119 protein-coding genes and 4 tRNA genes (2 of these 123 running past the window's edge) are annotated in these 109,989 nt (G+C 71.0%); 59 read left to right on the forward strand and 64 right to left on the reverse strand.

The annotated features are described in order from the left end of the window. Nucleotides 1-622, forward strand: the 3' portion of a protein-coding gene (locus DEJ12_RS00555) for a copper homeostasis protein CutC (RefSeq protein ID WP_071245156.1). It extends 116 nt beyond the left edge of the window; 622 of the gene's 738 nt are visible here — the last part of the coding sequence; its start codon lies beyond the left edge, outside the window; the stop codon is at nt 620-622. 53 nt (nt 623-675) lie between these two features. Further along, entirely contained in the window at nt 676-1,908 is a 1,233-nt protein-coding gene (locus DEJ12_RS00560) for an MFS transporter (RefSeq protein WP_111028685.1), read from the forward strand. A 111-nt stretch (nt 1,909-2,019) separates the two neighbouring features. Here DEJ12_RS00560 and DEJ12_RS00565 read toward each other — a convergent pair whose 3' ends face one another. Next, nucleotides 2,020-2,664 (reverse strand): metal ABC transporter ATP-binding protein, encoded by a 645-nt coding sequence (locus tag DEJ12_RS00565; RefSeq protein WP_258370543.1) that lies wholly within the window; start codon nt 2,662-2,664, stop codon nt 2,020-2,022. Nucleotides 2,665-2,714: 50 nt separating this feature from the next. Here DEJ12_RS00565 and aztB point away from each other — a divergent pair, with 50 nt between their 5' ends. The 4 genes from aztB to DEJ12_RS00585 are packed head-to-tail and all read left to right on the forward strand — an operon-like array spanning nt 2,715 to nt 6,908. Beyond that, a complete protein-coding gene (gene aztB / locus DEJ12_RS00570) occupies nt 2,715-3,608 on the forward strand; it encodes a zinc ABC transporter permease AztB (RefSeq protein ID WP_111028686.1) in 894 nt (297 codons plus the stop codon). After that, a complete protein-coding gene (locus DEJ12_RS00575) occupies nt 3,605-4,804 on the forward strand; it encodes a YncE family protein (RefSeq protein ID WP_111028687.1) in 1,200 nt (399 codons plus the stop codon). Before aztB ends, DEJ12_RS00575 begins: the two co-directional genes overlap by 4 nt. Next, complete coding sequence (locus DEJ12_RS00580) at nt 4,804-5,703, forward strand: metal ABC transporter substrate-binding protein (protein WP_111028688.1); 900 nt, start codon at nt 4,804-4,806, stop codon at nt 5,701-5,703. Before DEJ12_RS00575 ends, DEJ12_RS00580 begins: the two co-directional genes overlap by 1 nt. A 26-nt stretch (nt 5,704-5,729) precedes the next feature. Further along, nucleotides 5,730-6,908: a hypothetical protein gene (locus DEJ12_RS00585; protein ID WP_111028689.1), complete on the forward strand. Its 1,179-nt coding sequence runs from the start codon at nt 5,730-5,732 to the stop codon at nt 6,906-6,908. 102 nt (nt 6,909-7,010) lie between these two features. Here the strand turns inward: DEJ12_RS00585 and DEJ12_RS00590 are convergent, their stop codons facing one another. The 4 genes from DEJ12_RS00590 to DEJ12_RS00605 all read right to left on the reverse strand — a co-directional run bounded on the left by DEJ12_RS00590 (nt 7,011) and on the right by DEJ12_RS00605 (nt 12,302). Next, entirely contained in the window at nt 7,011-8,348 is a 1,338-nt protein-coding gene (locus DEJ12_RS00590) for an ABC transporter substrate-binding protein (protein WP_111028690.1), read from the reverse strand. A 62-nt stretch (nt 8,349-8,410) separates the two neighbouring features. Continuing rightward, nucleotides 8,411-9,361 carry a carbohydrate ABC transporter permease gene (locus DEJ12_RS00595; protein ID WP_228516621.1) on the reverse strand — a complete coding sequence of 317 codons (951 nt, stop codon included), beginning with the start codon at nt 9,359-9,361 and terminating at the stop codon, nt 8,411-8,413. Beyond that, nucleotides 9,358-10,272, reverse strand: coding sequence for a carbohydrate ABC transporter permease (locus DEJ12_RS00600; protein ID WP_027467229.1), 915 nt, complete (start codon nt 10,270-10,272; stop codon nt 9,358-9,360). The genes DEJ12_RS00595 and DEJ12_RS00600 overlap by 4 nt, the downstream gene beginning before the upstream one ends. Then, a complete protein-coding gene (locus DEJ12_RS00605) occupies nt 10,269-12,302 on the reverse strand; it encodes a beta-galactosidase (RefSeq protein WP_111028691.1) in 2,034 nt (677 codons plus the stop codon). The genes DEJ12_RS00600 and DEJ12_RS00605 overlap by 4 nt, the downstream gene beginning before the upstream one ends. Before the next feature lie 216 nt (nt 12,303-12,518). Between DEJ12_RS00605 and DEJ12_RS00610 the strand changes: the two genes are divergently transcribed. Next, nucleotides 12,519-13,541, forward strand: coding sequence for a LacI family DNA-binding transcriptional regulator (locus DEJ12_RS00610; protein ID WP_071245173.1), 1,023 nt, complete (start codon nt 12,519-12,521; stop codon nt 13,539-13,541). A gap of 84 nt (nt 13,542-13,625) precedes the next feature. On the opposite strand, the gene DEJ12_RS00615 is transcribed toward DEJ12_RS00610, so the two are convergent. Both DEJ12_RS00615 and DEJ12_RS00620 read right to left on the reverse strand, forming a co-directional pair. Continuing rightward, nucleotides 13,626-13,982: a VOC family protein gene (locus DEJ12_RS00615; RefSeq protein ID WP_027467232.1), complete on the reverse strand. Its 357-nt coding sequence runs from the start codon at nt 13,980-13,982 to the stop codon at nt 13,626-13,628. Between the two features lie 82 nt (nt 13,983-14,064). Next, complete coding sequence (locus DEJ12_RS00620) at nt 14,065-14,679, reverse strand: GNAT family N-acetyltransferase (protein ID WP_111028692.1); 615 nt, start codon at nt 14,677-14,679, stop codon at nt 14,065-14,067. An 88-nt stretch (nt 14,680-14,767) separates the two neighbouring features. Here DEJ12_RS00620 and DEJ12_RS00625 point away from each other — a divergent pair, with 88 nt between their 5' ends. Both DEJ12_RS00625 and DEJ12_RS00630 read left to right on the forward strand, forming a co-directional pair. After that, complete coding sequence (locus DEJ12_RS00625) at nt 14,768-15,400, forward strand: TetR family transcriptional regulator (protein WP_181433075.1); 633 nt, start codon at nt 14,768-14,770, stop codon at nt 15,398-15,400. Nucleotides 15,401-15,478: 78 nt separating this feature from the next. Then, nucleotides 15,479-15,940, forward strand: coding sequence for a DUF4383 domain-containing protein (locus DEJ12_RS00630; RefSeq protein WP_027467234.1), 462 nt, complete (start codon nt 15,479-15,481; stop codon nt 15,938-15,940). 61 nt (nt 15,941-16,001) lie between these two features. Here DEJ12_RS00630 and DEJ12_RS00635 read toward each other — a convergent pair whose 3' ends face one another. After that, nucleotides 16,002-16,733: an OBAP family protein gene (locus DEJ12_RS00635; RefSeq protein ID WP_111029083.1), complete on the reverse strand. Its 732-nt coding sequence runs from the start codon at nt 16,731-16,733 to the stop codon at nt 16,002-16,004. Nucleotides 16,734-16,822: 89 nt separating this feature from the next. On the opposite strand from DEJ12_RS00635, the gene DEJ12_RS00640 reads away from it, so the two are divergent. Together DEJ12_RS00640 and DEJ12_RS17760 are read left to right on the forward strand one after the other, a co-directional pair. Then, on the forward strand, nt 16,823-17,644 hold the full coding sequence (locus DEJ12_RS00640; RefSeq protein WP_111028694.1) for an aldo/keto reductase: 822 nt from the start codon (nt 16,823-16,825) through the stop codon (nt 17,642-17,644). A gap of 156 nt (nt 17,645-17,800) precedes the next feature. Next, on the forward strand, nt 17,801-18,181 hold the full coding sequence (locus tag DEJ12_RS17760) for a hypothetical protein (protein ID WP_146245562.1): 381 nt from the start codon (nt 17,801-17,803) through the stop codon (nt 18,179-18,181). A gap of 50 nt (nt 18,182-18,231) precedes the next feature. Here the strand turns inward: DEJ12_RS17760 and DEJ12_RS00645 are convergent, their stop codons facing one another. From DEJ12_RS00645 to DEJ12_RS00660, 4 genes are all read right to left on the reverse strand, one after another. Continuing rightward, on the reverse strand, nt 18,232-18,900 hold the full coding sequence (locus DEJ12_RS00645) for an amidase domain-containing protein (RefSeq protein ID WP_111028695.1): 669 nt from the start codon (nt 18,898-18,900) through the stop codon (nt 18,232-18,234). Then, a complete protein-coding gene (locus DEJ12_RS00650) occupies nt 18,897-19,598 on the reverse strand; it encodes a hypothetical protein (RefSeq protein ID WP_111028696.1) in 702 nt (233 codons plus the stop codon). Before DEJ12_RS00650 ends, DEJ12_RS00645 begins: the two co-directional genes overlap by 4 nt. 235 nt (nt 19,599-19,833) lie before the next feature. Continuing rightward, the gene (locus DEJ12_RS00655) at nt 19,834-20,421 is read right to left on the reverse strand and encodes a HEAT repeat domain-containing protein (protein ID WP_111028697.1); all 588 of its coding nucleotides are present in this window, start codon (nt 20,419-20,421) and stop codon (nt 19,834-19,836) included. Nucleotides 20,422-20,464: 43 nt separating this feature from the next. Further along, nucleotides 20,465-20,836, reverse strand: a complete 372-nt coding sequence (locus DEJ12_RS00660; RefSeq protein ID WP_111028698.1) for a hypothetical protein — start codon at nt 20,834-20,836, stop codon at nt 20,465-20,467. A gap of 182 nt (nt 20,837-21,018) precedes the next feature. On the opposite strand from DEJ12_RS00660, the gene msrA reads away from it, so the two are divergent. Beyond that, the gene (gene msrA, locus DEJ12_RS00665) at nt 21,019-21,540 is read left to right on the forward strand and encodes a peptide-methionine (S)-S-oxide reductase MsrA (RefSeq protein ID WP_027467243.1); all 522 of its coding nucleotides are present in this window, start codon (nt 21,019-21,021) and stop codon (nt 21,538-21,540) included. An 18-nt stretch (nt 21,541-21,558) separates the two neighbouring features. Here the strand turns inward: msrA and DEJ12_RS00670 are convergent, their stop codons facing one another. Beyond that, nucleotides 21,559-21,918 (reverse strand): UBP-type zinc finger domain-containing protein, encoded by a 360-nt coding sequence (locus tag DEJ12_RS00670; RefSeq protein ID WP_071404761.1) that lies wholly within the window; start codon nt 21,916-21,918, stop codon nt 21,559-21,561. 177 nt (nt 21,919-22,095) lie between these two features. Here DEJ12_RS00670 and ppk2 point away from each other — a divergent pair, with 177 nt between their 5' ends. From ppk2 to DEJ12_RS00740, 14 genes are all read left to right on the forward strand, one after another. Then, the gene (gene ppk2, locus DEJ12_RS00675) at nt 22,096-23,004 is read left to right on the forward strand and encodes a polyphosphate kinase 2 (protein WP_111028699.1); all 909 of its coding nucleotides are present in this window, start codon (nt 22,096-22,098) and stop codon (nt 23,002-23,004) included. A gap of 185 nt (nt 23,005-23,189) precedes the next feature. Continuing rightward, a complete protein-coding gene (locus DEJ12_RS00680) occupies nt 23,190-24,818 on the forward strand; it encodes an APC family permease (protein WP_110863544.1) in 1,629 nt (542 codons plus the stop codon). A 15-nt stretch (nt 24,819-24,833) separates the two neighbouring features. Further along, entirely contained in the window at nt 24,834-25,673 is an 840-nt protein-coding gene (locus tag DEJ12_RS00685) for an urea amidolyase associated protein UAAP1 (RefSeq protein WP_111028700.1), read from the forward strand. After that, nucleotides 25,673-26,377, forward strand: a complete 705-nt coding sequence (locus DEJ12_RS00690) for an urea amidolyase associated protein UAAP2 (protein ID WP_111028701.1) — start codon at nt 25,673-25,675, stop codon at nt 26,375-26,377. The genes DEJ12_RS00685 and DEJ12_RS00690 overlap by 1 nt, the downstream gene beginning before the upstream one ends. After that, nucleotides 26,374-30,075, forward strand: a complete 3,702-nt coding sequence (uca, locus tag DEJ12_RS00695) for an urea carboxylase (protein WP_375334584.1) — start codon at nt 26,374-26,376, stop codon at nt 30,073-30,075. Before DEJ12_RS00690 ends, uca begins: the two co-directional genes overlap by 4 nt. Next, complete coding sequence (gene atzF, locus DEJ12_RS00700) at nt 30,072-31,811, forward strand: allophanate hydrolase (protein WP_111028702.1); 1,740 nt, start codon at nt 30,072-30,074, stop codon at nt 31,809-31,811. The genes uca and atzF overlap by 4 nt, the downstream gene beginning before the upstream one ends. Before the next feature lie 26 nt (nt 31,812-31,837). Next, nucleotides 31,838-32,530, forward strand: a complete 693-nt coding sequence (locus DEJ12_RS00705; RefSeq protein ID WP_111028703.1) for a TetR/AcrR family transcriptional regulator — start codon at nt 31,838-31,840, stop codon at nt 32,528-32,530. A gap of 30 nt (nt 32,531-32,560) precedes the next feature. Beyond that, nucleotides 32,561-33,154, forward strand: a complete 594-nt coding sequence (locus DEJ12_RS00710) for a biotin transporter BioY (RefSeq protein WP_111028704.1) — start codon at nt 32,561-32,563, stop codon at nt 33,152-33,154. 85 nt (nt 33,155-33,239) lie between these two features. Then, the gene (locus DEJ12_RS00715; RefSeq protein WP_111028705.1) at nt 33,240-33,821 is read left to right on the forward strand and encodes a hypothetical protein; all 582 of its coding nucleotides are present in this window, start codon (nt 33,240-33,242) and stop codon (nt 33,819-33,821) included. Continuing rightward, the gene (locus tag DEJ12_RS00720; RefSeq protein ID WP_111028706.1) at nt 33,818-34,348 is read left to right on the forward strand and encodes a DUF6611 family protein; all 531 of its coding nucleotides are present in this window, start codon (nt 33,818-33,820) and stop codon (nt 34,346-34,348) included. The genes DEJ12_RS00715 and DEJ12_RS00720 overlap by 4 nt, the downstream gene beginning before the upstream one ends. Before the next feature lie 49 nt (nt 34,349-34,397). Then, nucleotides 34,398-34,739, forward strand: coding sequence for a hypothetical protein (locus DEJ12_RS00725; protein WP_071404752.1), 342 nt, complete (start codon nt 34,398-34,400; stop codon nt 34,737-34,739). A gap of 104 nt (nt 34,740-34,843) precedes the next feature. Next, a complete protein-coding gene (locus DEJ12_RS00730; RefSeq protein ID WP_111028707.1) occupies nt 34,844-35,473 on the forward strand; it encodes a TetR/AcrR family transcriptional regulator in 630 nt (209 codons plus the stop codon). Between the two features lie 26 nt (nt 35,474-35,499). Then, complete coding sequence (locus tag DEJ12_RS00735; RefSeq protein ID WP_111028708.1) at nt 35,500-36,213, forward strand: NADPH-dependent F420 reductase; 714 nt, start codon at nt 35,500-35,502, stop codon at nt 36,211-36,213. Nucleotides 36,214-36,356: 143 nt separating this feature from the next. Next, nucleotides 36,357-36,881: a hypothetical protein gene (locus DEJ12_RS00740; RefSeq protein ID WP_111028709.1), complete on the forward strand. Its 525-nt coding sequence runs from the start codon at nt 36,357-36,359 to the stop codon at nt 36,879-36,881. Here DEJ12_RS00740 and DEJ12_RS00745 read toward each other — a convergent pair. Further along, a complete protein-coding gene (locus tag DEJ12_RS00745) occupies nt 36,841-37,782 on the reverse strand; it encodes an EamA family transporter (protein ID WP_111028710.1) in 942 nt (313 codons plus the stop codon). The two genes, DEJ12_RS00740 and DEJ12_RS00745, sit on opposite strands and share 41 nt — an antisense overlap. Nucleotides 37,783-37,878: 96 nt before the next feature. Here DEJ12_RS00745 and DEJ12_RS00750 point away from each other — a divergent pair, with 96 nt between their 5' ends. Continuing rightward, complete coding sequence (locus tag DEJ12_RS00750; protein WP_111028711.1) at nt 37,879-38,376, forward strand: MarR family winged helix-turn-helix transcriptional regulator; 498 nt, start codon at nt 37,879-37,881, stop codon at nt 38,374-38,376. Between the two features lie 51 nt (nt 38,377-38,427). Here DEJ12_RS00750 and DEJ12_RS18295 read toward each other — a convergent pair whose 3' ends face one another. Further along, nucleotides 38,428-40,131 carry a phosphatase PAP2 family protein gene (locus tag DEJ12_RS18295; RefSeq protein ID WP_111028712.1) on the reverse strand — a complete coding sequence of 568 codons (1,704 nt, stop codon included), beginning with the start codon at nt 40,129-40,131 and terminating at the stop codon, nt 38,428-38,430. Between the two features lie 304 nt (nt 40,132-40,435). On the opposite strand from DEJ12_RS18295, the gene DEJ12_RS00760 reads away from it, so the two are divergent. Then, nucleotides 40,436-40,651, forward strand: a complete 216-nt coding sequence (locus DEJ12_RS00760) for a hypothetical protein (RefSeq protein ID WP_146245561.1) — start codon at nt 40,436-40,438, stop codon at nt 40,649-40,651. A 40-nt stretch (nt 40,652-40,691) separates the two neighbouring features. On the opposite strand, the gene DEJ12_RS00765 is transcribed toward DEJ12_RS00760, so the two are convergent. From DEJ12_RS00765 to DEJ12_RS00775, 4 genes are all read right to left on the reverse strand, one after another. Then, entirely contained in the window at nt 40,692-41,204 is a 513-nt protein-coding gene (locus tag DEJ12_RS00765) for an ATP-binding protein (RefSeq protein WP_111028714.1), read from the reverse strand. A 160-nt stretch (nt 41,205-41,364) separates the two neighbouring features. Continuing rightward, nucleotides 41,365-41,541, reverse strand: coding sequence for a hypothetical protein (locus DEJ12_RS17885; protein ID WP_181433074.1), 177 nt, complete (start codon nt 41,539-41,541; stop codon nt 41,365-41,367). A gap of 15 nt (nt 41,542-41,556) precedes the next feature. Then, a complete protein-coding gene (locus DEJ12_RS00770; protein WP_111028715.1) occupies nt 41,557-42,159 on the reverse strand; it encodes a hypothetical protein in 603 nt (200 codons plus the stop codon). A gap of 437 nt (nt 42,160-42,596) precedes the next feature. Next, a tRNA-Ser gene (locus tag DEJ12_RS00775) sits at nt 42,597-42,686 on the reverse strand. 143 nt (nt 42,687-42,829) lie between these two features. Between DEJ12_RS00775 and DEJ12_RS00780 the strand changes: the two genes are divergently transcribed. After that, on the forward strand, nt 42,830-43,837 hold the full coding sequence (locus DEJ12_RS00780) for an SGNH/GDSL hydrolase family protein (RefSeq protein WP_111028716.1): 1,008 nt from the start codon (nt 42,830-42,832) through the stop codon (nt 43,835-43,837). A 10-nt stretch (nt 43,838-43,847) separates the two neighbouring features. Beyond that, entirely contained in the window at nt 43,848-45,209 is a 1,362-nt protein-coding gene (radA, locus tag DEJ12_RS00785) for a DNA repair protein RadA (protein WP_027467076.1), read from the forward strand. Between the two features lie 4 nt (nt 45,210-45,213). Here radA and DEJ12_RS00790 read toward each other — a convergent pair whose 3' ends face one another. After that, nucleotides 45,214-45,597, reverse strand: a complete 384-nt coding sequence (locus tag DEJ12_RS00790; protein ID WP_017887661.1) for an SseB family protein — start codon at nt 45,595-45,597, stop codon at nt 45,214-45,216. Between the two features lie 280 nt (nt 45,598-45,877). On the opposite strand from DEJ12_RS00790, the gene DEJ12_RS00795 reads away from it, so the two are divergent. Further along, nucleotides 45,878-46,087: a cold-shock protein gene (locus tag DEJ12_RS00795; protein WP_017887662.1), complete on the forward strand. Its 210-nt coding sequence runs from the start codon at nt 45,878-45,880 to the stop codon at nt 46,085-46,087. A 110-nt stretch (nt 46,088-46,197) separates the two neighbouring features. Here the strand turns inward: DEJ12_RS00795 and DEJ12_RS00800 are convergent, their stop codons facing one another. Together DEJ12_RS00800 and DEJ12_RS00805 are read right to left on the reverse strand one after the other, a co-directional pair. Next, nucleotides 46,198-46,899 carry a hypothetical protein gene (locus DEJ12_RS00800; RefSeq protein WP_111028717.1) on the reverse strand — a complete coding sequence of 234 codons (702 nt, stop codon included), beginning with the start codon at nt 46,897-46,899 and terminating at the stop codon, nt 46,198-46,200. 64 nt (nt 46,900-46,963) lie between these two features. Continuing rightward, complete coding sequence (locus tag DEJ12_RS00805; protein WP_071245253.1) at nt 46,964-47,506, reverse strand: amino-acid N-acetyltransferase; 543 nt, start codon at nt 47,504-47,506, stop codon at nt 46,964-46,966. Nucleotides 47,507-47,612: 106 nt separating this feature from the next. On the opposite strand from DEJ12_RS00805, the gene DEJ12_RS00810 reads away from it, so the two are divergent. From DEJ12_RS00810 to DEJ12_RS00830, 5 genes are all read left to right on the forward strand, one after another. Continuing rightward, on the forward strand, nt 47,613-48,065 hold the full coding sequence (locus DEJ12_RS00810; RefSeq protein WP_071245255.1) for an SRPBCC family protein: 453 nt from the start codon (nt 47,613-47,615) through the stop codon (nt 48,063-48,065). A gap of 192 nt (nt 48,066-48,257) precedes the next feature. After that, nucleotides 48,258-48,701 (forward strand): hypothetical protein, encoded by a 444-nt coding sequence (locus DEJ12_RS00815; RefSeq protein ID WP_035809351.1) that lies wholly within the window; start codon nt 48,258-48,260, stop codon nt 48,699-48,701. Continuing rightward, nucleotides 48,698-49,153: a hypothetical protein gene (locus tag DEJ12_RS00820; protein WP_111024020.1), complete on the forward strand. Its 456-nt coding sequence runs from the start codon at nt 48,698-48,700 to the stop codon at nt 49,151-49,153. The genes DEJ12_RS00815 and DEJ12_RS00820 overlap by 4 nt, the downstream gene beginning before the upstream one ends. 4 nt (nt 49,154-49,157) lie before the next feature. Continuing rightward, the gene (locus DEJ12_RS00825; RefSeq protein WP_111028718.1) at nt 49,158-50,108 is read left to right on the forward strand and encodes a hypothetical protein; all 951 of its coding nucleotides are present in this window, start codon (nt 49,158-49,160) and stop codon (nt 50,106-50,108) included. After that, the gene (locus DEJ12_RS00830; protein WP_111028719.1) at nt 50,105-51,124 is read left to right on the forward strand and encodes an alpha/beta fold hydrolase; all 1,020 of its coding nucleotides are present in this window, start codon (nt 50,105-50,107) and stop codon (nt 51,122-51,124) included. The genes DEJ12_RS00825 and DEJ12_RS00830 overlap by 4 nt, the downstream gene beginning before the upstream one ends. Before the next feature lie 297 nt (nt 51,125-51,421). On the opposite strand, the gene DEJ12_RS00835 is transcribed toward DEJ12_RS00830, so the two are convergent. Together DEJ12_RS00835 and DEJ12_RS00840 are read right to left on the reverse strand one after the other, a co-directional pair. Next, nucleotides 51,422-53,941: an ATP-dependent Clp protease ATP-binding subunit gene (locus DEJ12_RS00835; RefSeq protein ID WP_027467068.1), complete on the reverse strand. Its 2,520-nt coding sequence runs from the start codon at nt 53,939-53,941 to the stop codon at nt 51,422-51,424. 233 nt (nt 53,942-54,174) lie between these two features. Continuing rightward, on the reverse strand, nt 54,175-54,651 hold the full coding sequence (locus tag DEJ12_RS00840) for a Clp protease N-terminal domain-containing protein (protein WP_181433073.1): 477 nt from the start codon (nt 54,649-54,651) through the stop codon (nt 54,175-54,177). Nucleotides 54,652-54,721: 70 nt separating this feature from the next. Here DEJ12_RS00840 and DEJ12_RS00845 point away from each other — a divergent pair, with 70 nt between their 5' ends. After that, a complete protein-coding gene (locus DEJ12_RS00845) occupies nt 54,722-55,654 on the forward strand; it encodes an NAD(+)/NADH kinase (RefSeq protein ID WP_071404515.1) in 933 nt (310 codons plus the stop codon). A gap of 181 nt (nt 55,655-55,835) precedes the next feature. Here DEJ12_RS00845 and DEJ12_RS00850 read toward each other — a convergent pair whose 3' ends face one another. The 15 genes from DEJ12_RS00850 to tilS all read right to left on the reverse strand — a co-directional run bounded on the left by DEJ12_RS00850 (nt 55,836) and on the right by tilS (nt 68,629). Beyond that, complete coding sequence (locus DEJ12_RS00850; protein WP_111028721.1) at nt 55,836-56,894, reverse strand: sigma-70 family RNA polymerase sigma factor; 1,059 nt, start codon at nt 56,892-56,894, stop codon at nt 55,836-55,838. A 353-nt stretch (nt 56,895-57,247) separates the two neighbouring features. Beyond that, nucleotides 57,248-57,382 carry a hypothetical protein gene (locus DEJ12_RS18195; RefSeq protein WP_258320880.1) on the reverse strand — a complete coding sequence of 45 codons (135 nt, stop codon included), beginning with the start codon at nt 57,380-57,382 and terminating at the stop codon, nt 57,248-57,250. A 63-nt stretch (nt 57,383-57,445) separates the two neighbouring features. Further along, complete coding sequence (locus DEJ12_RS17890) at nt 57,446-57,607, reverse strand: hypothetical protein (RefSeq protein WP_181433072.1); 162 nt, start codon at nt 57,605-57,607, stop codon at nt 57,446-57,448. Between the two features lie 58 nt (nt 57,608-57,665). After that, on the reverse strand, nt 57,666-57,869 hold the full coding sequence (locus tag DEJ12_RS00855; RefSeq protein WP_071245264.1) for a hypothetical protein: 204 nt from the start codon (nt 57,867-57,869) through the stop codon (nt 57,666-57,668). Between the two features lie 29 nt (nt 57,870-57,898). Next, nucleotides 57,899-59,425: a lysine--tRNA ligase gene (lysS, locus tag DEJ12_RS00860; protein ID WP_111028722.1), complete on the reverse strand. Its 1,527-nt coding sequence runs from the start codon at nt 59,423-59,425 to the stop codon at nt 57,899-57,901. Between the two features lie 71 nt (nt 59,426-59,496). Beyond that, complete coding sequence (locus DEJ12_RS00865; protein WP_181421243.1) at nt 59,497-60,189, reverse strand: Rossmann-like and DUF2520 domain-containing protein; 693 nt, start codon at nt 60,187-60,189, stop codon at nt 59,497-59,499. Then, on the reverse strand, nt 60,186-61,946 hold the full coding sequence (locus DEJ12_RS00870) for a PH domain-containing protein (protein ID WP_111028723.1): 1,761 nt from the start codon (nt 61,944-61,946) through the stop codon (nt 60,186-60,188). The genes DEJ12_RS00865 and DEJ12_RS00870 overlap by 4 nt, the downstream gene beginning before the upstream one ends. A 9-nt stretch (nt 61,947-61,955) precedes the next feature. Further along, nucleotides 61,956-62,477 (reverse strand): PH domain-containing protein, encoded by a 522-nt coding sequence (locus DEJ12_RS00875; protein WP_110863569.1) that lies wholly within the window; start codon nt 62,475-62,477, stop codon nt 61,956-61,958. 24 nt (nt 62,478-62,501) lie between these two features. Then, nucleotides 62,502-62,993, reverse strand: coding sequence for a DUF3180 domain-containing protein (locus DEJ12_RS00880; protein ID WP_071404509.1), 492 nt, complete (start codon nt 62,991-62,993; stop codon nt 62,502-62,504). After that, nucleotides 62,990-63,544: a 2-amino-4-hydroxy-6-hydroxymethyldihydropteridine diphosphokinase gene (gene folK, locus DEJ12_RS00885; protein WP_035809345.1), complete on the reverse strand. Its 555-nt coding sequence runs from the start codon at nt 63,542-63,544 to the stop codon at nt 62,990-62,992. The genes DEJ12_RS00880 and folK overlap by 4 nt, the downstream gene beginning before the upstream one ends. Continuing rightward, the gene (gene folB, locus DEJ12_RS00890) at nt 63,541-63,930 is read right to left on the reverse strand and encodes a dihydroneopterin aldolase (RefSeq protein ID WP_071404507.1); all 390 of its coding nucleotides are present in this window, start codon (nt 63,928-63,930) and stop codon (nt 63,541-63,543) included. Before folB ends, folK begins: the two co-directional genes overlap by 4 nt. Then, the gene (folP, locus tag DEJ12_RS00895) at nt 63,927-64,895 is read right to left on the reverse strand and encodes a dihydropteroate synthase (protein WP_173032459.1); all 969 of its coding nucleotides are present in this window, start codon (nt 64,893-64,895) and stop codon (nt 63,927-63,929) included. Before folP ends, folB begins: the two co-directional genes overlap by 4 nt. Nucleotides 64,896-64,901: 6 nt before the next feature. Continuing rightward, entirely contained in the window at nt 64,902-66,890 is a 1,989-nt protein-coding gene (ftsH, locus tag DEJ12_RS00900; protein WP_027467057.1) for an ATP-dependent zinc metalloprotease FtsH, read from the reverse strand. A 158-nt stretch (nt 66,891-67,048) separates the two neighbouring features. Beyond that, nucleotides 67,049-67,600 (reverse strand): hypoxanthine phosphoribosyltransferase, encoded by a 552-nt coding sequence (hpt, locus tag DEJ12_RS00905; RefSeq protein WP_017887686.1) that lies wholly within the window; start codon nt 67,598-67,600, stop codon nt 67,049-67,051. A gap of 9 nt (nt 67,601-67,609) precedes the next feature. Continuing rightward, nucleotides 67,610-68,629: a tRNA lysidine(34) synthetase TilS gene (gene tilS, locus DEJ12_RS00910; RefSeq protein WP_111028724.1), complete on the reverse strand. Its 1,020-nt coding sequence runs from the start codon at nt 68,627-68,629 to the stop codon at nt 67,610-67,612. 64 nt (nt 68,630-68,693) lie between these two features. Between tilS and DEJ12_RS00915 the strand changes: the two genes are divergently transcribed. Beyond that, the gene (locus tag DEJ12_RS00915) at nt 68,694-69,185 is read left to right on the forward strand and encodes an inorganic diphosphatase (protein ID WP_027467055.1); all 492 of its coding nucleotides are present in this window, start codon (nt 68,694-68,696) and stop codon (nt 69,183-69,185) included. A gap of 231 nt (nt 69,186-69,416) precedes the next feature. Here the strand turns inward: DEJ12_RS00915 and DEJ12_RS00920 are convergent, their stop codons facing one another. Both DEJ12_RS00920 and DEJ12_RS00925 read right to left on the reverse strand, forming a co-directional pair. Further along, complete coding sequence (locus tag DEJ12_RS00920; protein WP_111028725.1) at nt 69,417-70,877, reverse strand: NlpC/P60 family protein; 1,461 nt, start codon at nt 70,875-70,877, stop codon at nt 69,417-69,419. Between the two features lie 34 nt (nt 70,878-70,911). Then, nucleotides 70,912-72,189 carry a M23 family metallopeptidase gene (locus tag DEJ12_RS00925; protein WP_111028726.1) on the reverse strand — a complete coding sequence of 426 codons (1,278 nt, stop codon included), beginning with the start codon at nt 72,187-72,189 and terminating at the stop codon, nt 70,912-70,914. A gap of 258 nt (nt 72,190-72,447) precedes the next feature. On the opposite strand from DEJ12_RS00925, the gene DEJ12_RS00930 reads away from it, so the two are divergent. From DEJ12_RS00930 to DEJ12_RS00940, 3 genes are all read left to right on the forward strand, one after another. After that, nucleotides 72,448-72,520 (forward strand) — tRNA-Glu (locus DEJ12_RS00930). Between the two features lie 53 nt (nt 72,521-72,573). Beyond that, nucleotides 72,574-72,650: transfer RNA gene (locus DEJ12_RS00935), tRNA-Asp, on the forward strand. A 1-nt stretch (nt 72,651) separates the two neighbouring features. After that, nucleotides 72,652-72,724 (forward strand) — tRNA-Phe (locus DEJ12_RS00940). 140 nt (nt 72,725-72,864) lie between these two features. Here the strand turns inward: DEJ12_RS00940 and DEJ12_RS00945 are convergent. Continuing rightward, the gene (locus DEJ12_RS00945) at nt 72,865-73,875 is read right to left on the reverse strand and encodes an aldo/keto reductase family protein (RefSeq protein ID WP_111028727.1); all 1,011 of its coding nucleotides are present in this window, start codon (nt 73,873-73,875) and stop codon (nt 72,865-72,867) included. A gap of 205 nt (nt 73,876-74,080) precedes the next feature. On the opposite strand from DEJ12_RS00945, the gene DEJ12_RS00950 reads away from it, so the two are divergent. Both DEJ12_RS00950 and DEJ12_RS00955 read left to right on the forward strand, forming a co-directional pair. Next, nucleotides 74,081-74,725, forward strand: coding sequence for a hypothetical protein (locus tag DEJ12_RS00950; protein ID WP_111028728.1), 645 nt, complete (start codon nt 74,081-74,083; stop codon nt 74,723-74,725). Between the two features lie 58 nt (nt 74,726-74,783). Further along, the gene (locus tag DEJ12_RS00955) at nt 74,784-75,776 is read left to right on the forward strand and encodes an NAD-dependent epimerase/dehydratase family protein (RefSeq protein ID WP_111028729.1); all 993 of its coding nucleotides are present in this window, start codon (nt 74,784-74,786) and stop codon (nt 75,774-75,776) included. A 107-nt stretch (nt 75,777-75,883) separates the two neighbouring features. On the opposite strand, the gene rocD is transcribed toward DEJ12_RS00955, so the two are convergent. Beyond that, entirely contained in the window at nt 75,884-77,113 is a 1,230-nt protein-coding gene (gene rocD / locus DEJ12_RS00960; RefSeq protein WP_111028730.1) for an ornithine--oxo-acid transaminase, read from the reverse strand. Beyond that, complete coding sequence (ddaH, locus tag DEJ12_RS00965; protein WP_071245287.1) at nt 77,113-78,021, reverse strand: dimethylargininase; 909 nt, start codon at nt 78,019-78,021, stop codon at nt 77,113-77,115. The genes rocD and ddaH overlap by 1 nt, the downstream gene beginning before the upstream one ends. A 245-nt stretch (nt 78,022-78,266) precedes the next feature. Here ddaH and DEJ12_RS00970 point away from each other — a divergent pair, with 245 nt between their 5' ends. Genes DEJ12_RS00970 through DEJ12_RS00985 form a run of 4 tightly spaced genes read left to right on the forward strand, consistent with a single transcriptional unit; the run spans nt 78,267 to nt 80,690 of the window. Further along, entirely contained in the window at nt 78,267-78,704 is a 438-nt protein-coding gene (locus DEJ12_RS00970; protein WP_017887694.1) for an Lrp/AsnC family transcriptional regulator, read from the forward strand. Between the two features lie 10 nt (nt 78,705-78,714). Then, on the forward strand, nt 78,715-79,095 hold the full coding sequence (locus DEJ12_RS00975; protein ID WP_111028731.1) for a hypothetical protein: 381 nt from the start codon (nt 78,715-78,717) through the stop codon (nt 79,093-79,095). A 3-nt stretch (nt 79,096-79,098) separates the two neighbouring features. Continuing rightward, nucleotides 79,099-79,932 carry a nitroreductase family protein gene (locus tag DEJ12_RS00980; protein WP_111028732.1) on the forward strand — a complete coding sequence of 278 codons (834 nt, stop codon included), beginning with the start codon at nt 79,099-79,101 and terminating at the stop codon, nt 79,930-79,932. Beyond that, a complete protein-coding gene (locus DEJ12_RS00985) occupies nt 79,929-80,690 on the forward strand; it encodes a YqjF family protein (protein WP_258367223.1) in 762 nt (253 codons plus the stop codon). The genes DEJ12_RS00980 and DEJ12_RS00985 overlap by 4 nt, the downstream gene beginning before the upstream one ends. A gap of 12 nt (nt 80,691-80,702) precedes the next feature. Here the strand turns inward: DEJ12_RS00985 and DEJ12_RS00990 are convergent, their stop codons facing one another. Continuing rightward, a complete protein-coding gene (locus DEJ12_RS00990; RefSeq protein WP_111028733.1) occupies nt 80,703-81,323 on the reverse strand; it encodes a hypothetical protein in 621 nt (206 codons plus the stop codon). Nucleotides 81,324-81,422: 99 nt separating this feature from the next. Between DEJ12_RS00990 and DEJ12_RS00995 the strand changes: the two genes are divergently transcribed. The 4 genes from DEJ12_RS00995 to DEJ12_RS01010 are packed head-to-tail and all read left to right on the forward strand — an operon-like array spanning nt 81,423 to nt 83,540. Continuing rightward, nucleotides 81,423-82,418, forward strand: coding sequence for an SDR family oxidoreductase (locus DEJ12_RS00995; RefSeq protein ID WP_111028734.1), 996 nt, complete (start codon nt 81,423-81,425; stop codon nt 82,416-82,418). Next, nucleotides 82,415-82,756, forward strand: a complete 342-nt coding sequence (locus tag DEJ12_RS01000) for a hypothetical protein (RefSeq protein ID WP_111028735.1) — start codon at nt 82,415-82,417, stop codon at nt 82,754-82,756. Before DEJ12_RS00995 ends, DEJ12_RS01000 begins: the two co-directional genes overlap by 4 nt. A 33-nt stretch (nt 82,757-82,789) precedes the next feature. Then, entirely contained in the window at nt 82,790-83,332 is a 543-nt protein-coding gene (locus DEJ12_RS01005) for a dihydrofolate reductase family protein (protein ID WP_111028736.1), read from the forward strand. 10 nt (nt 83,333-83,342) lie between these two features. Beyond that, nucleotides 83,343-83,540, forward strand: coding sequence for a hypothetical protein (locus DEJ12_RS01010; protein ID WP_111028737.1), 198 nt, complete (start codon nt 83,343-83,345; stop codon nt 83,538-83,540). Between the two features lie 103 nt (nt 83,541-83,643). Here DEJ12_RS01010 and DEJ12_RS01015 read toward each other — a convergent pair whose 3' ends face one another. Next, the gene (locus DEJ12_RS01015; protein WP_111028738.1) at nt 83,644-87,213 is read right to left on the reverse strand and encodes a bifunctional proline dehydrogenase/L-glutamate gamma-semialdehyde dehydrogenase; all 3,570 of its coding nucleotides are present in this window, start codon (nt 87,211-87,213) and stop codon (nt 83,644-83,646) included. A gap of 128 nt (nt 87,214-87,341) precedes the next feature. Here DEJ12_RS01015 and DEJ12_RS01020 point away from each other — a divergent pair, with 128 nt between their 5' ends. Further along, the gene (locus DEJ12_RS01020) at nt 87,342-87,821 is read left to right on the forward strand and encodes a MarR family winged helix-turn-helix transcriptional regulator (protein WP_146245132.1); all 480 of its coding nucleotides are present in this window, start codon (nt 87,342-87,344) and stop codon (nt 87,819-87,821) included. Here DEJ12_RS01020 and DEJ12_RS01025 read toward each other — a convergent pair. The 7 genes from DEJ12_RS01025 to DEJ12_RS01055 form a co-directional block, all read right to left on the reverse strand. Next, entirely contained in the window at nt 87,818-88,525 is a 708-nt protein-coding gene (locus DEJ12_RS01025; RefSeq protein WP_111028740.1) for a zf-HC2 domain-containing protein, read from the reverse strand. The two genes, DEJ12_RS01020 and DEJ12_RS01025, sit on opposite strands and share 4 nt — an antisense overlap. After that, a complete protein-coding gene (locus DEJ12_RS01030; RefSeq protein ID WP_071404491.1) occupies nt 88,522-89,037 on the reverse strand; it encodes a sigma-70 family RNA polymerase sigma factor in 516 nt (171 codons plus the stop codon). Before DEJ12_RS01030 ends, DEJ12_RS01025 begins: the two co-directional genes overlap by 4 nt. Continuing rightward, entirely contained in the window at nt 89,034-89,723 is a 690-nt protein-coding gene (locus DEJ12_RS01035; protein WP_111028741.1) for a YceI family protein, read from the reverse strand. Before DEJ12_RS01035 ends, DEJ12_RS01030 begins: the two co-directional genes overlap by 4 nt. Before the next feature lie 42 nt (nt 89,724-89,765). After that, on the reverse strand, nt 89,766-90,842 hold the full coding sequence (locus DEJ12_RS01040) for a TerC family protein (RefSeq protein WP_111028742.1): 1,077 nt from the start codon (nt 90,840-90,842) through the stop codon (nt 89,766-89,768). A 119-nt stretch (nt 90,843-90,961) separates the two neighbouring features. Then, on the reverse strand, nt 90,962-91,489 hold the full coding sequence (locus DEJ12_RS01045) for an AAA family ATPase (protein WP_111028743.1): 528 nt from the start codon (nt 91,487-91,489) through the stop codon (nt 90,962-90,964). An 89-nt stretch (nt 91,490-91,578) separates the two neighbouring features. Then, entirely contained in the window at nt 91,579-92,943 is a 1,365-nt protein-coding gene (locus DEJ12_RS01050; RefSeq protein WP_111028744.1) for a hypothetical protein, read from the reverse strand. Between the two features lie 52 nt (nt 92,944-92,995). Next, nucleotides 92,996-93,328 carry a hypothetical protein gene (locus DEJ12_RS01055; protein ID WP_111028745.1) on the reverse strand — a complete coding sequence of 111 codons (333 nt, stop codon included), beginning with the start codon at nt 93,326-93,328 and terminating at the stop codon, nt 92,996-92,998. A 72-nt stretch (nt 93,329-93,400) separates the two neighbouring features. Here DEJ12_RS01055 and DEJ12_RS01060 point away from each other — a divergent pair, with 72 nt between their 5' ends. Next, nucleotides 93,401-94,258 carry an NAD-dependent epimerase/dehydratase family protein gene (locus DEJ12_RS01060; protein WP_111028746.1) on the forward strand — a complete coding sequence of 286 codons (858 nt, stop codon included), beginning with the start codon at nt 93,401-93,403 and terminating at the stop codon, nt 94,256-94,258. Nucleotides 94,259-94,363: 105 nt separating this feature from the next. Here DEJ12_RS01060 and DEJ12_RS01065 read toward each other — a convergent pair whose 3' ends face one another. Further along, on the reverse strand, nt 94,364-95,329 hold the full coding sequence (locus tag DEJ12_RS01065; RefSeq protein WP_111028747.1) for a DNA-3-methyladenine glycosylase: 966 nt from the start codon (nt 95,327-95,329) through the stop codon (nt 94,364-94,366). A 73-nt stretch (nt 95,330-95,402) separates the two neighbouring features. On the opposite strand from DEJ12_RS01065, the gene DEJ12_RS01070 reads away from it, so the two are divergent. The 6 genes from DEJ12_RS01070 (at nt 95,403) to DEJ12_RS01095 (ending at nt 101,278) form a co-directional block, all read left to right on the forward strand. Continuing rightward, nucleotides 95,403-96,431: a 6-phosphofructokinase gene (locus DEJ12_RS01070; protein ID WP_111028748.1), complete on the forward strand. Its 1,029-nt coding sequence runs from the start codon at nt 95,403-95,405 to the stop codon at nt 96,429-96,431. Nucleotides 96,432-96,727: 296 nt separating this feature from the next. Then, on the forward strand, nt 96,728-97,705 hold the full coding sequence (locus DEJ12_RS01075; protein ID WP_111028749.1) for an MDR family oxidoreductase: 978 nt from the start codon (nt 96,728-96,730) through the stop codon (nt 97,703-97,705). 91 nt (nt 97,706-97,796) lie between these two features. Beyond that, a complete protein-coding gene (locus DEJ12_RS01080; RefSeq protein ID WP_111028750.1) occupies nt 97,797-98,465 on the forward strand; it encodes a GntR family transcriptional regulator in 669 nt (222 codons plus the stop codon). A gap of 3 nt (nt 98,466-98,468) precedes the next feature. Further along, entirely contained in the window at nt 98,469-99,791 is a 1,323-nt protein-coding gene (locus DEJ12_RS01085) for a hypothetical protein (RefSeq protein WP_111028751.1), read from the forward strand. Further along, a complete protein-coding gene (locus DEJ12_RS01090; RefSeq protein WP_111028752.1) occupies nt 99,788-100,585 on the forward strand; it encodes an ABC transporter ATP-binding protein in 798 nt (265 codons plus the stop codon). The genes DEJ12_RS01085 and DEJ12_RS01090 overlap by 4 nt, the downstream gene beginning before the upstream one ends. Before the next feature lie 99 nt (nt 100,586-100,684). Next, nucleotides 100,685-101,278: a hypothetical protein gene (locus DEJ12_RS01095; RefSeq protein ID WP_111028753.1), complete on the forward strand. Its 594-nt coding sequence runs from the start codon at nt 100,685-100,687 to the stop codon at nt 101,276-101,278. A gap of 48 nt (nt 101,279-101,326) precedes the next feature. Here the strand turns inward: DEJ12_RS01095 and hemL are convergent, their stop codons facing one another. The 10 genes from hemL to DEJ12_RS01145 form a co-directional block, all read right to left on the reverse strand. Beyond that, nucleotides 101,327-102,658: a glutamate-1-semialdehyde 2,1-aminomutase gene (gene hemL / locus DEJ12_RS01100; protein ID WP_111028754.1), complete on the reverse strand. Its 1,332-nt coding sequence runs from the start codon at nt 102,656-102,658 to the stop codon at nt 101,327-101,329. Further along, nucleotides 102,655-103,710, reverse strand: a complete 1,056-nt coding sequence (gene hemB / locus DEJ12_RS01105; RefSeq protein WP_258370466.1) for a porphobilinogen synthase — start codon at nt 103,708-103,710, stop codon at nt 102,655-102,657. The genes hemL and hemB overlap by 4 nt, the downstream gene beginning before the upstream one ends. Next, the gene (locus tag DEJ12_RS01110; RefSeq protein ID WP_258370465.1) at nt 103,707-104,288 is read right to left on the reverse strand and encodes a uroporphyrinogen-III synthase; all 582 of its coding nucleotides are present in this window, start codon (nt 104,286-104,288) and stop codon (nt 103,707-103,709) included. Before DEJ12_RS01110 ends, hemB begins: the two co-directional genes overlap by 4 nt. A 258-nt stretch (nt 104,289-104,546) precedes the next feature. Beyond that, nucleotides 104,547-105,599, reverse strand: a complete 1,053-nt coding sequence (gene hemC, locus DEJ12_RS01115) for a hydroxymethylbilane synthase (RefSeq protein ID WP_258370464.1) — start codon at nt 105,597-105,599, stop codon at nt 104,547-104,549. After that, nucleotides 105,596-106,828, reverse strand: a complete 1,233-nt coding sequence (locus tag DEJ12_RS01120; protein WP_110863600.1) for a ferrochelatase — start codon at nt 106,826-106,828, stop codon at nt 105,596-105,598. Before DEJ12_RS01120 ends, hemC begins: the two co-directional genes overlap by 4 nt. After that, nucleotides 106,825-107,592, reverse strand: coding sequence for a hydrogen peroxide-dependent heme synthase (gene hemQ / locus DEJ12_RS01125; protein WP_181433011.1), 768 nt, complete (start codon nt 107,590-107,592; stop codon nt 106,825-106,827). The genes DEJ12_RS01120 and hemQ overlap by 4 nt, the downstream gene beginning before the upstream one ends. A 68-nt stretch (nt 107,593-107,660) precedes the next feature. Then, nucleotides 107,661-107,891: a DUF3618 domain-containing protein gene (locus DEJ12_RS01130; RefSeq protein WP_071404475.1), complete on the reverse strand. Its 231-nt coding sequence runs from the start codon at nt 107,889-107,891 to the stop codon at nt 107,661-107,663. Between the two features lie 50 nt (nt 107,892-107,941). Further along, entirely contained in the window at nt 107,942-108,400 is a 459-nt protein-coding gene (locus DEJ12_RS01135; RefSeq protein ID WP_071404474.1) for a phage holin family protein, read from the reverse strand. Then, complete coding sequence (locus tag DEJ12_RS01140; protein ID WP_017887727.1) at nt 108,397-108,651, reverse strand: hypothetical protein; 255 nt, start codon at nt 108,649-108,651, stop codon at nt 108,397-108,399. The genes DEJ12_RS01135 and DEJ12_RS01140 overlap by 4 nt, the downstream gene beginning before the upstream one ends. A 100-nt stretch (nt 108,652-108,751) precedes the next feature. Continuing rightward, nucleotides 108,752-109,989, reverse strand: partial view of an NAD(P)/FAD-dependent oxidoreductase gene (locus DEJ12_RS01145; RefSeq protein WP_111028757.1) — the 3' portion only. The gene runs 79 nt beyond the window's last position; only the last 1,238 of its 1,317 coding nucleotides appear in the window; its start codon lies off the right edge, out of view — the gene reads right to left on this strand; the stop codon is at nt 108,752-108,754.

Here is a 109,989-nt window from a genome sequence, read left to right on the forward strand (position 1 = left end):
CACCCCCTCGCAGGCCCTGGTCGAGACGACCCACGAGACCGGGATCCCGGCGCACGCGCTGGTCCGCTGCCGCCCGGGCGGGTTCGTGCACTCCCCCGACGAGGTCGAGCTCATGGTGCGCGAGGTCCGCACGGTCCTGCGCTCCGGGGCCGCCGGTGTCGTGGTCGGAGCCCTGCGCCCCGACCGGACCCTCGACGAGGACGCCCTCCGCCGCTTCGTGGACGCCGCCCGGTCGGTCAGCGCCACCGCCGAGGTCACCCTGCACCGCGCGATCGACCACGCGACCGATCCCGTCGCCGCAGCCGGATCGCTCGCTGCGCTCGGGTTCACCCGCGTCCTGACCTCGGGCGCCGCCCCCACCGCGGTCGCCGGCGCCGAGACGATCGCCCGCATGGTCGAGGCCGCCGGGCCCGTGCAGGTGATGGCCGGCGCCGGGGTCACCCCCGCCGACGTCCGCGCACTGCTCGCCACCGGCGCCGCCGCCGTGCACCTGTCGGCCAAGCGTCCGGCCGCGGACAGCACGCACGCCGGGGTGCCGATGGGCGCCGGGGACGACGGCTCCGCGCACTTCGTCACCGACGCCGAGGTCGTCGCGGCCGCACGGCGCGCGCTCGACGCCTGACCCGCTCGCCGTCACACGGGAATGGCGGCCGCCGGAACCCGCTTGACGCCCCCATGACATCGTCAGCAGCGCGCCGCGGGTGGCTCAGCGTCACGTCCGTCGCACTCGGGTCGTTCGTGCTCGTCCTGTCCGAGTTCCTGCCCATCGGGCTGCTCCCCGCCATCGCCGACGACCTGGACGTCGGCATCGGCACCGCCGGCCTGATGGTCGTCGCCACCGGACTGGTCGGCGCCGTCGCGGCACCGGTCGTCACCGTCCTGACCTCGCGGCTCGACCGCCGGGTGGTGCTCGTGTCCCTGACCGTGCTGCTCGTCGTCGCCGACGGCCTCGCCGCGATCGCGCCCTCGTTCTGGGTGCTGCTCATCGCACGGATGCTGCTCGGTGTCGGCATCGGTGGTTTCTGGGCCATCGGTGCCGGGATCGCCGGGCGACTCGTCCGGCCGGAGCTGACGATCCGCGCGACCTCGCTCATCACGGCCGGCGTCTCCGTCGCGACCGTCGTGAGCCTGCCGCTCGGCGCCCTGGTGTCGTCGCTCGCCAGCTGGCGCCTCGGCTTCGTGATCGGTGGGGCGCTCGGTGTCGTCGCGCTCGTCCTGCAGCTGGCGATGCTGCCGAGGATCCCCGCGCAGCAGCGGGTGCGGTTCGCCACGCTCGGGTCGCTGCTCCGCGTCCCCCGTGCCCGGGTCGGGCTCATCGCCGCAGCCTTCGTCTTCGCGGCCCAGTTCGCCGCGTACACCTACATCGCGCCGTACCTGCAGCAGCTCGTCGGCGTCGGCCCGGACACCGTGACGATCGCGCTGCTGGTGTTCGGCGTCGCGGGCATCGTCGGCAACTTCGCCGCCGGCTTCACGCTCGACCGCAGTGTCCTCGGCACCATCGGGGCGTCGAAGTTCGTGCTCGCGGCGGCCGTCGTGCTGCTCCCGCTGCTCGCCCACTCCGTCGTGGGGGTCTTCGTGCTGCTCGTCGTGTGGGGCTTGGTGTGGGGTGCGCTGCCGCTCGGGATGCAGACGTGGATGTCGACGGCGTCGCCGGCCGGGTCCGAGACCGGGCTCGCGCTGTTCGTCACGACGATCCAGCTCGCGATCGCCGCCGGTTCGGTGCTCGGTGGGGCCGCGGTGTCGTCGTTCGGTCTGGCTGCCGACTTCTGGCTGGCCGGCGGGGTCGCGATCGTCGGTGCCGTGGTGCTCGTCGCGATGGGGCTGCGGAAGTCGAGCGCCGTGCCGGCGGTCGAACCGGTCGCGGCCGACGCGACGCCGACCGGCCCGGTGGCCGTCGCCTGCCCCTGACCGCCGTTCCGGGGCCCGCGGAACACCGGTGTTCGTGCTCTGAACACGCGCAAACCGCGGTTCAACGGGTGAACACCGGTGTTTTGCGGAATCGGCACGACGGACGCAGGGTCAGGTCAGCGTGACGATGCGGTCGGCCGCAGCGATCGCCGCCGGGTCGTGGGCCGCGTGCACGACCACGACGCCGGCTGCGGCCTCGTCGGCGAGCGCCGCCACCACGAGCGCCGCTGACTCGGCATCCACGCCGGCGGTCGGTTCGTCGACCAGCAGCACCCCGGCCCGCTGGGCCAGCCCGAGCGCGACGAGCGTCCGCTGACGCTGCCCGCCCGACAGCTCTTCGATCGGCCGATCGGCAAGGTCCGTGATCGCCATCCGCTCGAGCTGCGCGTCGACGATCGCCCGGTCGGCGCGTCCGAGCGGCCGCCACCACGCGCGGTGCCGCCACCGCCCCATCGTGACGGCCGCGCGGACGGTGAGCGGGAGCGCGGTCGGCGGTACGGACTGGGTCACGTAGGCGACGCCGTCGGACGGGAGGCCCGTCACCCGCCCGGTGGTCGGCCGCACGACGTCCGCGACCACGTCGAGCAGCGTCGACTTGCCGGATCCGTTCGGTCCGGTGAGCGCGGTCACGACCCCGGCGGGGAACGTCACGTCGAGCCTGTCGAGGACGGTCCGGTCGCCGAGGACGGCCGTCACCCGGTCCAGGTGGACGGCGGATCGGGGCTCGGCGGGGTCGGTCGGCTCGGTCGCAGGCACCTGAGCACGCTATCAGTATCGATACTCGTTTTCATGTAGCGTCTCGGACCGTGACCTGGCTGACCGATCCGTTCTCCGTCGACTTCATGCTGCGCGCCCTGGTCGGCGGCTCCCTGGCGGCGGTCCTCTGCGCCGTGGTCGGCACGTGGCTGCTGGTCCGGGGCATGGCGTTCCTGGGCGAGGCGCTCTCGCACGGCATGCTGCCCGGCGTCGCGATCGCCACCCTGACCGGGATCCCGCCGGTGCTCGGTGCCGCGGTGAGCGCGGGCGTGATGGTGCTCGGCGTCGGGGCGCTGCGTCGTCGTGCTCGACTGTCGTACGACACCTCGATCGGCCTGCTCTTCGTCGGGATGCTCGCACTCGGCGTGATCATCGTGTCGTCCTCGCGGTCGTTCGCCACCGACGTCACCGCGATCCTGTTCGGCGACGTCCTCGCCGTCACCCGGGCCGACGTCGGCGGCCTCGCGATCGCCGCAGCCGTGGCCCTGGCCGTCGCCGTGGCGTTCCACCGGCCCTTCACCGCACTGGCGTTCGACACCCGCAAGGCCACGACGCTCGGCCTGCACCCACGACTGGCCGAGGTCGTGCTCATCGGGCTCGTCACCCTGGCGGTCGTCGCCTCGTACCGGGCCGTGGGCACCCTGCTCGTCGTGGGCCTGCTGCTCGCGCCGGCGGCCGCCGCCCGCGCCTGGACCCGGCACGTGGCCTCGACGATGCTCCTCGGCGCCGGCATCGGTGCGGCCGCCGTGCTCGTCGGACTCCTCGTCTCCTGGCACGCCGGCACCGCCGCCGGCGCGAGCATCGCCGCGGTCGCCGTCGGCGGCGTCGTGGTCTCACGCGCCCTGGCCGCCGTCGTCCTGCGGCGCACCCCGATCCCCACACCGGCGCGCGCGGCCGCGCCGGCAGCACCACGATCCGCCGCACCGTCTCGAGAGGGAGCATGAAGCACTCGACCACCAGCCGCGCCCCCGCGCGCCTCCTGTCCACCATCGGCCTCGCCACCGGCCTGGCCCTCACCGTCACCGCCTGTTCCACGGGCACCCCGTCGGCCGACAGCTCGACCGGCACCGCCCGTCCTCACGGTTACGTGGCGGGCGCGAGCGAGTCCCAGGAACCCCAGGTGCGCCTCCTGGCCGTGTCGGCGACCGGCGCGACCGCGCTGCACGACCTGCTCACCGAGGAGACCACCGAACTCGACGACGTGAACGCACCGGAGCACTCGGCGACCGACGGCCGGTTCCTCGTGACGAGCGATGCCGACCGCACGACGATCGTCGACGGCGGGTCCTGGACCGTCGACCACGGCGACCACACGCACTACTACGCAGCCGAGCCCCGGGTCGTCGGCACGATCGACGGCGGTGGCCGGGTCGAGGTGCACTCGTCCGAGACCATGACGACGATCACCTGGCCGGACCGCGCCGAGGCCGTCGTGCTCGACCGCGAGGCACTGGGCCAGGGCAAGGTCGACGAGACCGCCCGGATCGACGCGAGCGTCCTGCTGCCGATGGGCGAGCAGCTCGTGGCGGCCGACGGCGACACGGTCCGCGTGCTCGACGCGGACGGCGAGGCGACCGACGCCGCCGACACCGCGCAGACCTGCACCGACCCCGCCGGCGGGATCGTCACCCGCGCCGGTGCCGTCGTGGGCTGCGCCGACGGAGCGGTCGTGGTGGACGACGCCGGCGAGACCTCGTTCGTCGACCTGCCCGACGGCGCCGAGCGTTCGACCGCCTTCGCCGCCCGCGCCGGACGGCCCACCGTCGCCGGGCTGGCCGGCACCACCGGGTTCTGGCTGCTCGACGTGCGCGAGCGCTCCTGGCGGCTCGTGCCGACCGAACGGCCCCTGCGCGCCGTGGTCGCGGTGGACGACGAGGACGAGCACGTCGTCGGGGTCGACGACTCCGGGCGGGTGGTCGTCGTGACCGCCTCGACGGGGAAGGTGTCCACGACGACGGCGCTCATCGACATCGGCGCAGACGACCCCGCGCCGATGCTGCAGCTCGACGCCCAGCGCGCCTACGTGGCCGACCCCGCGGACGGCACCGTGCACGAGATCGACTACGCCGACGGCGCCCGGGTCGCCCGCACGATCGAACTCCCCGTCGCCCCCGTCGCCTTCGCCGAGGTCGGACTGTGATGCGCACCAGGGCCCTGACCGCGGGTCTCGTCGCCGCGGCCGTCGCCCTCGTCGCCACGGGGTGCACCACCGCCGGCTCCGACCGACCCCTCGTCGCGGTGACGACGAACATCCTCGGCGACGTCGTCAGCGAAGTCGTCGGGGACGAGGCCGACGTCATGGTCCTCATGCCCCCGGGCGCCGACCCCCACTCGTTCGAGGTCTCCGCGCAGGAAGCCGCACGACTGCGGAGCGCCGACCTGGTGCTCGAGAACGGGCTCGGGCTCGAAGAAGGGGTCGCCCGTCACGTCGCGGCGGCGGCCGAGGACGGCGTGCCGGTCTCCACCGCCGGGGACGCATTCGACCCGCTGGAGTGGACCACCGAGGACGACAGCGGCCCCGACCCGCACTTCTGGACCGACCCCGCCCGGATGGTCGACGTGGTCGAGGCCCTCGACCAGGACCTGCGCGACGCCGGCATCGAGCCGACCGGCACCGACGCCTACCTGGACGAGCTCCGCGACCTGGACGACACGATGACGACCGCGTTCCGGACCGTGCCCGAGGAACGCCGGGCGCTCGTCACGAACCACCACGTGTTCGGGTACCTGGCCGACCACTACGGGTTCCGGGTCGTCGGGGCGGTGATCCCGAGCGGGACCACCCTGGCCTCCCCGAGCGCCGCCGACCTGCGCGACCTGGCCGACGCCATCGACGAGGCGGGGGTCCGGACGATCTTCGCCGACGCCTCGCAGCCCGCACGACTGGCCGAGGTGCTCGCGGAAGAGGTCGACCTGCACGTCGAGATCCGACCGCTGGCGACGGAGTCCCTCACCGAGGACGGCGACGCCTCCACCTACCTCGGCATGATGCGCTCGAACACCGAGGCCATCGTCGACGGCCTGTCGATTGGTAATTGAGAATGAGAATCAATACAGTGAGCGGCATGACGAACACGAAGACGCTCCGGGCCGCGTGGCCCGCCGCCCTGCTCGGCGCGGCCGCCCTGGCCCTGACCGGGTGCGCCACGAACACCGACGCCGGGTCCGACACCACTGCGACCCCGAAGGCCGACGGGACCCGCATCACCCTGACCTACGACGGCGGCCTGCTCGTCCTCGACCAGGACCTGCGAGTGGTGGCCGACGACGCGATCGACGGCTTCACCCGGGTCAACCCGGCCGGTGACGGACGCCACGTGCTCGTCACCGTGCCCGAGGGCTTCCGGGTCCTCGACACCCAGGCTGAGCCGGCCCTGACCGACGCGGTCTTCCCCGCCGACACCGGTGGCCACGCGGTCGTCCACGGCGACCGCACCGCCCTGTTCGCCGACGGCACCGGCGACGTGACGACGTTCGACCACACCGAGCTCGACGGCGCCGACCTGCCCGAGGTCGAGACGACGAAGTCCGAGGCCGCCCACCACGGCGTCGCGATCGAGCTCGAGGACGGCACGCTCCTGACGACCATCGGCACCGAGGAGAGCCGCTCCGGCGTGCTCGCCCTGGACGCCGACGGCACGGAGACCACCCGGTCCGAGGAGTGCCCCGACGTGCACGGCGAGGGTGCGGTCAAGGGTGAGGTCGCGGTGTTCGGCTGCACCGACGGCGCCCTGGTCTACCAGGACGGCGCGTTCGAGAAGATCGACGCCCCGACCGAGTACGGCCGCACCGGCAACCTGTTCACCACCGAGGACTCGTCCGTCGCCGTCGGCGACTACAACGACGACCCCGACAGCGAGGGGTACCTGCTCGACCAGATCGCCCTGATCGACGCGGCCTCGGGGAAGTACACCGTCGCGGACATGCCCGACGGCGTCGGCTTCACGTTCCGCGACCTGGCCCGTGGCCCCGGCGACGAGGCCGTCGTGCTCGGCGACGACGGTGCCCTGCACACCTTCGACGAGACGACCGGCGAGCAGCTGGAGTCGTACCCGGTGATCGACGCGTGGGAGGGCCCGACCGAGTGGCAGGACGCCCACCCGGCCCTGAAGGTCGAGGGTGACGTCGCCTACGTCACCGACCCCGCCGAGCGGAAGATCCACGCGGTCGACCTCACCACCGGGAAGGTCATCGCCTCGAGCGACGAGTTGCCGGGCGTGCCGAACGAGATCGCGGTCGCGTAGGGCTGGAAACGACCCGAGACGGACAGGAGGCCCGTGGCGATCCCGCCACGGGCCTCCTGTCCGTCGTCAACGCGTGGACCGCGCGACGTCAGCCGCCGTCCGTCAGCCCTTGACCGGGATCGACTGCGCCTTGAGCGCCGCGATGGTCTTGGACTGCCCGGACTCGAGCGCCTCGCTCAGGGTGCCCGAGCCGGACGCCGCCTGCCCGAAGCCGTCGGACACGTCCGAGTAGGTCTGCGTCATCGTCGGACCCCAGGTGAAGGGCTGGATGTCCTTCGCCGCGGTGGCGAACTCCTCGTAGATCTTCTGGCCGCCGTAGAAGTCGAGCCCCTCGGTCAGAGCCGGCAGGTCGGCGCCGGTGGTCGAGGCCGGGTACAGGTTGGCCTCCTTGTTCAGTGCGGAGAGCGCCTCGGTCGAGGTGTTCAGCCAGACCAGGAACTTCGACGCCTCGGCCGGGTGCTTGCTGCCCGCGAAGACGACGTTCGACGAACCGCCCCAGGCGGCCGACTTGGTCTCGCCGGACTTCCACTGCGGCATCGGAGCGACGGCCCACTTGCCCGAGGTCGACGGCGCACCGCTCGAGATGGTGTTCGCACCCCAGACCGCGGAGACCCAGGTCCAGTCCTTGCCGCTGTCGTAGGCGTTGTTCCACTGGTCGGTGAAGCTCGGCAGGGTGTTGACGAGCTTCTTGTCGATCAGGTCCTGCCAGTAGTCGGCGACCTTCTTCGACGCGGCGTCGTCCAGGTTGACCTTCCAGTCCTGGCCCGAGTTCTCGAACCACTGGCCGCCGGCCTGCGAGACGAGCCCGGCGAACTGGTTGACGTCACCCTTGGCGAAGTTGGTGATGTTGCCGCCGAGCTTCTTGATCTTGACGGCGTCCTCGGCGTACTCCTCCCACGTCTTCGGGGCGTCGAGGCCGGCCTTCTCGAACAGGTCCTTCCGGTAGTACAGCGCCATCGGACCGGAGTCCTGCGGCACGGCGTAGACCGACTTCGACTCACCGAAGGTGACCTGGTTCCACAGGCCGTCGGAGAAGTCCTTCTTCGCGTCGCTGATGCCGGCGCACGCGCCGATGTCCTCGAGGCCGCCCTGCACGCGGAACGCCGGCAGGGTGTCGTACTCGACCTGGCCGATGTCCGGCGCCTGCTTGGCCTTCAGCTGGTTGAAGAAGTTCTGGTAGGTGCCGCTGTTGCCGTTCGCGACGATCGAGACCTTGACCTGGATGTCCGGGTTGGCCTTGTTCCAGATCGCGACGACCTTGTCCATGTTCGGCACCCAGGTCGTGAAGTCGAGGGTGACCTTGCCGTCCGAGGGCTTGCAGCTCGCGGCCGCGGTGTCGGATCCACCGCCGCTGCTGCTGCCACCGGTGCTGCAGCCGGCGAGGGCCACGGTGGCGGCCACGGCGATCGCGGCGACGCTGAGGAACTTCGTTGTCTTCATGCTGTTTCCGTTCGGATGTGGTGTGGGGAGAGCTGGTGCGGGAAGGGGTGCGGGTCGAGGGGCTACTTCAGGCCGCCGGAGCCGAGGCCGGAGCGCCAGAAGCGCTGCAGGCTCAGGAAGGCGATGAGCAGCGGGATGATCGAGACGAACGACCCGATGAGCACGAGGGTGCGCAGGTCCGGGTACTGGTTCACGCTCGAGTTCCACGTGTAGAGGCCGAGGGTGACGGGGAACAGCGACGAGTCGCGGAGCATCACGAGCGGCAGGAAGAAGTTGTTCCACACGGCGACGAACTGGAACAGGAAGATCGTCACGAGCGCGGGCGACATGAGCCGCACGGCCACGGTGAAGAACGTGCGGACCTCGCCGGAGCCGTCGATTCGCGCGGCCTCGATGATCTCGTCGGGCACGCTCGACGCCGCGAACAACCGCGACAGGTAGACGCCGAACGGGCTGACGATGCTCGGCAGGAACACCGACCAGAACGTGTCGGTCAGGTCGACCTGGCTGAAGATGAGGAACAGCGGCAGGGCCAGGGCGGTCGCCGGCACGAGCACTCCGCCGAGGAACACGTTGAACAGCACCTCGCGGCCGCGGAACCGGTACTTGGCCAGGGCGTACCCGCACATCGCGGAGAGCACGGTGCCGAGCAGGCCGGCGACCCCGGCGTAGGCGATGCTGTTCAGCAGCCAGCGCAGGTAGATGCCGTCCTGCCGCGTGAACAGCTCGACGAGGTTGCCGAAGAAGTCCTGCACCGAGGTGGCGCTGAACCACAGCGAGAACGTCGAGTTGAAGTTCGCAGCGGTCTTGGTGGACGAGACCAGCAGCCAGAAGATCGGCAGCAGGAAGTAGAGGGTGAAGACCCCCATCACGATCATCGCGGCGCTGCGCGAGATGACGCTCTCACGGGGACCGCGCGCTCCGCGCTGGTGCGGACGGGAGGCCCGGTTCGGTTCGAGCGGTCGGCCGACGTCGCGGACGAGGTCACCTTGGGACGGGGCGTTGACGGTCATTCGGCGGCCTTCCGCTGGGTCAGTCGGAGGAACCCGATCGACAGGACGAACGTGGCGACGGCGAGGACGACCGAGAACGCCGCGGCGAGGTTGAAGTTCGGCACCGAGGACGTCGAGTAGACGAGCATGTTCGGCGTGAACGTCGACGAGATGGTCGAGGTGAACTGGCGGAACACGGTCGGCTCGGTCAGCAGCTGCAGGGTGCCGATGACGGAGAACACCGCGGTGAGGACGATGGCCGGCACCACGAGCGGGATCTTGATCGACAGGGCGATCCGGAGCTGGGACGCACCGTCGAGCTTCGCCGCCTCGTACACCTCGGCGGGGATCGCGAGGAGCGACGAGTAGATGATGAGCATGTTGTAGCCGACGTAGACCCAGGTCACGACGTTGGCGACGGCCCACAGCACGGTGCTGCCGCCGAGCAGGTCGACCCGCGAGGTCACGGCGGAGAACGGCGACAGGTCGGGGGCGTAGAGGTAGCCCCACATGATCGCGGCGATGACGCCGGGCACCGCGTACGGCGCGAAGAACGCCAGGCGGAAGAACCGCTTGCCGCGCAGCAGCGGGGAGTCGAGCAGCAGGGCGAACAGGAGCGCGAGCCCGAGCATCACCGGCACCTGCACGACACCGAACAGCAGCACGCGGAGCACGGAGCTCCAGAACTCGCCGTCCTGGAACACCAGGGCGTACTGGCTCAGGCCGCCGAAGACCTGCGTCGGGGCGCCGAACGTGCCCTGCCGCTCGATCTTCTGCAGCGACTCCCACACGGCGTAGAGGATGGGGACCAGGTAGAACGCCGTGAACAGGACGGCGAACGGCAGGACGAAGATCGCGATCGCGCGGCGGTAGCGGAACCCGCCGCCCCGGCGTCGTCGGGTCGCGCTGGGCGACTGTGCGGTGGTGGTCATGAGCGGTTCCTGTCGGTGCGGATGATCTGGGTCCCGCCGGGGGCGATGGCGGTGGTGCCGGTGACCGAGCGGTCGGCGACGAGCTCGTGGCCGACCTCGTGGTGCTCGACGGTGCGGTCGGAGTGGTTCAGCAGGAAGACCCACTCGTGGGTGTCGTCCCGGCGACGAACGACCTCGAGTCCGGGGCGGACGGCGGGGTCGGCGCGCACCCCGGCCTCGTCGAGGACGCGGTGGACGAACCCGCCCAGCGCACGGGCGTCGAGCACCGTGGACGTGTACCAGGCGGTCCCGGTGCCGTGCTCGTTGCGGGTGACGGCAGGACGGCCGGCGAGCGAGCCCTCGGCGTAGTCGACGACGCTCGTCGCACCGCGCAGCTCGACCGGTTCCGACCAGACGCTGCCGGTCGTGCCGTCGGACAGCGCGATCGTGGCGTCGGCGGCGAGCGGGAGGAACTCGTCCACCCGCACGCCGAGCAGGTCGCGGAAGGCGCCGGGGTAGCCGCCGGTGCGGACGCGGTCGCGCTCGTCGACGATGCCGCTGAAGCAGCTGACGATCGCGTGCCCACCGCTGGCGACGTGGTCGGCGATGACGGCCGCGTGCTCGTCGCGGACCAGGTACAGCTCGGGGACGACGACGAGCGCGTACCCGTCGAGCGGTGCCCCGGGGGCGACGACGTCGACGGTCACGCCGAGGTCCCAGAGCGCGGCGTGGAAGGCGTGGACCTGCTCCAGGTAGCGGAGCGCGGTGCTGGGGTGGGCCTCCAGGTCGGCCGCCCACTGGTTCTCCCAGCTGAAGACGAGCGCGACGTCGGCGACCACGCGTGAGCCGCGCAGCTCGCCGAGCCGCTCGACCAGGGCGCCGAGCGCGACCACGTCGTGCCACGTCCCCGACTCGGTGCCGGCGTGCGGCAGGAGTGCGGAGTGGAACTTCTCGCTGCCCTGCACGGACGCGCGCCACTGGAAGAAGCAGACCCCGTCGGCCCCGCGGGCGATGTGCGCCGCGGTGTTCCGGAGCATCTCCCCCGGGGCCTTCGCGACGTTGTGCGGCTGCCAGTTCACGGCACCCGTCGAGTGCTCCATGAGCAGCCAGGGGGCGCCGCCGGCCAGGCCACGCGTGGTGTCGGCGGCGAAGGCGAGCTCGACGTGCGGCCGGGGCAGACGGTGGTCCAGGTAGTGGTCGTTCGCGATGACGTCCATGTCGCCGGCCCACGACCAGTAGTCGAGCGCCGTGATGTGCGCGGCGACCATGAAGTTCGTCGTGACGGGCTTGTCGCTCAGCTCGCGCAGGACGGCGGCCTCGGCGCGGTGGTGGCCGAGGAGCTCGTCGGACGAGAACCGGTCGAAGTCGATGGTCTGCGCCGGGTTCGTGAACGACAGCGTCGCGCGGGGCGGCAGCACCTGCTCCCACGCGGAGTAGCGCTGGCTCCAGAACGAGGTGCCCCAGGCGGCGTTGAGTGCGTCGACCGTGCCGTACCGGGCCTGCAGCCAGCCGCGGAACGCCTGGGCGGAGACGTCGCAGTAGCAGTGTGCGTTGTGGCAGCCGAGCTCGTTCGACACGTGCCAGAGCCGCACGGCGGGGTGGTCGCCGTAGCGCTCGGCGGTGGCGCGGACCAGGGCGAGGGCGTGCTCGCGGTAGATCGGCGAACTCGGGCAGAACGCCTGGCGGCCACCGGGCCAGCGGGTGGTGCCGTCGGCGACGACGGGCAGGACCTCGGGGTACCGGGTGGTGAGCCACGGCGGCGTCGAGGCGGTGCCGGTGCCCAGGTCGACCCCGATGCCCGCGCCGTGCAGCAGCTCGATGACGGTGTCGAGCGCGGCGAAGTCGTACTCGCCCTGACGGGGTTCGACGTGCGACCAGCCGAAGACGTTGATCGCGACGAGGTTCACGCCGGCCTCACGCATGAGCCGGACGTCCTCGACCCACACCTCGGGGTCCCACTGCTCGGGGTTGTAGTCGCATCCGAACGCGAGGCCCGTCGAGCCGAGGCCGAGCGCGCCGGTGGCGGTCGTCGGCAGGGTGGTGGTCGTCACGGGGATCCTCGCTGATCGGGGCGACCCCGGCCGCCTCGGTCGCGTGCGACCCCTTCGACGGCGAAGGCCACCCAGTGTTCTGGGAGCGCTCCCAGTCCACACCGGCCGATCGGGGCCGAATGTTTCTGGGAGCGCTCCCAGATCAAACACCAGCGGCTGCACCCTGTCAACTGCGAGGCGTTCCGAGGGCTCCTCAGTGGCGGATATGGTTGCCCCATGTCCGAGGTCCGATCCGCTCGTCAGCGCGCCACGATCCAGGACGTCGCCGACGAAGCGGGGATGTCGCGCGGCACCGTCTCACGGGTGCTCAACGACGAGCCGTACGTGTCGCCGAAGGCGCGCGAGGCCGTGCAGGACGCCGTCCGACGCGTCGGCTACGTGCGCAGCGCCGCCGCCCGCAGCCTGGTCACCCGGCGGTCCGGGGCGATCGCGCTCATCGTCCACGAACCCTCGGTCGTGGTGCTCGACGACCCCAACATCGGCAACATCCTGATCGGCACGAACGCCGTGCTGTCCGACGCCGACCAGCAGCTCGTCACGATCATGGTCGACTCCGCCCGTGACAGCGAGCGCGTGGTCGAGTACCTGCGCGGCGGGTTCGTCGACGGCGCCATCGTGCTGTCCGCCCGTGACGGCGACCCGATCACCGGCGCGATCGAGGAGATCGGCATGCCCGCGTGCTTCGTCGGGCACCCGTCCGACGCCGCGAACATCTCGTACATCGGTATCGACAACCGCGCCGCCGCCGAGCAGATCACCCGGCGACTGGTCGACACCGGTCGACGCCGGATCGGGATGCTGGCGTCGGGGCTCGACCGCGACTCCGGCCAGGACCGTCTGGCGGGGTTCACCGCGGCACTCGGCGAGCGCTTCGACCCCGACCTCGTCGCCCGGAACCCCCTGTTCAGCTACACCGCCGGCGCCGAGGGCATGCGCGAGCTGCTCGAGCGAGCCCCGGACATCGACGGGGTGTTCGCCGCGTCGGACGCGGTCGCCGCCGGTGCGATGGACGTCCTGCAGCGCAGCGGCCGGAGCGTGCCGGGTGACGTCGGTGTGGTCGGGTTCGACGACAGCGCCTGGGCGCTGCGGTGCGACCCGCAGCTGTCGACGGTGCGGCAGCCGGCGCGCCTGCTCGGCGAGCAGGCGGCACACCAGGTCCTCGAACAGATCGGCGGAACCGACGACGGTCCACGCGGTCTGCTGTTGCCGACGGAGGTCGTCTGGCGCGGGTCCGCGTAGCCGGCCGCAGGACGGACTGGAGGCCCGTGGCGGCGTCGCCACGGACCTCCAGTCCGTCGATGGGTGCGTCCCGCACCCGCTGGGTCAGCCCTGCGGCGGCGAGTAGAGCTGCAGGTCGTTGCCCTCGCTGTCCTTGAAGGGGATGATCTTGCCCCACGGGTGCTCGCTGATCTCGCCCTGGATGTCCGCGCCGCGCTCCTTGAGCGCGGCGACCTCGTCCTCGATGCTGCCGTCCGGCTGGAACGACACGACGGCGCCGCCGTCGCTCGCCTGGCTGGCGGACTCGCGCCCGTTCAGGCCGATCATCAGGCCGCCGGCGTCGATCTCGCTCCAGTCGTCGGACTGGTCCTTGACGGTGAGACCGAGCGTGTCGCGGTAGAACGCGACGGCGCGCTCCATGTCGCTGACCGGGACCCAGACTGCTGCGACTCCACTTGCCATGGTGTTTCCTCTCGTCGTGGTGTGCCGTGGACGGTAGGCAGCGCTCGTGCACGCCGGTACAGGGTCGATGTCCCCCGGCGGTTCAGCCGGCGGCCGGACGCCACATGCTGATCGGGGTCGCCGCGCGGAACCCCGCGATCGGCGCACCGTCGGCGAACCCGTGCCGTCGGTACAGCCGGCGGTTCACCGGGGTGGAGGACTCCAGGTACGCGCCGTCCGACGTCCGGTCCGCGCGCTCGAGTGCGTGGCCGAGCAGCAGTCCGCCGATGCCCCGACCACGTGCTGACGCCGACACCCCGATCTCGGCGAGGTACCAGTGCGGGGCGACCGGTCGGGCGCGCTCCATGCGGCGCAGGTGGGCCACCGCGCGGAGTGCCCCGCCGAGCCCCAGGGTCCGGAGGAACGCCGGCACCTGCCGCACGAAGGCCCGGACGCCTCCGGGCTGCCGACCGGGTGCCTGCCAGAAGGCGGCGCCGACCACGCGGTCACCGATCGTGGCGACGTCCACCCGCCGCGCGGGCATCGGCACCGACCGGATGAGCGCGGCGAACAGTCCGGTCAGCACGGCGGGGCGGTCCTCGCCGGGTCGCGGCGGGCGGAACTCGGCGAGGACCGGATCGGCGGCGAAGGCCTCGGCGAGGACGGCCGCGGCCGCCTCGAGCTCGGCGGGTCCTGCTGCTCGGACGACGGTCTCCATGCTGACTCCTCGGGTGCTCGATGATTTGGCCACGTGGCCGACTTCATCTTCACGGCCGGTCCTGCACGCGCCCCGTACGCTTCCTGTGATGACCGAGGACCAGCAGTCGCGCGGGTACCGCAGCCGACAGGACCGCCGTGCGGAACTGCTCGACGCCGCCGCCCTGGTCGTGCGGGACGACGGCCTGCGCGGCCTCACCACGCGGGCCGTCGCCGCTCGCGCCGGCGTCGCCCACGGTGTCGTGCACTACGTCTTCGGTGCTCGACGCAACCTGGTCGTCGCGCTGCTCGAACGGCAGGCACGTGCGGTCCTGCCGCCGGTGCTCGCGGCCGCCGACGAGCACGACGACCTCGCCGCCGCGCTCGAGGCGGGGATCTCCGCGTACCTCGACCTGGTGCGGCGCGAGCCCGAGCGGTTCCGGGTGCTCGAAGCCCTGAGCGCGACGTCCCTCGCCCCGGACGGCGACGGGGACCTGCTCGACGCCGAACGACGGCTCTGGCGCGACGGCGTGGTCGCCGGGATCGAGCGCTGGACCGCACGGCACGGGGCGACGCCGTCCGAGCCCGTGCCCGTGGTCGCCGACGCCGTGATCACCCTGGTGGACGGGCTCGCCCGCGCCGCGTGGAGCGATCCGGACGGCACCGCGACCGCCCGATCGCGGGCGTTGCTGGTGCGCGGATTGACCACCGCGGTGACCGCCGCCGTGATCACCGAGCACTGACCTGCAAACCGACCGGGGAAGCGCTCCGAATGTCATGTGTGCCGCACACTGCGGCGCGTACAGAAAAGAGGGCTGATCATGACCAGCAGCGCAGCAACCGCACGCACCACCTCCGGTTCGACGTGGACCCAGCGGGGCGCGTTCGTCTTCGGTGTCGTCTTCCTGATCGTCGGCATCGCCGGGTTCATCCCCGGACTCACCATGGACATGGGCTCGATGTCCATGGCCGGCCACGGCTCCATGGCCCTGCTCCTGGGCCTGTTCCAGGTGTCCGTCCTGCACAACATCGTGCACCTGCTCTTCGGCATCGTCGGGCTGCTCGCCGCCCGGCGTGCAGCCTCCGCACGCCTGTACCTCGTCGCCGGCGGCATCGTCTACGCGGTGCTCTTCGTCTACGGGCTCTTCACCGCGGGCATGGCCGGTGGCGCGAACTTCGTGCCGCTGAACAGCGCGGACAACGTGCTGCACGCCTTCCTGGCCGTCGCGATGATCGTGCTCGGGTTCGTCCTGCCGCGGATCGGGACGCGCACCGCGCGCTGAACCGCAGCACACACCGGACGGGAGGCCCGTGGCGACACCGCCACGGGCCTCCCGTCCGTCGTCAGGGACGTCCGTCGTCCGCGTCGACGACGCCCGGGGTCGGGGTGGTGCCGGTGAAGGCGTCGCGCATCGTGCCGACACCGCGCTGCGGGTGGGCGCGGTCCAGGTACTTCGCCCGCGACTCCTTGCGCGGTTCCGGATCGGTGCGCATCGCCTGGTTCCGGTCCTGCTGCAGCGCGCTGTCCACCTCGCCCTCGCGGTTGAACGACCACATGAGCATCGGATCGCCGATCGGCAGGTCGTGTGCGGGCTGCGAGCCCATCGGGGTGCTGTGCCAGGTGTGCCAGGTCTTGCCGTACGAGTTCACCAGGTGCCCCATCAGCTCGGTCTCCACCGCGATCGGCAGGCCCGGAGCGACGAGTTCACCGGAGAACACCTCGTGGTTGTGCGGGTGCCACGACGCCTGCTCGTCCTCGGGCAGGGAGTCGAACAGCCGCTCGGACACGATGTACTCGATGCCGATCAGGTTCGCGTCGGCGGTGTTGCCGTCGAAGAGCACGCACTGCAGCATCTCGGCGTTCACCACCTTGCAGAAGTGGTGCGCCTCCATCTGCACGTCGGGCTCGCCCTTCACGCAGTGGAACCCGACCACGTAGACGTCGAAGCCCCGCAGCGGCGCTGAGGTCTGCAGCACGGCGGCGCCGCGGTCGAGCAGGGCGAGCTCGAAGCCGCCGGCCGCTCCGGGCGGGGTGACACCGGTCTTCCGGTCGTGCACGGTGGGGTTCAGGGGCATGCGGGCGTCCTTCCGTCCGTTCGAGGTGGGCGCCATGCAACCCGGCAGCCCCTCGGAACGCTGTGCGGTTGCGGCGTACTGTCCGCTGCATGCCCGCACTCATCGACACGTTCACCCTGTCCAACGGTCTGCACATCCCGAAGATCGGCTTCGGCACCTGGCAGATCCCGTCCGGCTCCGACGCGTACGACGCCACGAAGACCGCCCTCGACCTCGGCTACCGCCACATCGACACCGCCCTGGCGTACGGCAACGAGGCCAGCGTCGGCGAGGCCGTCCGCGACAGTGGCATCCCCCGCGACGAACTCTTCATCACCACGAAGCTGCCGGCCGAGATCAAGACGGCCTCGGGCGCCCGCGACGCCTTCGAGGAGTCGAGCCGCAACCTCGACCTCGGACACGTCGACCTGTACCTGATCCACGCGCCGTGGCCCTGGAGCGACATGGGCTCCGACCACCGCGACGGCAACGTCGAGGTCTGGAAGGTCTTCGAGGAGCTCTACGACGCCGGCCGCACCAAGAGCATCGGTGTCTCGAACTTCGCCGTCGCCGACCTCGAGGACCTGCTCACCCGCACGGACGTCGTCCCGCACGCCAACCAGATCCGCTGGTTCATCGGCAACACCCAGGACGAGACAACCGCCTTCGACCGCGAGCACGACATCCTGACCGAGGGCTACTCCCCGCTCGCCACCGGTGGCCTGCTCGAGAACGAGCAGATCGCCGAGATCGCAGCGAAGTACGACAAGACCGTCGCTCAGGTCGCGATCCGCTACCTGCTCGAGAAGGACGTCCTGCCGCTGCCGAAGTCCACGACCCCGTCACGCATCGCCGAGAACGCCGACGTCGACTTCGTGCTCGCCGCCGAGGACGTGGCCGCACTCGACGCACTCGAGGACACTGCGAACTGACGCGACCCCACCCGGACTGGAGGCGCGGTGCCAGCTGGCACCGCGCCTCCGGTCGGTACACGGCCGAGCGCGACCACCAGCACGAGCGGGACCAAGGCCGTGACGACGGTAGCCGATGAGGGTAGTAGCGTTCGAGTACCTACCCAGTGGAGACCAATGCCGAACCTTCCTGCCGCCAGCCGTGGTCCGCTCATGCAGCTTGTGGCGGTGAATTTTGCAAGCATTCTTGTAATTGCGATCTTCGCGCAGGGATCCTTGACAAGAGGTACGTACACCATCCATGTTCTACAAGCGCGATTCCCAACGCTTCCAGCAATCGTCTTGTGCGTGCTGACGGCGTTGCTCGCAGTGATGGTGCTGCAACGCCGTTGCCAGCTGTCGACAGCAACATGGATCATCATTGCAGTTGCTGCTTTACTGTGCGTCTTTGCTAATGTCTACACTCAAAGTTGGTTACTTGGGTGGGACCAGTGGAGCGGCGCCGACGTGGCACCCTGGTGGAGTAATACACGTGCCGATACCTACGAAGCGCATTAGTAAGGCGGCGAGCATCACGCTCGCCGCCTTGCTGCTTACTGACTTTCCTGTCACCAACCATCGTTGATGCGAATAAGGACCGTCTTCATCTTCTTCTTGATCTTGGGATCCTTTTCGGTCTGGTAGCCCCAGTTCCACGGAGAACCGTCACGGTCGGTCGTGTGCTGGGCGATGTAGTCACCCTTCCCCCCGGTGATCGAGCGGTAATTCTTCTTCGTGTGACTGTCGACGATGTTCGCGAACGTCCCGTTGCCGGTTTCGATCGACAGGTGGCTCCATCCAGAGCCCTTGCCCCAGTCGTACATGTACAGGTCGCCCTTTTTAGCTGCGGTGAACGCGCCATCCATGTTTACGGAGAGAACAGTCGATCGGCCTTTCTCGTTCAAGAACTGACGCATCTTGGGGACCTGGACCCAGCTGTTCGTGTAGTTGTCACGAGTGAGCCATGCCCAGGTAGCACCCTTGCCCTGATACATGGTCTTACCCCCGGCCCACAGAGTCTGGGAGACGAAGTTCGTACAGTCAGCGCCCATGCTCTTGAACTTGCTGTTGCGGCACGACGTTTTCTCGTTGCACGAGTACTTTTGCGCATATTCGGCCGCGGCAGTGCGGTTGTAAGTGCCCGCAGCAGTTGCCGGGGCTGCGACCGCGACGCCGAGGAACAGCGCCAGGACGACCGTGAGCAACTGCGCTGCTCGAAGTGACAGTTTGCGGATCATCCCTGGTCTCCATTCGACGGCACGGCGGAGTAGCTACTGAGGTGATAATGGCCTTCTTTGTCAGCGTGATTGAAGCGGAGGCTCCACTGTTCATCAGGGTCGTCCACCCATTCACCGTCGGGTTCCTGGTAGCTCTGGTGTCCGATGAGTAGCGCAGTTCCGCTGTTGTTCGTCCAGCGGATGCCCTGCCACTCGGTGACCGTGAACCTGTTGTTGGTGTAAAGCCACGCCTCGTCCGGGTTCGTAATCGCTGACCGAAGCCCTTCGTTGTAGGTGGCGAGCTGTTGGTCGACCTGGGCAGCCGTGTAGTTGTACTCGATGGTCTTCTTGCGAGCGGCTACCGCGTCGTCGTTGAGAGCCGCGGCGAGCTGCGTATCTTGGTCGGACGCCACCACGGTCTTCGGGAGCCTTCCCGGTGCGACTGAACCAGTCATCATCTCTTCAATTGCGTACTGCTGGTCGAGGATGTTCAGCTGGAAGCTGTTCGACTGGTTTGTCGTCGCCGCTGCCTGTGCCGGTGTATCAGTGATGACATCTGCAGAGACATCCGTCGGCGTTGGAGTGGACTCCATCGCCGCCTGCTTCGCTGGATCATCCGCGATCTCTGTCCCACTATCGTCCGCGTGAGCTACGACGACAGCCCCCGCACCGACAAGGAAGGCAGCCAATGCTGCCGAGATGAAGAGTTTGTTCTTCATAGCACCCCATTTGAGAATTGGTGATTAACACCAATCCTGAGAGTGCACTATGAGTATCTCACGACACACCCCCTACTTCAGGTGTCAAAGTTAGTTACCCATACCAACGAATCGTTCACATTGGGCACCTCTATAGGAACCGACGACGGCCATACGCATCGAACGCCTGGGTTCTCGTGCGTGACGACGGTGTCATCCGGCATTCGTGCGGTTCCTTTCGTAAGCGCGGCGCGCTTCATCCGATCTTCCGCAGCCCGAGCGCAGCCTTCTTCCGCACCCACGGGCGATCGTCGGTCAACTTCTCCTCGAACGCCGCCCGCGCTCGCGGGTTCGGCCGCTTGCTCAGCGCGAACACCGCGTGACCGCTGATGTCGTGGTCGTCCATGAGCTGCAGGAGGACGTCGACCGCTTCGGGCCGCTTCGACTTCCCCAGCGCGAGGGCCACCATCTGGCGAGCGCCTCCGTACTGAGGATCGAGCGCGAGCGCTGCCACGTCATCGAAGTAGGTGTCCACGTACGCGGCCTCGATCGCGTTCCCCGCCGCCCAGCGCGTGCCCGCTTCGTCAGTGAAGTTCCGGAACGCCTCGACCAGCGCCGGCATCGCGGTCCCCTTCGCGGATGGATTGCTCAACGCCCGAGCGAGGTCCTGTTGCATCGCTGGCGTCGTCGCTTTCCGCAGCCATTCGATCAGCAGGGGAACCGCGTCCTTGTACCGGACACCGGCCTGGGCGAAGGCGGACAGGTTCGAGAAGTCGTACCCCAGCGCTCGGAGGTCGGCCAGGATCGCCGACTGCTCGGCGGCTTCTTCTGGAGTGAACGGCATCAGGTCCTCGGGAGGGTGGGGCGGCGATTACGGTTCACGACCGTCATCGGATCGACAGATCGATCGCGACGACACCGAGCACGAAGATCAGGACGATGACCACGAGGCCGATCGTGGGTATCAGCACCTGTCGCCGCACCGTGGGAGCACCGGACGCCCCGATGACCCAGGTCGTGATCGCGACGACGAGTGCGAGGAGCGGCACGAGGAACTGTGCGGTCTCCCCGACGGCGTACGAACACCGCATCGTCTCGTCGGAGCCACACGGGGTGTACTGCAGCTGCGCGGCGAGCATCCCCGGCAGCGAGCCGATCGCCACGAACACCTCGAGGAAGACGAGGAAACAGAACGCGAGTCCGAGCAGCCACCAACCAGGTGGACGGCGCTGGACTTCGTCGATGGATGACCGCTTCATGTGAGGCTGACCGTACCGCAGGGGTGACACGGAGCACGGACTCGTAGGGTCGAGTCGTACCGACCGCACACCCGGGTGGGTCCGTGCCCCACAGCGGACCTGACGACGGGAACAGATCGTCCCTGTTGCCGGTTGCACCACACGGTGTCGCAGCCAGTGACACGAGAGCCCAGGAGGCCACCATGACCACCACCGAGACCGCCATCCTCGCCGGCGGATGCTTCTGGGGAGCGCAGCAGCTCCTCCGTCGTCGTCCCGGCATCGTCAGCACCCGCGTCGGCTACTCCGGCGGCGACGTGCCGAACGCGACGTACCGCAACCACGGCGACCACGCCGAGTCGGTCGAGATCGTCTTCGACCCGTCCCAGATCTCGTACCGGGACCTGCTGGAGTTCTTCTTCCAGATCCACGACCCGTCGACGAAGGACCGCCAGGGCAACGACATCGGTCGCAGCTACCGTTCGGCGATCTTCTTCACGACCGACGAGCAGAAGCAGGTCGCGCTCGACACCATCGCGGACGTCGACGCGTCGGGCATCTGGCCCGGCAAGGTCGTCACCGAGGTCACCGCGGCCGGCCCGTTCTGGGAGGCCGAGGACGAGCACCAGGACTACCTCGAGAAGAACCCGCACGGCTACACCTGCCACTTCGTGCGTCCGGGCTGGAAGCTCCCGCACCGCGACGAGGCGACCGCGGCCGTCTGACCTGACGACCGCCGCGGATCAGCGCGATCCGCCGAGCAGTTCCAACCAGTCCCCGGGAAGGCGATCCGCCGGCCCGGGGACTGCCTGCGTCACGGGGTGGCTGGTGGGGGCAGCGAGCTCGAGCCCCTCGGAGCGGGTGTCGTCGCGGTAGTCCCAGGCCCAGGTCTCGCCGGGCTCGTAGCTCTGGATGACCGCGTGCCCGGTCTCCTCCCAGTGCCGCGTCGCGTGCGTGTTGAGCGAGTCGTCGCAGCAGCCGACGTGGCCGCACGCCGCGCAGCGGCGCAGGTGCACCCACCACGAACCGGTCGCGTCGCACTCGACGCACCCGTCTCCGCTCGGTGCGATCTCGGGGTGGATCATCTCGGCCTGGTCCGTCATGGCCCCATCATGCCTGTGAAGGGCCACATGCGGTCGGGAGGCACGGGGCGGGCCCGCACCGCGCCTCCAGGCCGTCATCGGGTCGCGTCCAGGGCGAGGCGTGGGGCGGTCGTGCGGGTGGCCGGGCCAGGATGGCCCTGGGGCCGACAGCCGATCGGCTCGCAGAGGGAGGACACCGTGGACACAGCGCCGTACTCGCAGCCGTTGCGGGAGTACATCGAACAGCTGCGGACCGAGGGGTACAGCGTCGCGGACGGCCAGACGGCCGACCCGGAACTGATCGACCCGCACGGCAACCCGGTGCTCACCTGGCAGGATGACTACCCGTACTCGGAGCGCCTGCCGCGGGACGAGTACGAGTACCAGAAGTACCTGCTGCAGATCGAGCTGCTGAAGTGCCAGTACTGGCTCGAGGACACCGGTCAGAAGGTCGTGGTGCTCTTCGAGGGGCGTGACGCCGCGGGCAAGGGCGGCACGATCAAGCGGTTCACGGAGCACCTCAACCCCCGGACCTCGCGCGTCGTGGCGCTGAGCAAGCCGACCGAGCGCGAGCGTGGTGAGTGGTACTTCCAGCGGTACGTGCAGCACCTGCCGGCCGCCGGTGAGATGGTCCTGTTCGACCGCTCCTGGTACAACCGTGCCGGCGTCGAACGGGTGATGGGGTTCTGCAGCGACGACGAGTACGAGTCGTTCATGACCCAGGTGCCGCAGTTCGAGCGGATGCTGGTCGACTCCGGCATCCACCTGACGAAGTTCTGGTTCTCGGTGACCCGGCGCGAGCAGCGGACCCGGTTCGCGATGCGCCAGCTCGACCCGGTGCGGCGGTGGAAGCTGTCCGACATCGACCTGCTGTCGCTCGACCGGTGGGAGGACTACACCGAGGCGAAGACGGCGATGTTCACCCGGACGAGCAAGCGCTACGCGCCGTGGACGATCGTGCGGTCGAACGACAAGAAGCGTGCGCGGCTCAACGCGATGCGGTACTTCCTGACGCAGTTCGACTACCCGGGCAAGGCCGCCGACGTCATCGGCAAGCCGGACCCGCTCATCGTCCGCCGCGGCAAGCGGGACGTGGACGTCGAGTGACCCCCACGGGTGATCCCCCACCGGTGATCCCCCGCCGCTGATCCGCCCGCCGACTCGGAACGTTTACACGCCGGGGCCTGCCGTCACGCACTCGAAACAGACGGGCAACGGCGCCGACACAGGGCCGCAAGACACTTGTCGCACTACCTGTCACCCGACAGGTACTCCGCGAAAGGTCTGCAGTCATGCGTTCTCCGCAAGCACCGCTCCACGCACCGCGCGCCACGTCCGACGTCGACACCCAGGGGCTCGCCCGCCTCGGCTACGAGCAGGAACTCCACCGCGGGGTCGGCTCGTTCTCCTCCTTCGCGGCGGGCTTCTCCTTCGTCTCGATCCTCACCACGGTCTTCCAGCTGTTCGGACTCGGCTTCGGGCTGGGCGGTGCTGCGTTCTTCTGGGCGTGGCCGCTCGTCTTCGGCGGCCAGCTGCTCGTCGCGCTGAACTTCGCGCAGCTCGCGGCCCGCTGGCCCATCTCCGGCGCGATCTTCCAGTGGTCGAGCCGCCTGGCCGGAGCCCGGTTCGGGTGGTTCACCGGCTGGACGATGATCATCGGCCAGATCCTCACCGTCGCGGTGGCGGCCATCGCCGTGCAGGCCGTGCTCCCCGCGATCTGGGACGGGTTCCAGGTCGTCGGCGGTCCGGGCGCGGACCCGTCCGTCGCGTCGCCGACCGGTGCCGCGAACGCGGTGGTCCTCGGGCTGGTGATGCTCGCCGTGACGACGATCGTGAACATCACGAGCGTCCGGCTGATGGCCCGCGTGACGAGCTTCGGCGTGCTCATCGAGATCATCGGCGTGGTCGTGCTCATCGGCGCCCTGTTCCTGCTGCCGCACCGCAGCGCGTCCGTGGTGTTCACGACCGCCGGGTCGACGAGCACCGAGCCGTACGTGTGGGCGTTCCTGGCGTCCTCGCTGATGGCCGCGTACGTGATGGTCGGCTTCGACTCGGCCGGTGAGCTCGCGGAAGAGACCCACAACCCGCGCCGGACCACCCCGAAGACGATCGTCCGGGCACTCACGGTCTCCGGCCTCGGCGGCGGGCTGCTCATCATCGGCGCCCTCGTCGCGGCCCCGAGCCTGACCGACGGCAAGCTCGCCACGCAGGGTCTCGCCTGGGTGATCACGTCGACCCTGGGCGACGTCTTCGGCCGGCTCCTGCTCTGCACCGTCGCCGTCGCGGTCTTCGCGTGCACCCTCGCCGTGCAGACCGCCGGCGCCCGGATGGTCTACTCGATGGCCCGCGAGAAGGCGCTGCCCTTCCACCGCACCCTCGCCCGGGTCTCGCCCCGCACCGGCACCCCGATCGCCGCGTCGATCGTCGTCGGGGTCGGCGCCGGGCTGGCCCTCGCCGTCAACATCGGGCAGTCCGCGATCTTCACCGCCCTGTCGAGCCTGTGCATCGCGATGCTCTACCTGGCGTACCTCGGCGTCACCGGGCCGCTGCTGGTCCAGCGGATCAAGCTCCGTCGTACCGGGCTGCCGACCGGGGTGGACGAGGACGGCAAGCCGCTGTTCACCCTCGGTCGCTGGGGCATCCCGCTGAACGCCCTGGCCGTGGCGTTCCAGATCGGCATGGCGATCAACCTCATCTGGCCCCGGCCGGAGATCTACGACCTGACCGGCACCTCGTGGTGGCTGCAGTACAGCGCCCTGCTCTTCATCGGCGGCGTGCTGCTCGTCGGCTGGGCGTGGTCGAGCTGGCGGCACCGCACGCACGGGCCGATCACCCTGGCCGAGGTCCCCACCACCGCGGCGGTGCCCGTCCCCGCAGCCGCGACTGCGGCGAGCCCGACCGCCGCCTCCGTCGAAGCCTGATCCGGAAGGAACCCCATGCGCGACCTCCACCAGACCGACAGCGTGCTCGCCTCCCGGTCCGACGCACGCGCCCAGGCCGGCGCGCAGTCCGAGTACATGCCGTACCTGCCGGCGTCGTCGTCACCGTTCGCCCCCGAGGGCGTCGACCCCGCTCAGCTCGTCTGGGCCGAGACGGTGGCGCCGGGCGGGTACACGCACAAGGTGCTGGCCCGCGGGTCACGGCTGCGGTTCGACGACCCGACGGGTCAGGCCTGCGCCAACGTCCTGGTGTTCAACGCGCTCGAACCGTGGGAGCGGCTCAACGTCGCCGACACCCAGAAGATCCCGTGGCAGGCGTACCTGGGCCAGGGTTCCCCCCTGCTGAGCGGGGACGGCCGGGCACTCGCGACCGTGCTCGAGGACACCTCGGGGCACCACGATGCGTTCTGCGGCACCTCGACCGACGCCTGGAACGAGCGGAAGTACGGCGACGCGGCACCCGAGGGGCGCACCCCGAGCGGTCGGTCGCTGTTCGCGAAGGCCGCCGCCAAGCACGGGCTCACCAAGCGGGACCTGCCGCCGAGCATCTCGTTCTTCCAGGGCGTGCGGATCGACGCCGAGGGGGCGATGACCTTCACCGGTTCGGCCGGCGCTGGCACCCACGTCACGCTCGTCGCCGAGCTGCCGCTGCTCGTGCTGGTCGCGAACGTCGCGCACCCGATCGACCCGCGCCCGGACTACCTGGTCGGACCACTGCGGGTGCACGCCTGGCGCGGGGCCCCGACGACCGCGGCCGACGAGCGGTTCACCGCGACGCCGGAGCTCACCCGCGCCTACCTGAACTCGATCGACCACGCGGAAGCCCGAGGCCTGTGATGACCGACACGACGACCCACACCCCCGCCTCGACCGTCCCGGTCGGAGCCGTCCACGACCCGGACGTCGCCCTCGACTGGAGCGAGTCCCTGGTGCCGGGCACCGTGGTCCGCGACGACCGGGTCGCCCCGCTCGCGCCGTGGTCCGCCGTGGTCCGCGCCGGCGAGGTGCTCACCATCGTCGACGTCGGCGGCAACCAGAGCGCCGACTGCCTGCTCTACGACGCCCACGACCCCGACGAGCGGTACAGCGTGCCGGACACCCTCGCCGCACAGGGCAACGCGTACGTCCGGACCGGCACCGTCCTGATGTCGAACGAGGGCCGCCCGCTGATGACCGTCGTCGCGAACGAGATCGACCGGCAGGACACCATCGGCGGCGCGTGCTCGAAGGAGTCGAACACCCTGCGGTACGGGCACCACACCCAGTACCAGCACGGCTGCCGCGAGAACTTCCTGGCCGAGGCCGGCCGCCACGGACTCGGTGCCCGCGACATCGTGTCGAACCTCAACTGGTTCATGAACGTGCCGGTCGAGGCCGACGGCGCCCTCGGGATCGTCGACGGCATGAGCGCCCCCGGCAAGCGGGTCGCGATCCGGGCCGAGCGGGACGTGCTCGTCGTCGTCTCGAACTGCCCGCAGATGAACAACCCCTGCAACGACTTCTCCTGCACACCGCTGCGCATGATCGTGGTCCAGCCGTGACCGCCGCGCCCGACCCCACCGGGACCGCCACCGTGAACCAGACCCCCGCCCTCAGCACCGACACCGTCCTCGTCGCGAACCGCGGTGAGATCGCCCGCCGCATCATCCGCTCCGCGAAGGCGCTCGGCATGCGCACCGTCGCCGTCTACTCGGACGCCGACCGCGCGGCACCCCACGTCCGCGAGGCCGACACCGCCGTCCGGCTCGGACCCGCACCCGCCCGCGACTCGTACCTGCGCATCGACGCGGTCGTGCAGGCCGCGAAGGACACCGGCGCCGGACTCGTGCACCCCGGCTACGGGTTCCTGTCCGAGAACACCGAGTTCGCCCAGGCCTGCGAGGACGCCGGCATCCGGTTCGTCGGGCCGACCGCCGACCAGATCGTCCGGTTCGGCGCGAAGCACACCGCCCGCGAGCTGGCCGCCGCCGCCGGGGTCCCGATGCTCGCCGGCACCGGGCTGCTCGCCAGCGTCGACGACGCCGTGGCCGAGGCCGAGCGCATCGGCCTGCCCGTCATGCTCAAGGCCACCGGGGGTGGCGGCGGGATCGGCATGCAGGCGTGCTCGACCCTCGACGAGGTCCGCGAGGCGTACACGAGCGTCGTCCGCCTGGCGACCGCGAACTTCGGGTCGGCCGGCATCTTCCTCGAGCGGCTCGTGCGGCCGGCACGGCACGTCGAGGTCCAGCTCTTCGGCGACGGCGAAGGCCGCGTCGCGGTGATCGGCGACCGCGACTGCTCCCTGCAGCGCCGCAACCAGAAGGTCATCGAGGAGGCCCCGGCACCGGCACTCCCCGAGCACGTCCGCGCCGAGCTGCACGCGTCCGCCCGCCGCCTCGCCGAGAGCGTCGGGTACCGCAGCGCCGGCACCGTCGAGTTCGTCTACGACCCGGTGCGCGAAGAGGCGTCGTTCCTCGAGGTGAACACCCGCCTGCAGGTCGAGCACCCGGTCACCGAGGAAGTGTTCGGCGTCGACCTCGTCGAGCTCATGCTCCGCCTGGCCCGCGACGGCGCCGACGGCATCGGCCCCGACGTGTTCGACCGCACCTGGACCCCGAACGGCCACGCCGTCGAGGCCCGCGTCTACGCCGAGGACCCGGCGAAGGGCTCGCTGCCCTCCAGTGGCCTCGTCACCCAGGCCGTGTTCCCGAGCGCGACCACCCCCTCCGGCGAGCGCACCGGCATCCGCGTCGACGGCTGGGTCGAGACCGGCTCCGAGGTGTCCGCGTTCTACGACCCGATGCTCGCCAAGGTGATCGCCACCGGGGAGACCCGCGACGACGCGCTCGACCTGCTGCGCGACGGGCTCGCGGCCACCCGCATCGACGGCATCGTCACGAACGCCGGGCTCCTCCGTGCACTGACCGACGACCTCGAGCTCCGCACCGCCACGCACTCCACCTCGACGCTCGACGCGACCGAGGACCCGGACCCGCGGATCGACGTCGTCGCCCCGGGCACCATGACGATGATCCAGGACCTGCCGGGCCGGGTCGGGTACTGGCAGGTGGGCGTCCCGCCGAGCGGCCCGTTCGACGCGGCGTCCTTCGCCGAGGCGAACCGCGCCGTGGGCAACCCGGACGGTGCCCCCGCGCTCGAGGTCACCGCCACCGGCCCGACGCTCCGGTTCTCGGCCGCCGCGGTGGTCGCGCTCACGGGTGCGCCGGCGCCGGTGACCCTCGACGGCGAACCCGTGGCGCTGTGGGAGCCGGTCGAGGTCGGCGCCGGGCAGACCCTGGCGATCGGCACGGCCCCCGGTCCGGGCCTCCGCACCTACCTGGCGGTCCGCGGCGGCTTCGACGTGCCGACCTACCTCGGATCGACCGCGACCTTCACGCTCGGTGGCTTCGGCGGCCACGCCGGTCGGGCCCTGCTCGCCGGCGACGTCCTGCGCCCGGGATCCCCGGACTCGGACGCCCCGCACCCGGCGTTCCCGTCCGGCACCCGTCTGGGCCTGGTGGGCGGTCCGACCCCGGCCGACCGCCGCACCGCGCTGACCGACGCGTGGGAGATCGCCGTCACCGAGGGGCCGCACGCCGCACCGGACTTCTTCACCCGCGCCGACCTCGACGTCTTCTACGCCACCGACTACGCCGTGCACCACAACTCGGCACGCACCGGCATCCGGCTCATCGGGCCGCGGCCGGAGTGGGCGCGGACCGACGGCGGCGAGGCCGGTCTGCACCCGTCGAACATCCACGACACCCCCTACGCGGTCGGTGCGATCGACTTCACCGGGGACACCCCGATCATCCTCGGACCGGACGGGCCGTCGCTCGGCGGCTTCGTCTGCCCCGCCGTGGTCGCCAGCGGCGACCTGTGGAAGCTGGGCCAGCTCCGACCGGGTGACACGGTCCGGTTCGTCCCCGTCCGCGAAGCCGACGCCGCCGCGCTCGACGCGCACCGGGCCTCCAGGACGGTGCCGCGCACCGGAGGCGACGGCGACGACGGCGTGATCGCCCGCCTGGACGCGACCGACGTGCGGCCGAGCGTCGCGTACCGACGCGACGGCGACGACAACGTGCTCGTCGAGTACGGCGACATGACCCTCGACATCGCGCTGCGGATGCGCGTGCACGCGCTCATGACGAAGCTGCAGGAGCACACGCCGAAGGGGATCCTCGACATCACGCCGGGCATCCGCTCGCTGCAGGTGCACACCGACGCGTCCGTGCTCAAGGCGCGCGACGTGGCGGGGCTGCTCCGCGAGCTCGAGGACGAGATCCCGCCGACCGACCAGCTCGTCGTGCCGTCGCGCACCGTGAAGCTGCCGCTGTCGTGGGACGACCCGGCCACCCGCCTGGCGATCGAGCGGTACATGAACGGCGTCCGGAACGACGCCCCGTGGACGCCGTGGAACATCGAGTTCATCCGTCGCATCAACGGGCTCGAGAGCGTCGACGACGTCTTCCGCACCGTGTTCGACGCGAGCTACCTGGTGCTCGGCCTGGGCGACGTGTACCTCGGTGCCCCGGTCGCGACCCCGCTCGACCCCCGGCACCGCCTGGTCACGACGAAGTACAACCCGGCCCGCACCTGGACCGCCGAGAACTCCGTCGGCATCGGTGGTGCGTACCTGTGCATCTACGGCATGGAGGGTCCGGGCGGCTACCAGTTCGTCGGCCGCACCGTGCAGATCTGGAACCGGTTCCGCCGGGGCGGGCTGTTCCAGGAGAACCCGTGGGCGCTGCGGTTCTTCGACCGGATCGAGTGGTACCCGGTCGGTGCCGACGAGCTGCTCGAGCTGCGCGCCGAGACGGACGCCGGACGGGGCTCGTTCGAGACCGTCGAGGGCGAGTTCTCGATCGCGTCGTACAACCGGTTCCTGGCCGACAACGCCGGGTCCATCGCCGACTTCCGGGCCCAGCAGGCGCAGGCGTTCGGCGAGGAGAAGGAGCGGTGGCGGGCATCGGGCGAGTTCGACGTCCGTGACGAACCGGCCGCCGTGGTGGCCGACGCCGTGACCGTGCCCGAGGGGTCGACCGCCGTGTACGCCCCCTTCACCTCGACCGTGTGGCAGGTGGACGTCCGCCCGGGTGACCGTGTGGACGAGGGGCAGAAGCTGCTGGCCGTGGAGGCGATGAAGATGGAGTCGATGGTGCACGCACCGGTGCCGGGCCACGTGCTCGAGGTGTACATCAAGCCGGGCGACCAGGTCGCGCCGGGGCAGGTCCTCGCGGCGATCGGAGCGGCAGCGTGAGCGGGGCCGTCGCGGCGAGCGCCGGCCCGACCGCCGCCACCGCGGCCGCCACGACGTCCGCCGCGGCCCGCGTCCGCGACGCCTTCGCCCGCATCGACGCCGTCGACCGCCCCGAGGTCTGGATCACCCTGCGCGACCGCGCCGACGTGCTGGCCGAGGCCGAAGCCGTCGACCCGACGCTGCCCCTGGCCGGCCTGCTGTTCGCCGTGAAGGACAACATCGACGTCGCCGGCCTGCCCACCACCGCAGCCGCCCGCTCCTACGCCCACGACCCCGCCGCCGACGCCACCGCCGTCGCCCGGCTCCGCGCCGCCGGTGCCGTCGTCGTCGGCAAGACGAACCTCGACCAGTTCGCCACGGGCCTGGTCGGCACCCGCTCACCGTTCGGCACGGTCCGGAACGCCTGGGACCCGACGCGGATCTCCGGCGGCTCGTCGAGCGGTTCCGCCACGGCGGTCGCCCTGGGCATCGTCGACTTCGCGCTCGGCACCGACACCGCCGGGTCCGGCCGGGTGCCCGCCGCGCTCGGCAACCTGGTCGGGGTGAAGCCGACGAAGGGGCTCGTGCCGAACACGGGCGTCGTCCCCGCCTGCCGCTCACAGGACTGCGTCACGGTGTTCGCCCGGTCGCTCGACCTGGCGCGCACGGCGGCGGAGCTGATGGCCGGTCCGGACGGCGTCGACCCGCTCGCGCGGCCCGACCTCGCCCTCGCCGACCTGCCGGCCGTCCCGCGCATCGCGGTGCCGCTGCCGTCGCAGCTCGAGGGGCTCGCACCCGGCTGGGCCGAGGCATTCGCCGCGGCCGTCGACCGGTTCCGTGCGCTCGGACACCAGGTGGTCGAGGTCGACATCGCACCCCTGCTCGACGCCGCGTCGCTGCTCTACGACGGCGCGTTCGTCGCGGAGCGGTACGCGGCCGTCGGCGCCCACATCGAGGCCCACCGCGACGAGGTCGGTGCCGACCTCGACCCGTCGGTCGCCGCGATCGTGCTCGGTGGCGCACGACCGACCGCCGCGGAGCTCTTCGCCGACCAGGAACGACTCGACGCGTTCGGGGCAGCGGGTCGCGCCGCGCTCGAGGGCACGACCGCCCTGCTCACCCCGACGACGACGTGGCACCCGACGCTCGAGCAGGTCGCGGCCGATCCGATCGGCGCGAACAGCCGGATGGGTCGGTACACGAACTTCGCGAACCTGCTCGACATGGCCTCGCTCGCCGTGCCCGCCGGCTTCGTCGACGGCCTGCCGTTCGGTGTCATGCTCACCGGCCCGGCGTTCAGCGACCGGCGCCTGGCGGCGTTGGCCGCCGCGTTCGTCGCCCCGACCGTCGACCTGCTGGTCGTCGGGGCGCACCTGCGCGGTCAGCCGCTGAACGGACAGCTGGTCGCGTCCGGCGGATCGTTCGTCCGGGAGGCCCGCACCGCTTCCGACTACCGGCTGTACGCCCTCGACACGGTGCCGCCCAAGCCCGGGCTGGTCCGCGTGGGTCCGGTCGCGTCCGGCGCTGCTGCGCCGGGGTCGGGCTCGGGCTCGGGCATCGTCGGGGAGGTCTGGCGCCTGCCCGCCGCCGGCTTCGGCACCTTCGTCGCGGCCCTGCCGGCACCGATGGCGATCGGCACCGTGGCACTCGACGACGGCACCGAGGTCACCGGGTTCCTGGTCGAGCCGTTCGCGGTCGAGGGGGCCGAGGACATCACCCACCACGGCGGCTGGCGCGCGTACCGGGAGCAGTCGTGACGGACACCGGCTGTCAGGATGGGGGCATGTCCCCCGACGACCGGCCCGTGCGCCCCGGCCGACCGCGGGTCGTGCCGAACGCCGACTCCGCGCTGAGCCCGCGCGACCAGATCCTCGACGCCGCCGCCGCGCTGTTCGTCGAGAACGGCATCAGCGCGACCTCGACCCGGGCGATCGCCGAACGGGTCGGGATCCGGCAGGCCTCGCTGTACTACCACTTCGCCGGCAAGGACGACATGCTCGTCGAGCTGCTCACGACCTCGGTGCGCCCGAGCCTCGAGCTGGTCCGCGGCCTCGAGCAGCTCGTGCCGGAGTCCGCCTCGGCAGCAGGGGCCCTCGCCGCGCTGGTCGTCGCCGACGTGGACACCCTCGCCCGCACGCCGCACAACATCGGCACGCTGTACCTGCTGCCCGAGGTGCAGGGCGAGCGCTACGACGGGTTCCGGGCCGAGCGCGTCGAACTGCAGGAGGCCTACGGGCGCCTCGGCTCGCGCGCTGCCAGCCCGGAGGTCGCCGCCGGTGTCTCGCCGTCGCGCCTCGGTGCGGTGCTCATCCAGATCACCGAGACCGTCATCCAGCTCCGCCGGTCCGGCCCCGTGCAGGACGCCGACCGCGACGCCCTCGTGGCGACCTGCCTGCGCGCCTGCGGCCTCGACACCGCCGCCGTGGCCGAGGCCCGACGCGACGCCGAATCCCTGCTGGCCGCCGTCGCGGTCTGACCCTCCCTCTCCCCTCTGCAAGGAGTCACCATGACCACGATCACCCCCGCCGCACACCGTCCGCTCGCCGACGCCCTGCTCCCCCGCACCGCTGTCGTCAGCACCGCCCTGATCCTCGGCGGCGCACTGCTGACCGCCGGTGCCGCACAGCTGTCCGTGCCGATCTGGCCCGTCCCGATCACCGGGCAGACCCTGGCCGTGCTGCTCGTCGGCAGTGCGCTCGGTGCCCGTCGCGGTGCCCTGTCGATGCTCGTCTACGCACTGCTCGGCGTCGTCGGACTGCCGGTCTTCGCGGACGGTTCGGCCGGGGTCGGCGTGCTCGTCGGCCCCTCCGGCGGGTACATCGTCGGCTTCGTCGCCGCCGCGGCCCTGGTCGGCTGGGTCGCCGAACGCTTCGGCGACCGCCCGCTGCGGAACGCGCTGCTGTCCTTCGCCCTCGGCACCGTCGTCACCTTCGTCGCCGGGATGGCCTGGCTCGCGGTGGCACTCGGCCTCGACCTGCAGCAGACCCTGCAGTACGGGCTCTACCCGTTCGTCCTCGGTGGCGTGGTGAAGACCCTGATCGGCGCCGGCGTGATCTCGCTCGGGTGGACCGCGGCACTCCGCTCGGCCACCCGCCGGTGAGCGCTCCGTCAGGACTCCGCCCCCGGCCGTAGGGGTTCCGTCAGGAGGCCTTCCGCGCTGCTCGAGCCCGCGAGAGCGTGAGGTCGTGACACTGACTGCGATCATGCCGACGCTCCGCGCGTCGCTCCCCGATCCGATGGACCCGTCCCTCTGGCCGGCCCACACCGTCGCGACCACCGACGACCTGCTGGTCTCGGCGATCTCGATGGTCCGGCTCGCCGACCTCACCGGCACCCCGACCGTGCACACCGCCGAGCAGTCCCCGCCCCGGTACCGCCCGCGCGGCTGGGCACCCCGGGACGTGAGCGTCGCCGTCGCGTCGGTCACCCGCGTGCGGCGACCGCGCACCGGGGTGGTGCTCCTGGAACTGGACGCGGTCCTGCCGACCTGTGCCGTGCTCGACCAGGTGCGCCTGATCGGACGTCGGAGCACCGCTCCCCTCTCGCCGATGTACGTCGTCACCCGCTGTGACGGTCAGGCCGACGGTCCGTTCCACCGCCTCCCGGCTCCATTGCCCGCCGACGTCCGCGAAGGCGACCTGGTCTGCTTCCCGTGCCTGGCGACCGTCCGGCACCGCGACGTCGTCGAGCCGGTCCGGGCGGAACTCGAGCCGGTCCGCGCGGAACTCGAGCCGGTGCGCACCGAACTCGCGCCGGCGGATCGATGACCACGGCGCTGCCGGTCCGCACCCGGCTGCTCGACGGCACCCACCTGTGGGGCCGGTACACGATCCGACCCGTCGGGCGGACGCTGTGGAGCTCGCGGACCCTCGTCGTGTTCCCGCCCGGCACGACCACCGGCGAGCGCCTGCTGCTGCGTGCCTGGCACGTCTGGCCGGCCGTCGGGGCGGTCGTCGCCCTCGCCGCCCTGGTGCTCGCCGTCTCGGTCCCCGCCGTCGGTACGACCACCGCGCTGCTCGTCTACGGCGGTGGCTTCGCGATCCTCGCCCGCACCACCCGCTCGCTGCGACCACGGGTGCGGTCCGTCACCGTGACGACGTTCCTGGGCGACGGCCGCCGCGAGGTCCACGGCGACGAGCGTCTGCTCACCGGCTCCCTGGACGCGCTGTCGATCCTGGAGCAGGCGCTCCGGGCCGACCGCATCCGCCCCGTCGACTTCGAGCTGATCTGGGGCGATGTGTGGAACGCCCTGGAGTCCCCGGACCCGGACCACCGCGTGCAGCGGTCATCCTGAAGCCGGTTCCCGCGCCGCGCGTTTGTATGGGTCCGGGAAGGAGTACGCGATGAAGCACATCCACTACGACGCCACCACGATCCTGGTCGGTGACGACGTCGCCGACGCCGTGATCGAGTACGCCGCGGCCCTCGCAGGCGGGGACCGAGCGGACACCGTCGACGTGCCCGCCGTCGCCGACGACGGGACGATGACCACCACGAAGATCCTCATCGGACCCTCGAGCGAGATCGTCATCGAGGACGCGGAAGAGGACGAACTCGAGATGGACAACGGGGAGTTCGTCGGGCGGCTGCGCGCCGCCGCGAAGACCTTCGGGCACAGCGAGCCGATCCACGCGAACACGCGGTCGGACCTGGCGGACGCGGCGGAGGCTGCCGAGGAGTCCTGACGCCCGGGCGTCGCGCTTCCGCGACGAAACGGAGAGCGTCTCCTGTACTGTGGTGATTCCGGAGAGCCTCTCCGGTACTCGACGCCGCAGCCTGGAGGCCCGCCATGCCCGAGCAGACCGCTCCCGCCGGGCGCGCGCCGCGTTCACCGCACTCCCCGCGTCCGCCGCGTCCCGCGCGCGCTGACGCGCTGCGGAACCGGGACCACATCCTGCGGGTCGCGGAGCGGGCGTTCACCGAGCAGGGCGTGTCCGGATCGCTCGACGCGATTGCCAAGCGGGCCGGCGTCGGCGCCGGCACCCTGTACCGGCACTTCCCCACGCGCGAGGCCCTGCTCGCCGAGCTCCTCGCCGCGCGCGACGAGCACCTGGTGGCCCGTCGCGAAGCCCTGCGCGACGGCTCCGTCGACGCCGCCGACGCCCTGCACGGCTGGCTCGACGCCGTCACCGAGTGGGCGGGCACGTTCGACGGACTGCCCGAACCGCTCCGCGCCGCCGCCTCGTCCGACTCGTCGCCGCTCGCCCTGACCTGCCAGGGGTTCATCACCACCACGGACGAGTTCCTCCGCGCCGCCCAGCGTTCCGGTCGTGCGCGTGCCGACGTCCGCGCGCGGGACCTGTTCCTCGCCGCCCTGGCGACCAGCTGGGTCCGGGGTGCCGCGATGGCCGACGACTCGTCGTCCGCCGCGCTCTCCGCCCTGTCGCGGCGGGGCTGGGAAGCCCCGCTTCTTCCTTGACGTCCACCTCCTTGAAAGGGCACCACATGAACCGCATCGGCATCATCGGCAGCGGCGCCATCGGCACCGCGATCGCACGCCTGGCCGTCGCCGCCGACCTCGACGTCCTCATCGCGAACTCGCGCGGCCCCGAGTCGCTGCAGGACCTCGTCGCCGAGCTCGGTCCGCACGCCCAGGCCGGCACCGTGCGGCAGGCCGTCGAGTTCGGCGACGTGCCCGTGCTCGCCATCCCGCTCACCGCCTACCCGGCACTCGCACCCGACCTCGACGCCTTCGCCGGGCGGACCGTGCTGTCGACGGGCAACTACTACCCCGGTCGCGACGGCCGGATCGAGCAGCTCGACAGCCTCGCGACGACCACCGCCGAGTACGAGCAGACGCTCCTGCCCGGCACGCGGATCGTCAAGGCGTTCAACAACATCGTCGCGCACCACATCCCGAACCTCGCCGGCTCCGCGCCCCGCACGGCGCTGCCGATCGCGGGCGACGACGAGCAGGCCGAGGCCGTGGTCGCCGAGCTCGTGCAGCTGCTCGGGTTCGACACCGTGGACGCCGGGACCCTCGCCGAGTCGTGGCGCTTCGAGCCGGAGTCCGGGGCGTACACGGGGATCTACGCGGCGAGTGCCGAGGGGTTCGCGGCGGACTACCTGGCCGATCAGGGAGCACCGTTGCCCGCCGCGCGGCTGCGGGACATACTGGCGGTGTCGCACCGGGCGGATGTGGCGAACCGGCAGTTCTGACGATCGCGGCTCCAGGGGGACACTTGCGACGACGAAACCATCAGCTCCTCACTGCAGCAGCGAGCGTGGTCTGCATCGCAGTGGTCACCGGGTTGTCCGCATGTGCCGCGCCAGGGGCTGCCTCCGGGCCGGAGCCCGATGCGTTGAGCGCAGCGCGAGCGGAGACCATCCTCGACGCGAATGCCGACCAGGCGTGGCAGCTGGTCGAGTCACGCCATCCGGGGCTCGAGCGGCCGGCGGTCGACCGCGTCCGGACCGTCTCGCACGCCGACTGGGCCCCGACGCAGGAACGGTGCATGACCGCGGCGGGGTTCCCGCAGGCGAAGGCGATGCCCGACGCGAGCCTCGCCTCCGGGCAGGTCCCGGACGCACGGTCCGAGGCGTTCGCGGTCGCTGAGTACACGTGCGGGGCCAAGTACCCCATGGCCGCGAAGTACCAGACTGCCTTCAACGAGTCCCAGCTGGAGTGGCTCTACCGCTACTCCACGGGCGAGCTCACGAAGTGCCTGCAGGACCACGGCATCGCGGTGGGGCGCGGCCCGAGCGAGCAGGAGTTCGTCGACAGCGACGGGGCGTGGTCGCCGTACCGGTCGGTCGATCTGCCGCAGTCCCAGTACTACGAGCTCGTCACCGCCTGCCCGGAGATCCCGGACTCGATCTACGGCTGAGCGGCTCGGAGGAAGGCCCCCGAGACACCGCTCGTCCGAGCTGCCCACCCAGGGAACCGAGGAGCGCGACGACGAAGCCGACGATCTGCAGCGGCGACAGCGCCTGGCCGAGGACGACCCACCCGAGCACCGCAGCGGTCAACGGGCTGAGGACGCCCAACAACGCGATCCGGGCCGACGGCAGCACCCGTGCGCCTCGGAACCAGACGCTGTAGGCCAGGGCCCCACCGACCAGCGTGAGCCAGGCGTACCCCGCGTACCCGGCGGCGGTCGGCTGCCACGGCCCGCTGTCGACGATCGGGATGAGCGGGGCGATCACCACGCCCCCGACGATGAGTTGCCATGCGGTCGAGGTCAGGGGGTGTGTGCCCTCCGGGGTGCCCCACCGACGAGTGAGCAGGAGCCCCAGTGCCATGGACACCGTGCCGAGCGCCGCGGCCGCGAGCCCGAGCACGTCGAACACGGCACCTCCGCTGAGGGAGACGAGCGCGACGCCCACCAGGGCCACGACTCCCCACGCCACGTGGGTGAACGCGGGCCGTCCCCACCGCAGCGCCAGGGTGAGGGCCACGACGACGAGCGGCTGGAGCGCACCGACGATGGCCGCCAAGCCACCCGGCAGCCGGTCGGCCGCGACGAACAGCAGCGGGAAGAAGCACCCGATGTTGAGCATGCCGAGCACGAACGTCCGGAGGCGCCAGCCCCTCGGTGGGACTCCCGGCCGGAGCGCGAGCAGCAGCAGGCCTGCGGGGAGCGCACGGAGGACACTCGCCGTCATCGGGTGATCGGCGGGCAGGAGCTCGGTGGTGACCACGTAGGTCGACCCCCACACGATCGGCGCCACTGCCGCGCTGAGCGTGAGGCCGGCCGTCGCCGACGTGGACAGTGGGCGATCGGTCATCGGAGCCTCGGTTCCTTCATGCTGAACTTCTCAACGTTGAGACATTATGGCTCCGATAGGCTCGCGTCGAACAGTTCAGCGTGAAGGAGTGGTCCGGTGGAGGATGCCGTCGATCGAGTCCTGGCCCAGTGGGGCCGGGAACGACCAGACCTCGACGTCCGCGCGATGGCCGTCATCGGGCGCATCGGGCGCGCCGAAGCGATCCTCGACCGGAAGGTCGGTGCCGTCCTCGCTGAGCACGACCTACTGCCGGGTGAGTTCGACCTCCTCGCGACCCTCCGACGTTCGGGATCGCCACACCGGCTGGCCGTCGGACAGATGCTCGCCGCCACGATGGTGACCTCGGGCGCCGTCACGAACCGCTTGAACCGGCTCGTCGCGAAGGGCTACGTCACGCGGGAGACCGACCCCGCGAACCGACGGAGCGTGCTGGTCACGTTGACCGATCACGGGCTGACGGTGGTGGACGCGGCGCTGGCCCGGCACGTCGAGAACGAACGGGCGCTCCTCAGCACGCTGAGCAGCGACGAGGAGCAGCAGCTGGCCGGGCTCCTCCGGAAGCTGCTGCTCGGCCTCGGTGACGGGGCGGCCTGAGCACAGCCCGTCGTGCCGGCCGCACTCGGAGCCGACCTGACGCGCTCCGCTTCAGGCGGCGCCGTGGCCCCGGCTGTGCCCGTGGCCGTGCTTCGTCGCGTTGGCGTTGACGAGGTGCAGTTCGTTGCCGTGGCGCTCCACCACGGGCTTGTACCCGGCGGGCAGGCCGGCGACGCGGACCCGGCTGAAGCTCGAACCCTTCGCGATCCGGTCCGCCGTGATCAGGACCACGTCGTTCGCCACAGCCGTGCCCTTGGCGACGTGCACCCGCAGCGTCCCGCCGAACGACGCCGTGCCCTCGACGCGCAGGGCCGGACGGGGTCCGGAGACACTCAGCGAGAGTACGGCGTGCGAGCGCTGCGTCAGGTTGCCGCCGATGCGGATCACCCTCGTGCTGGCCTCGGCGAGCGTGCCGGAGACAGTGGTCACCGACCCCTTGCCCAGGGCAGCAGCGGAGTCCGCGATCAGCGTCCCACCGCGGACGACGGTGCCGCCGGTGTAGCGGTTCGAGCCGGCGAGGGTGAGGGTGCCGGTCCCCCGCTTGGTCAGTGACCCGGTCCCGCCGATGTCGTTGCGCCAGGTGTCGGCGGCGTCCAGTCCCTTCTCGGCGGCGTCCATCGAGACGCTCACCGCGCTGTCGAACGCTCCGTAGCCGGACGCTGCCGAGAAGAGGTCGAGGCGCCCCCACCCTTCCGCATCGTCCAGCAGGGGGTAGCCCGACGGCAGCGCGGTCGTCCGGAGCACCTCTCGGATCTGGTCGTCGCTGAGGTACGGCAGGCGGGTCCGCAGGAGCGCCTCGGCACCCTTCGGCACCGTGGCGGGGATCGTCTTCGCGCCGGTCCGCGTGAACCCGTACGTCAGACGCCCGCGGTAGTCCTTCTTGTCCGCTGCGTAGTCCGCGTCCCGATCGACCGTGCTCGGGCTGGCGGCGGCGAGCACCTTCTCCGCCTGCTGGTGCGCCTGCTGCTCGAGCTGCGTGTTGGCCGGGTCGTTCAGGACGGCCGCCGCCAGAGCAGTCGCCAGGACTCGTCCCCCCATGACGTCGAGCGGTGAGTGCATCCCCGCGACGATCCGACTGTTGCCGATCTCCGAGCCGTTGGCGAGGAGCTCGGTGTACTTCTCCGGGTACGCGTACGCGAACGCCAGGGAGGCCAGGTAGCCGGCGTTGGTGTGTCCGCTGGGGAACCCGCCGTCGGTGGCGGGCGTCGGGGACTTCTCGGGGACGAGCTGCGGCAGCACCTTGACGTCCTGGCTCTGCCGGTACGGCCGCGCGTACTGGTAGTACTTCTTCGCGTTGCTGGCCGAGGAGTAGTCGCCACGCAGCGTGTTCACCAGCTGGACGACGTCGCCGAGTTCCGAATCGGGGTCCGCCCACGACCCCTTCGCGTTGCCCTGGTCGACGTACTGCTTCGTCGTGGCATCCGCCGGGATCTCGTCGGGGATCGTCGTGCCGGCGTTCGTCGCGGTCCGCACCGCGTCGGACAGGTCACCGAACCCCGCGATGGCCGAGTAGCTCTGGTTCCGTCGGTCGATCAGGTACGCCTCGTGCCCCTGCGCATCCGTGCGGGTCTGCGTGGTCCGCGCTGCCTGCGCGATGTTCGAGTCCAGGATCCGCTGCGCTGCGGCACTGGTTGCGACCCCGTTGTCCCACGACGATCCCGGGCTCCACAGGTTGCCGAACTGCGACAGCACCCCGGTCGCGGCGTTCGTCTCCGGCGTCGTGGCGGCAGGGGTGTTCGTCTTGTAGGTGTCCACGAAGTACCCGTAGGCCCCTGGACGCGGCGCGGTCCGCGATGTCGCCGCGGACGCTCCCGCCGGAGCGATCAAGGACACGGCGCACGCCACCGCCAGGACCCCCAGCACCGTGCGGGCCCGACGTCTCGGAACAGCGATCAGGAACCGGCGCATGGCGTTCTCTCCACTCGGGGCGTGGTCACACAATTCGGTGACACAGAGCAGAAGCGTGGCGCAGGCCCGTGAACCGGAAGTGGCAGGTGTGTGAACCACCGCCGTACTCGCGCTGTTGCTCACCACGAACCCCGCCGGGTACGGCGACGACATGTTCGCACTCATGACCCCTCGACGCGTTGCACTCATGACGCTGGGGCTGCTGGTCATCATCATCGGCTTCGTGTTGATGGCCCACTCGGACGGCAGGCTCGACCGTCTGGCGGCGGTTCTCGTCGTCGTCGGGTTTGCTCTGCTCCTGTTCACAACGGCGCGACCGGGTCAGGCGGCGCTCGCGCGCTACTGGAGCAGGTACGAGAGGAAGTAGCCGCGCACCCGTCACTCCCGCCGGACCGTCGAACTGTCGGTTACCGGACGTGGAGCTCGAGGTAGTCAAGGGCCCGGCGCACCGTCTCTTCTAGCGGGCGGGTGCTGTCGATGACGAGTCGATCGTCCGTGCGGGGCTCGTACTCGTCGGCGGCCCGCTGCACCTCGTCCCACGTCGGCAAGGTGAACCCAGGCAGGTCATTCGCACGCTGCTCCACCCGGCGACGGTGCTCGTTGACGTCCGCACACACGACCTCGATCACGCGCAGCGGAACCCCGGCGGCTTCCGCTGTCGACGCCCATCCAGCCCGAGCGGGTTCCGCGCCACTCACCGCGTCGGCGATGACCACCTGTCCTCGCCGCAGATTCGGCACCGCGATGGCGTGCATGACCGAGTAGGCGGCGATCCCGGACTGCTCGCGCGGAATCTGGTACTTCCACATCGCGCCCTCGATCGCATCAACGCGAAGCGTCAGTGAAGGCGTCAGCTCCGCGATCGCAGCAGACAGCGTCGACTTCCCTGCGCCGGGAAGACCACAGACCTGAACCAGCATCGGCAACTCCTTCGTTCCCCGGAGCTCCTTGTCTATCGGTCCTGGACGCGCAGCACCAGCGAAGTGGATACCTTCGTCGGCTTCCGATGACGTGTCCGAATGCCGCGCCGTGAAGCCCTCGGACGGGCGAGATCTGCACCGTCGCAGCGGCTGACGCACGTCACGACGCGCGGGGCCCGTTCGCGCGCACGTCGTCGGCCTGCGCCTCGTCGAGTACCCAGAATCCGGTGTGCTCCGGGTAACGCTCCCGCAGGTAGGCCCGCACGGCCCGCCCCGGACGAGACTCGTTCGTGTAGCCGAGCTCGGCTGCCAGCTCTCGCGGTGTGTACGTCGTCATCGGTTGCTCTCCCTCTCAGCCGCGCCCGCGCAGCCGCCGAAGCCAGCCGGAGCGCGTAGTGGTCTCGCTACTCGCCTGGGGTGGTGACTCCCCCGCCGCCGGCACGGGCCGAGTCATGGGCGCCGGCGCGCCGATCGTGATGGTCAGCTCGCGCTCCGCAGGGTCCGGGATCGGCGTCATCGGCCAGTCCGACGGCTCGTAGTTGTCCGGAACGACGTACCCGCCGCAGTCGACGACCTCGCCGGCGGCGTTCACCGTGACGTGCTGCACGTACAGCGTCCCGTAGTCGAAGTCGTAGGGGCTGGGCCCGTCCGGTGCGTACGCCGTCTGCTCGCGAAGCCCCTTCGACCAGGAGAGCCGGCCGACGGCGCCTTCGTCCGACGACGCCCACCAGTGGGTCCCTCGCCACTCGACGTGGAGCTCGTCGCCGACGCGGACTGATCCGATGTGCTCGGTGACCGTCGACTGGTACAGGCTCGACAGCATCGGCGTTCCTCGGCCGGCGTACACACCTGCCATGAGCCCCGCGACACCGAAGCGACGATCGCCGTTCTTGTGCGTCGAGCCGAGCTGCGGATGCCCGTCCGCTGCCGCCGGCGGTCCTGCCGTCTGCGCCATCACCCCTCCTCGTGCTCGCTGCCCAGGCTACGAGCCGATCAGCCGAGAGCCACTGCGACGGCCAGCCCGCCACCGACGAGCACCGCCGTGAGCCCTCCGATGATCGCGGCCAGTCGTTGATCCCTGTTCATCCCCATGCGTCGAGCCTAGGAGCCGCGGGCACTCGACCGACCACCGCCGGAGCGATCGACGTCATCGACATCCGCAGACAGACGCAGCATCAGGTCACTTCAAAGGGTGGGACTCAAACCAACGCATAGTGCCACCTATCGCAAGTTCCGGAGCCCACGACCGCAACGGAGTCGGGTGTCACCTTCGTCGAGGAAGACGACGGCCACCGAGTAACGGCCCGGAAGTTGCGGTTGCTCACACCTTCCCGGGACAGAGCGAAAGAGCCCCAGATCCCCGTTGTGACGGGGATCTGGGGCTCTTTGCGTTGGCGGTACCGGTGGGATTTGAACCCACGGTGGAGTTGCCCCCACACATGTTTTCGAGACATGATCCTTCGGCCGCTCGGACACGGTACCGGGAAAGAGTTTACACGATCCGGGAGGCCCGTGATGACACCCCGGGCCGGGTCGCCCTCCACAGGGGGTCACCTGCAGGGCTCTCCCCACACCCACAGGTCCTCCTCGTCTCCGGCAAGACCGGCGGGCGTACCGTCCACGGCATGAGATCCCGCACGCTCATCGCACTCCTCACCTCCGTCGTCGGCAGCCTCGGCGTCGTCGGTGCCGCAGCCGTCGGTGCCCGCGCCGGCGTGAAGGGCCAACGGGCAGCGGCGCAACGGGTCGTCGACATGCTCCCGATCCACGCCGACTGGTGGCGCGAACGACAGCAGCACGAGGGGCAGCTGCTCTACGTGGCGATCGGTGACTCGGCGGCACAGGGCGTCGGTGCAACCGCACCCGGGCGCGGCTACGTGGGGCTGCTCGCACGGCGCATCCGGCACCGCTCGCACATGTCCGTGCGGGTGGTGAACCTCAGCGTCTCCGGTTCGACCACGTGGGGCGCGAAGCGTGACCAGCTGCCGAAGCTCCGGCACTACGCGCCCGACGTCTGCACGGTGTCGATCGGGGCGAACGACATCGCCGACTTCGATCCGGACAAGTTCGAGCGGAACATCCGGGCGATCTACGGCGCGGTGCCCTCGCACGCCGTGGTGGCCGAGCTGCCGTGCATGTTCGTGCCGGACCGGGAGCGCAAGGTGGCGGTGGCGAACGAGATCGTGCACCGGGTGGCCGACGAGTTCGGGCTGACCGTGGCGCCGCTGCACACCATCACGAAGCGCGTCGGGGTCCGCCGCACCTTCTTCAACAGCTACGGCGACCTGTTCCACCCGAACGACCGCGGCTACGAGGTCTGGGCGAGCGCCTTCGAGCCCGCGGTCGACGCGCGCGTCGACACCGTGGCGGCGATCCGGCACTACCTGTCCGTGCGCGAGGCCGAGAACCTCGGTCGCGAAGCCGGGGCGGTGGCGAACGCCCGCGCCGAGCAGGACACCGACGGTGCCGAGGCACTCGACCACGCCTCGCGCCAGGGTCCGGGGCCGGTCGAGCGCCTGCGCCACCGGATGACCGGTTCGATCGCAGTGCCCGACGAACGAGACCGGTCGGACGAACCAAGCGGACCAGACGAGCCGGACGATCGCGCCGGTGATGTCGGCCGTACGGCCTAGCCTCGACGACATGGCGCGCCCGCAGTCCCTCTACCGTTGCACCGAGTGCGGCTGGACCAGCATCAAGTGGGTCGGCCGGTGCGGTGAGTGCCAGACCTGGGGCACCGTCGAGGACAGCTCTGCGGCGTCGGCGAGCACCCGCGGCACGTCAGCGGTCGCCGTCACCGGCGCCCGGGCCGCGCGACCGATCACCGAAGCCCGCGGCACCTCGGTGCAGCGCTGGCAGACCGGCATCGGCGAGTTCGACCGCGTCCTCGGCGGCGGCGTGGTGCCGGGTGCCGCGGTCCTGCTGAGCGGCGAGCCCGGCGTCGGCAAGTCGACCCTGTTGCTCGAGGTCGCCTCCCGAGCCGCAGCCTCGGGCAAGCGCGTCCTCTACGTCAGCGCCGAAGAGTCCGTCGACCAGGTCCGACTCCGTGCCGAACGCACCGGGGCGATGCACGACGACCTGTACCTGGCGAGCGAGGTCGACCTCGGCGTGATCATCGGCCAGATCGACCAGGTCCAGCCCGACCTGCTCATCGCCGACTCCGTGCAGACCATCTCGTCGAGCTCGATCGACGGCATCGCGGGCGGCACGTCCCAGGTGCGCGAGGTCGCCTCGACCCTGATCCGCATCGCGAAGGACCGCGCCCTGCCCGTCCTCATCGTCGGCCACGTCACGAAGGACGGCACGATCGCCGGCCCGCGGCTCCTGGAGCACCTGGTCGACGTCGTCTGCCACTTCGAGGGCGACCGGCAGACGGCACTGCGCTTCGTCCGGGCGCTCAAGAACCGCTTCGGCCCCACCGACGAGGTCGGGTGCTTCGACATGGGCGGCGACGGCATCCACGAGGTCCCCGACCCGAGCGGCCTCTTCATGTCGAAGAACGCCACCCCGGTGTCCGGCACCTGCGTCACCGTCGCACTCGAGGGGCGTCGGGCGCTGCCGGTCGAGGTGCAGGCGCTCATCGTCCCGAGTTCGGCGCCACAGCCACGCCGGGTCGTGAACGGTGTCGATGCCTCCCGTGTGGCGATGCTGCTCGCGGTGCTCGAACGCCGCGCCGGCCTCAAGCTGTCCGACGCCGACGTCTACGTGTCCACGGTGGGCGGCATGAAGCTCACGGAGCCCGGCGCCGACCTGGCGATCGCGCTGGCCCTCGCGAGCGCCGCACGAGACCGTCCGTACCCGCACACGCTGGCGGCCGTCGGCGAGATCAGCCTCGCCGGCGAGATCCGTCCGGCCACGGGCACGAAGCAGCGCGTGAACGAGGCCACCCGCCTCGGGTTCACGACCGTGCTCGGCTCGGACTCCGGGCACCTGCGCGAAGCCCTGCGTGTGGCGTTCTCGATGACGCAGTCCCCGCGCGAACGCGAGCTCGACCGCGCGTTCTGAGCGGCTACGCGCGCAAAGCGGCCAGCAGGTCCGCCGGCGCGGCCTGCATCGTGTGCGGGCCGGCGATGTCGAAGAACACGCCCTCGAGCATGTCGAGGTGGGCGGCCAGGAACTCCTCGAGCCGCGGCCCGTCGTAGACCATGACCTGCCGGATCTTCTCGTCCGGCACCATCGCCGTGTAGGCGTCCGCCGACGAGAACAGCAGCAGGATGCGCTTGTCCGACCCCTCACGGCCGAACACCCGCACCTGCATGTCCTTCTTGCCGGTGACGAGCCGGGGGACGATCACGATGTCGTGGCGGAGCGCGAACGCCACCGCAGCGACGTCCTGCTTCGCGAGGGCTTCCTCGAGTTGTTCGCTCCGGAAGCGCTGTTCCTTGTCTGCCATCAGCTCAATTCCACCAGATTTTCGTCGTTCCGTGACGCACGGGTAGCCAGTCGGCCCAGAGCACGCTAGCCTGATGGAACCGCTTCGGCGGCGCTCAACGTCCGGGCGAGGTGGTTTGCCCCTCAACCCGGGCCCCAGGGTCACTGGCCGACAGGCCTGGCCCCGAACCCGTCCCGCCGGCACCTGCCCGCGTGGCGCATCACCCCCGTCGACGTACGTCGGGGTCTCCGTCGGTGCATCTGCACCTTGGCGGAAGCAAGAAAGCTAAGGAAACGCCATCATGGCATCTACCGGTACCGTCAAGTGGTTCAACAACGAAAAGGGCTTCGGCTTCATCGCCCCGGACGACGGCAGCGCTGACGTCTTCGCGCACTTCTCTGCGATTGCTGGCAACGGCTACAAGTCGCTCGAGGAGAACCAGAAGGTGGAGTTCGACATCACCGAGGGCCGCAAGGGCCCGCAGGCGGAGAACATCACCGTCCTCGGCTGATCACATCAGCTTGAACAGGCCCCGTCGTCTTCGGACGACGGGGCCTGTTGCTGTTCCCGGCGCCCTGCTCGGCACAGGCCAGCCGGAACCGCGAACCGCGCACCCGCCGCCTACTGCAGGATGAACTGCACCGAGGTCTTCGACTCGAGGTTCCCGACGGCGACCTGCAGGTGGTAGCTCGCGCCTCCCGCGGTGACCGCCGGCCGTGACGAGTCGCACGTCGAAGTGGACGAGCGGGTGCGGTCCCAGGCGATCGCCGGGGTCGTGAGCGTCTGACCCGACTTGATCGTGACGTCCTGGTTCGTGCCGCCGGTCTGGCAGTCCTTCGACGACCAGTACTGCTCCTGGCCGGAGCTGATCGTCAGCACCTGCTGCGCCGATCCGAGGTCCAGGTGGCAGGAGTTCGTGCCGGAGTTCTTGATCGACATCGCGATCTTCGGGTCCTCGGTGGGGCCGTAGGCCGACTTGTCGAGCACCGGGGTCAGGACGATCTGGTCCTTCGTGCAGGTCGAGCCGTCCGCGGCAGCGGGCTTCGTCGCAGCAGCCGAGGCGGAAGCCGCCGGCTTCGGCGCCGCAGACCGCGAGGACCCGGAACCGGAACCGGCAGACCCGGCAGACGACGCACCGGCACCAGACCCGGCACCAGCAGAGGCCGACGCACTCGGCGCCGCCGACGTGGCCCCGCTCCCCCGCCCGACGACGATGAGCACCACGACCAGGACGACGACCAGCAGCGCCGCGAGCACGAGCGCCCGGCGGCGCCAGTAGACGACCGGCTTCTCGGGCCCGACGGGGTGACGCAACGACGACATGCGCACAGGGTAGACAACGGCGCGGGCCGCACACGGCCACCCCGCCGGGCGGCACGAGAAAGCGTCAGAGGTTCTTCAGCATGCGGGTGTTGCCGAGGGTGTTCGGCTTGACCCGGGCGAGGTCGAGGAACTCCGCGACCCCTTCGTCCGACGAGCGGACCAGTTCGGCGTAGACGTCCGGTGACACGACGCTCTCGCCGATCTCCAGGTACCCGTGCTTCGCGAAGAAGTCGACCTCGAAGGTCAGGCAGAAGATCCGGGCGACGCCGAGTTCGCGGGCGTCGTGCTCGAGCGCTTCGAGCATCCGGTGCCCGACGCGCTTGTGGATCCACTGCTCGTCGAGGGCGAGCGTGCGCACCTCGGCGATGTCGTCCCAGAAGACGGCGAGCGCGCCACACCCGATCGGGGTGCCGTCGGGCCCTTCGGCGATCCGGAACTGCTGGATCGAGCCGTACAGGGCGACGTTCTCCTTGCCGAGCAGGATGCGCCGGTCGACGTAGGGGGCGATGAGCCGCTGGATGTGCGGGACGTCCGAGGCGAGCGCCGGACGCACGAGGATCCCGTGGTCGTCGCGCTCGTGGAACGCGTGCTTGCCGTGCTCTGTCATCCGCCTCACACTACTGCGCAGCGACGGACGGACCCGCATCCGCCGAAGCCGCAGGGGGACAGCGCTGCTGAGTGCCGCCCAGGTCGATCGGCCTACCGTCCGGTGCATGCCTCAGATCATCGAAACCGTCGACGTCAACGTCCCCGTCCGCCAGGCCTACGACCAGTGGACCCGTTTCGAGGAGTTCCCGCACTTCCTCGACGAGGTCGAGAAGATCGTCCAGGTGGACGACAAGACCACCGACTGGACCGTGAAGATCGCCGGCCAGGAGCGCGAGTTCCGGGCCCTCATCACGGAGCAGCACCCCGACGAGCGTGTCGCCTGGACCGTGAAGGACGGCGAGACCGACCACGCCGGTGTCGTCACCTTCCACAAGCTCTCCGACGCCGAGACCCGTGTCACCGTGCAGATCGACTGGGAGCCCTCCGGCATCCTCGAGAAGCTCGGCTCGGTCGTGGGCGTCGGCGGCCACGCCGTCAAGAAGGACCTGCAGAACTACAAGGAGCGCGTCGAGAACGCACCGACCCAGCCGGGCTGGCGCGGCGACGTGCAGGCGTAGTCCGCACCACACGACGGACGGGAGGCGCGGTGCCAGCTGGCACCGCGCCTCCCGTTCGTTCGTCCCCCGTTCGGCATCCCCCCATCGAAATGCCGACCTGACGAGCGAGCGCGAGCCTGGCAGAGTGGTGACACCGGCCGACGCGCTGGATCAGTTTTATCATGTCTGAGACAGATGTGAGAGTGGGGACACGTGATCGAGTACAACGACGACGACGCACACCGTCGGGAACTGTCGCGCAAACTGCAGCTCCTGATGGACGTCGTCGAGGCCAACTCGGGCCAGCGACCCCCGTACAAGGAGATCGCCGCCGAGATCGAGGCGCAGGGCGCGTCGATGAGCCGACCGCGCTGGGGCTACATGCTCGGCGGCAACGGTCCGGCCGTCCGCGACCAGCGACTCCTGGCGGCCCTGGCGACCTACTTCGGCGTCCCGGCGGAGTACCTGACAGACGCGGCCGGCAACACGGATGTGCCGGAGCGGGTGCAGGCGCAGCTGGAGCTCGTGCTCGAACTCCGCAAGCGCGAGGTGGTGGCGTTCGCCACCCGGCGTCTGGGCGAGTTCGCCTCGGCGGACGAGATCCGCGACTTCACCGACCACCTGCGTCGCCTCGACGAGTCGGGCGGCACCCCGTGAGCGGGTACCGCGACCGCTTCGACGCCCTGCGTCGGCAGACCGAGGCCCGTCGCCGCGTGCAGCGCCTCGGGCTCCCCCGTCGGCTGTCCCTGCCGGAGCTGACCGCCCGCGCCGAGGCGGCGCTCGGCAAACCGATCCACGTGCGCACGACGGAGCTGCCGGGCGACCTGTCCGCGCGGCTCATCCAGCGCACCGACCACGCCCTGCTCGAGACCCGCCCCGGGCTGTCCGAGCGCTCCCGGGTGGCCTGCGTGCTGCACGAGCTCGCCCACGTGTTCATGGACGACACCGGCTGCGACCACCAGGCGTACACGGGGCTGCTCAGCGGCCGGACGGCGTTCACCCGCTCGCTGGACACCCCGCACGAACAGGCCGTCGAGCTCGTCGCCGATCAGCTCGCGCTGCGGATCGGGCTGCTCGACCCCGAGGGCCAGCCCGGGATCTTCCGGTGACGCGGTGACGCTGCACGTCTGGGGGTCGATCCCGGTCTGGCTGATCCTGGCGGTGCTGGTCGCCCGGCTGCTCCTGGTGCGCACCCAGTCCGCCAGCGTCACCTGGCTGATGGTCTGCTGCAGCTGCGTCGCCGTCGGGCTCACGATCAACCAGCCCGACGTGACGACGTTCCTCGCCGGCGTGACGCACGTGCCGAACATCGCCGACCTGATCGGCCGCTGCCTGATGGTGTGCGGCATGTTCGCCCTCGCGCAGTCGGTCGAGGCCGCAGCACGCTCCGCCAAGCTCCTGCGCGCCAGCCGCATCATCGGCTGCGTGCTCGTGCTCGTCGCCCTCGTCGTGCTGTTCAGCCTCATCGACGCGCCGACCCCCACGGCGCAGTTCATGGTGGCATACGGCGACCAGCTGCCGACCGCGCTCTACTCGGCGGTCGAGATGACCTACATCGCCATCGTGATCGCCCGGTCGGCCGTCGCCGTGCTGCACGGCTTCCGGAGCGGCGACGGGCTCGGCCGCCTGTACTGGCTCTTCGTCGTCGGTGCCGCCGGCCTCGTGCTGCTCGCCGGCATCGCGATCGCCCTCGACGCCGTGCACGTCGCCGGCGCGGACGGTGCGGTCGGGGTCCTGTCGACGCTCTACACCCCGGTGTTCCTCGGCTCGATGGTCCTGCTCGCCATCGGCGCGGCCGGCGGCGTCCTGCCCGACGCCGCACGGGAGTTCCGCGACTGGCGGGCCGCCCGACGCCGGTTCCGCGTGCTCGAACCGGAACTCCAGCGGCTCGAGACGGCATCGGGCAACACCGGGCTCTACTTCACGATCGTGTGGCAGCGTCGCCAGTGGCGGAGTCGGCAGCACCGACTGTCCGTCGAGATCGAAGACCGCGCGCGCGAGGCCGGGCAAGCAGTGCCGGCCGCTGCGGCGCTCACCACGGCACGACTCAGGGAGATCACATGACCGGCGCACGCATCACGGCACTCGGGACCGCGGCAGGGGCGGTCGGCACGCTCGGACTCGGCGCGTTCGTCGCACGGCGGTTGCTGTTCCCCACGCCGTACGAGGCGACCGCCACGGTCCGCAGCGCCACGGACACCGAGGTCGAGCTGACCGCCACCCGCGACACCCGCCTGCCGGGCACCTACGACCTGCAGCATGACGGCACCCGGGTGCAGGTCGGCGCGATCACCACCGCGAGCACGGAGACCGGGACCGGCAGCGACGGCGACACCGTCCGCCGCAGCGTCACCGTCCCCGTGGCGACCGGTGCGTGGGGCTGGGACGCCCTGCGGTACGACGGACCGGACGACGTGCCCGGTACCGAGCCCGAGGCCGCCACGACCCACGTGGTCCACGTGCACGGCCAGTCCCTCGGCCCGCGCCAGGTCCTGCGCGGTGTCGGCGTCTGGCGTGCGCTCGGCGCCTCGTCCGAGATCGTCGACACCACCGACCTGCCGCTCCGCTCCCTCGACGCCGGGACAGCGGACCGCATCGTCGCCGCCGTCCGCGCCGCCCGGGCCCGCGGTGCCCAGCGCGTCGTACTGCAGGGCTGGTCCGCCGGCGCGCTCGCCTGCTCCGTCGCCGCCGCACGCGTCGACGTCGACGGAATCGTGGCCGTCTCGCCCCTGCTCGACGTCGCCTCGGCACTCCGCGGAGCCGTCCGGGGCGCGCACCTGCCCGCGTTCGTCGGCACCGTCGCCGCCCGCATCGCGACCACGAACGTGCTGTCGCGGCTCGCCGGGGCCCCGACTCCCGTCACGACGACCGCCTGGCAGGACTCGTCGACGCCGACGCTGCTGATCCACTCCGAGGCCGACGCACTGGTCGCCGCGGACGACGTCGCCGACGCCGCGCGGCAGGGCGCCACCACGGTCACGTTCCGCGCGGCACCGCACACGCTCGAGTGGAACGAGGACCCGGAGCGCTGGGAGCGCGCCGTCCGCGACTTCGCCGCACAGCTGCCCGACGCCGCCTGACGCCACGGGCGCCCGCCCGCACGGACGACCGACACCGTCCCCGAACGCGCAACGGCCCCGGTCTGCGAACAGACCGGGGCCGGCTGCGTCTCGATCCGTTGGGGGGAACCGATCGAGCGCGACGCGCGAGGAGTTGGGGGGAACGTCTCGCGCGTTGCCATCACAGTACCCCCGGACGGGGGTCCGTGGCCGCAAGGACGCGCAGATCGGCGATGCGGGATCTGAACGCGACCCGGGAACGGACAGGAGGCCCGGTGCCAGCTGGCACCGAGCCTCCTGTCCGTGGGGTGTCAGGTCCTAGGACTCGATCTCGCCCTGGGGCGTGTCGGTCGCGGCCTCGACCGCGGCTGCACCGGCGAGGACCTCTTCGCGGCCCGGCTGACGCCCGGTCTCGAAGTGGAACGCACCGTCGACGAAGTCGACCTTCACGTGGTCGCCGGCGTTGAGCTCACCCTGCAGGATGTGCTCGGACAGCTGGTCCTCGACCTCGTGCTGCATCGCGCGACGCAGGGGCCGAGCACCGAGGGACGGGTCGAACCCGACCTTGATGAGCTGCTCCTTGGCCGGCAGCGTGAGCTCGACGGTCATGTCGCGGTCGAGCAGGCGGTCGGCCAGACGCTTCACGAACAGGTCCACGATCTGCAGCAGCTCGGGCTGCGACAGCTGCGGGAACACGATCGTGTCGTCGACACGGTTCAGGAACTCGGGCTTGAAGTGCTTCTTGAGCTCCTCGTTGACCTTGCCGCGCATGCGGTCGTAGCCGACGGCCGAGTCACCCTCGACCTGGAAGCCCACCGGGCCACCGGCGATGCCCTGCGAACCGAGGTTCGTGGTCATGATGATGACGGTGTTCTTGAAGTCGACCACTCGGCCCTGACCGTCGGTGAGACGGCCTTCCTCGAGCACCTGCAGCAGCGAGTTGAAGATGTCCGGGTGGGCCTTCTCGATCTCGTCGAACAGGACCACGGAGAACGGCTTGCGGCGCACCTTCTCGGTGAGCTGGCCGCCCTCCTCGAACCCGACGAACCCGGGAGGGGCGCCGAACAGGCGGGACACGGTGTGCTTCTCACCGAACTCCGACATGTCGAGGGAGATCAGCGCACCCTCGTCGTCGAACAGGAACTCGGCGAGGGCCTTGGCGAGCTCGGTCTTCCCGACGCCCGTGGGGCCGGCGAAGATGAACGAGCCGGAGGGACGGTTCGGGTCCTTCAGGCCGGCACGGGTACGGCGGATGGTCTTGGACAGGGCCGAGATGGCCTCTTCCTGACCGATGACGCGCTCGTGCAGTGCCTTCTCCATGAAGACGAGACGCGAGGTCTCCTCTTCGGTGAGCTTGAACACCGGGATGCCCGTGGCCTGGGCCAGGACCTCGGCGATGATGCCCTCGTCGACGGTGCCGGACGCGGCGACGTCACCCGCACGCCACTGCTTCTCGAGGCGGAGACGCTCGCCGAGGAGCTTCTTCTCCTCGTCGCGCAGGCTCGCGGCCTTCTCGAAGTCCTGCTCCTCGATGGCGGCTTCCTTCGACCCGCGGACCGTCGAGATCTTCTCGTCGAACTCGCGGAGCTCCGGCGGTGCCGACAGAATCGACAGACGCAGGCGAGCGCCGGCCTCGTCGATCAGGTCGATGGCCTTGTCCGGCAGGAAGCGGTCCTGCACGTAGCGGTCCGCCAGGTTCGCCGCGGCGACGATCGCGCCGTCGGTGATGGACACCTTGTGGAACGCCTCGTACTTGTCGCGCAGACCCTTGAGGATGTTGATCGCGTGGGGCAGCGACGGCTCGTTGACCTGCACCGGCTGGAAGCGACGCTCGAGTGCGGCGTCCTTCTCGAAGTGCTTGCGGTACTCGTCGAGCGTGGTGGCACCGATGGTCTGGAGCTCACCGCGGGCGAGGAGCGGCTTGAGGATCGAGGCCGCGTCGATCGCGCCCTCGGCTGCACCGGCACCGACGAGCGTGTGGATCTCGTCGATGAAGACGATGATGTCGCCGCGGGTGCGGATCTCCTTCGTGACCTTCTTCAGGCGCTCCTCGAAGTCACCGCGGTAGCGGGACCCGGCGATGAGCGACCCGAGGTCGAGCGAGTAGAGCTGCTTGTCCTTCAGCGTCTCGGGCACGTCGCCCTTGACGATCGCCTGGGCGAGGCCCTCGACGACGGCGGTCTTGCCGACGCCGGGCTCACCGATCAGGACGGGGTTGTTCTTGGAGCGGCGGGAGAGGATCTGCATGACCCGCTCCATCTCCTTCTCGCGCCCGATGACGGGGTCGAGCTTGCCGTCACGCGCGGCCTGGGTGAGGTTCCGACCGAACTGGTCGAGGACCTGCGAACCCTGCTGCGCGTTCTGCTGCTGCTCGCCGCCGACGGCGACCGCTTCCTTGCCCTGGTAGCCGGACAGGAGCTGGATGACCTGCTGGCGCACCCGGTTCAGGTCGGCGCCGAGCTTCACGAGGACCTGGGCTGCGACACCCTCGCCCTCGCGGATCAGGCCGAGCAGGATGTGCTCCGTGCCGATGTAGTTGTGGCCGAGCTGCAGCGCCTCGCGCAGGGACAGCTCGAGCACCTTCTTGGCGCGCGGCGTGAACGGGATGTGCCCGGTCGGCTGCTGCTGGCCCTGCCCGATGATGTCCTGGACCTGCTCGCGCACGGCGTCGAGCGAGATGCCCAGCGACTCCAGCGCCTTGGCGGCGACGCCCTCGCCCTCGTGGATGAGGCCGAGGAGGATGTGCTCGGTGCCGATGTAGTTGTGGTTGAGCATCTTCGCTTCTTCTTGAGCGAGGACGACAACACGACGGGCCCGGTCGGTGAATCTCTCGAACATGTGCTCTCCCTTGGCCCCTGATGAGCGGAGCCGACGCTGTGCCGGTCTCGTGTGAGTCCGGCCAAGTACTTCGAGAGTAACCAGCGCTCCCCCCGGGGGCTGCCCCTGTTCGCCGTGGGCGTGACCAGGGTGCGTCTTGTGCGCAGTGAGCGAACGACGAGACGGACGAGACGGACTGGAGGGCCGTGGCGGGATCGCCACGGGCCTCCAGTCCGCTTGTCGGTCGCGCTGGGTCAGGCGCGCCGCACCGCGCGACGCAGGTCACGTCGGAAGCGGCGCGCGTCGACGCCCAGGGCGTCGAGGACGTCGTGCGCCGATCCGGCGAGCGGATCGTCGACCGAGTCGAGCACGGCGAGGACGACGTGCGGCGGTCGGATGCGCTCCGAACGGCCGGCGATCGTCGCGGCTCGGGCGAGCACGCGCATCGCAGCGGGCGTGCACGCGACCCGGTCGTGTTCGCCGGGGCAGGTGGTGTGGGCGCCGACGAAGGCGCGGATGCCGGAGCGGACGGTGTCCGGAGTGATCCGGTGGGCGTCGAGGAGGGGGCGGAAGCGGGGCATGCCGGCGCAGAGCGTGACGGCGGCCAGCAGCAGGTGTTCGGCGTCGACGAAGCCGAAGCCGGACTCGTGGGATTCGAGGTCGGCGAGCAGCACGATCTCGCGGCCGTGCCGGACGGAAGGGAGGGCGACGGAGAGTTGAGCGGTCTGCATGTATTCAGAATATCGCATGTCTCTGCGAAGAGACAGACCGCATCGGAGGTCCGCTCGGTACGATCCGGTCATGGAGCAGCCCGTCGTCGGCCTCGTCGTCCACCCGACCAAGAACGTGCAGGAGTCCGTGACGACCCTGCAGCGCTGGAACGCGTCCGGCCAGGGCGAGCTGCTCGCCCGGCGTGCGGACGCCCAGCGCATCGGTGGCGGGGTCGACGTGGTCGACGACGACGACTTCACGGACCGCGTCGACCTGGTCGTGGCCCTCGGCGGCGACGGCACCATGCTCGGCGCGATGCGGCTCGTGGCGAAGCGCCCGGTGCCCGTCCTCGGCGTGAACTACGGCAACGTCGGGTTCCTGGTCGAGATCGAGCCGCCCGAGCTCGAGAGCGCGCTCGAACGGCTGTCCGCCGGCGAGTACCAGCTCGAACCGCACCACGCGCTCGAGGCCCGGTTGTCCTGGGGTGGTGCCCGCACCGACTACCTGGCGTTCAACGACCTGACCATCGTGCGGCGACCCGGCTCCGGGCAGGTGTCGGCCGACCTCAGCGTCGGGGGCCTCGGGTACGGGTACTACCGAGCCGACGCCATCGTGGCCGCCACCCCGGCCGGCTCCACCGCGTACAACTACGCCGCCGGTGGGCCGGTGCTCTCCCCCGCGCTGTCCGGCTCCGTGGTGACGCCGGTCGCGCCGATGGCCGGGATCGACCGCTCGGTGGTGCTCGCCGCGCGGGAGCGCTACCGGTTCGACATCGCCGAGGGCACCAGGAGCGCGGCGCTCGAGGTCGACGGGCTCGTGGTCGGCGAGGTGGCCACCGGGGCGCAGATCGACATGCGGCTCCGCAAGGACGCCGGCAGCGTGGTGCGCCTCGACGCCGAGCGGCACGGGCGCACCGGACGCGTGAAGCTCAGCCTGCTCGACCTGCCGGTGCGTCCCGACCAGCTGGTCGAGCTCATCCCGAGCGACCTGCGGCAGAAGCTCCGGCGCGAGATCGACGACTGACGCCGCGCCGGGGCTGGCCCTGGCTCTGGCGCTGGGCCGGTCCTGGCTCCGGAAACGTGAATGGCCCGCTCGAGCAGTGCTCGAGCGGGCCGTCCCATCACCCCACCGGATCGTCTTCCCACAGAACGACCCGGTTTCCCCGCGCCGGCACGGGTGAACGTGCCGGCCGAAGTCCACTGACCTAGTCGGTCAGGTACAGCTGCATGTCCTGCGAGACCGCCTTGGCGAACAGGCGCAGCTTCGCGCGCGACTCCACCCGGCTGACGGCCTGGCGGGTCGTGTGCACGATCTTCGAGATCTCGTCGAGGGTCATCGGCTTGTCGTCGTCCAGGCCGTAGCGCATGCGGATGACGTTCGCCTCGTCGCTGGGCAGCTCGGCGACGATGGAGCGGATGTCGCGGTGCAGCAGCGTCGTCTCGGTGAGCTCGTTCGGGCTCGCGGCGTCCTCGTCCTCGATGAAGTCACCGAGTTCGCTGTCGTCGGAGTCGCCGACCACGGTGTGGATCGACACCGGCTCGTGCGAGCGACCCTTGAGGTCGACGAGTTCCTCGACGCTCATGCTCAGCTCGGCGGCGACCTCGTCCGGCATCGGTGCACGGCCGAGGTCGACGGTCAGGTCACGCTCGGTGCGCGAGATCTTGTTGATGAGCTCGACGGTGTGCACCGGGATGCGGATCGTGCGTGCCTTGTCGGCGAGACCACGCGAGATGGCCTGGCGGATCCACCAGGTGGCGTAGGTCGAGAACTTGTAGCCCTGCGTGAAGTCGAACTTCTCGACGGCACGGACCAGGCCGAGGTTGCCTTCCTGGATGACGTCCATGAAGGGCAGGCCGCGCTGCGAGTACCGCTTGGCGATGCTCACGACGAGGCGGAGGTTCGAGGTGATCATGCGCTCCTTGGCGCGCTCACCGTCACGGACCAGCCAGCGGAGTTCACGCTGCAGGGTCTTCGCGAGACCCTTCTCGGTGGCGAGCTTCTCTTCGGCGAAGAGCCCGACCTCGATGCGGCGTGCGATCTGCGCTTCTTCCTCGGCGGTGAGGAGCGAGAGACGGCCGATGTGACGGAGGTAGTCGCCGACCTGGTCGACCGAGGCGCCGCGGACACCGGCGAGCTGCTCGTCGGCCTCGACCTCGGTGTCGAGGGAGGTGGTGGCGGACTCGGCGGTCGCGGTCTTCGATGCCGATGCCTTCTTGGTGGCGGTGCGGCGGGTGGTGCTGGGTGCAGCCGTTGCGATCGTCATGGTGTTTCTCCCTGCGTTCGACGGTGATGGCTTCGTGGGGCGTTGCCGGGGGGTGCTGATGAGTAAAGCGGCCCGGAGGTGTACCCCACAAATCGTTCGGAGCGATTCTCAGGGTTCTCCGTGCTTCATCATCGAAAGCGTCCCCCGCGGGGTACAGCCCACCGCCAGTCTGGTCCCCCAATCGGCCCTGGTTCAAGCGGATAACGCCGTGTTTCCGGCGTTGCAGGCGTGTTTCACCAGCGTTTCCGATCGTGTACCCCAGGCGACTGCGTACTCCGGACATGCAAAAGGGGTACGTCCGACCGGATCAGTGCGATCTGGTCGTCGTACCCCGAATACCGAATGGGTGGGGGTCACCAGGAGGGTTCGAGCCACCCGTCCCGGCGCTTGGAGACCTCGAGGTCTGCGTCTCGGTCGAACTCGTCGTACTCGCTCTCGATGTCACCGACGAGGCTGCGGCCCGTGAAGGGATGTGCGGTGGTTGCCATGCGGACGATGCTCACCCCGGCACGCGTCGGCGAGGTGAACGGTGCGTGACGGTCCGTCGGCGCTCAGACGTCGAGGTCGTCGACGTCGCCCTCGTCGTCGAGGGGTCCGTCGTCGCTGCCGACGGGCGAGACGGACGCCTCGGACGCCGGGTGTCCGAAGGCGTCCTCCACGTCGAGGTCGTCGAGGTCATCGACGCCGGCGGCGGACTCCGGGATGGTGGGCATGCGCGACAGGATCACACCGCGCGGTGAACACGGGGTGAAGTGGATCGTGCGCGGGCGGCTACTCGGCCGACGTCGGAGCCGGCGCGGGGCGACCGTGCTCACGCTCGAAGCGGGCGCGCTCCTCGGCCTCGACCTTGGCGTACGCGGCACGCTCGGTCCGGTCGGCACGCATGATCGCGCGCATCACGAACCAGAAGATCAGGCCGACGACGATGGTCGGCGTCAGGGCGAAGACGATCCCGCTTACGACTCCTTCAGGCACCCGAGCATCGTACCCCGGTGAACCGGGAGCTACTTGACCAGCGGGAACAGGATCGTCTCGCGGATGCCCAGGCCCGTGATGGCCATGAGCAGGCGGTCGATCCCCATGCCCATGCCGCCCGACGGGGGCATCGCGTGCTCCAGTGCCCGCAGGAAGTCCTCGTCGACGCGCATCGCCTCGAGGTCACCGCCGGCCGCGAGCTTCGCCTGCTCGACGAACCGCTCCCGCTGCACGACCGGGTCGACGAGCTCCGAGTACGCCGTGCCGAGCTCGAAGCCGCGGACGTACAGGTCCCACTTCTCGACGACGCCCGGACGGGTGCGGTGCTGCCGGGTGAGCGGCGAGGTGTCGACCGGGAAGTTCATCACGAAGGTCGGGCGGTCGAGCGAGTCGATGACGAAGTGCTCCCAGAGCTCCTCGACGTACTTGCCGTGCGTGGCGTGGGCGACCTCGACGCCCTCGGCCTCGGCGAGCGCCTGCAGCTCGGACAGCGGGGTCTCCGGGCTGATCGCGCGCCCCGCGGCCTCGGACAGCGAGCCGTACATGTCGATGCGGGGCCACTCGCCACCCAGGTCGTAGGTGCTGCCGTCGGGCAGGGTGACCTCGAGCGCACCACCGGTGACCGCGCGGGTCGCGTTCTGCACGAGCTCCTGCGTCAGGTCGGCCATCTGCTCGTAGTTGCCGTACGCCTGGTACGCCTCGACCATCGCGAACTCGGGCGAGTGCGACGAGTCGGCACCCTCGTTCCGGAAGTTCCGGTTGATCTCGAACACCCGGTCGATGCCACCGACGACGGCGCGCTTCAGGAACAGCTCGGGTGCGATGCGCAGGAACAGCTCGGTGTCGAACGCGTTCGAGTGCGTCACGAACGGTCGTGCCGAGGCGCCGCCGTGCTGGGTCTGCAGCATCGGGGTCTCGACCTCGAGGTACTCGTGCGCGGTGAAGGTCTGGCGGAGCGAGGCCATCACGGCAGCGCGGGCACGCACGGTGGCGCGGGCCTCGTCGCGGACGATGAGGTCGAGGTAGCGCTGGCGGACCCGCGTCTCCTCGTTGAGCTCGTTGTGCAGGTTCGGCAGCGGCAGGATCGCCTTCGCCGCGATCGCCCAGTCGTCGACCATGATCGACAGCTCGCCGCGGCGCGAGGAGATCACGCGGCCGTGCACGAACACGTGGTCGCCGAGGTCGACGAACTCCTTCCAGCGGGCGAGGGACTCGTCGCCCACCTCGGCCAGGGAGACCATCGCCTGGATGCGCGAGCCGTCGCCCGACTGCAGGGACGCGAAGCAGAGCTTGCCGGTGTTGCGGGAGAACACCACACGACCCGCGATGCCCACGACGTCCTGGGTCTCCTCGCCGGTCTCCAGGTGCGCGTACTGCTCGCGCACGGCCGGGATCGTCGTGGTGATGGGGAGCTCGGCGGGGTACGCCTCGATGCCCGACTCCAGCAGCTTCGCCCGCTTGTCGAGCCGGACCTGTCGCTGCTCGCTGGTCTCCTGCTCGGCCAGTGCGGCGGCGTCGGCGATCGCGATGTCGGGGGTGACGGTCTCGTCGGTCATGCGGGTGCGGCTCCGATGGTCGTGGGGGTCGGGGGAAATGCTACCCGCGCCGCGGTCCCGCCCCCGAACCGCTAGAGCGTCGACTGCCCGTCGGCGGCGGTGAGCGCGTTGTCGACGGCGGAGCGGACGAGCGCACCGAGGACACGTCCCGGGTGTTCGACGCCGATGCCGGACAGGGTGCCCGCCGACTGGTCGACGATCGCGGTCGAGAAGCTCACGGCGGCCCGCACCGCATCGGCGTAGGCGGGCCGGTCGCCCTCGGCCACGACGAACGGTTCGGCGCCCATCTCGACCACGAGCGCCTGCGCGATCGGCAGCACGGGCGCCGGGGCGGTCACCGCGCAGTACGCGTCGCGCAGCCGGGACAGGTCGACGCTCGTGCCCGTGAAGGCCATCGCGGGGTGGATCGCCAACGGGATGGCACCGGCCGCCATCGCCGGGGCGAGGATGCCGACGCCGTGGTCCGGGCTGGTGTGCACGACGAGCTGCCCCGGCTGCCAGATCCCGGCGTCCGCCAGCCCCTGCACGAGCGAGGCGAGCTGGTCGTCCGGCACCGCGAGCAGCACGAGTTCGCTCCGCTCCACCAGGTCCGGCGTCGCGAGCACCGGCGCACCGGGCAGCATGGCCTCGGCGCGGTCACGGCCCTCGTCGGACACGGCGGTCACCCCGACGACGGCGTGCTCCGCGTTCGCCAGGGCTGCTCCGAGGACGGGTCCGACCCGTCCGGCGCCGACGATGCCGACCCCGAGACGCCCCGCCCTCATCGTGCGGCTCCGGTCGGTGGGACGTCGTCCCAGCCGGCAGGGACGGCGCCGGACCGGTGGTCCGCCGTCGGTCCGGCAGGGGCTCCGGACCCGGGCACGGTGTCGGCCGCAGCGTGCGTGGCGGCCGCGGGACGGGCCTCCCGTTCGCGCCAGCGGTGGGTCGTGTCGACCGCGGCCGCCTCGACGGCACGCTGCGTCGTCTCCGACCACAGGCGCTGCGCGTCACGCGCGTCGAGCGCGCCGACGCGGGCCGAGACCGGCCCGGCCACGGTGTGGACGTGGACGGCTGCGAGCCGCAGGGCACGCTCGAGGGGACCCTGCTCGACCTTGACGCTCTGCACCCGGGGCAGCGGCACGATGACGAGCGAGCGCCACACGGCACCGAGCCGCAACAGCACCGCACCCTGCACGAACCGGTAGCCGTTGCGGCGGAACGCGAACGGACGGAGCCAGGCGCCACGGCGTGGGGAGTGCACGAAGCCGCCGCGGTCGCCCGAGGTGGTGAGGCTGTCGTCGACGACGTCCACGGCTTCGGCCGCGCCCTCGCGCAGGGCTTCCTGCGACGCCTCGGGGCCGGCGACGACGGTGCCGACGAGCCCGGGCAGGATGATGTCGAGGACCTCGCGGACGTCCGCCGTGGTGCCCACGGGCAGCACGATCGAGGACACCTGCTGGTTGCTCGACGCCCCGTTGCCGGCGCTCGTCGCACGGTTGATGCGGATGTCCCACCAGCCGAACGGACGCCACAGCAGCGGCTGGGCGACGCTGACGGCGTGGATGCGCCCCGGCGGCAGCGTCTCGTTCGACGTCGAGACCAGCCCGAAGCCGATCCGGATGCCGTCGCGGGTCTCGGCGATCGTGTACTGCAGCGAACGGGAGAACTTGCGGACGTAGTAGCCACCGGCACCGAGGACGGCGGGGAACAGCCCGAAGAGCACCGCGAACTCACCGGTGAGCGCGACGCTGACGATCATGCCGGCGATGACGAGCAGCAGGAACAGCGTCGTGCCGGACAGCAGCATCGACGCGATGAGCCGACCCGGACGCACCTTGACGATGCGGGTCGCGTGCACGGCTGCCGGGTCCAGCTCCGGCGAGAACATCTCGTCGACGCGGTCCTGCAGTGCCCCGTGCGACTGCCGCGACGGGCCACCGTGGCCGTCGTCGTCCTTCGCGCCGGACGCCAGCACCAGGATCCGCTGCCGCAGGTCGTCGGCGGCGCGGGCCCCGAGGTAGGCGAGCTGCACGTTGGCGTCGTTGCCGGCCTGCGCGATCTCGAGCTTGGCGGTGCCGAACACCCGGGGCACGAGCGGCCGCTGGATGTTGATGCCCTGGATCCGGTCGAGCCGGGCCTTGCGGTGGTTCCGGAACAGCACGCCCGAGCGCACCTCGACGATCTCGCCGGTGACGCGGAACTCGTGCATGCGCCAGGACAGGTAGAACAACCCGATCAGCACCAGGAGCAGCACCACGATGCCGAGCAGGACCCAGCCGACGACGCCGTGCTCGTACACGTACCGGACCGGGTCACCGTCCTCCTGCTGCTCGCCCGGGATGAAGAACTCGACGAGCTGGTCGCGCAGGCTGTTCAGCACGTAGCCGAGGATGACGATGAGGAAGATCCCGCCCTTGAGCAGCGGGGTGAGCGGGTGCAGGCGGTGCCACTCACCGTCGGTCAGGGGCGCCGCGGCGGCCGCGTTGCCCCGGGTGGGCGGCGCGGGTGGAGCGGGTGGCGGGGTGCCCGGTCGGAAGGTCACGGACGACCCCTACAGTCCGGCGCGACGGGACTCGGCGAGCTCGACGAGGCGGTCACGCAGCTCGTCGGCGTCCGCTGCCGGGACGCCCGGGATCCGGACGTTCGTCGCGGCCGCGGCGGTGACGAACTTGAGCTCGCTCATGCCGAGCGCCCGGTCGAGCGGCCCGCGGGCGACGTCGACGAGCTGCATCCGGCCGTACGGCACGGCCGTGAACCGCTGCCACATGAGGCCGCGGCGCACGACCAGGTCGTCGTCGCGGAGCGCGTAGCCGATGGCCCGGACCCGTCGGGGTGTGAGCGCGGCGGTGATCGCCGTGGTGACCGCCACCACGATGCCGATGGAGAGCCAGACCGTGCCGGCCCCGGAACCGAAGCCGTCGGTGACGATCCCGATGAGCACGCAGCCCGCGGTGAGCACGACACCGATCACGAGCGTGGTGATGAGTTCGGTCCACACGAGCTTCGCGGACACCCGCTGCCAGGCGATCCCACCGAGGCCGAGGCCGGGCTCGTCGAGTCGTTCACGCGGCATCGCGGGCCTCCTGGGGTTGCTCGGTCAGTTCACCGTCGTCGAACCGTTGCGGGGATCGTCACGGTCGTCGTCGTCACCCGGAGGTGCGATGCACATGCGCTCCGCCACGAGTGCGCAGACCGTCAGGACGATCCCGCCCCCGACGGCGATCACGTTCGGCAGGGTCGAGCCTAGCGAAGGCGTCGCGGAACGGGTCAGCAGGTACAGCACGAGGCCGAGGGCGAACCCGCCCAGCAGCGTGCCGCAGATGCTGGACGCCTTCGCGAGCACGACGACCCGCGTCGCGTAGAGCGGGTCGACCGGCCGCTGGCGTCCGGCACCGTCGCGCGCGTGCCGGCGCACCGGGCGCGCCATGAGCACGACGGCGACGCCGATGAACGCGAGCGTCACGCCGAGCGGGATCGAGAACAGGAACGTCGGCAGCTGGCGCGACGCCAGGACGGCGTCGAGTGCGAAGCCGGCGACCACCGTCACGACGGCGATGCTGATCAGCGTGGAGGCGCGGGTGGGCTTCATGCGCTGGTCGCGCTCCCCGCAGGCCGGGAGGCCCGTGCCGGCTCCGCGAACAGGCGCGGCTCGTCGACGCGCTCGGTGTCGTCCCCCACGGCGGTGAGCAGGTCGGCCACCGGTCCGGCACCGGGCAGGACGGCCTCGGGGTCGGCGTCGAGCCACGGGGCGAGCACGAACGCGCGCTCCGCGGCCCGGGGGTGCGGCACGACCAGGGTGTCCGTGGCGATCCGCAGGTCGTCCACCGCGACGACGTCGAGGTCGAGGGTGCGGTCGCCCCACCGGACCTCGCGCGTGCGGCCGTGGGCGTCCTCGATGCCGTGCAGGGCGTCGAGGAAGGCCTGCGGCTCGAGGTCCGTGTCGACGACCACGACGGCGTTCCGGTAGCGGGGCTTCGACGTGTCGAGGCCGTCGAGGGTCACGGCGACGGACTCGACCTCGCGGCTCGAGGCCACCGGCTCGACCCCGGGCAGGGCGGCGATCGCGGTGGCGGCGGCGCGGAGCGTGCTCCCCCGGTCGCCGAGGTTCGCTCCGAGGGCGACGACGACCCGGTGGGTCATTCTTCTTCCTCGTCCGGCACCGTGGCGCCGCGAGCGCGGCGGATGGTGATCGAGACGTCGGTGAACGGCACGGTGATCGGGGCCTGCGGCTTGTGCACCGTGACCTCGGTCGCCAATGCGGCACGGTGGGTGAGCACGGCCGCGGCGATGCGCTCGGCCAGCGTCTCGATCAGGTCGACCGGGTCGCGTTCGATCTCGGCGACGACCTGCTCGGCGAGGACGCCGTAGTGCACGGTGGCATCGAGGTCGTCGCTGCCCGAGGCGGCGCGGGCGTCGAGCTCCACGGCGACGTCGACGACGAAGTCCTGGCCGTCCTCGCGCTCGTGGTCGAAGACGCCGTGGTGTCCGCGGGCGCGGACCCCGGTGAGTCGGATGGTGTCGTTCACGATCGAGCTGCCCTCCAGGCGTCCCAGACGTCGAGCACGGCACGGGTCGGTGCCGGGTCGTGCACGCGCACACCCCACGCGCCGCGTTCGGCGGCGAGCAGGCTGATGGCGGCGGTGGCGAGGTCGCGCTCCCTGGGCGGGGCACCCTCGGGGCTCCCGACACCGTCGAGGAACCGCTTGCGTGAGGCGGCGACGAGCACCGGCAGGCCGATCGAGGCGAAGCGCTCGTAGCCGGCCAGGATCTCCCAGTTCTGCACGCCGTGCTTGGCGAAGCCGAGGCCCGGGTCGATGACGACCTGCTCCTGCCGGACGCCGAGCACGATGAGTTCGGCGACCCGGAGTTCGACCTCGCGCCGGACCTCCTCGACCGCGTGGGTGTACTCGGCGTTGCGGTACATCCGGTCGCTGTGGCCGCGCCAGTGCATGACGACGAAGCCGACCCCCGTCGACGCCACGACCCGGGCCATGTCCGGGTCGGCGAGCCCACCGGAGACGTCGTTGACGATGGCGGCACCGAGGTCGACGGCACGCTCGGCCGTCGCGGCGTTCATCGTGTCGACGCTGACCGGGATGCCCTCGGCGACGAGCTGCTGCACGACCGGCAGCACCCGTTCCTGCTCGACCGGCACGGGCACGCGCTCCGAACCGGGGCGGGTGGACTCGCCACCGACGTCGATGACGTCCGCGCCGGCCGCGACGAGGTCACGTGCGTGCTGCACGGCGGCGTCGTAGGCCTGGTGCAGCCCGCCGTCGCTGAACGAGTCGGGGGTGACGTTGAGGATGCCGAGCACCCGGGTGCGCTCCTCGGCCGGGCCACCGCGGTCACGGCGACGGCCGGTCACGACCTCGGGCACCGGCTGGGGTGCACGGAGGTCGATCGCGACCGTCGCCGGTTCGGCGGCGGCGGCGCGGGCACGACTCACCTCGGCGAGTCGACGCTCTCGTCGCGTCGGCAGCTCGGTCATGCGGGCCTACGCGGGGGCGATACCCGGGTTGCCGAACGGGCGACGACGGGTCTTCGAGGTCGACTCGGAGTCCGACGGGTCCGCTGCGGTCGAGGCGGCCTTGCCGGGCACGTCGATCGCGGGCAGGTTGCTGACCGGGCGCTTGTCGCTGGAGAGCCACTGCGGGCGCTCCGGCAGCTTGCGGACGTCCTTGAAGATCTCCACGAGCTCCGGGGCGTCGAGCGTCTCCTTCTCGAGGAGCTCGCCGGCCAGGCGGTCGAGGATGTCGCGGTTGTCGTTGAGCACCTGGTAGGCCTCGTCGTGCGCGGCCTCGAGCAGGGCGCGGGTCTCGGCGTCGACCGTCTGGGCGATGGTCTCCGAGTAGTCGCGACCGGTGCCACCGCTCATGTCACGGCCGACGAACGGCTCGCTCGAACCGGACCCGAGCTTGACGGACCCGACGGCCTGGCTCATGCCGTACTCGGTCACCATCTTGCGGGCGGTGCCGGTGGCCTTCTCGATGTCGTTCGAGGCGCCCGTGGTCGGGTCGTGGAAGACGATCTCCTCGGCGACGCGACCACCCATGGCGTAGGTGAGCTGGTCGAGGAGCTCGTTGCGGGTGACCGAGTACTTGTCCTCGAGCGGGAGCACCATCGTGTAGCCGAGGGCACGGCCGCGGGGCAGGATCGTGATCTTCGTGACCGGGTCGGTGTGCCGCATCGCCGCTGCCGCCAGGGCGTGGCCGCCCTCGTGGTACGCGGTGATCAGGCGTTCCTGGTCGGACATGATCCGGGTGCGGCGCTGCGGGCCGGCCATCACGCGGTCGACGGCCTCGTCGAGGGCACGGTTGTCGATGAGCTGTGCGTTCGAGCGGGCGGTCAGCAGGGCTGCCTCGTTCAGGACGTTCGCCAGGTCGGCACCGGTGAAGCCCGGCGTCTTGCGGGCGAGCAGCTCGAGGTCGACGCTCGCGGCGAGCGGCTTGCCCTTCGCGTGCACCTCGAGGATCTGCTTGCGGCCGGCGAGACCCGGGGCGTCGACGCCGATCTGGCGGTCGAAACGGCCGGGACGCAGGAGCGCGGGGTCGAGCACGTCGGGACGGTTCGTCGCGGCGATGAGGATGACGTTCGTCTTACCGTCGAAGCCGTCCATCTCGACCAGGAGCTGGTTCAGCGTCTGCTCGCGCTCGTCGTTGCCACCGCCGATGCCGGCACCACGGTGACGACCGACGGCGTCGATCTCGTCGATGAAGACGATGGCCGGCGAGTTCGCCTTGGCCTGCTCGAAGAGGTCACGGACACGGCTCGCACCGACACCGACGAACATCTCGACGAAGTCCGAACCGGAGATCGAGTAGAACGGCACGCCGGCTTCTCCCGCGACGGCGCGGGCGAGCAGGGTCTTGCCGGTTCCGGGAGGGCCGTAGAGCAGCACGCCCTTCGGGATCTTCGCCCCGACGGCCTGGAACTTCGCGGGCTCCTTGAGGAACTCCTTGATCTCGTGGAGTTCCTCGATCGCCTCGTCGGCACCCGCGACGTCGGCGAACGACACCTGCGGGTTCTCCTTGTTGTTGATCTTGGCCTTCGACTTGCCGAACTGCATGACCTTCGAGCCGCCACCCTGGGCGCTCGAGAGCAGGAACCAGAACAGGGCACCGATGATCAGGAACGGCAGCAGGATGCCGAGCAGCGACAGGAACCAGTTGCCCTGGGCGACGCGGTCGTTGTAGCCGTCCGGCAGGTTGGCGTCGTTGACGGCCTGGACGACCTCTTCGCCGCGTGGCGTGGAGTAGTAGAACTGCTCCTGCTTGTCGCCGTCCTTCAGGACGAGGTCGACCCGCTGCTCGGTGGAGTTGATGGTCGCGGACGAGACCTTGTCATCGGAGAGCTGCTCGAGACCCTTCTGGGTGTCGATCTCTTGCGTGCTGCCCTGGCTGATGACGCTCCAGCCGATGAAGATGCCCGCCAGCGCGATCAGCACGTAGAGGTACGGGCCGCGGAAGATGCGCTTGAAGTTCATGTGATCCGGGCGCGAGTGCCCGACACCTTTCTCTGCCGAAGTTGCGTGCAGGTCAGCATACGGCCGCGATTCTGTGGCGAGAATGGGTGTCCTCTGCGGGCGAACTCACCCCCGGGCCAGAGTCGGCCGAGTGCGACCCGAGCGCGGCGGGCCGCCCGTCAGGAGTAGACGTGCGGAGCGAGGACGCCGACGCCGCGCAGGTTGCGGTAGCGCTCGTCGTAGTCCAGGCCGTAGCCGACCACGAACGCGTCGGGGATGTCGAAGCCCACGTACTTCACGTCGACCTCGACCTTGGCGGCCTCGGGCTTGCGCAGCAGGGCGACGATCTCGACGCTCGCGGCACCACGGGACTGCAGGTTCTGCTTGAGCCACGACAGGGTCAGACCGGAGTCGATGATGTCCTCGACGATCAGGACGTCGCGCCCGTGCAGGTCGGTGTCCAGGTCCTTGAGGATCCGCACCACACCGGACGACTTCGTGCCGGAGCCGTACGACGACACCGCCATCCAGTCCATCCGCGCCTGCATCTTGAGGTGGCGCGAGAAGTCCGCCATCACCATGACGGCACCCTTGAGCACCCCGACGAGCAGCGGGTCGCGGCCCGCGTAGTCGGCGTCGACGACCGCCGCGAGCTCGGCGAGCTTCTCGTCGATCTGCTCGGGGGTGAAGAGCACTTCGGACAGGTCTGCCTGGACGTCGGAGAGTTCCACCACGCCAGCCTAACCGGCGCTGAACTCGATGCGGTCGCCGGTCCGCGTGGCACGGACGCCCGGCAGGTCGATCGGGCCCTGTCCGCTCCAGTCCGTGACCAGCCGGCAGACCTCGAGCGTCTGCACGCGCGACAGCGTCACCCCGAACTCGCTCTCCACCGCCAGGCGCACGAGTCGCTGCCGGAGCGCCGGCGGGTTCGCCCCGAGCGCCCGCACCGACAGCGAGATGCCCGCCTCGGAGTGCTCGGCGATGTCCTCCGCGATCTCCTCGGCGAAGTGGTCGAGCGCCGCGGAGTCCTCGCGCAGCTGGTCGGCCGTGCGGGCCAGGGCCTCGGGCACCCCGGCACCGAGCTCCCGTTCGAGCACCGGCAGCAGGGTGTTCCGCACCCGCACCCGTGTGTACGCGGGGTCGTCGTTCTGCGGGTCGTGCCACGGCGCCAGCCCCGCTGCGGCGCACGCCTGCCGGGTCGCGTGGCGCCGGACCGACAGGAGCGGCCGGCCGTACGCCGGACCGCCGTCGCGTCGGGCGAGCGGTTGCATGCCGGACAGGCTGTCCGGCCCGCTGCCGCGCAGCAGGCCGAGCAGCACCGTCTCGGCCTGGTCGTCCAGGGTGTGACCCAGCAGCACCAGGGGTGACCCGGTGGCGGCGGCGACCTCGGCGATCGACGCGTGGCGGGCCTCCCGGGCGGCGCCTTCCGGACCACCGTCGGAGCCGACCGTGACCCTGCGGACCGTCACCGGGTCCAGTCCCAGCTCGGATGCCTGCCGGGAGGCGCGGCTCGCGACCGCCTCGGAGCCCGCCTGGAGCGCGTGGTCGACGACCACTGCCCCGGCCCGCAGACCCTGCTTGCCCGCTTCGAACGCGGTGGCCGCCGCCAGGGCGAGGGAGTCCGGTCCGCCGCTCAGTGCGACGAGGACCAGGTCGCCTGCGGCGACCACGCCGTCGTCGACGGCTGCGGCGAGCAGGTCGCGGACCGCCAGGCGGGTCTCGGCGACGGCGGGGTCGAGCCGGGGACGCGGAGAGTTCACCCGGTAACGTTAGCCGCGCTTTCGCAACACACGACAGTCCCCGAAGCAGACACAGGAGCGCAACATGGCCGCGTACGACGTCGTCGTCGAGATCCCCAAGGGCAGCCGCAACAAGTACGAGGTGGACCACGAGACCGGTCGCGTCTACCTCGACCGCGTGCTGTTCACCTCGTTCGTCTACCCCACCGACTACGGGTTCTTCGAGAAGACCCTGGCCGACGACGGTGACCCCGTGGACGCGCTGCTGCTGCTCGAGTTCCCGACGTTCCCCGGCGTCGGCGTCAAGGTCCGCCCCGTCGGCGTCTTCAAGATGAGCGACGAGGCCGGCAACGACGAGAAGGTCCTCGTCGTCCCCGCCAAGGACCCGCGCTGGGCGCACATCCAGGACATCTCGGACGTGCCGGAGCAGACGAAGGCCGAGATCGCGCACTTCTTCGAGCGCTACAAGGACCTCGAGCCCAACAAGTGGGTCAAGGCCGAGGGCTGGGGCGACGCCGCCGAGGCCGAGCGCATCGTGCAGGCCGGTCAGGCCGCGTACGTGCCCGGCTCGCACTGACGATCCCCTGACGACGAACGGCGCCCGCTCTCCATCCGGAGGGCGGGCGCCGTTCTGTGTGCGGTGTGGGCTGCTGTCGCGCGGGGCGGGGGCTTGCGGAGGCGGCGCGGGGCATGCCGGGGGCGTACCGGGTGGAAACGGGCGTACCTGGTGCGTTGATCCGTGCAGGTACGCCCGATCTCGCTTGGTACCGCAGCCGCTCTGGGAAAGAACGGGCACTCCGGGAGCGGGCTACAGGGAACCGCTCGGGCGGGCGACGTACGGCATGAGCTGGTTCGGCAGCCAGATCGCGCGCTCGACGACGCCGACGCCGGGGCGCGCGGCCTCGACCATGGTGCCGTAGCTCGTCACGATCGAGTCGTGGTACGCCCCCGAGGCCGTGCCGTTCGACGAGTAGAACAGGATGTCGCCGGGCTGCCGCTGGGACAGCGGGACGAGGCGGCCGATCGACTTGAAGTAGTTGTACTGCCAGACCACGTTGTGTCCGCCGGTCGCGATGCCCTGCGAGCTGTAGGCCATCATCACGAGGCCGGAGCAGTCCCAGGTGTTCGGGCCGGCGCCGGTCAGGACGTACGGCTCGCCGAGCTGGGCACGGGCGAACGCGATGGCGCCGGCGGCCTTCGAGGGGCTGCTCGGTGCCGGAGCGGGCGCCGGTGCCGGAGCAGGCGCGGGTGCCGGCTTGCTCGGCGTGCTGGGGGTGCTCGGCTTGCTCGGGGTGCTCGGCTTCGCGGGGGTGCCGGGGTTCGACGGAGTGCTGGGCTTGGACGGCGTGCTCGGCACGGCCGGGGTGGAGGTCCCGCCGCCGGTGCTGCCGGTGCCGCCCGTGTTGCCGGTGTTGCCGGTGTTGCTGCCGCTCGTGCCGCCGCCGGTGGCGTTCCCGGTGCCGGAGCCGTTCCCGGTGCCGGTGTCGCGCGTCTGCTTCGCGATGGCGGCCGCGGCGGCCTTCGCCTGCTGCGCGCTCCAGTACGCGGTCTCCGTCGCGACGCTCGTGCCCTTCAGGTACGCGAGCTGGCGCAGGACCTCGGCCTGCTGGTCCTGTTCCTTCTGCACCCGGGCCTGGGCGCCTGCGGCCACGTCGTTGGCCGTCGCGAAGGTGGTCTTCGTCGCCTCGGTCGCCTTGCTCAGGGCCTTCTCGGCGGCGGACTGCTGGGCCGCCAGGGACTCGACGGTCTTCTGGTCGGCGCGCGCTTCGGCCAGGACGGTCGCGGAGCGCTCGGACAGGTGCGACATCGTGCCGACCCGGTAGAGCAGGTCCTTCGAGTCCGACGAGTCCATGAGCATGGTCGTCGACAGGTCACCGCCGCCCGTGCGGGACAGCTCGACCACGAGCCCGGCGACCTGGCCGGCCGAGTCGTCCGCCCGGGCCTTCGCACGCTTCGACTGCGCGGACAGGTCGGCGAGGGTGTCCTTCGCCTCCTGCTGCTGCGACGCCGCCAGGGCGTACGCCTGCCCGGCCTGCTGCTCGGCGACACCGGCCTGGTCGGCGGCGTCCTGCAGCGTGCCGAGCCGGTCGCTCAGCTCGTCGACCGTCTGCTGGGCGTCGGCCGCATCGGACTTGGCGGCCTTGACGTCGTCCCAGGACGGACCCGAGGGTGCGGCCTGGGCCGGTCCGGCGATGACGACCGACAGGCCGATGCCGAGCACGGCGATGGTCGCGATCCCGCAGGAGAACGAGCGAGCGGAGGTGGTCATGACGTGGGTCGACGCCTTCTGGTGGCGCTGATGCTCATACCGAGATCCCCCGCGCTGCCATGAAGGGGACCGGGTCGACGGCAGCGCCGTTGATCCGGGTCTCGAAGTGGAGGTGGCACCCGGTCGACCAGCCGGTCGAGCCGATCTTGGCGATCTGCTGTCCCGCGGTGACGTGCTGGCCGGCGGTGACCATGATCCCGCCGTCGACGACGTGGCCGTACGCGGTGGAGATGCCGCCGCCGTTGTCGAGGATGACCTCGTTGCCGTACCCGCCACCGTTGCCGGCGAAGGTGACGGTGCCGTCGTGCGCCGCGTAGATCGGGGCGTAGCAAGCGGGGGCCAGGTCGACGCCCGCGTGCAGGGCGCTGACGTGCGTGTAGGGGTCGACGCGGTAGCCGTAGGGGCTGGTCTGGAACCCGCCGGCGGGTCGGACCCAGCCCGCCGGGTTGGCGCTGCCGCCACCCGTGCCGCCCTGGCTGGTCGCCGCGGCCTTGGCTGCTGCCTTCGCGGCGGCTGCTGCGAGGCGGGCCTGGCGGGCCTTCTCGGCGGCGACGCCCTTGCGGTAGTCGGCCTCGACGCCGCGCTGCTTCGAGGTGAGCGCGGTCAGCTGCGCCTCGAGCCGGGACTCGTTGTCGTTCTGGGCGTCGACCGCGGTCTGTGCGGCGTCAGCGGCACCCTGGGCCTGCTGCATCTTCGACTGTGCGGCGTCGGCCAGGTCCCCGAGGGCCTGCTTGGCGCGGTCCGCCTTGTCCGCGAGGCCCTGGGCCACACCGCGGTCCTGCGAGGCCTGCGCGTAGATGCCCTCGGACTGCTCGCTGAGCTTCGACATGGCGCCGAGCTCGTAGAGGAGGTCGCCGGAGTCGGACGGGTGCGTGAGGATGTCCGTCGTCACGTCGTCACCGCTGGTGCGACCGAGCTGAGCGGCGAGCTGACCGGCCTGCTCCTCGGACCGTGCGGCGGTCTGCTTGGCCTCATCGGCCTGCGACTGGAACTTCTTCTGCTTGAGCGTCGCCTCGTCGTACTTGTTCTGCGCGGCCTGGTACGCCTCGCCCGCGGCCTGTGCGGCCTTCTGCTTGGCAGCCGCTTCGCTCTTCAGCGACGAGATGAGCGACTTGATCTCGCTGACCTTGGCCTGCTGGGCACTGGTCGACGACTTCGCCCGCTGCACCTCGTCCCAGCTGGGGTAGCTCGCGGCGCTGGCGGACGAGGCCGAGGCGAGGACCGCGAGCGTGCCGGCCGTGAGCGCGACGGCGACCGCGGCGGCGATCAGGCGGCTGCGGGAGCGGAGGGAGAAGGGAGTGGAGGTCGACATGTATCTCGATTTCGTAACAGCGCGGCAAGGCTCACGCACGTAACACTGTTAACAGGTGCAACAGTAACAACACGGGTCGCAGGCTCGACAGCCCCTCGGACGAGGGGTGCGGACGCCGACGATGCTCGCACCGACAGCATCGGAGACCCGTGCGCTGACGGCGCGACACGCCGGGGATGCGCGGTTGGCGGGGTCGGATTTGTGAAACCCGGGGGGCATCCGTATGCTTGTCCATCGGTAGCGCGATGCACTGCTTGCGGCCCTATCGTTTAGTGGCCTAGGACACCGCCCTTTCACGGCGGCAGCACGGGTTCGAATCCCGTTGGGGTCACTCCTTGAGTGAGCGAGCAAGTAGTACTGAACAACACCACAGCAATTCAATATGGCCCTGTAGCGCAGCTGGTTAGCGTGCCGCCCTGTCACGGCGGAGGTCGCGGGTTCAAGTCCCGTCAGGGTCGCCACGGCTGGATAGCTCAGTTGGTAGAGCGTTCGACTGAAAATCGAAAGGTCCACGGATCGATGCCGTGTCCAGCCACCGGTGAAGGCCCCCTGCTTCGGCAGGGGGCCTTTTCCGTTGTCCGGCCGGTGTGACCTGCTCGCAAAACACCGGTGTTCGCGCATGGAGCCGCGGCATGCGCGTGTTCAACGGGCGAACACCGGTGTTTTGCGGAATGCCTACGCCTCGCGGGCCTTCGGGCTGCTGTCGTTCGTCTTCGCGGGGTCGCGCTCGACCACGGCGCCCAGGGCATCGTCGATCCGCGACATGAGCTCCGCGGGGATCGTGACGCCGGCAGCGCCCGCGTTGTCGTACACCTGCTCCGGACGCGAAGCCCCGATGATCGCCGAGGCGACGTTCTCGTTCTGCAGGACCCAGGCGACCGCGAGCTGCGCCATGGACAGGTTCAGCTCGTCGGCGACAGGCTGCAGCTCCTGCACCGAGGACAGCACCTCGTCGCGCATGAACCGCTTGATCATGTCCGCGCCGCCCTTGTCGTCGGTCGCGCGCGAGCCCTCGGGCAGCGGCTGACCCGGCTTGTACTTGCCGGTGAGCACACCCTGGGCGATCGGTGACCAGACGATCTGCGAGATGCCGAGTTCCTTCGAGGTGGGGACGACCTCGTCCTCGATGACCCGCCACAGCGCCGAGTACTGCGGCTGGTTCGAGATGAGCTGGAAGCCGAGGTCCTTCGCGAGCGCAGCACCGGCCCGCAGCTGGTCCGCGGTCCACTCGCTGACGCCGACGTACAGGACCTTGCCCTGACGCACGATGTCCGCGAAGGCCTGCATCGTCTCTTCGAGCGGGGTCTCGTGGTCGTAGCGGTGCGCCTGGTACAGGTCGACGTAGTCCGTCTGCAGCCGCTGCAGCGAGCCGTCGATCGACTCGAGGATGTGCTTGCGGGACAGCCCGGTGTCGTTGTGGCCCTTCGGACCGGTCGGCCCGAACACCTTCGTGGCGATCTCGAGGGACTGGCGCCGCTCCCCCTTGAGCGCTTCGCCGAGGACCGTCTCCGCGCCGGTGTTGGCGTAGACGTCGGCGGTGTCGAACGTCGAGATGCCAACCTCGAGGGCGGCCTTGACGCAGGCGATCGCCGCGTCGTTCTCGACCTGGGATGCGTGGGTGAGCCAGTTGCCGTAGGTGATCTCGGAGACCTTGAGGCCCGAGTTGCCGAGGTAGCGGTACTCCATGTGCGTGTCACTCCTGTCGTGGGGCGCGTCGGTGCGACCCGAACCGTGACGGTAGTCCCGTCGCCCCCAGGAGCACTCGGCCTGCGAGTGCACGCCTGTACGCTGATGTTTCAGAGACGATCGAAAAAGACGAAACCCCGGCGATGTGGCCTGAGCCAGGGATCGTTCCGGGGTCTTCGTGAACAACGGTAGCAGGCGAGGCGGGATGCAGGAAGACGAGCTCGAGCGGCTCATCACAGCCGATCGGATCCGTTCGTACGCAGGGCGGACGGGGTCGTCGACTGAAGCACTGCGGCTCTACGAGTGGAACATGCGAGCCGCGGCGGCAGTCATGGAGCTCACCGGCGTCGTCGAGGTGTTCGCTCGCAATGCGCTCGACCGTGAACTCTGCGCGTGGGCATCGAGCCGCACCGGGCCGCCCTGGTTCGACATCGCATCACTCGACAGCCGCGGGCGTGCCGACCTCGCGAAGGCACGGGCACGGGCGGGTCGAGAAGGTCGACGTCCCGAAGTACACGGACGGGTCATCGCGGAGCTCAGCTTCGGGTTCTGGCGGTACCTCGTCGAATCGCGGTACCACACCTCGCTCTGGGTGCCTGGCCTGCATCGAGCCTTTCCGCACGGGCCGGACAACCTGCGCATCCGACGGAGCGAGGTGGCGCGACGGCTCCAGCAGCTGCACTTCGTGCGGAACCGCGCCGCGCACCACGAACCCATCCACGCGCGGAACCTGCAGCGGGACCACGACTTCGCACTCGAACTGCTCGGCTGGATCAGTCCACACGCGGCGTCCTGGGCTGAGGGCACCACTTCGATCGAAGCCGTGCTCCGTGCCCGCCCCGACGGGTAGGTGCAGGATCGAAAGGGTTGCGGCACGGAGCGGTGCCGCCGGAAGCGAGGGAGCATCCATGACCGGAGCGAGCGTGTTGTTCATCGGCGGGAGCGGCGTGATCAGCGCCGCCTGCGTCCGGGAAGCCGTCGAGCAGGGGTTCGACGTGACCGTGCTCAACCGGGGGACCACCGGGGGCAGGCCGATCCCGGAGGGTGTGACGCGCCTCCAGGCCGACGTGTCGGACCGCAGCGCACTGGCGGACGCACTCGGCGACCAGCGCTTCGAGGTGGTCGTGAACTGGATCGCCTTCACGCCGGACCAGGTGCAGGCCGACGTCGACTTCTTCGCCGGGCGGACGCGGCAGTACGTGTTCATCAGCTCGGCCTCGGCGTACCAGACGCCCGCGACGCACCTGCCGATCACGGAGTCGACGCCGCTGAAGAACCCGTACTGGCAGTACTCGCGCGACAAGATCGCGTGCGAGGAGCTGCTGATGGAGGCGTACCGGGAGCAGGACTTCCCGGTGACGATCGTGCGTCCGTCGCACACCTACGACGAGACGAAGCTGCCGCTGACCGGCGGCTGGACCGCGGTCGCTCGGATGCGTGCCGGCAAGCCGGTCATCATCACCGGCGACGGCACCTCGCTGTGGACCCTGACGCACAGCCGCGACTTCGCGGTCGGGTTCACGGGGCTGCTCGACCGGGCCGAGGCGATCGGTGAGCCCTTCACGATCACGAGCGACGAGGCGCCGACGTGGAACGCCATCGCGCACGAGATCGCTGCGGCGGCCGGGGTCGAGGACCTGCGGATCGTGCACGCGCCGGCGGACGCGATCAACGCCGTCGACCCCGAGTGGGGCGCGGCGCTGCTCGGCGACAAGGCGAACTCGTCGGTGTTCGACAACAGCAAGGTCCGGTCGCTCGTGCCGTGGTACCGGCCGCGCACGACCTACCGGCAGGGTGTGCGCGAGGTCATCGCCTGGTACGAGGCGCACCCCGAGGAGCAGGTCGTCGACGAGCGGCTCGATGCCCTGATGGACGAGCTGGCGGCGCGCTGGGCGGTGTGAGCCGCACTCGGTGACGCGCGCCGGCGCACGCAAGACACCGGTGTTCGCGCTCCGCACCGCGGCATGCGGGGGTTCAACGCGCGAACACCGGTGTTTTGCGGATCAGGTCAGGCGCGCGCGGCGAGCACGTCGGCCAGGGTTCCGATCGCGAAGCGCAGCTCGTCGTCGGTGACGACCAGGGGAGGCGCGAAGCGGATCGTCGACCCGTGGGTGTCCTTCACCAGGAGCCCGCGGTCGGCGAGGTCCTTCGAGATCGCCTTACCCGTGCCGAGCGCGGGGTCGATGTCGATCCCCGCCCAGAGTCCGGCCACCCGGTGCGAGACGACACCCTTGCCGAGCAGGTCGTCGAGCAGGCCGCGCAACAGCGGTTCGCCGTCGAGGGCCCGCTGCTGGAACGTGCCCTCTCCGAGCATCGCCACGACCTCGGCGCCGACGGCTGCGGCGAGCGGGTTGCCGCCGAAGGTCGATCCGTGTTCGCCGGGGCGCAGGACGCCCAGGACATCGCGCGAGCCCACCACCGCGGACACCGGCACGATGCCGCCACCGAGGGCCTTGCCGAGTGTGATCAGGTCGGGACGCACCCCGACGCGCTGCACCGCGAGCGTGTGCCCCGTGCGACCGAGGCCGGACTGGATCTCGTCGGCGATGAACAGCGCACCGAACTCGTCGCAGACCGCCCGGACTTCAGGGAGGTACGACTCCGGCGGGATGACCACGCCGCCCTCACCCTGGATCGGCTCGAGCAGCACGGCGACGACGGTCTCGTCCATCGCCTCGCGCAGGGCCGCAGCGTCGCCGTACGGCACCGTGCGGAAGCCCGGCGTGAACGGCCCGAAGTCATCATGGGCCGAGGGGTCGTCCGAGAACGAGATGATCGTCGTGGTGCGACCGTGGAAGTTCCCGGACGCGACGATGATCGTCGCCCGCTCGGCCGGCACGCCCTTGACCCGGTAGCCCCAGGCGCGGGACACCTTGATCGCGGACTCGACGGCCTCGGCACCGGTGTTCATCGGCAGGACCATCTCGGTCTCCGTCAACGCCGCCAGCGCTGCGGCGAACGGCCCGAGCTGGTCGTTGACGAACGCGCGGCTCGTGAGCGTCACACGGTCGAGCTGCGCCCGTGCGGCGTCGAGCAGCCGCGGGTTGCCGTGACCGAAGTTGACCGCCGAGTACGCGGCGAGGCCGTCCAGGTACTGCTTGCCGTCGACGTCGGTGACGGTCGCTCCGGCACCCGACGCGATGACGACGGGCAGCGGGCTGTAGTTGTGCGCGAGGGCGCGGTCCTCGACGGCGAGCGCCGCCGCGGTGTTGACCCCGAGCGACGCTGCCGCCGACATCAGCTGACCCCGAGCGAACGCGCGACCGAGGTGCCGGTGCCGACCGGGTGCAGGTCGAGGGTGCAGCACTTCACGCCGCCACCGCCGAGCAGCAGCTCAGACAGGTCGACGCCGATCGGGTTGTAGCCCTTCTCGCGCAGCTGCTCGGCGAACCGAACAGCCCGGGCGGCGATCACGACGTTGTACCCGTCGGAGTACGAGTTCAGGCCGAGGATCGCGGCGTCTTCTTCCGTGGCGATGATCGCGTCCGGGAAGCGCTCGCGCAGGATCGCCAGCGACGGCTCGTCGAAGGCGCTCTCCAGGTACGCGATGTTGCTCGTCCCGTCGACGGCGGGCTCGGGGTCGAGCACGGCGATGGCGGTGTCGAGGTGGTAAAAGCTCGGGTTGATGAGCTTGAGCGTGACGACCTCGCGGCCGTAGATCTTCGCGAGCTCGTCGTGCGAGGTGCTGTCCGACCGGAAGCCGGTGCCGGCGAAGATGGTGTCCCCGATGAGCAGGAAGTCACCCTCGCCCTCGTTGGTCTGCTCCGGCTCGGCGACGGTCAGACCGGCCTGGCGGAACCAGTCCATGTACGCGGGGCCCTCGGGCTGGCGCTCGGGGTACTGGAACTTCGCGCCGTACGCGATGCCGTCGAGGACGAACCCGCCGTTGGCCGCGTAGACCATGTCCGGCAGTCCGTCGATCGGGTCGATGTACGAGATGTCGAAGCCGAGCTGCTCGTAGACGGCGACGAGCGACTCCCACTGCTCGACGGCCTTCGACGTGTCGGTCGGCTCCTCCGGGTGCATCCACGGGTTGATCCGGTAGCTCACGGTGTAGAAGTCCGGCTTGCACATCAGGATCGTGCGCTTGGTGGCGACACGGGCCGGGGTGGCGACGGACTCGGGGGCGGGTGCGGTGTTCGACATCAGTCCTCCTGGAAGGGACCGGGGCCCGAGCCTGCCAGGAACCGAAACGGAACGAGGAGAAGAGCTCCGGTGAGATGCAGGCTCACTCACCGCAGCGGACCAGGTCGACGCCGTGTCGATCTTTCCACACACCGTCCGGCAAGTGCAGTACCGGGGCTCTGACGGCTTGACACCCGTTCGGGTGACGCACGTTTCGTGCGCGAGACCCACCAGCCTCGCAACAAGTCCGCGTACGATGGGGACAAATGGATACGCTCGACCACCGCATCCTGGATCAGCTCCGGGACAACGCCCGCGCCGGCTACGGCGACATCGGGTCGGTGGTCGGACTCTCGGCCTCGGCCGTCAAGCGCCGTGTCGACCGGCTGGTCGGTGACGGCGTCATCCAGGGCTTCACGATCAAGGTCGACCCCGCCGTCGAGGACCGCGGGACCGAGGCCTGGGTCGAGCTCTACTGCCGCGGCACCGTCTCGCCCGACGAGCTGCGTGCCCTGCTCGACACCGTCCCCGAGGTCATCGACGCCGGTACGGTCACCGGCAGCGCCGACGCCGTCGTGCACATGCGCTCGAAGGACCTGTCCGCGCTCGAGGAGGCGCTCGACAAGGTCCGCCTCGCACCCCAGGTCGACCACACCCGCTCCGCGATCGTGCTCTCCAAGCTCGTCAGTCGAGAGACCGCGTAACGTCCCACGCATGGGACGGAAGACGGCCGGGAGGCGCGGATCACCGCCCACGGGATCGCGTCCGGCCCGGCAGCTGGTCACCGCCGCGAGCGTCGCCTACGTCGCGAACTGCCTGTGGGGCACCGCGGTCGCCGTGCGGCTGATCCGCACGAAGAAGCTCCGGGTCGTGCACCACGGGCTGTTCGTCGTGACCGCGACCCTGACCGGCGTCGCCGCGACGACCCCCGCGTGGACGCGGGACCGGACCGCACTGTTCCTGCTGCCGGCACTCGTACCCCTGGCGGTCGCTCCACGCACCGACCCGCGCTCCGGAGCACACTGGAAGGTCGCGGTCGCCGCCGCACCGTCCTACCTGGGGGCCGTGCTCGCTCGCAGGCGATCAGAGAGGTGAGCAGTGGAGCTGTTCGAGGCCATCCGACGACGACGCACGACGAACGGGCCATTCCTGCCCGATCCGGTGTCGGACGAGCACCAGCGGCTGCTCATGGAGCTCGCCGGCCGGGCGCCGTCGCAGCTCAACAGCCAGCCGTGGCGCTTCGTGCTGATCGAGGAGCGCCAGACGATCGACCGCGTCGCCGAGATCAGCGGCAGCTCGATGACCCGCACCATGGCCGAGGGCACGTTCTTCGAGCGGTACAAGCCGTACTTCCGGTTCTCGAAGGCCGAGATGGACGAGCGGCGCGACGGGATGCTGTTCGACAAGCTCCCCGGGCCGCTTCGGCCGTTCACGAAGCAGGTGTTCACGAAGCGCGGGCAGCTGCTCATGAACACGCTCCGGGTGCCGCAGACCCTGGGTGAGGAGAACCGGAAGCTCGTCGCCGGGTCGCCGCTGCTGCTCGGCGTGATGCTCGACCGCCACGAGTACCGGAAGGAGGAGCTGTCCGGCTTCTACTCGGTGTTCAGCATGGGCGCGGCGATGGAGAACATCTGGCTCGCGACGACCGAGCTCGGCCTGGGGATCCAGTTCGTGTCCTTCCCGATGGAGACCCCCGGCGCGTGGGAGGAGATCGAGGGACTGCTCCGCGTGCCAGAGTCGCTCGAGCTGATGGCCGTCTACCGGATCGGGTACCTGCCACCGGAACGACGACGTCCGGCCATCGACTGGACCTCGAGCAAGCGGAAGCGACCCTCGCAGTACGTGTTCCGCGGCACCTGCGACACCCCGCAGCGCGGGTGGGACGACGCACCCGTCGCAGCCCACATCGAACCGGAGGCGACCACATCGTGACCGACACCCGACCCACCCACGTGACCCCGGGCCTCCAGGCCGTCGCCCCCGGCCTGCCGGGCCGCCCCTGGATCTCGCAGGACTGGCTCGACGTCGTCTTCGTGCACTGGCGCGTCGACGTGTCGGCGGTGGCCCCGCTGCTGCCGGCCGGCACCCGGCCCGACACGATGGCGCTCGACGGCACCGACGACGGGGTGACCACCTGGGTGGGCCTCATCGCGTTCCGGTTCGAGGACACGCGGTTCCCGCCGTTCTCGACCGGGAGCATCGGCGACTTCGTCGAGCTGAACGTCCGCGTCTACACGGTCGACGAGCAGGGGCAGCGCGGGGTGGTGTTCCTGTCGCTCGACGCCGGCAAGCTCCTGCCGACCATCGGGGCGCGCGTCGCGACCGGACTGCCGTACCGGTGGGCGGTCGCGGAGTCGCGCAGCGGTGACGGCCGCGTGGGGTACGCGATGCGGCGGCACGGCACCCACCTGCGGTCGATGCTCGACGTCCGGATCGGTGAGGCGCTCGACGAGCCGGGGCCCCTCGAGACGTTCCTGACCGCGCGGTGGGGCATGCACGTGCACCGGGCCGGACGGACGCGGTTCTGGCCGAACGAGCACGAGTCGTGGCCGTTGCACCGGGCCTCGGTGGTGTCGCTGCGGGACGACCTGGTCGGAGCGGCCGGGCTGCCCTTCGGGCTGACGGAGCTCGAGCCGGACTCGGTGCTCTACTCGCCGGGGGTCACGACGCGGTTCGGTCGGGGGCGCTGAGGCCGAACGACGTCAGTCGTGGGGTGACCGACGCGCGACGACGAACTGATGGACGGCCATCACGGCGCTGATCACCGCAAAGGCAGCGCCGAACGTCCAGGTCGTGCTCCGGTAGTCGGGGAGATCAGCGAGCGTCAGGCCGAGGATCGCGAGGACACCGCACCACACGGCGACGGCGAGTGCTGTCCACGCGACGACGAGGCGGTCGATCCGCGGCACGGAGCGAGCGAAGCGGAACGCCGTCGGGACGCCGGCGATCGCACCGAACAGGGCGCCGAAGGGGAACCCGACGGTCAGGGTGGTGACCGACACGATGCCGACGCTCACGACCGCGACGACCACGCGGGTGACGTGGGACCGCCACGAGGCTCCGCGGGTCTGCTCGACGTACGCGCGCCGACCCGTCACGAACAGGGCGACTGCGCCGACGGTCGTCACCACTGCGGCGGACACCCCGACGACGAGCGCCAACGCACCACCGAAGGCGATCCCGAAGCCGACGTGCGCGGCGGCGAGGAGCAGCACGAGGACCGGGTACGTCCAGACCTCGAGCGGCCGGGTCGGTGTGTTGAGCACCCAACCGGGCGGCGCCTCCTCTGCGGGGCCGGCGGTGTCGGGGTCTCGGGTCTCCACCTCGCCATGATGTCCGATCGGTGCGTGCGTGGTTCGGTACGGCGACTTCGGGGGACAGCGGCTGAGTGGTGCACGGCCGACCGCAGGTACAAGGGAGCCATGACTCGAGTGGCAGTGGTGACCGGTGGATCCGCAGGACTGGGACGGGCGACCGTCCGGGAGCTCGCCGCACGGGGGTGGGACGTGGCCGTCCTGGCCCGCGGGCAGGAGGGCGTCGACGCCGCCGTCGCCGAGGTCGAGGCTGCCGGGCGCCGCGGGCTGGCCCTGGTCGCCGACGTCTCCGACCGCGACGCCGTCGAGGCCGCGGCTGACCGGGTCGAGCAGGAGCTCGGACCGATCGACCTGTGGGTGAACGGCGTGATGGTCGGGGTGTTCGGGAAGTTCCTCGACACCGCCCCGGAAGACTTCGAGCGGGCGCTGCACGTGACCTACCTCGGCTTCGTGAACGGCACCCGGTCGGCACTGTCGCGGATGGTCCCCCGCGGTCGTGGGCACGTGATCCAGGTCGGCTCGGCGCTCGGGTTCCGCGGGATCCCCCTGCAGGCCGCGTACTGCGGTGCGAAGCACGCGATCGTCGGGTTCACCGAGTCCGTCGTCTCCGAGCTGCGCGAACAGGGCAGCAAGGTCAAGGTGTCCCGCGTGGACATGCCGGCGCTCAACACGATCCAGTTCCAGTGGGTGAAGTCGAAGCTGCCGCACCACCCGCAGCCGGTCGCCCCGATCTACCAGCCCGAGGTCGGCGCCCGCGCCATCGCCGCCGTGGCCGAACGACCGCGCAGCCGCACCTGGGTGGGCGAGTCCACGGTCTACACGATCCTCGGCAACCGGATCAGCGGACGCTTCGCCGACTGGTACGCCGCCAAGACCCTGGTCGACGGGCAGCAGGCACCGGACAAGGACGGCCTCGAGATGCGGGACAACCTGTACGAGCCGGTGCCGGGCGACCACGGAGCGCACGGCGTCTTCGACGAGTCCGCCCACGCCTGGTCGCCGCAGACGTGGTGGGTGGAGCACCGCCGGGTCGGCAACGGCATCATCGGGGCCGTGCTCGGTGTCGCCGGGGCCGCTGCACTCGTCGCGGGACGCCGACGATGAGCCGCCGGTCGTCTGCCGGCAACGGGACAGCCGTCGTCGAGCTGGCCCGGGCCGGGCTCGGCCTGTGGCACCTGAGCCGTGCGGCCCGAGGGTCGGACCAGGCCGTGCTGCACGGCGTGCTCGGGGTCCGGCAGCTCGCACAGGCCGTCCTCGTCGCGCGGGTGGGTTCCGGCAACGCGCACACCCTGAGTGCCGTCGTGGACGCCCTGCACGGTGCAACGATGGTGCCGCTGGCCGTCGATCCCCGTCGACGCCGGTTCGCGGTCGACCAGCTCTGGATCGCCGCCGTCCTGGCGATCGCCGAGGCAGCGGTCGTCGGTCGCGGAGGGCGCCGCTGAGTCCTGTCGGGGGTGCTCGGTAGCGTCCCCGGCATGAGCACGATCTACTCCGTCGCGTCCTCGCTGGACGGCTTCGTCGCCGCGCCCGACGACGACCTCGACTGGCTGCTGCAGTTCGGCTTCGAACCGTTCCAGGAGCACCACGACCGGTTCTACGCGGGCGTCGGCGCGATCGCGATGGGGTCGACGACGTACGAGTGGCTGCTCGAGCACGACGACACGTGGGCGTACCCGGACCTGGCGACGTGGGTGTTCACCACGCGAGACCTACCGGTGCCGGACGGTGCCGACGTGCGCTTCGTCTCCGGCGAGGTCGGCGACCACCAGGCCGACCTCGAGCGCGTGGCCGACGGCCGCGACGTCTGGGTCGTCGGCGGCGGACTGCTCGCGGCGCAGTACCAGCAGGCGGGCATCCTCGACGAGCTGCGGGTCACCGTGATGCCGGTCGCGCTCGGCGGTGGAGCGCCCCTGCTGCCGGTCGCCGCACCGACCCCGGTGTTCGAGCTCGTCGGCACCACGCAGTTCGACGGCGGGGCGGTCGAGCTCCACTACCGTTCCGCAGCAACCGCGGCGTAGCGTCCGGAGCATGAGCGACAACGAGCAGACCGAGCCCGTCATGGACGGTGCCACCGATGCCACGAACCACGAGAAGCTGCAGGGCCTGATCGAGCAGGTCGACCACGACCACGCCGGTGAGGGTGCCGGCGCGATGGCCGAACACCTGCGCGACCGCATGGACGAGACCGGCGTCGAGGACGAAGAAGCGGGTGACGCCGAGGACTGATCCTCGAGTCACTTGGTGAGCAGAAGAGGTCGGGTCCCCACACGGGACCCGACCTCTTCTGCTCACCAAGCGGAACGCGCGAGACGCGCGAGACGCGACGCTCCTACACGCGCAACTCGGAGAAGTCGCTGTCGACGTCGCCGAACCGGTGCGCGGTGATCGACACCGACTGCTCGCGTAGGTACGGCAGCATCTCGATCACACCGGCCTCGACGACGGGGGCGTCGTGGATCGCGACGTCGATGCTCGCACCCAGGGCTTCTTCGAGGGCCAGGGGGTCACCGCCGAGCAACCGGATCCGGGCACCGGGACCACCGAAGGCCGTGTGCGCCGGGCGGTCCTGCCCCTGTGACAGCACGGCCTCGAGCGCGTCGACGGGCTGATCGTCCTGGTCGGTGGACCAGTCCGCCTGGAACACGGCCCCCGACGACGCGCGGGCGTGGAACTCCTGATCGGACTCGACCAGGTGGTCGACGACGTCGAGCGGGGACCGGTTCCCCGCGAGCAGCTGCGTGAGCGGGCCGGGCAGCGGCCGAGCCGTGCTGAGCAGGACGTGCGCACGTGCCGAGGTCGCGGCGACGAGCGTCCGGACGAGGTCCACGGTCGAGGCGTCCTCGGCCTGGCGCACGATGACGGACTGGGGGCGGTGGCGCAGCACGTTCCGCTGCACCACGAGCCCGGACAGGTCCCGCGACCGGAAGAGGGTCTCTCGTGCATGCACGTCGCTCAGGGCCCCGGCGCGGACGCGGTCGAACTCCTCGAAGGACAGCCCGCTGCGTGCGGCCTCGATCACCGCGGTGACGCGCGGGGGTAGGCCGTGCAGCTGGATGCTCTTGTGCACGGTGCGGGGCGTGGGCAGCCAGCGGCCGAGCGTCGCGACGTACATGGGTCCGCCGGCCTTGGTGCCGGTGCCGACCGAGGAGCCCTTCCAGCCACCGAACGGCTGGCGTCCCACGACGGCACCGGTGATGCCGCGGTTGACGGAGAGGTTGCCGGCGCGGACGCGAGCCAGCCACTCGGACACCTCGTCGACGTCGAGCGAGTGGATGCCCGCCGTCAGCCCGAAGTCGGTGCCGTTCTGGATGGCGATGGCCTGCTCGAGGGTCTCGGCGCGCATGATGCCGAGCACCGGGCCGGGGTACTCGGTCTGGTGGAAGTCACTGCCGGGGCGGACGCCGTCACGGATCCCCGGCGACCAGAGCCGGCCGGAGTCGTCGACCGCCTCGGGCTGCACGAGCCAGGACTCCCCCGGCCCGAGCTCGGTGAGGCCCTGGCGGAGCCGGCCCTGCGGTTCGGCGATGAGCGGGCCGACCTGCGCCGTGGGGTCGTCGGGCCACGCGACCCGGAGCGTGCGGGTGGCGTCGACGAGCTGCCGCTGGAAGCGCTCGCTCTCACCCACCGACCCGACCAGGATCACGAGGGACGCCGCCGAGCACTGCTGTCCGGCGTGCCCGAAGGCGGACTGCACGATGTCCTGCACCGCCAGGTCGAGGTCGGCGCTCGGCGTGACGACGATGGCGTTCTTGCCGCTCGTCCCGGCGGTGAGCGGCAGCCCCGCACGCCACCAGCGGAACGAGCGGGCGGTGTCGGACGAGCCGGTCAGGATGATGCGGTCGACCGTGGGGTGGCCGATGAGGTCGCGGCCGAGTTCGTCCTCGGCCAGGTCGACGAGCTGCAGCAGCGAGTGCGGCACCCCGGCGTCCCAGAGCACGTCGGCGAGTACGGCGCCCGAGCGCTTGGCCTCGGGCGCGGGCTTGAGCACGACACCGCTGCCCGCGGCGAGCGCCGCCAGCACACCACCGGCGGGGATCGCGACGGGGGAGCTCCACGGCGGCACGACGACGGTCAGCCGCGGCGGCACGTACTGCGCGCCCTCGATGTCACCGAGGCGGCGGGCGCTCTCGGCGTAGTAGTGGGCGGCGTCGACGGCCTCGGTCACCTCGGCGTCGGCCTCGGCGAAGGTCGTGCCGGTCTCGGCGGCCATCACCTCGATCAGGTCGGCACGGCGGGTCTCGAGTTCGTGCCCGATGAGGTCGAGGAGCTCGGCACGGTCGGACGGGTCCTGCCGCCCCCAGTTCACGCCGGCCTGGGCGGTGCGCGCCATGATCCGCTCGAGCTTGGAGCGGTCGGCGACCTTCGCACCGCGGATCGTCTGCGCGCCGAGCTGCGAGCGCGGCACCCGGCGCAGGACGTCGAGCGCCCAGGCGCGGTTCGCGGCGATGGACGGGTCGGTGTCGGGGGCGTTGCGGAACGCGTCGCGCAGGACGGGTTCGCCGAGGGCACGGTGGCGGTCCTGCGTGCGGTGGGTGGCGGGGACGGGCTCGTCGAGTGCGGCGACGGACGCCAGGAACCGGCTGTGCTCCCGCTCGAAGACGCTGGCGTCGTGGTCGATGTCGGACGCGGCGGCGATGAAGTTCTCGGGGCTCGCGCTCTCCTGCAGGCGACGGGCCAGGTACGCGATGGCCGAGTCGAACTCGTCCGGCTGCACGACGGGTGTGTAGAGCAGGATCTGCCCGACGTCGGCCCGGACGGCCTGTGCGTGGGTGGACGCCATGCCGAGCAGCATCTCGACGTCGACGGCGTCGGTGACCCCGCGGTGTTGCGCGAGCACCCACGCGGTGGCGAGGTCGAACAGGTTGTGCCCGGCGACCCCGATCCGCACGGCGTCGGTGCGCTCCGGCGTCAGTGCGGCGTCGAGCAGCCGCAGGTACGCGGTGTCGGTCTCGCGCTTGCTGCCCCAGGTGGCGAGGGGCCACCCGTGCAGGATCGCGTCGACGTGCTCCATGGCGAGGTTCGCGCCCTTGACGAGCCGCACCGTGATCGGGGCGCCGCCGCGCGCCCGGCGTTCCTGCGCCCACGCGGTCAGCGCGTCGAGTGCTCCCGCGGCGTCGGGCAGGTAGGCCTGCAGCACGATGCCGGCCGGCAGGTCGGCGAACTCGTCACGGTCGAGCAGCGCCCGGAACACGGCGAGGGTGACGTCGAGGTCGCGGTACTCCTCGATGTCGAGGTTGATGAACTTGGCCGGGCGTCCCGAGGCTGTCGGTGCCGCGGCCAGGCGGTAGAGCGGGACGAGCCGGTCGACGACGCGCTCGACGGTCTGGTCGAAGGCCCATGGCGAGGTCTGCGGCACGACGGCGCTCACCTTGATCGACACGTGGTCGACGTCGTCGCGGGCGAGCAGGTCCATGGTGCCCTGCAGGCGTCGGTCGCTCTCGGCGCTGCCGAGGACGGCTTCGCCGAGCAGGTTCACGTTCAGTCGCGTCCCCGGACCGCGGACCTTGGCGAGGGCCGGTCCGAGCTTGCTCGTGCTCGCGTCGATGACCAGGTGCCCGGTCATCCGGCGCAGGATCCGGCGCGCGGTCGGGATCACGGCCCAGGGCGCCATGGTGGCGAACCCACCGCCGAGCGTCACCGCCCCGCGCAGGTACCAGGCGAGGAAGTCGGGGACGTCACGGCTCAGCTGCTCGAGGTTGCGTGCCGCCACCCGGGGGTCTTCGGGGCGGATGACCTTGTCCACGAAACCCCGGGTGAAGTCGAGGCCCTGCTCGTCGCGCAGGACCTCGGCCAGACGGACCGCACCCGGGTCGGGCTTCACCCCGGCGGACGCCGCCAGCCACCGGCGCACGAGCGCAACGGCGTCATCGGTGGTGTCCTGGAGGCGAGCGCTCGGCATCCCCCGATCGTATGCCGCACGTCCGACGCGACCTCGGAGCACGCCGTACGTCGGCCAGGAGTCATCCGAGCGGATGAAAGGGCTCACGGCGCGGTCCGATCGTCCGCCCGGTGGATACGCTGGTCGGCATGTCGACGGAGGGCAACGGTGGCCACGACTGGGCCACCTGGGACGCGTACCACGACGCCTGGCGACGACTCGACCGGGCGCTCGACCGGGCCGTCCAGGCGGGCGCCGGCATCTCCGTCCCCGAGTTCGAGATCCTGATCGGCCTGCACCGCGACCCCGACCACCGTCTGCGCGTCCGGGACATCGCCGCGGGCATCGGCTGGGAGAAGTCGCGCGTCAGCCACCAGGTCACGCGGATGGTCTCCCGCGGCCTGGTCGAGCGGGCGGACTGCCCGAGCGACGCCCGCGGCAGCTGGGTGGTGATGACCGCGGACGGCCGTCGCGCGGTGCTTGCCGGCATCCGCGCGCACACCGGTGCGCTCGAGGACCTGTTCTGGAGGCCCGTGGGGACCGACGCCGCGACGCTGCGGTCCGTCAGTGCGCGCGTCCAGGACGCCATCGGCCCCGACGACGCCTCGGACGAGGCCGACGTCGGCTAGAGCGTGACGACGGCGAGCGCGCCGCGCTCACCGCGCAGCCGGACCTGCACGCTCTCGATCTCGTCCCGCGGGATGTCCGTCGACGCTGACAGTCCGCGCGCATCGGCACCGGCAGCCGTCCACGAGCCCACGGTCTGCGTCGTGCCGTCGGTCCGGACGACGACGAGGTCGTAGAGGATCGACCCGTCCGGCGACCACTCCTTGCCGCCGTACGAGCACCCCCAGTCGAAGCGGGTGCCCCACTGCTCGCCGCTGATGGCGAGCTGGACGTCGAGTCCCTGCACGCCGGTCATGTCGTAGCGGTCGGCGGTGGCAGCCGCCGTCGGAGCGGCACCGGCCTGCACCGTGGTGCGCTCCCCCGCGGCGCCGACCGCGAGCCCGCCCAGGACGGCGGCGACCACCGCGAGCCCCGCGGTTGCGGCGACCCAGACCCGGCGACGGCGGCGACGGTGTCGGACGCGGTGCGCGACGGAGGCGAGGTCGCTCTCGGAACGGGTGTCGGGCCTCCCGTCCGGTTCTGCGATCTCGATCGCCTGGTCGGCGGGCAGCTTGCCGAGCAGCCCCGGCAGACCGACCAGCTCCGCGACGGCGGCCGCACAGCGGTCGCAGTTCTCGAGGTGCCGTTCGTACTCCAGGCGCTCGCTCGCCGGGAGCGACCCCAGGACGTACGCCGCATCCCACTCCGCGTACTTGTCGTCGCTCATCGGGTCACTCCTCGTTCCTGCAGTGCGAGCCGCAGGGCTCGCAGCCCGTAGTGCAACCGCGACTTGGCGGTGCCCTCCGGGATGTCGTGTCGTCGTGCGATCTCCGGCACCGTGTGCCCGAGCCAGTACGCGTCCACCACCACGCGACGGTGGTCCGGGCTCAGCGACGCGAGTGCGTCGGCGACCACGATCCGGTCCAGCACGGCGTCCGTGCTGTCCGACTCGATCCGTTCGACCTGGTGTTCGGTGCCGTGCTCACGGCGGTTGCGGGCCGACCGTGCGTCGTCGACCACCAGGTTGCGCGCCACCGTGAAGAGCCACGCCCGTGCGCTGTCGGGTGCCCGTTCGAGCACGGCCGGGCGCTGCCAGGCGCGGACCATCGTCTCCTGCACGACGTCCTCGACCGTCGAGCCGTCCCGCGTGAGGTGCCGGACGTACCGCGTGAGCGCGTCACCGTGCTCGCGGTACAGCGTCGCGAGCAGCTCGTCCGCGGAACGACTCGTCACGGTCACTTCCCGAGGTCGAGGGAGAACTCGACGGAGCCCTTCCCGTCCACGGTGACGAAGCCGAGCGAGGGGGCCTTCACGCCGTAGTCGGCGAAGGTGATCGGCACGGTGCCGGCGACCTGGACGGTCCCGCCCTTGCCGACCGCGACCTGGGCGTCGGCCGTGACCGGCTTCTCGACGCCGTGCAGGTCCATCGTGCCGGCCAGGGTGACGTCCTGCGTGGAGCCGTCGAGCGCCTTCGTGACGTCGACCGGCTTCGTGAGCTCGAACGTCGCCGTCGGGTACTTGTCGGTCTGCAGCGCGGTGGAACGGAAGTACTCGTCGCGGGCGGCTTCCGGGGTGCTGATCTTGCCGACCTGCACGGTGACGGACGCCTTGGTGAGGGAGCCGCCGTCGACGACGGCGGTGCCCTTGACGTCCTTGGTGCGACCGACCACGTTCACATCATTCCCCTGCAGGACCTCGTGCACCCGGTACCCGGCGTACGAGCTGCTCTTGCTGGTCCAGGTGCCGTCGGCGTCCTTCGCGTCGAGGGTTCCGGACGAGGACGCCGACAGCGAGGGTGCTGCGGCGGCCTGGCCGTTGACGGTGTTCGCGTAGATGACCGGGCCGGCGATGACGGCTGCTGCCGCCACGACGACGACGCCGGCGGAGATCCCGATGATGACCTTGGTTCGTTTGCGGAGTGCCATACCCAGACGACGAGGCAGCCGGGCGGATCGTTCAAACGGGTTTCAGTCGGAGGTGCGGGCGCGGTCCTGGTCGGCGCGGTCCTGGTCGGATCGGTCGTCGTCCGCCGCTGTGTCGTCCGCGGTGTCCGTCACGGCGCCGTCGTCGGTCGCGGGGGTCTCCCCGCGCATCCGCACGAGGCTCGCCAGCGTCGACACGGCCATCGCGGCGACGATCACCAGCAGGGACACCCACGTGTTGATCTCCGGCGCCCACTCGATGTGGTGGCCGCCGTTCAGGAACGGCAGCTCGTTGTCGTGCAGCGCGTGCAGCACGAGCTTCACGCCGATGAAGGCCAGGATCACGGCGATGCCGTACTTCAGGTAGACCAGACGCTCGAGCAGGCCGCCCAACAGGAAGTAGAGCTGGCGCAGACCCATCAGCGCGAAGACGTTCGCGGTGAACACGATGAAGGGGCTCTCGGTGATGCCGAAGATCGCCGGGATCGAGTCGAGCGCGAACAACAGGTCCGTGGTGCCGATCGCGATGAGCACGATGAGCAGCGGCGTGAAGTGCCGGACACCGTCGTGGTGGGTGCGGAACTTCATGCCGTCGTACGTGTCGGTGAGACGGACCCGGCGGCGGAGCAGCCGGACGATGAAGGTGTCGTTCTGGTCGTCCTCGTCCTCGCCGCGGAGCTGCTGGATCGCCGTCCAGATCAGCCAGGCGCCGAAGATGTAGAAGATCCACGAGAAGTTCTCGATGAGCTGCGCGCCGACCAGGATGAAGATGCCGCGGAGCACGAGCGCGATGATGATGCCCAGCAGCAGCACCTCCTGCTGGATCTTCTTCGGCACCGAGAAGCGCGCCATGATGATGACGAACACGAACAGGTTGTCGATGCTCAGGCTGTACTCGGTCAGCCAGCCCGCGAGGAACTGCCCGGCGGAGTCGCCACCGGCGAAGACCAGCATGAGCACCGCGAAGATCAGTGCCAGCCCGACGTAGATGCCCACCCAGATGCCGGATTCGCGCAGCGTCGGCACGTGCGGGCGGCGCGCGACGATGAGCAGGTCGGCGAGCAGGATCGCGACCAGGGCGATCATCGAGCCGACTTCGAACACGACGGGGAGCTCGGGCATGCGGAGCCTTCCTTGCTGGTGGTGGGGCGGGCAGCTTCGTGAGCGACCCGCACCAGTCTCCGGCATGATCCGGGCGGTGGCGAACCCGGGGGCTGCGTGCGGCGGACAGAGCCGTGCTGTCAGCGCGCTGACGTCACCGCGTCCGCGACGGCCCGGGCGACCTCGGTGGCGGGGACCTCGGTCGCGTCGATGACCTCTGCCTCGGCGTGCAGCCAGCCGCGAGCCGCCTCGGCGTAGGCGTCGACGTACGCGAACCGGAACGTCGACGGCCCCACGATCGGGTCGTTCTGGATCCGGTCGCGGAGCGTCGACTCGTCGACGTGCAGTACGAAGTGCCGGACCGGGATGCCGTGGTCCGCGAGCCCCGCGGCGATCTCACGCCAGTACGCCTCGACCAGGACCGTCATCGGCATGATGAGCGGCCCGCCCACGTAGTCGTGCACCCGGCGAGCGGTCTCGACCACGAGCGGCCGCCACGGGTCCCAGTGCTGGAAGTTGTCGCTCTCCGGCAGCCCCGGCGTCACGTCCATCAGCACCTCGCCGACCTTCTCGGCATCGAGGATCCGCGAGCCGGGCAGCAGCGGCTGGAGCAGTCGGCTCGTCGTGGTCTTGCCCGCCCCGTGGGTTCCGTTCAACCAGACGATCACACCAGGACCCTAGCCGCCGACCACCCCGAGGGGCGGTCGGCGGCTGGGGTCGGCCGGGCAGTCAGCGGTTCGGCCGGTCGGTCGGCCTGTCAGCGACCGCTGAGGTCGTACGGGGCCACCGTCGAGTCGACCGTCGTCAGGTACCCACCCCCGGCGAGCGCCGTGGGCAGCGTGATGGTGCGGAGCATGGACGGCTTCGCACCGGTGGTGTCGATCTGGGTGATCTTCCCCTCGTCGCCCCGTGTCACGAACACGCTGCGGCCGTCCTCGGTCGCCGCGGTGAACCGCACCGACGCCCCGGTGGCCGGCTGTCCGGCGACGGGCCCCTTGCGGAGCGGCGTGAGCGCGACCGAGGTCGTCGGGCCGGAGTAGACACCGTCGGCCTGCTTCCGCACCAGGACGAGCGAGTCCCCGGTGCCCGACGTCAGCGCGACGGCGGCGAACCGGGCGGTGACGGCGACCCGGGTGAAGGACCCGGTGCCGAGGTCGACGCTGCCGATCCTGCTGGACGACGTCGACGAGGTGGTCAGGTACGCGGGGACGGCGTTCCACGGGGTACCGGCAGCCGTGCTACCGGCCTGGGTGCCGACCACGGTCGTCCCGTCCGGCGCCATGCGGGGGCGGTAGCTCTGCACGCTCGGCTTCGGGTACGCGACGGACCGGGAGCCCGTGAAGCCGGTCCGCGTCACCCGCACGGTCTGCACGCCGGCGGCGAGGTCGGAGCCGATCACCGTCCCGGTGGCGTTGACGATCGGGCCGTGCGGGTACGCGCCGAGGGGCGTGGTCGCGACGGGGCGCGGGTGCGTCGCACCGCGCATGATCGCGGAGACGGAGTAGGCGTCGAGGCGTCCGCCCGCGGTGACGACCAGGCGCAGGGGGCTGCCGACCAGGAACGTCTCGACCTCTTCGGTGCCGCGCTTGCCCGTCGTGGCGAGCTGCACCGCCGAGGTGTCGATCCGGGCGGTGCGCTCCGTCTTCCGCCGCAGGTCGATGACCGTGACCCGCTGTCGCTCGGAGCCGTCGAAGTCGGAGCCGACCGCCAGGTGCCGGCGTGCGGTGTCTGTCGACAGCCAGCCGGCACGCTCCCAGCGCTTGTCGGCGTTGGGGATCGCGTAGTGCTGGGCGATGTGCGCCGTGCCGCGGGGGCCGATGGCGAGGACGTCGAGCTGCGGCTTCGACTCGTCCATGAACGCGATCCGCCCGTGGCCGAGCTGCACGGAGCCCGCGTGGGTGCCGAACTCGATCCCGCTCAGGGTGGCGGTGCGCCGACCGGTCACGGCGTCGTTGACGTACACGCGCTTCGCCGTCGGGTCAGCCGTGACGAGCCAGCTGTGGTGGGCGGTCCGCGTCACGGCGGGTGCAGCCGACGCGGGGACGGCGATCGCGGTGGCGACGAGGGGGACGAGCCCCGCGAGGACGAGGGCGGGGAGGAGACGTGGAGGTCGAGCGGACATGGGGCTCCTGGGGTGCAGTGTCGGATGACGGTCGTCTAGACGATAACCGTTCTCATCTAGACGAGACGCTCCAGAACTGTACGAAGACGCTCAGCATCCCGACGAATGGGATGGCCCCCACGGCCACCGACAGGGCAGCGAAGCAGATCGCCGGCGTCCTGGCCTCGAGTCCGCGGAGCCGCACCGCCGCGACGAGCGCGCCGACCGCGAACGGGAACGTCACGAGGACGGCGTACAGCGGCCACGACAACGGCGCCCACGACTCCGCGCTCTCCCCCTCGGCTCCGACGGAGACGATCGAGCCGGCGACGACGAGCACGATCTCGACGACCGGGGGCAGGGCGATCGCCACGTCACGCACCACCCGTCGCCGCTGCCGCCCCATGCGCCGACCCTAGTGATCTGCGATGTGCGCGCTTCCCCGCCTACCACCAACCGGCCGTGCCAAGGTCGAGCCGTGCACAACTCCACGACAGTCGTCATCGCCGGATGCGGCGACCTCGGGACCGAAGCCGGCCTGCGCTTCGCCGACCAGGGACACCGCGTGATCGGACTCCGCCGCCGTGCCGAGCTGGTCCCCGCACCGATCACCGGCCGGAGCGTCGACCTGCGCCACGAGGTCCCCGAGATACCCGCCGACACGAGCGTCGTCGTCGTGGCCTTCGCCGCGGGCAGCCGCGACGTCGACGAGTACCGCGCCACCTACGTCGACGGGCTGCGCAACGTGCTCGACGGCATCGACGCCTCGGAGGCCGACCCGCGGGTGCTCGTCGTGTCCTCGACCGCCGTGTACGACGTCTCGGACGGCAGCGAAGTCACCGAGGAGACCCCGGCGCGCGGTGCGACCCCGACCGCCGAGGTCCTGGTCGAGGCGGAGGTCCTGCTGCGCGAGCGCGCTCCCGGCGCCGTACTGGTCCGGCTGTCGGGCGTTTACGGCCCCGGCCGCGAGCGACTGATCGACCAGGTCCGGTCCGGTGCCGCACGGCTGGCACCGGGTACCTCACCGCACACCAACCGCATCCACCGCGACGACGCCGCCGCCGCACTCGTGCACCTGGCGGCGCTGCCGGACCCGGCACCGCTCTACCTGGGGACGGACGACGAGCCGAGCCGGCTGGACGACGTGCTGCGGTTCCTGGCCGACGAACTCGACGTCGCCGAGCCGTCGACGGGTGACGGTGACGCGCGGCAGGCCGGCGGCGACAAGCGCCTGTCGAACGCGCTCCTCCGGTCGACGGGATGGGCACCCCAGTACCCGACGTTCCGCGAGGGCTACCGCGCGGTGCTGGCCGGCGCGGGCACACGCCACCCCTGACGCCCCGCGAGACACCGGTGTTCGCACTCCGAACACCCACGTGCCGGTGTGCAATGCGCGAACACCGGTGTTTTGCGGACCCACACACCCGCCCGACAGACGCGCTCAGTGGCCGCGGTGGTCCTGGATCGTGATCCGCGGCCCGAACGACGGCTTCCGGAACCCGGAGCCACCGATCAACCGCACGACCCGCTCCCGGTGCCCGCGCCAGGGTTCGAGCAGCTCGAGCATCCCGTCGTCGTCGACCGGGGCACCGGTGAGCGCCCACCCGACGAGCGCCGGCACGTGGAAGTCCCCCACGCTCGGCGAGTCCGGGTCGCCGTGGGAGCGCTGCGCGGTCTCGGCGGCGGTCCACCGCCCCACCCCGGGGATCGACTGCAGCTTCGTGGAGACGACCTCGCCACCGCGCCCGTGCGCCAGGGTCCGTTCGAGTGCCGGCGCGAGCTTCACGGCGCGCATCACGGTGGCCGAGCGCCCCGGTTCGATGCCGGCCCGGTGCCACTCCCAGCTCGGGATCCGCGCCCACGTCCGAGCGTCCGGCGGCACCATCATGCCCGCGGGTGCCGGACCGGGCGCCGGGGTGCCGTGCCGACGGAGCAGGTACCGCCACGCGCCCCACGCCTGCCGCGAGGTCACCTTCTGCTCCATGATCGCCGGGACGAGCATCGCGACGACGGTGTTCGTGCGGAGCAGCCGGAGCCCGGGCTGTCGGTGTCGTGCCGCGGCGAGGAACTCGTTGGCGGAGACGTCGAACGACGACCAGTCGTCGCCGCGTCCGAGCAGATCGGGGGCGTGCTCGACCGCCCACGACGCACCGCTCCCCCACGCCGACACCGCGATGGTGTCGCCGGCCCGCCGGATCGCCACGGAAGCGGGGCCGGAGGGCGTGCGCAGCGCGAGCCACACGACGCCGCCGACCACCTGGAAGGCCGGGTCGCCGGAGCCGCGCTGCAGGGGCCGCAGGGTCGACGCGACGTCCACCGCGCCTCCAGGCCGGTACACCGTGTCGACGCGAGACGCGTCACCGGACGCACCAGCGGCGTCGACGGTGGCGGAAGCGAGCAGGGACACACGGGGATGGTAATGCGGAACCACCGTCAGTCATGATGGGCACTGATCCCCACCACCCGACGACGGAGTTCCCATGCGCATCGGCATCCTCACCTCCGGAGGCGACTGCCCCGGCCTGAACGCGGTCATCCGCGCGATCGTCCTGAAGGGCATCGCCATCTACGGACACGACTTCGTCGGCTTCCGCGACGGGTGGCGCGGGGTGGTCGACGGCGACATCGTCCCGCTCGGCCGCAAGGACATCCAGGGCATCGCGAAGCAGGGCGGCACGATCCTCGGCACCAGCCGCACGAACCCGTTCGAGGGACCCAACGGCGGGTTCGAGAACATCTCCGCGACCCTGCAGCGGCACGGGATCGACGCGATCGTGGCGATCGGCGGCGAGGGCACGCTGGCCGCTGCGAAGCGCCTGACCGACGCCGGCCTGAAGATCGTGGGCGTGCCGAAGACGGTCGACAACGACCTGGGCGCGACCGACTACACGTTCGGCTTCGACACCGCCGTCGCCATCGCGACCGAGGCGATGGACCGCCTGCGCACCACGGGCGAGTCGCACTCGCGCTGCATGGTCGCCGAGGTGATGGGTCGACACGTGGGCTGGATCGCGCTGCACTCCGGCATGGCCGCGGGCGCGCACGCGATCCTCATCCCGGAGCAGAAGACGAGCATGGAACAGATCGCGAAGTGGGTGCGGGCCGCCTACGACCGCGGTCGCGCGCCGCTCGTGGTGGTGGCCGAGGGCTTCGTCCCCGACCACGAGGACACGGCGCACACGGAGCGCGGGCTCGACGCCTTCGGGCGGCCGCGACTCGGTGGCATCGGCGAGCGCCTCGCGCCGCTCATCGAGGAGATGACGGGCATCGAGACGCGGGCCACGACCCTGGGGCACATCCAGCGCGGTGGCACGCCGACCGCGTACGACCGGGTGCTCTCGACCCGGCTCGGGCTGGCGGCGATCGACTCGGTCGTCGAGGAGCGCTGGGGCCGGATGGTGGCGCTGCGGGGCACCGAGATCGAGCACGTCTCGTTCGAGGAGGCGCTCGGCGAGCTCAAGACGGTGCCGCAGGCGCGGTTCGACGAGGCCGCCATCATGTTCGGCTGAGTGGGGCTGGGCTGGGGCGGCTGGGCTGTTTCGGGCGTACCTGGTCGAATCGGGCGTACCTCGTCGGTTCTTCTGACCCAGTACGCCCGAATCCACCAGGCATCGCGCGCGTTCTGGGAAAGAACGGGCAGCCGAGGCGCCCGCCGACTCTGCGCCGGGTCAGATCGGGCGTACCTCGTCGAATCGGGCGTACCTGGTCGGATGTTCCGCCCCGGTACGCCCGAATCCACCAGGCATCGCGCGCGTTCTGGGAAAGAACGGACCGAAGGCCGGGAGGCCCGGGTAGCGTCCGGCGCATGACCCGCGCCGTCCTCGTGTCCAGTGCAGCCCCGCCCACCGTCACCGACGTCGACCTGCCGGATCCGGCCGAGGGTGAGGCCCTCGTCGACGTCACGTACTCGAGCGTCAACTACAAGGACGGCCTCGCCCTCGCGCGGAACCCTGGTGTCGCCCGGCTCGACCCACTGGTGCCGGGGATCGACGTCGTCGGCACGGTGTCGGGGCTCGGACCGGGCGTGCACGAGGTCGCGATCGGTGACCGGGTGGTGTTGAACGGCGCCGGCCTGGGTGAGACCCGGCACGGGGGCTGGGCAACGCAGGCCGTGGTGCCGTCGGGGTCGCTCGTCGTGCTGCCCGAGGCGATCGACGACTCGTTCGCGGCGGCCATCGGCACCGCGGGGTTCACGGCGATGCTCAGTGTGCTGGCGTTGGAGCGCTTCGTCGCGCCGGACGACGGGCCGGTGCTGGTGACCGGGGCGTCCGGCGGGGTCGGCACCGTGGCGATCGCACTCCTCGCGGCCCGCGGGTACCGGGTCACGGCGTCGACCGGTCGCGCGGCCAACACGGACTCGCTCCGCCGGCTCGGGGCCACCGAGGTGGTCGACCGCGGCACCCTGTCCGAGTCGGGCAAGCCGATGCAGCGTGCCACCTGGGCCGGAGCGGTGGACAGCGTCGGCGGGGCCACGCTGGCGAACGTGCTGGCATCGACCCGGTGGGGTGGTGCCGTCACAGCGTGCGGGCTGGCGCAGGACTCCGCACTGCCGACGACCGTGCTGCCGTTCATCCTGCGGTCGGTGTCGCTGCTCGGGATCAACTCCGTCGACGCCCCGCTCGAGCTCCGTCGTCGGGCGTGGGACCGCCTGGCGACCGACCTCGACGCGGCGCTCCTGGCGGACGTCACCCGCACGGTGACGCCCGAGCAGGCCATCGCGGTGGGGGCCGAGGTCGTCGCGGGACGGGTGCACGGACGGACGGTCGTCGCCGTCACGGGCTGATCCGGCGTGCTTTCGAGCGATTCATTTAGCAAACGTTTGCATATTGGCACGCTAGGATTTCGAGTGTCGATTTCGTCCTCGAGGAGATGACATGCCGGTCCCCAAGTCCACCGTGGAGAGCTCTCCCCGGAAGCTCCTGCGCGACGTCGTGTACGACAAGATGCTCGCGGCCCTCCGCGACGGCACACTGCAGCACGGCGAGCGCCTGAACGACGACGAGCTGGTCCAGTGGCTGGGTGTGAGTCGCACCCCGATCCGCGAGGCGATCGCGAAGCTCGTCGACATCGGCCTGGTCGAGATGGAGGCGAACCGGTACACCCGCGTCGCCACCCCGACCTTCGAGGACTGGGTCACCGCGACCCGCGCGACCGCCGGGTTCTTCGAGCTCAGCCTGCGCTGGGGCGTCCCCGAGTACAGCGACGAGGACGTCGAAGCCCTCACCGTTCTGCTCGACAAGGCCGACCGCATGCGCAAGGTGCGGGACTACGGCTTCAGCGGCGCCCTCAACGAGATCATCGAGTTCGCGGTCGAGCACTCCGGCAACCCTCTGGTGCAGAACGCCGCGGTCGGTGCCATGGAGCGGGTCCGCTTCACACTCAACCCCACGCCGGCGTTCGAGCAGTACGGGTCCGAGGCGTTCTTCTCGATCCTGCGCGAAGCACTCACCGAGCGCGACGGCGAAGGCGCTGCCGAGGCCGGCCGCGCCCTCACTCGCAACTTCGAACAGCACATCGAGGCGGTCCGCGCCGACCGCGGCTGACCCGTGGTCGCCGGCGAGTGGGGTGACGCCGACCCCTGGGCGGCGGCGAACGACGACGCCTACGCGTCCCTGCTCGCCCACGTCCGGACCGGCCCCCGCGGGCCCGTGGCCGTCGACCTCGACGCACTGAGCTGGGAGTGGGGCACGTCCCGCGGCCGCGTCCGTGCAGCGGCCGCTCGGCTCGAGGACCTCGGCATCCTGTCCCGGGGCCCGGACGGCACGTGGTGGTACGAGGAGCTCTCGGACGCCGACCTCTCGGACACACTGGACTTCTGGGTGTCCCTGGTCGGCCCGGCCCTCCGCGCGACGATCCCGGCGCTCACCCCGGAGTTGCACGCCGAGCTCGATCGCCGGGTCGCGCGGGCTCGCACCACCGCTGCCCTCCGGCTGCCGGAGTACCCGACAGCGTTCTCCGCCGCCTGCCAGTTCTGGTTCGAGCACTCCCCGAACACCCTGGTGCGCAGCCTGGGCCTGCGTGCGTTCGAGCGGATGCGATGGGCACGCGTCCCCACCCAGACCTGGTCGGTCCACGACGTGCACGCGTGGTTCGTGACCACCGGCCGTGCCGTGGGCACCGGCGACCCGGCAGTCGCGACCACCGCGGCAGAGGTCATCGACGGGCTGTTCGAGATCCACCGGCGGAACGTCGGGGTCCCGCGGACGAGCCGCTCGGCGGACGACACCACCGAACAGCGTGTCGGCCCGGTCGGCCGCGCCCTGCTCCGCGACGTCCGCTCCGACGCATTGGCGGTCGGGTCCAGGCACACGCTCGAGGACCTCGTGACACGGACCGGTGCTCCACCCGAGCAGGTCCTCGACGGGCTGCGCTGGCTGCACGACCTCGGGCTCGTCGAGGACGACGGCGGTCGGTACCGCGTCGTGGAACCGACGCTCGCGACCTGGCGCGACACCATGGAACTGCTCCCCGGCGTCTTCACGCACGGTGCCGTCCACGTCCTGCCCGGCCTGCGGGGACCCGCGCTCGAGGAGTTCCGCGCGCTCGTCGAACGGGCGCGTGCGGACGGCCAGGTGCGCGACCACCGGTACACCGAGAGCGCGTTCGCCGTCACGCGGTTCCTGTCGGAGCAGTCCGGGAACCGGTGGACCCGTCAGGCCCTGCGCCTCTCGATGGCCCGGCTCGCCTACGCGCTGCCCGAGGCCCCGGCGTTCCGGCAGTGGGACGCTGAAGCGCTCTGGCTGGCGCTCGACTCAGCGGCCGGCAGCGGAGACGTCGGTGCCGCCCGGGCCGCGGCCCGCCGGTTCGTCGACGTCGCACGGGCGCACGTGGACGACGTCACGGCCCGGTGGGGCACGATGGGGTCATGACCGCCCCGCACGACGACGTCCTGATCCACGCCACCGGGGTCCGCGTCACGCGCTCCGGCCGCGACCTGCTGCACGACGTCGACCTGACCGTCCGGCGCGGGGAGCACTGGGCGCTGCTCGGACCGAACGGCGCCGGCAAGTCCACGCTGCTGGCCGTCCTCGGCGCGACCGGACACCCCACCGCCGGCACGGTCGAGGTCCTCGGCCGCCGGCTCGGACGCGTCGACGTCCGCGAACTCCGGGAGCACATCGGCCACGTCGACCCCCGGCACCGGATGCTCTCGCCGCTCACGGTGCTCGAGACGGTCCTGACCGGGCTGACCGGCACGACGGACCTCATGATGCGGTGGGACCCCTCGGCCGAGCAGGTCGCGCTGGCCGAGCAGCACATCGCCGACGTCGGACTCACCGCTCGACGGGACGCCCGCTGGCCGGTGCTCTCGCAGGGTGAGCGGGGACGCGCCCTCATCGCCCGTGCCCTGATGTCCGAACCCAAGCTGCTCCTGCTCGACGAACCGGCGACCGGGCTCGACGTCGCCGCACGGGAGCACCTGCTCGAGACCGTCGACGCGCTGCGGCACCGGCATCCCGAGCTGGGCAGCGTCATGGTGACCCACCACCTGGAGGACCTGCCGGCCTCGACGTCGCACGCGATGCTGCTCCGCGACGGTGCCGTCGTGGCCCAGGGAACCTCGGACGAGGTCATCACGTCGTCGGCGGTGTCGCACGCGTTCGACTTCCCGCTCGCGATCCTGCGGGCGGAGGGGCGCTGGGCGGCACGCCGATCCGCCTGACGCGTGCTTGAATGGCCGTTCAGTGTCCGCGGCCCGTGTCGGGGAGGGACCCGGCACCGCACCACGGTGTCACGCCGCGGACCGTCACCAGGGGGAACCATGACGAACACGCCGCCGCCCTACCCGGGGTCCGAGCCGCAGCCGAACGACGGGCAGCCGAACGCCGGCCAGCCGAACGGCCAGCAGTACCCGCAGCAGCCCGCCGGCCAGCCGTACGCCCAGGCAGCCCCCGCCGGAGCCGCTCCCTACGCACCCCCGCCCAAGTCGTCGTCGTCCCGTGGCAAGCGCGTCCTGATCTCGGTGCTCGGCGTCGTGGTCGCCGTGGTGGTGGCGTTCCTCGTCCGCCAGGGCCTCAACGCGGCCTTCAGCGATTCCACGGAAGAGAAGGTCTCGAAGGCCGTCGAGCAGATCCGCGAGCAGAGCGACCTGCCCAAGCAGGTCGACTCCGTCACGACGTGGACCGGGATCGAGGCCGAGGGCGCCGCGATCCACTACGACTACACGGTGTCGTCGAACGTCGATCCGGCCTCGATCACCGAGGGGGCGATCCGCGACGCCGTCGGGCCGAACCTCTGCTCGAACAGCGAGACGAAGAAGCTCCTCGACGAGGACGTCGACATGCGGTACACGTACAAGTTCGAGGGCTCGTCGAAGACCGTCGACACGACCTTCACGAAGGCCGACTGCTCCTGAGCCCCGACGCCCGTCACGCGGGCGCGGCGGCAGCAGCCTCCGCGCCCGTCACACGGTCGCGGCGGCAGCAGCCTTCGCGGCCGCGGGCAGGGCGTCGAGGATCCGTCCGACGGCACGGTCGTCGTGTGCGGCCGTGACGAACCACGCCTCGAAGACGCTCGGCGGCAGGGTCACCCCGGCGTCGAGCATCGCGTGGAAGAACGGCGCGTAGCGGAACACGTCCTGCGCCCGCACGTCGTCGTAGTTCCGCGGTGCCTGCTCGGTGAACGCGAACGAGAACAGGTTGCCGGCGCGCTGCACGGTGTGGGCGACGCCCTCGGCCGACAGGGCCTCCGACGTGGCCGCGGAGATGACGGCAGCGGTACCGTTCAGCGACTCGTACACGGACGGCGTCGCGGCCCGCAGCGTGGCGATGCCGGCGGCGACGGCCAACGGGTTCCCCGACAGGGTGCCCGCCTGGTACACCGGCCCGAGCGGGGCGAGGAAGTCCATGACCTCGCGCCGTCCACCGAGTGCGGCGAGGGGCATGCCACCGCCGATGACCTTGCCGAACGTGATGAGGTCGGGCTTCCACCCGGCGCCGTCCGGCACGACCTTGGACGCCTCGAGTCCCCACCAGCCGGCAGCGCCGACGCGGAACCCGGTCAGGACCTCGTCGACGATGAGCAGCGCCCCGTGCGACCGGGTGATCTGCGCCAGGGCACGGTTGAAGCCGCGCTCGGGTGCCAGGACGCCCATGTTCGCGGCGGCCGACTCGACGATGACGGCGGCGATGCGCTCGGAGTGCTCGTCGAACGCCCGGCGGACGGCGTCGAGGTCGTTGTACGGCAGCACGAGGGTCTGCGCGGCGGTCTCGGCGGTGATGCCCGCACTGCCCGGCATCGCCAGGGTCGCGACGCCCGAGCCGGCCTCGGCCAGCAGGGAGTCCGAGTGCCCGTGGTAGTGCCCGGCGAACTTCACGAGCAGGTCACGACCGGTGTAGCCGCGGGCCAGCCGGATCGCGGTCATCGTCGCCTCGGTGCCGGTCGACACCATGCGGAGCTTCTCGATGGGGCCGTCGCCGTCCACCGACACCCGCTGCTTCACGAGTTCGGCCAGCTCGGTCTCCCCCGGGGTCGACGCCCCGAACGACAGTCCGCGCGCGGCGGCCTGCTGCACGGCCTCGACCGTGCCGGGGTGGGCGTGCCCGAGGATCGCGGGACCCCACGACGCGACGAGGTCGACGTACTCGCGACCCTCGGCGTCGGTGACGTAGGCGCCCTTCGCGGACACCAGGAACCGCGGGGTGCCGCCGACCGACCCGTAGGCGCGGACCGGGGAGTTCACGCCACCCGGGATCGCGTTCTTGGCACGGCCGAAGAGCTGGTCGTTCGTGGTCATTCGGGGGCCTTCCCGGTCGAGGCGATGCCGGCGACGTCCGCGGTGCTGCCCGAGGTGCGGAGGCCCGCTCCCTCGTTGAGCTTCCGCGCGATGTCGACGGCGAAGTAGGTCAGGATCGCGTCGGCACCGGCGCGCTTGATGCCGACGAGCGACTCCATCGCGGCGGCGTCGCGGTCGATCCACCCGTTCTGCGCTGCTGCGGTGATCATCGCGTACTCGCCCGAGATCTGGTACGCCCAGACCGGGACGGGCGAGGTCGCAGCGGTCTCGGCGAGCACGTCGAGGTAGCTCATCGCCGGCTTCACCATCACGATGTCGGCGCCCTCGTCGACGTCGAGCTCGACCTCGCGGAGCCCCTGCCGACCGTTCGCGGCGTCGATCTGGTACGTCCGGCGGTCGCCGACGAGTGACGACGACACGGCCTCGCGGAAGGGACCGTAGAACGCCGAGGCGTACTTGGCGGCGTAGGCGAGCAGCGCGGTGCCGCTGTGCCCGGCGCCGTCGAGGGCGTCACGTGCGGCGGCGATCTGGCCGTCCATCATGCCGCTCATGCAGACCAGCTCGGCACCGGCTTCGGCCTGTGCGACCGCCATGTCGCGGTAGCGCAGCAGGGTGGCGTCGTTGTCGACGGAGCCGTCGGCGGCGAGCACACCGCAGTGTCCGTGGTCGGTGAACTCGTCGAGGCACAGGTCGGACTGCACCACGAGGGCATCCCCCACCTCCTGCCGAGCGACGCGGATCGCCACGTTGAGGATCCCGTCCGGGTCGGTCGCGCCGGAGCCCTCCGCGTCCTTCGTGGTCGGGACGCCGAACAGGTTCACGCCACCCACACCCACCGATGCGGCGTCGACCAGCGCGCGGCGGAACGAGTCGAGGGAGTGCTGCTGCACCCCCGGCATGCTCGAGATGTCCACGGCGTCGGTCGCGCCTTCGCGGATGAACATCGGCAGCACGAGCTCGGCGGGGTGGAGCCGGGTCTCGGCCACGAGTCGTCGCATCGCGGGGGTGGCGCGGAGCCGACGGGGGCGGACCTGGGGGAAGCGTCCAGTCACGGGTGACCTTCCTGGTGGGGGGTGGTTGGGTTCAGTGCCTCGACGACGGCGTCGAGCAGGGCTTCTGCGGACCGGGTGCCTCCGACGGCGTGCACGGGGAGTCCGGCCGCACGGGCGTCGGTCGCGGTCCCGGGGCCGATGCAGGCCACGATGGTGCGGGGGTCGAGCGGGGTCATCCGGCGGGCGATCTCGCGGGCGACGCTGCCACTCGTCACGAGCACCGCAGCGGGCGCCGTCTCGAGGGTGATCGGCTCGTCGCCGGTCCCCACGGTACGGTACGCGACCACGTCGTCCACGTCGATGCCGCGGGCCCGGAGGCCGTCGACGAGCGTGGGTGCCGCGATCTCGGAGCGGGGGAACAGCACGGTGCCGTCGGTGTCCGGCAACTCCTGCACCAGGCCGGCTGCGGACGTCTCGTCCGGCACCAGGTCGACGACCCAGCCCGCAGCGCGCGCGGCACGGGCGGTCGGCTCGCCGACCGCGGCGACGCGCACCCCGGCCGGGAGGCCCGCCACGCGTTCCGACAGGACCGTCACGGCCGTCGCACTGGTGACCACCACCCATGCGTAACCAGCCACAGGGGTCCGGTCACCGACGGTATCCGGTGATCCGAGCCTCCCGGCCGCCCCGGAGGCGACCAGGCGGCAGACCGCAGCGTCGAGCGCGGAGGGGTCGGACGGCGGAGCGTCCGTGATGAGGGGGACGACGACGGGGGCGAGCCCACGGGCCCGCGCCGCTTCGGCGACCCGGTCCCCCCACGCGCCGCCACGCGGGACGAGGACGACCGGGGGTCGCGCCTCGTCCGTCGCGGTGGTGGAGGGTTCCGTGGTGACCGCCTACTCGGCCGGCGTCGCGAGGCCGGGGCCCGCGGTGTACGGCCCGTCCGTGGTGTCCTCGGCGACGGTGGTCGCCAGGTCGGCGAGGTCAGCGGCGCCGTTCTCGAGCAGCTCGGTCGCCACACGGCCACCGACCGCGAGTGCTTCGTCGAGACGCTCCTGCGCCGAGCCGTCGAGCACGGCCGCGTGCGACGCGGTGCGGTACTCGGTGCCGTCGGGGCGGTAGACGGTCGCGGACACGAGCAGCAGCTCGGCGTCCACGACGGCCGTCGCGCCGATCGGGGCGGAGCAGCCGGCCTCGAGCTTGGCGAGGACCTCGCGCTCGGCCGTCACCGTCAGGCGGGTGGGGGCGTGCTCGATCTTGCGGAGTGCGGCGAGCAGCCCACGGTCGGTCTCGTCCGAGCGGATCTCCACCGCGAGCGCACCCTGTCCGGGAGCACTCGGCCAGAAACCGAGGTCGAGCAGTTCCGTGGCGGCCGACAGGCGGTCGATGCGCCCGAGGCCGGCGGCGGCGAGCACCACGGCGTCGAGGTCGTCGTCCACCCGGCCGAGGCGGGTGTCGATGTTGCCGCGGATGTCGACCACATCGAGGTCGGGGCGCTGCGCACGGAGCTGCGCGGCACGACGGGGCGAGCCGGTGCCGACCTTCGCGCCCTCGGGCAGGGTGTCGACGGTGGCGCCGTTCCGGGCGACGAGGACGTCACGGGCGTCCGCACGCTTCGGCACGGCACCGATCGTCAGGCCCGGGTACGGCGCAGTCGGCAGGTCCTTGAGCGAGTGCACGAGGACGTCGACCTCGCCGGCGACCAGGGCTTCACGCAGGGCGCTGGCGAAGACACCGGTGCCGCCGAGCGACGCCAGGGAGGCACGGTTCGTGTCGCCCTCGCTCGTGACGGTGACGAGTTCGACGGGCCGACCGGCCGCCTTCGCCAGGCGGTCGGCGACGTCCTGCGACTGCGCGACCGCGAGCCGGCTGGCACGGGTGCCGAGCCGGATCGGGGTCGGGCCGTCGGGAGACGCCGTGTTGGGGTCGTTCACGGTCGTGTCGGTCACGGAGCGACGCCCGCGGCGGCGGGCTTGAACCCCGCTCGCACGTTCTCGCAGCACCCCGGACGGCACACGTCGTACCAGGGGCCGATGTCGGTCATGTGCGGACGCTCGGCCTTCGGCGTGCCGTTGACCCGCTCGAGCACCAGGTCGACGAGACCGGACACGTAGGCCGGGTCGATGCCGGGGGTCTGCGTGCGGAGCGACCAGAAGCCGAGCTCACCGGCGGTCTCGGTGGCTTCCTCGTCGAGGTCCCACATGACCTCCATGTGGTCGCTGACGAAGCCGAGCGGGACGATCAGCACGGCCCGGGTCGGGCCGCCCTTGAGGTCCTCGTTCATGTAGTCGTTGATGTCGGGCTCGAGCCACGGCTGCGTCGGGGGGCCGGAGCGCGACTGGTAGACGAGCTTCCAGGCGGGCTTCGACGTGCCCTGCAGGTGTGCGTGCTCGGGCTGCTCGAGGAGCTCGGCCCAGGCCTGGTCGAGGACGACCTCGCCCACGGCGAGGTGCTGCGCCTCGTACGCGCCGTGCTCGTCGAACCCGCGGTAGTCGGGGCCCGAGCGGGCGGCGTCGGTCGAGGGGATGGAGTGCGTCGAGAAGAGCACCTGCAGCTCGGTCGCGACGTCGAGGCCCTCGTTCTCGGCGATCGCGCGGGCCATGCCGTCGCGGACGCCGTCGATGAACGGGCGGACGAAGCCCGGGTGGTCGAAGAACTGGCGGACCTTGTCGATCTGGATGGTGTCGATCAGACCGGTCTCGTTGAGCACGCGGGCGTAGTCCTCGCGGTACTGCCGGCAGCTCGAGAACGACGAGTACGCACTCGTGGCGATGGCGACGAGCTTCGTGTAGCCCTTGTCCGCCGCCTCGGTGAAGGCCTGCTCCAGGTACGGCTCCCAGTTGCGGTTGCCCCAGAGGACCGGCATGTCGATGCCGCGCGACGCCAGCTCGGCCTCGAGCGCGGCCTTGAGCGCACGGTTCTGCGCGTTGATCGGGCTCACGCCGCCGAAGTGGCGGTAGTGGTGCGCCACTTCTTCGAGACGCTCGTCCGGGATCCCGCGGCCGCGGGTGACGTTGCGCAGGAAGGGGATGACGTCGTCCTGGCCCTCGGGGCCGCCGAAGCCGGCGAGCAGGATCGCGTCGTACGCGGTCGGGGTCTCGACGTGCTCGGGCCCGGACGCCGCCGCGGGGGTGGCGGCGAGGACCTGGCCGTTCGTGATCATGCTGGTGTCGGTCATGACAGCACCTCCGGGAGTTCGGCGGTCGTCACGCGACGACCCGTGAAGAAGGGGACCTCTTCGCGCACGTGCATGCGCGCTTCGGTGTAGCGGAGATCGCGCATCAGGTCGACGAGGTCGACGAGGTCCGGGCTCTCGAGCGGCAGGATCCACTCGTAGTCGCTCAGGGCGAAGGTCGCGATGGTGTTCGTGAGCACGCGGCGGTACTTCGCACCGGCGATGCCGTGGTCGCGGAGCATCTTCGAGCGCTCCTCTTCCGGCAGCAGGTACCACTCGTAGGAGCGGACGAACGGGTACACCGTGATCCACGCCTCGGGGTCCTTGCCGCGCAGGAACGCGGGGGTGTGCCGCTTGTTGAACTCGGCCTCGCGGTGCATGGCCATCACGTGCCAGACCGGCTCGGCGTCCTGGAAGAGGCCGGTGCGACGGATCTCGCGCAGCACGGCCTGGATGGCCTGCGCGTCGTCGCCGTGCAACCAGACCATGACGTCGGCGTCGGCACGGAAGGCCGAGACGTCGTAGAAGCCACGGATCGTGACCCCGCGCTCGGCGGCGCTGGCGATCACGGTGTCGAGTTCGGACACGGCGTCGTCGCCGACGCGGTGGACCGGACCGAGGGGCCGGCGGAACACTGCCCAGAGGGCGTAGGCCGTCAGCAGGTTCGGGTCGATCCCGGAGTCCGGGTGACCGGTCTCGGCGGGTTCCGTGTGGGGGTGGTCGTGCGCGGGCACGGGCCCGGTGTTCGTGGGCGCGTCGGAGCTCATGGATCCATTGTCCTATCGGTTGCCAGGGTGTTGGCCGCCCCGCATCCGGTGGACCGCGCTCGGGCGGTCTACCGCCGTCGGAGCACCAGCACGACGATACCCCCGACCACCGCTACGCCGGCTGCGAGACCGGCCAGGTAGGGCACCGGCTTCTCGTCGAGGCCGCGCTTGAACTTCGACGCCGCGATCCCGATCTGCTTCGGGACGTTGAGCTTGTCCTCGATCGCGTCGAGGGTGTCGAACAGCTGGGCGCGGGTCGCGGCGACGCGAGCAGCGAGATCGTCGTGCGGGTCGGTCACGGTTCCTCCGTCGGTGGTGCGGCTGTCGGGGCTGTCGGAGCTGTCGGTGCTCAGGAGCGGCCGTCGACGTCCGGCTTGCGGCTGCCGTACTGCGTCGGCGGGGTCGGCTTCTTGCCGAGGCCCTTGACCGCGTTGATGTCGTCCTTGACGCTGGCGATCGTGCGCTTCGGCGTGATCGGCAGGCCCTTCTTCAGGCGCTTCCAGCCGATCAGGCCGAGGATCGCGGCGATGATCAGCATCACCACGGCCACCACCAGGGCGGCCAGCCACGCCGGCATCACGGTCGCGAGGCCCATCACGGCTGCGGTCAGCAGGACGCCGATCGCGTAGAGAACGACGACGAGCGCCCCGACCAGCAGGCCGGCTGCGAGGCCGAAGATCTTCGCCTTCGCGAGCATCTCGGCCTTGAGCAGGTCGATCTCGCCCTTGACCAGGCCCTTGACGAGCTTCGGGACGTCGCCGACCAGGCCGAACAGCGAACGCGACTTGCGATCGCGGGTGTCGGTCATGAGGTGGTGGTGTCCTTCTTCTGGCCGACCTTGCGGACGGCCTTCTTGGTCGTCTCACCGATGAACTCGGCGACGTCCGGGGTCTTGTCGGCGATGAAGTCCTCGGCGACGTGCACGCCCTTCTGGACGCCGTTGCTGTTCCAGACCTTGCCGCTGACGGTCTTGATCTGCTCGTACCGCGCCCGTCCGGCTCGCGATCCCAGGACGTACCCGAGTGCGGCGCCGGCGACGAACAGGAGCTTTCCGCGCATGTGCGATTCCTCCGTGCATTGGTTGTGCGGTGGTCATGCACCGAACGGAATACGTCCGGCGGTCTCACCAACAGTAGCCCTCAGGGGCTGCGCGGTCCGCTCAGGAACCGAGGATCTCGTCGGCTGCCTTCCGAGCGGCGGCGATGATCCCCGCCAGGCCGCGTCCGGTCGAGGCCTCGCCGATCCCGACGACGCCCTCGGCCAGCCCGGCCGCGGTGAGGTCCGGTCCGTACCAACCGACGCGTGCGGCTCCGCTGACGCGGTCGGCCGTGATCGCCACACCGAGCAGCGTGGACGCGTCCTGCAGGGCACGGCTGCCGACGGGGTCGGTCGGGTCGACCGGGAGGCTCGTGGCGACGCCCGCAGGGTCCGTCGCGGTGGTCGCGTAGCTGAGCCGCAGGACGTGGCGTCCGTCCGCCACGTCGGCCAGCCACGGCCACTTCACCGTCGCGTGCGTGAGGGCCTTCGCCGACACGGCCTGCGCGTCCGGGTGCACGAGCATCCCGGTGCCACGCGGGGCGGCGTCGAGCTCCGGCTGGTCGACGACGAGCGTGACGAGCTGGATGCCCGTCCGGTCGGGGGCGGCGGTGCGCTCCGGGTCGACGACGGAGGACAGGGTGTGCTGGGCCGGCAACCGTTCGGTCGTGCCGTCGACGCCGACGATCTCGACCGCGTGCGCCTCGATGCGGGTCGCCCGGGTGTGCAGCCGGACGTCCACCCCGTAGGTCGCCATGTCGGCGACGAGCTCGTCCACCAGGCGCACCGTCCCGCCGCGGATCCCCTGCACCGGGGTGCCGGCGGCCGCGCGTGCCCGCAGCGACAGGACGGCCCGGGCGAGCGAGCCCTCGCGCAGCAGTGCGGCGCGCAGGCCCGGGGCCACCCGGTCGGGGTCGAGCTGGTCGGGGTGTGTGGAGTGCACGCCACCGGCGATCGGCACCACGAGGTCGTCGAGCACCCGCTCCCCCATGCGCCGGCGGACGAGTTCGCCGAGCGAGGAGGCCTTGGCGCCCGCCGGTGCCGGCAGCAGCGAGTCCATCTGGGCGCGCAGGCCGCCCTTCTGCCCGACCACGGCCAGCACGTCGGCGGCCATCGGGGTGCTCGGGATGCCGAGGAGTCCGGTCGCCGGGATCGGGGAGGTCCGGCCGTCGCGGGTCATCAGCCAGGCGCCGCGGGGGTCGGGGGCGACGACGTCGTTGCCGAGCCCGAGCTCGATCGCCAGGCGGCCGACGGCGTCCGTGCGGGTGGCGAAGGAGTCCGCCGCCATGTCGAGGTCGATCCCGCCGACGGTGTGCCGACGGATCATGCCCCCGAGCGCACCCGAGGACTCGACGAGCACCA

Source organism: Curtobacterium sp. MCLR17_059, assembly GCF_003234665.1.
Classification (GTDB): domain Bacteria; phylum Actinomycetota; class Actinomycetes; order Actinomycetales; family Microbacteriaceae; genus Curtobacterium; species Curtobacterium flaccumfaciens.

Bases quoted from the DNA above. Each gene is read 5' to 3' on its own strand.
- DEJ12_RS00560 (WP_111028685.1), top strand. From the start codon at position 676: ATGACATCGTCAGCAGCGCGCCGCGGGTGGCTCAGCGTCACGTCCGTC.
- DEJ12_RS00575 (WP_111028687.1), top strand. From the start codon at position 3,605: ATGAAGCACTCGACCACCAGCCGCGCCCCCGCGCGCCTCCTGTCCACC.
- DEJ12_RS00580 (WP_111028688.1), top strand. From the start codon at position 4,804: ATGCGCACCAGGGCCCTGACCGCGGGTCTCGTCGCCGCGGCCGTCGCC.
- DEJ12_RS00585 (WP_111028689.1), top strand. From the start codon at position 5,730: ATGACGAACACGAAGACGCTCCGGGCCGCGTGGCCCGCCGCCCTGCTC.
- DEJ12_RS00590 (WP_111028690.1), bottom strand. From the start codon at position 8,348: ATGAAGACAACGAAGTTCCTCAGCGTCGCCGCGATCGCCGTGGCCGCC.
- DEJ12_RS00595 (WP_228516621.1), bottom strand. From the start codon at position 9,361: ATGACCGTCAACGCCCCGTCCCAAGGTGACCTCGTCCGCGACGTCGGC.
- DEJ12_RS00600 (WP_027467229.1), bottom strand. From the start codon at position 10,272: ATGACCACCACCGCACAGTCGCCCAGCGCGACCCGACGACGCCGGGGC.
- DEJ12_RS00610 (WP_071245173.1), top strand. From the start codon at position 12,519: ATGTCCGAGGTCCGATCCGCTCGTCAGCGCGCCACGATCCAGGACGTC.
- DEJ12_RS00615 (WP_027467232.1), bottom strand. From the start codon at position 13,982: ATGGCAAGTGGAGTCGCAGCAGTCTGGGTCCCGGTCAGCGACATGGAG.
- DEJ12_RS00620 (WP_111028692.1), bottom strand. From the start codon at position 14,679: ATGGAGACCGTCGTCCGAGCAGCAGGACCCGCCGAGCTCGAGGCGGCC.
- DEJ12_RS00625 (WP_181433075.1), top strand. From the start codon at position 14,768: ATGACCGAGGACCAGCAGTCGCGCGGGTACCGCAGCCGACAGGACCGC.
- DEJ12_RS00630 (WP_027467234.1), top strand. From the start codon at position 15,479: ATGACCAGCAGCGCAGCAACCGCACGCACCACCTCCGGTTCGACGTGG.
- DEJ12_RS00635 (WP_111029083.1), bottom strand. From the start codon at position 16,733: ATGCCCCTGAACCCCACCGTGCACGACCGGAAGACCGGTGTCACCCCG.
- DEJ12_RS00640 (WP_111028694.1), top strand. From the start codon at position 16,823: ATGCCCGCACTCATCGACACGTTCACCCTGTCCAACGGTCTGCACATC.
- DEJ12_RS17760 (WP_146245562.1), top strand. From the start codon at position 17,801: ATGCCGAACCTTCCTGCCGCCAGCCGTGGTCCGCTCATGCAGCTTGTG.
- DEJ12_RS00645 (WP_111028695.1), bottom strand. From the start codon at position 18,900: ATGATCCGCAAACTGTCACTTCGAGCAGCGCAGTTGCTCACGGTCGTC.
- DEJ12_RS00650 (WP_111028696.1), bottom strand. From the start codon at position 19,598: ATGAAGAACAAACTCTTCATCTCGGCAGCATTGGCTGCCTTCCTTGTC.
- DEJ12_RS00655 (WP_111028697.1), bottom strand. From the start codon at position 20,421: ATGCCGTTCACTCCAGAAGAAGCCGCCGAGCAGTCGGCGATCCTGGCC.
- DEJ12_RS00660 (WP_111028698.1), bottom strand. From the start codon at position 20,836: ATGAAGCGGTCATCCATCGACGAAGTCCAGCGCCGTCCACCTGGTTGG.
- msrA (WP_027467243.1), top strand. From the start codon at position 21,019: ATGACCACCACCGAGACCGCCATCCTCGCCGGCGGATGCTTCTGGGGA.
- DEJ12_RS00670 (WP_071404761.1), bottom strand. From the start codon at position 21,918: ATGACGGACCAGGCCGAGATGATCCACCCCGAGATCGCACCGAGCGGA.
- DEJ12_RS00680 (WP_110863544.1), top strand. From the start codon at position 23,190: ATGCGTTCTCCGCAAGCACCGCTCCACGCACCGCGCGCCACGTCCGAC.
- DEJ12_RS00685 (WP_111028700.1), top strand. From the start codon at position 24,834: ATGCGCGACCTCCACCAGACCGACAGCGTGCTCGCCTCCCGGTCCGAC.
- DEJ12_RS00690 (WP_111028701.1), top strand. From the start codon at position 25,673: ATGACCGACACGACGACCCACACCCCCGCCTCGACCGTCCCGGTCGGA.
- DEJ12_RS00705 (WP_111028703.1), top strand. From the start codon at position 31,838: ATGTCCCCCGACGACCGGCCCGTGCGCCCCGGCCGACCGCGGGTCGTG.
- DEJ12_RS00710 (WP_111028704.1), top strand. From the start codon at position 32,561: ATGACCACGATCACCCCCGCCGCACACCGTCCGCTCGCCGACGCCCTG.
- DEJ12_RS00720 (WP_111028706.1), top strand. From the start codon at position 33,818: ATGACCACGGCGCTGCCGGTCCGCACCCGGCTGCTCGACGGCACCCAC.
- DEJ12_RS00725 (WP_071404752.1), top strand. From the start codon at position 34,398: ATGAAGCACATCCACTACGACGCCACCACGATCCTGGTCGGTGACGAC.
- DEJ12_RS00730 (WP_111028707.1), top strand. From the start codon at position 34,844: ATGCCCGAGCAGACCGCTCCCGCCGGGCGCGCGCCGCGTTCACCGCAC.
- DEJ12_RS00735 (WP_111028708.1), top strand. From the start codon at position 35,500: ATGAACCGCATCGGCATCATCGGCAGCGGCGCCATCGGCACCGCGATC.
- DEJ12_RS00745 (WP_111028710.1), bottom strand. From the start codon at position 37,782: ATGACCGATCGCCCACTGTCCACGTCGGCGACGGCCGGCCTCACGCTC.
- DEJ12_RS00760 (WP_146245561.1), top strand. From the start codon at position 40,436: ATGTTCGCACTCATGACCCCTCGACGCGTTGCACTCATGACGCTGGGG.
- DEJ12_RS00765 (WP_111028714.1), bottom strand. From the start codon at position 41,204: ATGCTGGTTCAGGTCTGTGGTCTTCCCGGCGCAGGGAAGTCGACGCTG.
- DEJ12_RS17885 (WP_181433074.1), bottom strand. From the start codon at position 41,541: ATGACGACGTACACACCGCGAGAGCTGGCAGCCGAGCTCGGCTACACG.
- DEJ12_RS00770 (WP_111028715.1), bottom strand. From the start codon at position 42,159: ATGGCGCAGACGGCAGGACCGCCGGCGGCAGCGGACGGGCATCCGCAG.
- DEJ12_RS00780 (WP_111028716.1), top strand. From the start codon at position 42,830: ATGAGATCCCGCACGCTCATCGCACTCCTCACCTCCGTCGTCGGCAGC.
- radA (WP_027467076.1), top strand. From the start codon at position 43,848: ATGGCGCGCCCGCAGTCCCTCTACCGTTGCACCGAGTGCGGCTGGACC.
- DEJ12_RS00790 (WP_017887661.1), bottom strand. From the start codon at position 45,597: ATGGCAGACAAGGAACAGCGCTTCCGGAGCGAACAACTCGAGGAAGCC.
- DEJ12_RS00795 (WP_017887662.1), top strand. From the start codon at position 45,878: ATGGCATCTACCGGTACCGTCAAGTGGTTCAACAACGAAAAGGGCTTC.
- DEJ12_RS00800 (WP_111028717.1), bottom strand. From the start codon at position 46,899: ATGTCGTCGTTGCGTCACCCCGTCGGGCCCGAGAAGCCGGTCGTCTAC.
- DEJ12_RS00805 (WP_071245253.1), bottom strand. From the start codon at position 47,506: ATGACAGAGCACGGCAAGCACGCGTTCCACGAGCGCGACGACCACGGG.
- DEJ12_RS00810 (WP_071245255.1), top strand. From the start codon at position 47,613: ATGCCTCAGATCATCGAAACCGTCGACGTCAACGTCCCCGTCCGCCAG.
- DEJ12_RS00830 (WP_111028719.1), top strand. From the start codon at position 50,105: ATGACCGGCGCACGCATCACGGCACTCGGGACCGCGGCAGGGGCGGTC.
- DEJ12_RS00835 (WP_027467068.1), bottom strand. From the start codon at position 53,941: ATGTTCGAGAGATTCACCGACCGGGCCCGTCGTGTTGTCGTCCTCGCT.
- DEJ12_RS00840 (WP_181433073.1), bottom strand. From the start codon at position 54,651: ATGCAGACCGCTCAACTCTCCGTCGCCCTCCCTTCCGTCCGGCACGGC.
- DEJ12_RS00845 (WP_071404515.1), top strand. From the start codon at position 54,722: ATGGAGCAGCCCGTCGTCGGCCTCGTCGTCCACCCGACCAAGAACGTG.
- DEJ12_RS00850 (WP_111028721.1), bottom strand. From the start codon at position 56,894: ATGACGATCGCAACGGCTGCACCCAGCACCACCCGCCGCACCGCCACC.
- DEJ12_RS18195 (WP_258320880.1), bottom strand. From the start codon at position 57,382: ATGGCAACCACCGCACATCCCTTCACGGGCCGCAGCCTCGTCGGTGAC.
- DEJ12_RS17890 (WP_181433072.1), bottom strand. From the start codon at position 57,607: ATGCCCACCATCCCGGAGTCCGCCGCCGGCGTCGATGACCTCGACGAC.
- lysS (WP_111028722.1), bottom strand. From the start codon at position 59,425: ATGACCGACGAGACCGTCACCCCCGACATCGCGATCGCCGACGCCGCC.
- DEJ12_RS00865 (WP_181421243.1), bottom strand. From the start codon at position 60,189: ATGAGGGCGGGGCGTCTCGGGGTCGGCATCGTCGGCGCCGGACGGGTC.
- DEJ12_RS00875 (WP_110863569.1), bottom strand. From the start codon at position 62,477: ATGCCGCGTGAACGACTCGACGAGCCCGGCCTCGGCCTCGGTGGGATC.
- DEJ12_RS00880 (WP_071404509.1), bottom strand. From the start codon at position 62,993: ATGAAGCCCACCCGCGCCTCCACGCTGATCAGCATCGCCGTCGTGACG.
- folK (WP_035809345.1), bottom strand. From the start codon at position 63,544: ATGACCCACCGGGTCGTCGTCGCCCTCGGAGCGAACCTCGGCGACCGG.
- folP (WP_173032459.1), bottom strand. From the start codon at position 64,895: ATGACCGAGCTGCCGACGCGACGAGAGCGTCGACTCGCCGAGGTGAGT.
- ftsH (WP_027467057.1), bottom strand. From the start codon at position 66,890: ATGAACTTCAAGCGCATCTTCCGCGGCCCGTACCTCTACGTGCTGATC.
- DEJ12_RS00915 (WP_027467055.1), top strand. From the start codon at position 68,694: ATGGCCGCGTACGACGTCGTCGTCGAGATCCCCAAGGGCAGCCGCAAC.
- DEJ12_RS00920 (WP_111028725.1), bottom strand. From the start codon at position 70,877: ATGACCACCTCCGCTCGCTCGTTCTCCTGCGGGATCGCGACCATCGCC.
- DEJ12_RS00925 (WP_111028726.1), bottom strand. From the start codon at position 72,189: ATGTCGACCTCCACTCCCTTCTCCCTCCGCTCCCGCAGCCGCCTGATC.
- DEJ12_RS00945 (WP_111028727.1), bottom strand. From the start codon at position 73,875: ATGGAGTACCGCTACCTCGGCAACTCGGGCCTCAAGGTCTCCGAGATC.
- DEJ12_RS00950 (WP_111028728.1), top strand. From the start codon at position 74,081: ATGCAGGAAGACGAGCTCGAGCGGCTCATCACAGCCGATCGGATCCGT.
- DEJ12_RS00955 (WP_111028729.1), top strand. From the start codon at position 74,784: ATGACCGGAGCGAGCGTGTTGTTCATCGGCGGGAGCGGCGTGATCAGC.
- rocD (WP_111028730.1), bottom strand. From the start codon at position 77,113: ATGTCGGCGGCAGCGTCGCTCGGGGTCAACACCGCGGCGGCGCTCGCC.
- ddaH (WP_071245287.1), bottom strand. From the start codon at position 78,021: ATGTCGAACACCGCACCCGCCCCCGAGTCCGTCGCCACCCCGGCCCGT.
- DEJ12_RS00970 (WP_017887694.1), top strand. From the start codon at position 78,267: ATGGATACGCTCGACCACCGCATCCTGGATCAGCTCCGGGACAACGCC.
- DEJ12_RS00975 (WP_111028731.1), top strand. From the start codon at position 78,715: ATGGGACGGAAGACGGCCGGGAGGCGCGGATCACCGCCCACGGGATCG.
- DEJ12_RS00995 (WP_111028734.1), top strand. From the start codon at position 81,423: ATGACTCGAGTGGCAGTGGTGACCGGTGGATCCGCAGGACTGGGACGG.
- DEJ12_RS01000 (WP_111028735.1), top strand. From the start codon at position 82,415: ATGAGCCGCCGGTCGTCTGCCGGCAACGGGACAGCCGTCGTCGAGCTG.
- DEJ12_RS01005 (WP_111028736.1), top strand. From the start codon at position 82,790: ATGAGCACGATCTACTCCGTCGCGTCCTCGCTGGACGGCTTCGTCGCC.
- DEJ12_RS01010 (WP_111028737.1), top strand. From the start codon at position 83,343: ATGAGCGACAACGAGCAGACCGAGCCCGTCATGGACGGTGCCACCGAT.
- DEJ12_RS01015 (WP_111028738.1), bottom strand. From the start codon at position 87,213: ATGCCGAGCGCTCGCCTCCAGGACACCACCGATGACGCCGTTGCGCTC.
- DEJ12_RS01020 (WP_146245132.1), top strand. From the start codon at position 87,342: ATGTCGACGGAGGGCAACGGTGGCCACGACTGGGCCACCTGGGACGCG.
- DEJ12_RS01025 (WP_111028740.1), bottom strand. From the start codon at position 88,525: ATGAGCGACGACAAGTACGCGGAGTGGGATGCGGCGTACGTCCTGGGG.
- DEJ12_RS01035 (WP_111028741.1), bottom strand. From the start codon at position 89,723: ATGGCACTCCGCAAACGAACCAAGGTCATCATCGGGATCTCCGCCGGC.
- DEJ12_RS01040 (WP_111028742.1), bottom strand. From the start codon at position 90,842: ATGCCCGAGCTCCCCGTCGTGTTCGAAGTCGGCTCGATGATCGCCCTG.
- DEJ12_RS01050 (WP_111028744.1), bottom strand. From the start codon at position 92,943: ATGTCCGCTCGACCTCCACGTCTCCTCCCCGCCCTCGTCCTCGCGGGG.
- DEJ12_RS01055 (WP_111028745.1), bottom strand. From the start codon at position 93,328: ATGGGGCGGCAGCGGCGACGGGTGGTGCGTGACGTGGCGATCGCCCTG.
- DEJ12_RS01070 (WP_111028748.1), top strand. From the start codon at position 95,403: ATGCGCATCGGCATCCTCACCTCCGGAGGCGACTGCCCCGGCCTGAAC.
- DEJ12_RS01075 (WP_111028749.1), top strand. From the start codon at position 96,728: ATGACCCGCGCCGTCCTCGTGTCCAGTGCAGCCCCGCCCACCGTCACC.
- DEJ12_RS01080 (WP_111028750.1), top strand. From the start codon at position 97,797: ATGCCGGTCCCCAAGTCCACCGTGGAGAGCTCTCCCCGGAAGCTCCTG.
- DEJ12_RS01090 (WP_111028752.1), top strand. From the start codon at position 99,788: ATGACCGCCCCGCACGACGACGTCCTGATCCACGCCACCGGGGTCCGC.
- DEJ12_RS01095 (WP_111028753.1), top strand. From the start codon at position 100,685: ATGACGAACACGCCGCCGCCCTACCCGGGGTCCGAGCCGCAGCCGAAC.
- hemL (WP_111028754.1), bottom strand. From the start codon at position 102,658: ATGACCACGAACGACCAGCTCTTCGGCCGTGCCAAGAACGCGATCCCG.
- DEJ12_RS01120 (WP_110863600.1), bottom strand. From the start codon at position 106,828: ATGACCGACACCAGCATGATCACGAACGGCCAGGTCCTCGCCGCCACC.
- hemQ (WP_181433011.1), bottom strand. From the start codon at position 107,592: ATGAGCTCCGACGCGCCCACGAACACCGGGCCCGTGCCCGCGCACGAC.
- DEJ12_RS01135 (WP_071404474.1), bottom strand. From the start codon at position 108,400: ATGACCGACACCCGCGATCGCAAGTCGCGTTCGCTGTTCGGCCTGGTC.
- DEJ12_RS01140 (WP_017887727.1), bottom strand. From the start codon at position 108,651: ATGCGCGGAAAGCTCCTGTTCGTCGCCGGCGCCGCACTCGGGTACGTC.